The 103,108-nt window shown below is 68.9% G+C and carries 88 protein-coding genes and 11 pseudogenes; 49 read left to right on the top strand and 50 right to left on the bottom strand.

Annotation, left to right across the window (positions count from 1 at the left end; genetic code table 11):
* The coding region (locus ACIBLC_RS34020; RefSeq protein ID WP_399215221.1) for an IS5 family transposase at positions 1–408 on the top strand (408 nt) is incomplete at its 5' end.
* Positions 409–426: 18 nt separating this feature from the next.
* On the opposite strand, the gene ACIBLC_RS34015 is transcribed toward ACIBLC_RS34020, so the two are convergent.
* The 4 genes from ACIBLC_RS34015 to ACIBLC_RS34000 form a co-directional block, all read right to left on the bottom strand.
* Positions 427–780 (bottom strand): cupin domain-containing protein, encoded by a 354-nt coding sequence (locus tag ACIBLC_RS34015; RefSeq protein WP_399215220.1) that lies wholly within the window; start codon positions 778–780, stop codon positions 427–429.
* Between the two features lie 166 nt (positions 781–946).
* Positions 947–1,348: a PPOX class F420-dependent oxidoreductase gene (locus tag ACIBLC_RS34010; protein WP_358633917.1), complete on the bottom strand. Its 402-nt coding sequence runs from the start codon at positions 1,346–1,348 to the stop codon at positions 947–949.
* A 60-nt stretch (positions 1,349–1,408) separates the two neighbouring features.
* A complete protein-coding gene (locus ACIBLC_RS34005) occupies positions 1,409–2,566 on the bottom strand; it encodes an epoxide hydrolase family protein (RefSeq protein WP_399215219.1) in 1,158 nt (385 codons plus the stop codon).
* A 76-nt stretch (positions 2,567–2,642) separates the two neighbouring features.
* A complete protein-coding gene (locus tag ACIBLC_RS34000; protein WP_399215218.1) occupies positions 2,643–3,218 on the bottom strand; it encodes a PadR family transcriptional regulator in 576 nt (191 codons plus the stop codon).
* Between the two features lie 242 nt (positions 3,219–3,460).
* Here ACIBLC_RS34000 and ACIBLC_RS33995 point away from each other — a divergent pair, with 242 nt between their 5' ends.
* Positions 3,461–4,216 carry a transposase family protein gene (locus ACIBLC_RS33995; protein ID WP_399215217.1) on the top strand — a complete coding sequence of 252 codons (756 nt, stop codon included), beginning with the start codon at positions 3,461–3,463 and terminating at the stop codon, positions 4,214–4,216.
* Here ACIBLC_RS33995 and ACIBLC_RS33990 read toward each other — a convergent pair.
* Complete coding sequence (locus tag ACIBLC_RS33990) at positions 4,208–4,456, bottom strand: helix-turn-helix domain-containing protein (protein ID WP_399215228.1); 249 nt, start codon at positions 4,454–4,456, stop codon at positions 4,208–4,210. The two genes, ACIBLC_RS33995 and ACIBLC_RS33990, sit on opposite strands and share 9 nt — an antisense overlap.
* 386 nt (positions 4,457–4,842) lie before the next feature.
* Between ACIBLC_RS33990 and ACIBLC_RS33985 the strand changes: the two genes are divergently transcribed.
* A complete protein-coding gene (locus tag ACIBLC_RS33985; protein ID WP_399215216.1) occupies positions 4,843–6,270 on the top strand; it encodes an RICIN domain-containing protein in 1,428 nt (475 codons plus the stop codon).
* A 62-nt stretch (positions 6,271–6,332) separates the two neighbouring features.
* Here ACIBLC_RS33985 and ACIBLC_RS33980 read toward each other — a convergent pair whose 3' ends face one another.
* A complete protein-coding gene (locus tag ACIBLC_RS33980; protein ID WP_399215227.1) occupies positions 6,333–6,644 on the bottom strand; it encodes a DUF4913 domain-containing protein in 312 nt (103 codons plus the stop codon).
* 632 nt (positions 6,645–7,276) lie between these two features.
* Positions 7,277–8,821, bottom strand: a complete 1,545-nt coding sequence (locus ACIBLC_RS33975; RefSeq protein WP_399215215.1) for a glycosyl hydrolase — start codon at positions 8,819–8,821, stop codon at positions 7,277–7,279.
* A gap of 249 nt (positions 8,822–9,070) precedes the next feature.
* Between ACIBLC_RS33975 and ACIBLC_RS33970 the strand changes: the two are divergent.
* A pseudogene (locus ACIBLC_RS33970) lies at positions 9,071–9,719 on the top strand (transposase).
* Here ACIBLC_RS33970 and ACIBLC_RS33965 read toward each other — a convergent pair.
* Positions 9,691–10,026 carry an ankyrin repeat domain-containing protein gene (locus ACIBLC_RS33965; RefSeq protein ID WP_399215214.1) on the bottom strand — a complete coding sequence of 112 codons (336 nt, stop codon included), beginning with the start codon at positions 10,024–10,026 and terminating at the stop codon, positions 9,691–9,693. The pseudogene ACIBLC_RS33970 and the gene ACIBLC_RS33965 overlap by 29 nt on opposite strands.
* Before the next feature lie 457 nt (positions 10,027–10,483).
* Between ACIBLC_RS33965 and ACIBLC_RS33960 the strand changes: the two genes are divergently transcribed.
* Positions 10,484–11,041, top strand: coding sequence for a dihydrofolate reductase family protein (locus tag ACIBLC_RS33960; protein ID WP_399215213.1), 558 nt, complete (start codon positions 10,484–10,486; stop codon positions 11,039–11,041).
* Positions 11,042–11,186: 145 nt separating this feature from the next.
* Here ACIBLC_RS33960 and ACIBLC_RS33955 read toward each other — a convergent pair whose 3' ends face one another.
* Positions 11,187–12,512, bottom strand: coding sequence for an APC family permease (locus tag ACIBLC_RS33955; RefSeq protein ID WP_399215212.1), 1,326 nt, complete (start codon positions 12,510–12,512; stop codon positions 11,187–11,189).
* A gap of 115 nt (positions 12,513–12,627) precedes the next feature.
* Positions 12,628–13,188, bottom strand: a pseudogene (locus ACIBLC_RS33950) (transposase); the annotation flags it as partial.
* 189 nt (positions 13,189–13,377) lie between these two features.
* Here ACIBLC_RS33950 and ACIBLC_RS33945 point away from each other — a divergent pair.
* A complete protein-coding gene (locus ACIBLC_RS33945; RefSeq protein ID WP_399215211.1) occupies positions 13,378–13,884 on the top strand; it encodes a hypothetical protein in 507 nt (168 codons plus the stop codon).
* Positions 13,881–14,651 (top strand): M48 family metalloprotease, encoded by a 771-nt coding sequence (locus tag ACIBLC_RS33940; RefSeq protein WP_399215210.1) that lies wholly within the window; start codon positions 13,881–13,883, stop codon positions 14,649–14,651. The genes ACIBLC_RS33945 and ACIBLC_RS33940 overlap by 4 nt, the downstream gene beginning before the upstream one ends.
* On the opposite strand, the pseudogene ACIBLC_RS33935 reads toward ACIBLC_RS33940, so the two are convergent.
* The 3 genes and pseudogenes from ACIBLC_RS33935 to ACIBLC_RS33925 form a co-directional block, all read right to left on the bottom strand.
* Positions 14,651–14,881, bottom strand: a pseudogene (locus tag ACIBLC_RS33935) (helix-turn-helix domain-containing protein); the annotation flags it as partial. The gene ACIBLC_RS33940 and the pseudogene ACIBLC_RS33935 sit on opposite strands and share 1 nt — an antisense overlap.
* A 27-nt stretch (positions 14,882–14,908) precedes the next feature.
* The gene (locus ACIBLC_RS33930; RefSeq protein WP_399215209.1) at positions 14,909–15,619 is read right to left on the bottom strand and encodes a hypothetical protein; all 711 of its coding nucleotides are present in this window, start codon (positions 15,617–15,619) and stop codon (positions 14,909–14,911) included.
* A 136-nt stretch (positions 15,620–15,755) separates the two neighbouring features.
* Entirely contained in the window at positions 15,756–15,953 is a 198-nt protein-coding gene (locus ACIBLC_RS33925) for a hypothetical protein (RefSeq protein WP_399215208.1), read from the bottom strand.
* Positions 15,954–16,027: 74 nt separating this feature from the next.
* Between ACIBLC_RS33925 and ACIBLC_RS33920 the strand changes: the two genes are divergently transcribed.
* Positions 16,028–16,903 (top strand): DUF3592 domain-containing protein, encoded by an 876-nt coding sequence (locus tag ACIBLC_RS33920; protein ID WP_399215207.1) that lies wholly within the window; start codon positions 16,028–16,030, stop codon positions 16,901–16,903.
* On the opposite strand, the gene ACIBLC_RS33915 is transcribed toward ACIBLC_RS33920, so the two are convergent.
* The 4 genes from ACIBLC_RS33915 to ACIBLC_RS33900 are packed head-to-tail and all read right to left on the bottom strand — an operon-like array spanning position 16,896 to position 22,362.
* Positions 16,896–18,140, bottom strand: coding sequence for a CHAT domain-containing protein (locus ACIBLC_RS33915; protein WP_399215206.1), 1,245 nt, complete (start codon positions 18,138–18,140; stop codon positions 16,896–16,898). The two genes, ACIBLC_RS33920 and ACIBLC_RS33915, sit on opposite strands and share 8 nt — an antisense overlap.
* Before the next feature lie 17 nt (positions 18,141–18,157).
* Positions 18,158–19,789, bottom strand: coding sequence for a hypothetical protein (locus ACIBLC_RS33910; protein ID WP_399215205.1), 1,632 nt, complete (start codon positions 19,787–19,789; stop codon positions 18,158–18,160).
* Positions 19,790–19,792: 3 nt separating this feature from the next.
* Positions 19,793–21,001: a hypothetical protein gene (locus ACIBLC_RS33905; protein ID WP_399215204.1), complete on the bottom strand. Its 1,209-nt coding sequence runs from the start codon at positions 20,999–21,001 to the stop codon at positions 19,793–19,795.
* Positions 21,001–22,362: a hypothetical protein gene (locus ACIBLC_RS33900; protein WP_399215202.1), complete on the bottom strand. Its 1,362-nt coding sequence runs from the start codon at positions 22,360–22,362 to the stop codon at positions 21,001–21,003. The genes ACIBLC_RS33905 and ACIBLC_RS33900 overlap by 1 nt, the downstream gene beginning before the upstream one ends.
* A gap of 113 nt (positions 22,363–22,475) precedes the next feature.
* Here ACIBLC_RS33900 and ACIBLC_RS33895 point away from each other — a divergent pair, with 113 nt between their 5' ends.
* From ACIBLC_RS33895 to ACIBLC_RS33885, 3 genes are read left to right on the top strand one after another with little or no spacing between them, the layout of a single operon-like run.
* Positions 22,476–22,901, top strand: a complete 426-nt coding sequence (locus ACIBLC_RS33895) for a hypothetical protein (protein WP_399215201.1) — start codon at positions 22,476–22,478, stop codon at positions 22,899–22,901.
* A complete protein-coding gene (locus ACIBLC_RS33890) occupies positions 22,898–23,179 on the top strand; it encodes a hypothetical protein (RefSeq protein ID WP_399215200.1) in 282 nt (93 codons plus the stop codon). The genes ACIBLC_RS33895 and ACIBLC_RS33890 overlap by 4 nt, the downstream gene beginning before the upstream one ends.
* Before the next feature lies 1 nt (position 23,180).
* Positions 23,181–23,642, top strand: coding sequence for a hypothetical protein (locus ACIBLC_RS33885; RefSeq protein ID WP_399215199.1), 462 nt, complete (start codon positions 23,181–23,183; stop codon positions 23,640–23,642).
* 780 nt (positions 23,643–24,422) lie between these two features.
* Here the strand turns inward: ACIBLC_RS33885 and ACIBLC_RS33880 are convergent.
* Complete coding sequence (locus tag ACIBLC_RS33880) at positions 24,423–24,596, bottom strand: hypothetical protein (protein ID WP_399215198.1); 174 nt, start codon at positions 24,594–24,596, stop codon at positions 24,423–24,425.
* 125 nt (positions 24,597–24,721) lie between these two features.
* Here ACIBLC_RS33880 and ACIBLC_RS33875 point away from each other — a divergent pair, with 125 nt between their 5' ends.
* Complete coding sequence (locus ACIBLC_RS33875; RefSeq protein WP_399215197.1) at positions 24,722–24,901, top strand: hypothetical protein; 180 nt, start codon at positions 24,722–24,724, stop codon at positions 24,899–24,901.
* Between the two features lie 210 nt (positions 24,902–25,111).
* Here the strand turns inward: ACIBLC_RS33875 and ACIBLC_RS33870 are convergent, their stop codons facing one another.
* A complete protein-coding gene (locus tag ACIBLC_RS33870; protein WP_399215196.1) occupies positions 25,112–26,083 on the bottom strand; it encodes an aldo/keto reductase in 972 nt (323 codons plus the stop codon).
* Between the two features lie 148 nt (positions 26,084–26,231).
* On the opposite strand from ACIBLC_RS33870, the gene ACIBLC_RS33865 reads away from it, so the two are divergent.
* The 4 genes from ACIBLC_RS33865 to ACIBLC_RS33850 all read left to right on the top strand — a co-directional run bounded on the left by ACIBLC_RS33865 (position 26,232) and on the right by ACIBLC_RS33850 (position 28,996).
* On the top strand, positions 26,232–26,837 hold the full coding sequence (locus ACIBLC_RS33865; RefSeq protein WP_399215195.1) for a TetR/AcrR family transcriptional regulator: 606 nt from the start codon (positions 26,232–26,234) through the stop codon (positions 26,835–26,837).
* A gap of 200 nt (positions 26,838–27,037) precedes the next feature.
* Entirely contained in the window at positions 27,038–27,430 is a 393-nt protein-coding gene (locus tag ACIBLC_RS33860) for an ester cyclase (protein WP_399215194.1), read from the top strand.
* Positions 27,423–28,520 (top strand): Gfo/Idh/MocA family protein, encoded by a 1,098-nt coding sequence (locus tag ACIBLC_RS33855; protein WP_399215193.1) that lies wholly within the window; start codon positions 27,423–27,425, stop codon positions 28,518–28,520. Before ACIBLC_RS33860 ends, ACIBLC_RS33855 begins: the two co-directional genes overlap by 8 nt.
* A gap of 179 nt (positions 28,521–28,699) precedes the next feature.
* Positions 28,700–28,996, top strand: coding sequence for a hypothetical protein (locus tag ACIBLC_RS33850; protein ID WP_399215192.1), 297 nt, complete (start codon positions 28,700–28,702; stop codon positions 28,994–28,996).
* Here ACIBLC_RS33850 and ACIBLC_RS33845 read toward each other — a convergent pair.
* A pseudogene (locus ACIBLC_RS33845) lies at positions 28,993–29,812 on the bottom strand (IS5 family transposase). The gene ACIBLC_RS33850 and the pseudogene ACIBLC_RS33845 overlap by 4 nt on opposite strands.
* 111 nt (positions 29,813–29,923) lie before the next feature.
* A complete protein-coding gene (locus ACIBLC_RS33840) occupies positions 29,924–30,460 on the bottom strand; it encodes a helix-turn-helix domain-containing protein (protein WP_399215226.1) in 537 nt (178 codons plus the stop codon).
* An 84-nt stretch (positions 30,461–30,544) separates the two neighbouring features.
* On the opposite strand from ACIBLC_RS33840, the gene ACIBLC_RS33835 reads away from it, so the two are divergent.
* The 4 genes from ACIBLC_RS33835 (at position 30,545) to ACIBLC_RS33820 (ending at position 34,437) form a co-directional block, all read left to right on the top strand.
* Entirely contained in the window at positions 30,545–31,402 is an 858-nt protein-coding gene (locus ACIBLC_RS33835; protein ID WP_399215191.1) for a class I SAM-dependent methyltransferase, read from the top strand.
* A gap of 633 nt (positions 31,403–32,035) precedes the next feature.
* Positions 32,036–32,239, top strand: a complete 204-nt coding sequence (locus ACIBLC_RS33830; RefSeq protein ID WP_399215190.1) for a DUF6207 family protein — start codon at positions 32,036–32,038, stop codon at positions 32,237–32,239.
* A gap of 57 nt (positions 32,240–32,296) precedes the next feature.
* Positions 32,297–32,824, top strand: a complete 528-nt coding sequence (locus tag ACIBLC_RS33825; protein WP_399215189.1) for a hypothetical protein — start codon at positions 32,297–32,299, stop codon at positions 32,822–32,824.
* Positions 32,825–32,898: 74 nt separating this feature from the next.
* Positions 32,899–34,437: an ISKra4 family transposase gene (locus tag ACIBLC_RS33820; RefSeq protein WP_399215188.1), complete on the top strand. Its 1,539-nt coding sequence runs from the start codon at positions 32,899–32,901 to the stop codon at positions 34,435–34,437.
* Between the two features lie 42 nt (positions 34,438–34,479).
* On the opposite strand, the gene ACIBLC_RS33815 is transcribed toward ACIBLC_RS33820, so the two are convergent.
* The gene (locus tag ACIBLC_RS33815) at positions 34,480–35,130 is read right to left on the bottom strand and encodes a hypothetical protein (protein ID WP_399215187.1); all 651 of its coding nucleotides are present in this window, start codon (positions 35,128–35,130) and stop codon (positions 34,480–34,482) included.
* 934 nt (positions 35,131–36,064) lie between these two features.
* On the opposite strand from ACIBLC_RS33815, the gene fxsT reads away from it, so the two are divergent.
* Entirely contained in the window at positions 36,065–38,122 is a 2,058-nt protein-coding gene (fxsT, locus tag ACIBLC_RS33810) for an FxSxx-COOH system tetratricopeptide repeat protein (protein WP_399215186.1), read from the top strand.
* A gap of 270 nt (positions 38,123–38,392) precedes the next feature.
* On the opposite strand, the gene ACIBLC_RS33805 is transcribed toward fxsT, so the two are convergent.
* From ACIBLC_RS33805 to ACIBLC_RS33765, 9 genes and pseudogenes are all read right to left on the bottom strand, one after another.
* Entirely contained in the window at positions 38,393–40,882 is a 2,490-nt protein-coding gene (locus ACIBLC_RS33805) for an MGH1-like glycoside hydrolase domain-containing protein (protein ID WP_399215185.1), read from the bottom strand.
* Between the two features lie 91 nt (positions 40,883–40,973).
* A pseudogene (locus ACIBLC_RS33800) lies at positions 40,974–41,950 on the bottom strand (transposase); the annotation flags it as partial.
* A 199-nt stretch (positions 41,951–42,149) separates the two neighbouring features.
* Positions 42,150–42,821 carry a response regulator transcription factor gene (locus ACIBLC_RS33795; protein WP_360081002.1) on the bottom strand — a complete coding sequence of 224 codons (672 nt, stop codon included), beginning with the start codon at positions 42,819–42,821 and terminating at the stop codon, positions 42,150–42,152.
* Positions 42,818–44,059 (bottom strand): sensor histidine kinase, encoded by a 1,242-nt coding sequence (locus ACIBLC_RS33790; protein ID WP_399215225.1) that lies wholly within the window; start codon positions 44,057–44,059, stop codon positions 42,818–42,820. Before ACIBLC_RS33790 ends, ACIBLC_RS33795 begins: the two co-directional genes overlap by 4 nt.
* Positions 44,060–44,298: 239 nt before the next feature.
* Positions 44,299–46,419, bottom strand: coding sequence for an MMPL family transporter (locus tag ACIBLC_RS33785; protein ID WP_399215184.1), 2,121 nt, complete (start codon positions 46,417–46,419; stop codon positions 44,299–44,301).
* Positions 46,420–46,678: 259 nt separating this feature from the next.
* Positions 46,679–46,924 (bottom strand): annotated as a pseudogene (locus ACIBLC_RS33780) (TerB family tellurite resistance protein); the annotation flags it as partial.
* Positions 46,925–47,135 (bottom strand): annotated as a pseudogene (locus tag ACIBLC_RS33775) (IS1380 family transposase); the annotation flags it as partial.
* A gap of 74 nt (positions 47,136–47,209) precedes the next feature.
* Positions 47,210–47,677, bottom strand: coding sequence for a hypothetical protein (locus ACIBLC_RS33770; protein ID WP_399215183.1), 468 nt, complete (start codon positions 47,675–47,677; stop codon positions 47,210–47,212).
* 1,002 nt (positions 47,678–48,679) lie between these two features.
* Positions 48,680–48,817 (bottom strand): hypothetical protein, encoded by a 138-nt coding sequence (locus tag ACIBLC_RS33765; protein ID WP_399215181.1) that lies wholly within the window; start codon positions 48,815–48,817, stop codon positions 48,680–48,682.
* An 831-nt stretch (positions 48,818–49,648) separates the two neighbouring features.
* Here ACIBLC_RS33765 and ACIBLC_RS33760 point away from each other — a divergent pair.
* From ACIBLC_RS33760 to ACIBLC_RS33750, 3 genes and pseudogenes are all read left to right on the top strand, one after another.
* Positions 49,649–50,047: a hypothetical protein gene (locus tag ACIBLC_RS33760; RefSeq protein ID WP_399215180.1), complete on the top strand. Its 399-nt coding sequence runs from the start codon at positions 49,649–49,651 to the stop codon at positions 50,045–50,047.
* A gap of 217 nt (positions 50,048–50,264) precedes the next feature.
* A pseudogene (locus ACIBLC_RS33755) lies at positions 50,265–50,375 on the top strand (IS5/IS1182 family transposase); the annotation flags it as partial.
* Positions 50,376–51,822: 1,447 nt separating this feature from the next.
* Positions 51,823–52,365 (top strand): hypothetical protein, encoded by a 543-nt coding sequence (locus tag ACIBLC_RS33750; protein ID WP_399215179.1) that lies wholly within the window; start codon positions 51,823–51,825, stop codon positions 52,363–52,365.
* 131 nt (positions 52,366–52,496) lie between these two features.
* Here ACIBLC_RS33750 and ACIBLC_RS33745 read toward each other — a convergent pair.
* The 3 genes and pseudogenes from ACIBLC_RS33745 to ACIBLC_RS33735 form a co-directional block, all read right to left on the bottom strand.
* Positions 52,497–53,229, bottom strand: a pseudogene (locus ACIBLC_RS33745) (transposase); the annotation flags it as partial.
* 356 nt (positions 53,230–53,585) lie between these two features.
* On the bottom strand, positions 53,586–53,840 hold the full coding sequence (locus tag ACIBLC_RS33740; RefSeq protein ID WP_399215178.1) for a hypothetical protein: 255 nt from the start codon (positions 53,838–53,840) through the stop codon (positions 53,586–53,588).
* Positions 53,841–54,187: 347 nt separating this feature from the next.
* Positions 54,188–54,871: a hemerythrin domain-containing protein gene (locus ACIBLC_RS33735; RefSeq protein ID WP_399215177.1), complete on the bottom strand. Its 684-nt coding sequence runs from the start codon at positions 54,869–54,871 to the stop codon at positions 54,188–54,190.
* Between the two features lie 84 nt (positions 54,872–54,955).
* Between ACIBLC_RS33735 and ACIBLC_RS33730 the strand changes: the two genes are divergently transcribed.
* The 8 genes from ACIBLC_RS33730 to ACIBLC_RS33695 all read left to right on the top strand — a co-directional run bounded on the left by ACIBLC_RS33730 (position 54,956) and on the right by ACIBLC_RS33695 (position 66,744).
* Entirely contained in the window at positions 54,956–57,658 is a 2,703-nt protein-coding gene (locus ACIBLC_RS33730) for a BTAD domain-containing putative transcriptional regulator (RefSeq protein WP_399215176.1), read from the top strand.
* A 101-nt stretch (positions 57,659–57,759) separates the two neighbouring features.
* Positions 57,760–58,611: an LLM class flavin-dependent oxidoreductase gene (locus ACIBLC_RS33725; RefSeq protein ID WP_399215175.1), complete on the top strand. Its 852-nt coding sequence runs from the start codon at positions 57,760–57,762 to the stop codon at positions 58,609–58,611.
* Between the two features lie 276 nt (positions 58,612–58,887).
* A complete protein-coding gene (locus ACIBLC_RS33720) occupies positions 58,888–60,366 on the top strand; it encodes an alpha/beta hydrolase (protein WP_399215174.1) in 1,479 nt (492 codons plus the stop codon).
* 1,838 nt (positions 60,367–62,204) lie between these two features.
* Positions 62,205–62,963 (top strand): response regulator transcription factor, encoded by a 759-nt coding sequence (locus tag ACIBLC_RS33715; protein WP_399215173.1) that lies wholly within the window; start codon positions 62,205–62,207, stop codon positions 62,961–62,963.
* Complete coding sequence (locus ACIBLC_RS33710; protein WP_399215172.1) at positions 62,950–65,025, top strand: sensor histidine kinase; 2,076 nt, start codon at positions 62,950–62,952, stop codon at positions 65,023–65,025. Before ACIBLC_RS33715 ends, ACIBLC_RS33710 begins: the two co-directional genes overlap by 14 nt.
* A gap of 123 nt (positions 65,026–65,148) precedes the next feature.
* Positions 65,149–65,541 carry a hypothetical protein gene (locus ACIBLC_RS33705; RefSeq protein ID WP_398290634.1) on the top strand — a complete coding sequence of 131 codons (393 nt, stop codon included), beginning with the start codon at positions 65,149–65,151 and terminating at the stop codon, positions 65,539–65,541.
* A gap of 101 nt (positions 65,542–65,642) precedes the next feature.
* Positions 65,643–66,266: a class F sortase gene (locus tag ACIBLC_RS33700; protein WP_399215171.1), complete on the top strand. Its 624-nt coding sequence runs from the start codon at positions 65,643–65,645 to the stop codon at positions 66,264–66,266.
* Positions 66,267–66,456: 190 nt separating this feature from the next.
* Positions 66,457–66,744, top strand: a complete 288-nt coding sequence (locus ACIBLC_RS33695; RefSeq protein ID WP_399215170.1) for a hypothetical protein — start codon at positions 66,457–66,459, stop codon at positions 66,742–66,744.
* A 66-nt stretch (positions 66,745–66,810) separates the two neighbouring features.
* Here ACIBLC_RS33695 and ACIBLC_RS33690 read toward each other — a convergent pair whose 3' ends face one another.
* Positions 66,811–67,014 carry a hypothetical protein gene (locus tag ACIBLC_RS33690; RefSeq protein WP_399215168.1) on the bottom strand — a complete coding sequence of 68 codons (204 nt, stop codon included), beginning with the start codon at positions 67,012–67,014 and terminating at the stop codon, positions 66,811–66,813.
* A 424-nt stretch (positions 67,015–67,438) separates the two neighbouring features.
* Positions 67,439–67,993 (bottom strand): heme-binding protein, encoded by a 555-nt coding sequence (locus tag ACIBLC_RS33685; RefSeq protein ID WP_399215167.1) that lies wholly within the window; start codon positions 67,991–67,993, stop codon positions 67,439–67,441.
* A gap of 424 nt (positions 67,994–68,417) precedes the next feature.
* Between ACIBLC_RS33685 and ACIBLC_RS33680 the strand changes: the two genes are divergently transcribed.
* Together ACIBLC_RS33680 and ACIBLC_RS33675 are read left to right on the top strand one after the other, a co-directional pair.
* Complete coding sequence (locus ACIBLC_RS33680) at positions 68,418–69,674, top strand: sensor histidine kinase (RefSeq protein ID WP_399215224.1); 1,257 nt, start codon at positions 68,418–68,420, stop codon at positions 69,672–69,674.
* Positions 69,671–70,321: a response regulator gene (locus tag ACIBLC_RS33675; RefSeq protein ID WP_399215166.1), complete on the top strand. Its 651-nt coding sequence runs from the start codon at positions 69,671–69,673 to the stop codon at positions 70,319–70,321. Before ACIBLC_RS33680 ends, ACIBLC_RS33675 begins: the two co-directional genes overlap by 4 nt.
* A gap of 106 nt (positions 70,322–70,427) precedes the next feature.
* On the opposite strand, the gene ACIBLC_RS33670 is transcribed toward ACIBLC_RS33675, so the two are convergent.
* Positions 70,428–71,009, bottom strand: coding sequence for a hypothetical protein (locus tag ACIBLC_RS33670; RefSeq protein WP_399215165.1), 582 nt, complete (start codon positions 71,007–71,009; stop codon positions 70,428–70,430).
* 374 nt (positions 71,010–71,383) lie between these two features.
* On the opposite strand from ACIBLC_RS33670, the gene ACIBLC_RS33665 reads away from it, so the two are divergent.
* Both ACIBLC_RS33665 and ACIBLC_RS33660 read left to right on the top strand, forming a co-directional pair.
* Positions 71,384–71,746 (top strand): ATP-binding protein, encoded by a 363-nt coding sequence (locus tag ACIBLC_RS33665; RefSeq protein WP_399215164.1) that lies wholly within the window; start codon positions 71,384–71,386, stop codon positions 71,744–71,746.
* A gap of 438 nt (positions 71,747–72,184) precedes the next feature.
* A pseudogene (locus ACIBLC_RS33660) lies at positions 72,185–72,831 on the top strand (IS630 family transposase); the annotation flags it as partial.
* A 145-nt stretch (positions 72,832–72,976) separates the two neighbouring features.
* Here the strand turns inward: ACIBLC_RS33660 and ACIBLC_RS33655 are convergent.
* From ACIBLC_RS33655 to ACIBLC_RS33640, 4 genes are all read right to left on the bottom strand, one after another.
* Positions 72,977–73,771 carry a phosphatase PAP2 family protein gene (locus tag ACIBLC_RS33655; protein WP_399215163.1) on the bottom strand — a complete coding sequence of 265 codons (795 nt, stop codon included), beginning with the start codon at positions 73,769–73,771 and terminating at the stop codon, positions 72,977–72,979.
* The gene (locus ACIBLC_RS33650) at positions 73,772–74,725 is read right to left on the bottom strand and encodes a YihY/virulence factor BrkB family protein (protein ID WP_399215162.1); all 954 of its coding nucleotides are present in this window, start codon (positions 74,723–74,725) and stop codon (positions 73,772–73,774) included. It abuts the gene before it with no gap.
* Positions 74,725–76,476 carry a diacylglycerol kinase family protein gene (locus tag ACIBLC_RS33645; RefSeq protein WP_399215160.1) on the bottom strand — a complete coding sequence of 584 codons (1,752 nt, stop codon included), beginning with the start codon at positions 76,474–76,476 and terminating at the stop codon, positions 74,725–74,727. The genes ACIBLC_RS33650 and ACIBLC_RS33645 overlap by 1 nt, the downstream gene beginning before the upstream one ends.
* Before the next feature lie 562 nt (positions 76,477–77,038).
* Complete coding sequence (locus ACIBLC_RS33640) at positions 77,039–77,605, bottom strand: snapalysin family zinc-dependent metalloprotease (RefSeq protein ID WP_399215159.1); 567 nt, start codon at positions 77,603–77,605, stop codon at positions 77,039–77,041.
* A gap of 538 nt (positions 77,606–78,143) precedes the next feature.
* On the opposite strand from ACIBLC_RS33640, the gene ACIBLC_RS33635 reads away from it, so the two are divergent.
* Together ACIBLC_RS33635 and ACIBLC_RS33630 are read left to right on the top strand one after the other, a co-directional pair.
* Positions 78,144–79,421, top strand: a complete 1,278-nt coding sequence (locus ACIBLC_RS33635; protein WP_399215158.1) for an IS701 family transposase — start codon at positions 78,144–78,146, stop codon at positions 79,419–79,421.
* 96 nt (positions 79,422–79,517) lie between these two features.
* Positions 79,518–79,772 (top strand): annotated as a pseudogene (locus ACIBLC_RS33630) (response regulator); the annotation flags it as partial.
* 33 nt (positions 79,773–79,805) lie between these two features.
* Here ACIBLC_RS33630 and ACIBLC_RS33625 read toward each other — a convergent pair.
* Entirely contained in the window at positions 79,806–80,900 is a 1,095-nt protein-coding gene (locus ACIBLC_RS33625) for an integrase core domain-containing protein (RefSeq protein ID WP_399215157.1), read from the bottom strand.
* A 487-nt stretch (positions 80,901–81,387) separates the two neighbouring features.
* Here ACIBLC_RS33625 and ACIBLC_RS33620 point away from each other — a divergent pair, with 487 nt between their 5' ends.
* The 4 genes from ACIBLC_RS33620 (at position 81,388) to ACIBLC_RS33605 (ending at position 83,014) form a co-directional block, all read left to right on the top strand.
* Positions 81,388–81,939, top strand: coding sequence for a hypothetical protein (locus tag ACIBLC_RS33620; protein ID WP_399215156.1), 552 nt, complete (start codon positions 81,388–81,390; stop codon positions 81,937–81,939).
* Positions 81,940–81,989: 50 nt separating this feature from the next.
* The gene (locus ACIBLC_RS33615; RefSeq protein WP_399215155.1) at positions 81,990–82,496 is read left to right on the top strand and encodes a hypothetical protein; all 507 of its coding nucleotides are present in this window, start codon (positions 81,990–81,992) and stop codon (positions 82,494–82,496) included.
* Between the two features lie 62 nt (positions 82,497–82,558).
* Positions 82,559–82,714 carry a DUF6131 family protein gene (locus ACIBLC_RS33610; protein WP_399215154.1) on the top strand — a complete coding sequence of 52 codons (156 nt, stop codon included), beginning with the start codon at positions 82,559–82,561 and terminating at the stop codon, positions 82,712–82,714.
* Between the two features lie 132 nt (positions 82,715–82,846).
* Entirely contained in the window at positions 82,847–83,014 is a 168-nt protein-coding gene (locus tag ACIBLC_RS33605; RefSeq protein WP_399215152.1) for a hypothetical protein, read from the top strand.
* 277 nt (positions 83,015–83,291) lie between these two features.
* On the opposite strand, the gene ACIBLC_RS33600 is transcribed toward ACIBLC_RS33605, so the two are convergent.
* From ACIBLC_RS33600 to ACIBLC_RS33585, 4 genes are all read right to left on the bottom strand, one after another.
* Complete coding sequence (locus ACIBLC_RS33600) at positions 83,292–84,008, bottom strand: GAF domain-containing protein (RefSeq protein ID WP_399215151.1); 717 nt, start codon at positions 84,006–84,008, stop codon at positions 83,292–83,294.
* A gap of 79 nt (positions 84,009–84,087) precedes the next feature.
* The gene (locus tag ACIBLC_RS33595) at positions 84,088–84,864 is read right to left on the bottom strand and encodes an ANTAR domain-containing protein (protein WP_399215150.1); all 777 of its coding nucleotides are present in this window, start codon (positions 84,862–84,864) and stop codon (positions 84,088–84,090) included.
* The gene (locus ACIBLC_RS33590; RefSeq protein WP_399215148.1) at positions 84,843–85,508 is read right to left on the bottom strand and encodes a hypothetical protein; all 666 of its coding nucleotides are present in this window, start codon (positions 85,506–85,508) and stop codon (positions 84,843–84,845) included. The genes ACIBLC_RS33595 and ACIBLC_RS33590 overlap by 22 nt, the downstream gene beginning before the upstream one ends.
* Positions 85,505–85,930, bottom strand: a complete 426-nt coding sequence (locus tag ACIBLC_RS33585; RefSeq protein ID WP_399215147.1) for an STAS domain-containing protein — start codon at positions 85,928–85,930, stop codon at positions 85,505–85,507. Before ACIBLC_RS33585 ends, ACIBLC_RS33590 begins: the two co-directional genes overlap by 4 nt.
* 306 nt (positions 85,931–86,236) lie before the next feature.
* Between ACIBLC_RS33585 and ACIBLC_RS33580 the strand changes: the two genes are divergently transcribed.
* Positions 86,237–86,803 carry a tyrosine-type recombinase/integrase gene (locus ACIBLC_RS33580; RefSeq protein WP_399215146.1) on the top strand — a complete coding sequence of 189 codons (567 nt, stop codon included), beginning with the start codon at positions 86,237–86,239 and terminating at the stop codon, positions 86,801–86,803.
* A complete protein-coding gene (locus tag ACIBLC_RS33575) occupies positions 86,800–87,135 on the top strand; it encodes a helix-turn-helix domain-containing protein (RefSeq protein WP_399215145.1) in 336 nt (111 codons plus the stop codon). The genes ACIBLC_RS33580 and ACIBLC_RS33575 overlap by 4 nt, the downstream gene beginning before the upstream one ends.
* A 1,588-nt stretch (positions 87,136–88,723) precedes the next feature.
* On the opposite strand, the gene ACIBLC_RS33570 is transcribed toward ACIBLC_RS33575, so the two are convergent.
* The 3 genes from ACIBLC_RS33570 to ACIBLC_RS33560 form a co-directional block, all read right to left on the bottom strand.
* Positions 88,724–89,116, bottom strand: a complete 393-nt coding sequence (locus tag ACIBLC_RS33570; protein ID WP_399215223.1) for a DUF6228 family protein — start codon at positions 89,114–89,116, stop codon at positions 88,724–88,726.
* 1,694 nt (positions 89,117–90,810) lie between these two features.
* Positions 90,811–91,344 carry an ATP-binding protein gene (locus ACIBLC_RS33565; protein ID WP_399215144.1) on the bottom strand — a complete coding sequence of 178 codons (534 nt, stop codon included), beginning with the start codon at positions 91,342–91,344 and terminating at the stop codon, positions 90,811–90,813.
* A gap of 618 nt (positions 91,345–91,962) precedes the next feature.
* Positions 91,963–93,165, bottom strand: coding sequence for an IS110 family transposase (locus ACIBLC_RS33560; protein ID WP_399215143.1), 1,203 nt, complete (start codon positions 93,163–93,165; stop codon positions 91,963–91,965).
* Positions 93,166–93,812: 647 nt separating this feature from the next.
* On the opposite strand from ACIBLC_RS33560, the gene ACIBLC_RS33555 reads away from it, so the two are divergent.
* Positions 93,813–94,229: an STAS domain-containing protein gene (locus tag ACIBLC_RS33555; RefSeq protein ID WP_399215142.1), complete on the top strand. Its 417-nt coding sequence runs from the start codon at positions 93,813–93,815 to the stop codon at positions 94,227–94,229.
* 1,466 nt (positions 94,230–95,695) lie between these two features.
* Positions 95,696–96,250 carry a hypothetical protein gene (locus ACIBLC_RS33550; protein ID WP_399215141.1) on the top strand — a complete coding sequence of 185 codons (555 nt, stop codon included), beginning with the start codon at positions 95,696–95,698 and terminating at the stop codon, positions 96,248–96,250.
* Between the two features lie 115 nt (positions 96,251–96,365).
* On the opposite strand, the gene ACIBLC_RS33545 is transcribed toward ACIBLC_RS33550, so the two are convergent.
* Positions 96,366–97,835 carry an MFS transporter gene (locus ACIBLC_RS33545; protein WP_399215139.1) on the bottom strand — a complete coding sequence of 490 codons (1,470 nt, stop codon included), beginning with the start codon at positions 97,833–97,835 and terminating at the stop codon, positions 96,366–96,368.
* Positions 97,836–98,084: 249 nt separating this feature from the next.
* On the opposite strand from ACIBLC_RS33545, the gene ACIBLC_RS33540 reads away from it, so the two are divergent.
* The 3 genes from ACIBLC_RS33540 (at position 98,085) to ACIBLC_RS33530 (ending at position 102,535) form a co-directional block, all read left to right on the top strand.
* Positions 98,085–98,708 carry a TetR/AcrR family transcriptional regulator gene (locus tag ACIBLC_RS33540; protein ID WP_399215138.1) on the top strand — a complete coding sequence of 208 codons (624 nt, stop codon included), beginning with the start codon at positions 98,085–98,087 and terminating at the stop codon, positions 98,706–98,708.
* Positions 98,709–98,937: 229 nt separating this feature from the next.
* A complete protein-coding gene (locus tag ACIBLC_RS33535) occupies positions 98,938–101,235 on the top strand; it encodes a family 78 glycoside hydrolase catalytic domain (protein WP_399215137.1) in 2,298 nt (765 codons plus the stop codon).
* 61 nt (positions 101,236–101,296) lie between these two features.
* Positions 101,297–102,535, top strand: coding sequence for a family 1 glycosylhydrolase (locus ACIBLC_RS33530; protein ID WP_399215136.1), 1,239 nt, complete (start codon positions 101,297–101,299; stop codon positions 102,533–102,535).
* Positions 102,536–103,108: the final 573 nt, after the last annotated feature.

Below are 103,108 nucleotides of genomic sequence, written 5' to 3'. Positions count from 1 at the left end.
ATCATCACCGACGGCCAGGGGATCCCGCTCGCGGTGTCTTTGACCGGCGGAAACCGCAACGATGTCACCCAACTGCTGCCCCTGTTGGACAAGATCCCGGCAGTGGCCGGAGTCGTCGGCCGGCCGCGCAGACGGCCCGACATGCTCTTCGCCGACCGCGGCTACGACCACGACAAGTACCGACGGCTCTTGCGGCAACGCGGCATCACGCCCGCGATCGCCGAGCGTGGCCAGCCGCACGGAACGGGACTGGGCACCTTCCGCTGGATCGTTGAGCGGACGATCTCCTGGCTGCACGGCTTCCGCCGCTTACGGATCCGCTGGGAACGACGTGACGACATGCACGAGGCCTTCCTCGGACTTGCCGTCTGTCTGATCACCCACCGGCACGTCCAGAGGCTTTGTTAGGGCCACTAAAAGGACGAGTCAGGCGCCCAGGCAGGGGCGTCCCAGGGGGCTGGGGGCCTGGAGGTACGCAATTGCCTCCATAGCGGCACGGCGCTCGTTCCCGGTGGGGGCATCGAGACCTGGGGGGGCGGGCTGGCCCTTGGTGATGATGTTCTGCTCGAATCCGGCCGGGGTGAGCATGTTGTAGACACGGCCGACTTCGGATTCGACGCGGAAGCCGTGGCGGACCTTGGGCGGCAGGTAGATGTAGCTGCCGGGTCCGGCCGGGATCTCCTCGTCTCCGACGGTGAACACGAAATCACCTTCGAGGATGAAGACGCCTCTTCCTCCTTGTCGTGGACGTGCGGTGGGGCGACGAGTCCTTGCGGACACAGTTCCTCGAACGTGCAGGACCGGCCGTCGGTCTGCCTGCCGTCGGCGAGCACTCTCCAGTACGTGCCGACGTTCCAGTAGGCCGGGGACTGGTCCGGCGCCCAGACATAGGGGCGGGCGGTGCCGGCGCTGTGGGGGAAGCTGGTCATGACGGTCCCCTTGGTCTTTAGTGCATGGGGGAATGGATGACGGAGTCGACGGTGATGGTCAGCAGGAGCCGGGTCTGGCCCGGGCCGCCGTACGAGGCGTAGGGGTGGCCTGTGTACTTCTGGGCGAGGTGTTCGATGCTCTCGGCGGCGCCGTCGGTCGTGGCGCTGGTGACGCGTCCCCGTACGGAGAAGTAGCGGGAGGTGTCATCCGGGTCGGCGATGCTGACGGCCACACGGGGGTCGCGTTGAACGTTTTTGGTTTTGCGGTAGCCCTCGACGGTGTTGATGAGGATGTGTTCACCATCGGTGTCGACCCAGGTCTGGGTGAGCTGAGGCGAGCCGTCCGGCATGGTGGTGGCGATGAAGCAGGGGCTGGGCCGGTTCAGCAGTTTGAGGAGTTCGCCGGGCAGGGGTGTCATGAAGTATCGCCCTTCCTGGGGGGAAGCTGTCGGTAGGAGGTGCCGATGCCGGCGGTGCGCTCAGCGCAAGGAACGGAAGGTGGTCCGGACTTCGTCAACGAAGAGTGCCGGTTGTTCCAGGGCCGCGAAGTGCCCGCCCATCTCAAGCTCGTTGAAGTGGACGACGTTGCTGTAGCGGCGTTCCACCCAGCGCTGGGACTTCCGGACGTGCTCCTCCGGGAACATGCTGAATCCGGTAGGCAGTGTGATCGGTGCGGCGGCGTTCGGCGCGGAGGGCCGTGCCGAACGTGCCATTTCCCAGTAGGTCCGCGCAGAGGACGTCCCGGTGTTGGGAAGCCAATAGAGCATGATGTCGTCGAGCAGCTCGTCCAGGGTGAAAGATGCTTCCGCGTCCCCCGGCGTGCCGCAGGTGTCCTGGAACATCGCGTAGATCCAGGCAGCCAGGCCGATGGGGGACTCCGCGAGGGAGTAGCCAATGGTCTGAGGGCGGGTTGCCTGCTCCTTGGCGTAGCCCGAGAGGTTCTCCGAGAAGTAGGCGGCGCTGTCGAGCATTGCCTGTTCGTGCTCGGTGGCGTCCCGGATCTCGTCGGGTGTTGGCGGGAACATGGCGAAGTTGAGGTGCAGCCCGACGCATCTGTCGGGGGCCTTGCGGCCGATCTCGTCGGTGACCGCGCATCCGAGGTCGCCGCCCTGGGCGCCCCATCGCCGGTAGCCGAGCCGGTCCATCAGCGTGATCCAGGCATCGGCGACCCGGGGGAATCCCCAGCCGGGTTCCGTAGGCCGGTCGGAGAACCCGAATCCCGGCAGCGACGGCACCACGAGTTGGAAGGCGTCCCGCGGGTCACCGCCGTGGGCCGCGGGATCGGTCAGTGGGCCGATGACCTTGTGGAAATCGAGGACGGAGCTGGGCCATCCGTGGGTCATGACCAGCGGGAGGGCGTCCGGCTCAGGCGAGCGCACATGGAGGAAGTGAATGCCCAGACCATCGATGATGGTGCGTGACTGGCCGAAGCGGTTGAGGGTCTTCTCGCACCGCCGCCAGTCGTAGGTGTTGAGCCAGTAGTCGTGCAGCGCGCGGAGCTTCGCCAGCTGGGGTCCCTGGCTGGTGTCCAGAACGGTCTCTGGATCGGGCCACCGGGTGTGGGAGAGCCGCTCACGCAGGTCGGTCAGCTGTTCCTCCGGCACGGACAGGGTGAAGGGTTCGATGAGTTCGGACATGGGGCGTGCTCCTTACCGGGCGATACCGTGCCGACTGCGACGCGGGTGGATTCAAGGGGGGGCGGAATCCGGTGATTCAGAGGGTGTCGGGCTGACGGGTCCGTTCATCGGTGACAATCTCGGGCACCGCGTCCAGGACCTCCTGGAGCCAGGCGATCTCGGCACGCAGCCTGTGCGCACTGTGACTGACCGCTAGTGCCTCGCTCACCGTCAGGTAGCCGCCGTCGATGGCGTTGGCGTTCAGCGCCTCGGTGTCCGAGAGCATGGAGGCGAGTTCATCCAGCCGGGATGCGATCACCGTGTGGAGCTCGTCCAGCTTCTCCGGGTCCAGGCGGGTGAGGGCCAGGTCGAACGGGTCCGGCTTCATCCAGATGTGGCGCAGACTCTCGGACTGGAGTTCCTTGAGACGCAGCCGCCCTTCACCGGTGATGCCGTACACCTGACGCTCGGGCAGATTGCCCTCCTTCTCGGTCCTGACCTCTTCGAGCAAGCCCTCAGCCAGCAGGCGCTTGATCGCCTGGTACAGGCTGCCCACGGACACGTCCGTCCACAGGTGCAGATGTTCCCGCTCGGCCTGGAGGCGCACCCTATGCCCGTGCATCTCGCCGTTCCTCGCGAACGTGTCGAGGATGAACAATTTGATCGATGACATACGACTACTCTTGCATGAGTACTCGTTCATAGGCAACCGGCCGATGTGCTGAACATCGGCTCCGGGAGCGACCGCGTCGAGGTCACGAACGGGATTCATCGCCGAGCTCACCGCCGTGACTGAACAGTGAGCGACTTCCAGCATCCCGATGCTGACCACAAGTTGGACGCCCCTGCGCAACGACAAAACTCCTGGTAGACGGGTTCTCGACCAAGATCACCCGTGCCTGCCAGGAGCTTCGCATGCTTGACTACTCATCCTCGATCGATCTGTCCAGCCGAACCCTGCAATTCCTTACCGGTCAACTGGCCGCGCGGCGGGCGAAGATCGGTACACGGTGGCGACGTCTGGCCGTCGGCCGCCAGGCTCTGCTCGCCCTCGCGCACCTGCGGTGCGGTGATACCTACGCCCAGCTCGCTGCCGGATGCGACATCGGGATCGCCACGGTCTACCGCTATATACGCGAAGCTGCCGAGGCCCTGGCCGCCCTCACGCCTTCACTCGCCGAGGCGATGCGGACGATCCGCGAGAAGGCGTTCGTGATCCTGGACGGCACTCTGCTGCCGATCGACCGGATCGCTGCGGACTCCCCGTACCACTCCGGGAAACACAAGCGCCACGGCATGAACATCCAGGTCCTCGCCGATCCGTTCGGACGCCTGCTCTGGGCCTCGCCCGCCCTGCCCGGATCGACCCACGACCTCACTGCTGCCCGACACCACGGAATCATCGACGCGCTCACCGAGGCGGGCCTGAAGTGCTGGGCGGACAAGGCGTATCAAGGCGCCGGTGGGCCTGTTCGAGTCCCATTCCGCGGTCGCCGTCTGAAGGAGTGGAAGCGCCGCCACAACACCAGTCACGCCAAGATCCGATGCGTCGGCGAACGAGCTATGGCCACGCTCAAGGGCTGGCGTCTTCTGCGGAAGCTCCGCTGCAGCACCAACCGGATCACCGACATGGTGAAGGCCGTCCTCGTCCTTCACCACGCGTCAACGTGAGGTTGGAAAACGCTCACTATCTCCCTCAGCGTGGGCTTGCGGGCAAGGGAGGCACTGCTTCGGCCGCCGGGTGCGGTCAAGTGCCCGTTCCTGCGCGGCAATCGCCCGCTGGACATCGCGTCCGTCGTTGCTGCTGACTTCACGACTGATCGTCGACACCGCACGCCCCAAAAGGCCGACGATGGCCCGGTAGTACTCTCCGGCACAAAGACAACGTGAGATCTCCTCCCGCTCACCGATGGTCGAGCTTCCGGCGCGCTTTGCGGAGTCCGGGAGCGAACCCTCCGTGGTGCTTGAGGACGGTGAACACCGACCCGGGCGGCTTACAGATCTGCCTGGATACGAGGCTGATCGGTTCCCCCGCCCTCCATCGCTGCCACAAGTCGGCCTTCATCTCGTCCGGCATCCCCGGCCGACCCGGTCTCGCCACGTAAACCGCCCTCAACCAGCACTGTTGCTCCGACCGGTTGCATCTGAGGTGAACTGTTTCGCTCCGGCGACCGTTGCGGTGTGAGCAGAACTGTTGTGGCCCGTGGTCCGTGAGCGTTGTTCGGCCTCCGAGGACTGGAGAGGACTGGATTGGGCCGCGCGAGGCCACGCGCCGACATCCTAAGGAAGGGATGCACATGAACAGGGGTGACGAAGCCGACGGGCCGCCGATCGCGAAGAGTGACCCTTCCACACCTGCTGTCTCGGCGGATGCCGACCTGGAGGGGGCTGAGGAGGCGCCCGAGCCGTCCGCGCCCTTCGCCGTGGTCATCTTCGGCGACGGTTCCGCCGCCATTGACGGCGAGCCGGTGCCGAGGGTGCCGGGCGAGCCCCTCGATGTCGCGATCCTCGACATGCTGCATGGATACGCACGCAGGCGGAACGCCCCCGTGACGGGAGCCATCACCGACCCATCCGCGTACTACGTGGCGGTCGTCGAGGTCGCTCCGGACGGGGCCAGCAAATTGCTGGAGCAGATTGATGGGGACACGGATTCAGCGGAGCTGGTCGCTGAACCTGTCGAAGTTGTTGAACCTGTTGTACATGTTCAATACTCCGAGTCGGTGGCGGCGTTCGGTGACAGCAGTCCGCTAAACGAGACTGCATTCCCGGATACAGGTCGCGAAGCGGACGCGGAATCACAGGGTGCGGGGCCACGAACCACGCCTTCCGATCTTCGGCCGGCACTTGGCAAGGAATCCGCCAGGAAGAGGACGCAGCCTCAGTCGGACGATGAGTACGAGCGACCTGGGTTGTTGCATCGTCCCTTGGTCGTTGGAGGCGTAGCCGCTGGTGTGGCAGTATTCGTCATCGCTTCGTTGGTGGCGCTGGGCACTGGATCGAGTGGCACCGAAGAGCAGAACCAGGCAGCGGAATCGGGTAATGAGAAGAGCGGGTCTCCGATGATTCTCGAGCTACCGAGCGAGTCGACTTCTGCCATATCGTCGCCCTCTGTCTCGGCGTCGCCTTCTGTCTCCCCGTCGAAGCCGAAGCCGAAGCCGAAGCCGAAAAGGTCGCCATCGGCTTCCGTCACGACAAAGAGTGTGCCTCCGAAGCCGAAAGAGACCAAAAAGACCCCAGGCGACCCTAAAATGCCCACCGGCCCAGTGGTGTTCAAGAACGAGAAGTGGAGCTTCTGCGTCGATCTATTCGGCCAGGGTGGGGGAAAGTCGGGAACCAGGATCTGGGATGACCACAGCTGTACCACGTCCCCCCGTGACAACCAGTTGTGGAAACTGGAACCGGTCAGGGGAAACAGCACCGACGGTTCCAGCCTGTACCTGATCCGCAACGTCAAGGACGGTCTCTGCATGGACCTGCCGGGCGAGGGTGGCGTCGAGGTCTCGACGCAGATAGTCGAGCGCGAATGCAAAGCCACCGAAAGGGACAACCAGCTCTGGTGGCTGGATAAGCGCTCCAACGGCGCGTACTGGATTCGCAACCAAAAGAGTGGTGACATGTGTATGGACGTGTCACGAACGAGCGCGAAGCCCTCCAACGCCAGACTCACCGTCTCCGCGTGCGGTGACAGCGCAGCCGTCCAGTGGCGGATCGTGAAAGGCTGAACCTAGGCGGTCGAGAGTGGATGCGCGGCAGATGCGTATCCACTCTCAGTTTTGCCCTGACGCTACCGTTGGGCGGGCGGGGGAGACGGGCCGAACGGGTCGAGAGCGTCGACCGGTGGCTTCTCCCTCGACCGGTGGCTACCGGGTTTGCAGTCGGCGAAGGGTCCCATCGGATTCCGCAATAACTGCATGACCGGACTCAGATAGTCCCGGTGCCAGTTGGCGGTTCCGTTCATGGGAGAGCCCGGACCGGTCAGGTCCGCCCACGCGAGCCACAAGCCGTGAAGCTGGGCGATCGCTTCCTGGTGTTCCCGCCAACGGGAACACCAAGGGGCAGCAGAGGTGACCTCCCGGCCGGAGACCGGTAGCAACACATGGGTGGGTGGATCCACAGTGTCAACTGGCGCAGATTCCGAGAGTACTCAGGCCCTTCCCTGTAGAGGATGAACTGAGGTCCTGGAGGAGTTGCTTCCTCGGTGAAGGGCGCGGAGGCTTCGGAAGGCGAGGTGCCTCTTGCTCGATTTCCGGGGGTGTCGATCGTCACGGGGTCCTTCCGGCGTGCGGTGTGGACTGAGGAGCGCCGCGATGGGGCATGTTGCCTGTCGCGGCAACGGGACGGTTGAGGTGGTTGGGTTGCGGAGGTGGAGACATGCTCGGCACCACAACCCACAGGAGGCGTACGAGACTCACCGGGTCGCACATAGCCGACGGGCCGAGCCGACGGTCGGACCGGGATGCGGTGCGGGGAAGGCAGACAGCACTGGCGACGGGAGACGGGTGTACCGAACCATCGGTCGCTACCAGTAGATCGGCCTGCGCCACCTCGACGATGACGCGGGATGGGGGCGCTGGTGGGTATGGGCGGGTTACCTGCGTACCCGAGCGACCTGCCGGACGGACTTGGCGTGACCCATGGTGAATCACGGCAAGTCCGTTCCTGGCACAAGCGGCAGTCAGGGGTTGTGAACTCCCGGGCAGCTTGTCTCGTGGGCCAGGAGCTGACGCCTCATCCCGCGCTGCGGTAGGTGTTACCGCTCGCGTTCGGACTGGTGCCGTTGTAGAGACCGGTCGGGCTCGTCTGGGTGGAGAGGGCGAACCACGCGTAGCGGTCCACATAGTCCAACTTGTTCAGTGTCTGCGTCGATGTCTTGATGAAAGTGGCCTGTTCCTGTTCGCTCGGATAGCGAGGAGCGCCCTTGGTGAAGTCGATGAGGGCGTACTCCGTGAGCCAGACCGGCTTCTTGTAGCGCTCATGGATGCGCTCCAGGTAGGCGGCCAGTTGGTAGGTGGCTCTGTAGCTGAAGTCGGATCCGTACCAGTGCACGGGAATGAAGTCGACGCGCAGGCCGCGGGCCGAGGCTCCCTTCATGAAGCGGTCCAGCCAGCCGCCGGCCTTGTCGGCGTCGGTAGCGACTGCCGGGGCTCCCAGGTTCAGGCCGGTCTTCTGCAGCTGGGGCCACAGATCCAGGGCCTGCTCGGGAGTCATGTTGGCCTGGGTGGACGAGTCAGGCTCATTGAAGGCCAGGAGGTTCTTCCCTTCCTTGGCTGCATTGCCCAACTCGGTGCTCGTGACCGAGCCGGGACCCCAGATCGTCGGGACGTACTCGACACCCGCCGGCCTGCGGACCTTGCCGCTGGAGGAGGCCCAGTTGTGGTACCACTTCGCGCCGGAGTTGACCAGCGCCTGGGTGGCGCCGTCGGTGGAGTTGAGTCCTACACCTTTGCCACGTGAACCTGTGGAGACGGGCTTGGACGTGGACTTGGGCTTTTGCCCGGTGGTGGGCTGCAGAGGTGACTTCTTCTTGGGAGCGGCGGACCCGTAGAACGAGACGGTGAACCCAGTGCACTCGCTGCACTGGCGGACGACCTGGTTGCCGGCCTCGGCGTCGTGCTTGGACCACGCGTAGGCAGAGGGACACTTCTTGGTGAGTGCCTCACTGTAGGCGGTTTTAGCGTCCCGGTTCGGGTTGGTGCATACCAGCGGCCTGCCTGTCACCTTACTCATCGTCAAGTTCTCAGGCGGGCAGACGGACAGCAGATCGGTAGGGCAGCCCACCGAGGCGCATTTCCCGCCGTCTTTCGGTGGCGCCACTCCGTTGGGGGTGATGGTGATGGACGTCGTGACGGCGTTCACGTAGCTGACGTTGTACCAGGGAGCCGCCGCGTCGGCCGGGTCGAAGTTGAACTCGGCGAGGCTGGCCGGCTGTTCCCCGGTCGAGCAACGGTCGGCGTACGGTCCGCAGTCAGCCACGGTGCAGTGGAACGTGCTGCCCGACTTTCCGGTGCAGCCCTGGCGGGCGAAGAACTTGCCGCGCCAGTGCCCAGCGCCGGAACGCTCGGGGATGGTGATGGTGGCGGACTTGCCCGGATAGAGCATGGGCAGTCCGGTGAGCGGGGGCGAGCCGTCGGCGTTGACTGCGGCGCCGACCCAGATGCGGTAGGCCGAATTGTTTCGCAGAGTGACGGTATGTTCGGCATCATCGGCTGCTACCGCTCCGGAAACACGGTCTGAGCGCTTGCCGGAGGTGTCCCGGGACGCCACCGAGGTCACCGCTGACACAGCGACGACCAGCAGGAGAGCAAACAGAAATGGTCGAAATGATCGATATGATGCGAGTGATCTCACACGCATAGAACGCGCCTTTCGAGTCGGGCATTCGACTACGCACGCACGACGTAAAGGCACGGCGGACGGTTCACCCTGTGAGCCGTTATTGATCAAAGCTCACCTGGAGCTCGAACCGGTCGCCGCCGGGGCATCGTTCGCGGCGGTCTTCGACCACACCTCCTCGGTGATCAGATTCGGTGGGATCGGTTCCAGCGTGTGGTGCAGGAGGCGTGTCGCGGTCGCAGGGCGGCGGTCGCCGCCGACATGGGGACGAGGCAGTGCTGGCCGCGATCGTGTTCGTGGCCACGTCAGGATGCCGGTGGCAGCAGCTGCCTTGCGCGTCGCTCGGGCCGTCGGGAGCGACGGCCCACCTGTGCATCCACGAGTAGACGAAGGCCAGGGTGTGGGGCAAGCTCTACCGCCTGGTTCTCGATGAGCTCGGTTCGCGCGACGAGCTGGTCTGCCCCTGTCCGTCGGAATCTCGGGGGCGAACCTGCATCACAGCCAGGTTCTGATCCCGCTGGTGAAGGGCATATCACCGATCCGATCTCGCCGGGGATCCCGGCGACGCAGACCGGGCAAGCTCCGCGGCGACAAGGCCTACGACTGCTCCCACCTGCGGTGATGGTTACGCGAGCGCGGCACTACGCAAGGCATCGACCGTAAGGGCGTCGAGTCCTCGCGGCGACTCGGCCGGCACCGCTGGACCATCGAACGCACCAAGTCCTGGCTCGCTGGCTGCCGTCGTCTGCACCGACGCTACGAACGAAAAGCCGAGCACTTTCCGGCATTCACGGCTATCGCCTGCATGCTCATCTGTCAGCGCAGTCGTGCCTGCTGACGTGCTGACGCAGCAACTCTGTCGCCAGGGTGTGGTCGTAATGCTCGGCTATGTGCAAGGGCGTGTGGCCAGCGGGATCCGCGAGCTGCGGGTCGGCGCCGAAGGCCAGCATGATGGCTGTGGTGTGCACGGTCAGCGGGTGCCCGCTCTGCAAGGTGCTGTCTCCCTCGACGTCAATGGCATGCGTCAAGAGCGTTGAGTTGCCCTGTACCTCGTTGGGATCAGTACCGGCGGCCATCAGACGCGCCAATGTCTCGGCGTCCTCGTGCTCCACCGCAAAATGGGCCTGCGTCCAGTAGTCGCTCACAAGGCCATTCAACCCGCCCCACCCATGTCCTCCAACGGGCCTTCTGGGTGCGTTTCATAGCCTGCCGGAGTCGAAGCGGTACGCGGATGACGAGCGCGAGTACGCCGTCGTCGTCCTGGAGCGTGACAACACCGTCCCCGATAAGTTGTTCGCTGGTGCGGAGGTGCACGTGATCACTCCGCTCTGGACGACCGAAGCCGATGTTCCGTCATCGCAACCCGCCACGGGGTGCTGGCAGAGCCTGCTGGTGAAGGACGATGCTGCCCCGGGTTCCGCACCGCCCGGCGACCCTGGCGGCGTGTGCATCTGCGCGGCCAACCCGCCGACCAACTGCGCTGCGTCCTGATCTGACGGTTGACGGAACCGGCCGGCCACCCGATCGATGAGTTCCGGGCCGTGCGGAGGTCACAACCTGCGGGACGCAGACAGGTGGCGCGCTTGTACCCGAAGGAGACGTATGGCAACGCTCATCTACTCGATGATCACCTCGCTCGACGGCTACGCCGAGGCGGCGGAGGGCGGCCTCGGCACCGGGGCCGACGACCAGGAGGTGCATACCTTCGTCAACGACCTTTTCCGGCCCGTCGGAACGTACCTCTACGGTCGGCGTATGTACGAGACGATGGTCTATTGGGAGACCGCGCACACCGAGCCTGATCAGCCGCCGCACATCTTGCAGTACGCCCGCGACTGGCAGGCAGCGGAGAAGGTCGTGTACTCCACGACGCTTGAGTCGGTGTCCAGCGCGAAAACCAGGATCGAGCGGACCTTCGACCCGGACGCAGTGCGCAAACTCAAGACCGAAGCTGATCACGACCTCACCGTCGACGGCCCGAATCTCGCGGCTCAGGCGATTGCGGCCGGCCTGGTTGACGAGTACTGCCTTTTCATCACCACGAGCGTGGTCGGCGGTGGGAAGCGGTTCTTCCCCGACGGCGTGCGCCTCGATCTCGAGCTGGTCGAGGAGCGTGCCTTCGGCAGCGGACTGATCTACGCGCGCTACCGGACCCGCTGAGCCGCATCGGTGTGTCTCACCTGTCGACAGACGAGCGGGGGCAGGTGGGACCGAGTCGCAGGCGCGGATCGGGGCGCCATCGCATTATGCGTGTCCTGTGAGTCGACGCGCCGCCACATCGCGATGGCCGACGGGGAGCCGTGATTCAGCGGTTACGTCGCATTCGTGCTGCGGCGGCCGCGCCCAGTGCAGCGCCGACTGCCAGGACGATGAGCCCTCTGGTCCAGACGTCCTGTTCGATCTGCGTCGCGAGGAGGACGCAGGAGGCGGCGCCAAGGATCGGGACGGCGGTCGGCGCCCGTAAGTGGTCATGCGAGACGGTGTCGCGGCGCAGGACGAGGAGCGAGGTGTTGACGAGGAAGAACACCAAGAGGAGAAGCAGGACCAGGGTGGAGGCGAGGGTGTCCACGTCGCCGGTCATCGCGAGGAGAAGTGAGAGAGCCGTCGTCACGGTGATCGCCGCCCAGGGGGTGCGCCGACCGGGCAGCACCTTGGTCAGAAAGCGGGGCAGAAGACCGTCCTGCGCCATGCCGTAGGCCAGGCGTGAGGACATGATGCCGGTGAGCAGGGCGCCGTTCGCGACGGCCACCAGAGCGATCGCGCTGAATAGTTCTGTGGGGACCCCGCCGGCCGCCCGGACGACTTCGAGCAGCGGTCCGCTCGATTCGGCCAGCTTTCCGGTCGGCACGGTTGCCGCTGCGGCGGCACCGACCAATGCGTACACCGCGCCCGCGGTGATCAGGGCGCCGAAGAGCGCCCTGGGGTATGAACGGCGAGGGTCCTGGGTCTCCTCGGCCACGTTGACGGATGTCTCGAAGCCGACGAAGGAGTAGTAGGCGAGGACCGCGCCGCTGAGCAGAGCTGCCGCGGGGCCCTTGCTCGCTGTGCCCAGGTCTGTCAGCCTTCCCAGGTCTCCGTCCCCGCGCAGTACGATCCAGCCGCCCAGCCCGATCACGAGAAGCAGTCCGCCGACCTCGATGACCGTGGCGACCACGTTGGCCCGCGTCGACTCGCTGATGCCGCGTGCGTTCAGCAGCGCCAGCGCGGCCAGGAACACGATCAGCACGAGCGCGATGGGGAGGGTGACGAACTCGGCCAGGTAGTCACCGCCGAACCCCCGGGCCAGGGCGGCCACCGACACGATGCCCGCGGCCAGCATGCAGAATCCGGTCAGGAACCCGGCGAACGGTCCGAATGCCAATGTCGCGTAGTGGGACGAACCACCCGCGCGCGGATACTTGGTGACCAGCTCGGCGTACGAAGCGGCGGTGAGCAGGGCCAGGCACAGGGCCGCGACCAGCGGGGCCCACACCGCACCGCCGGAGTCGGCCGCGACCTGCCCGACCAGGACGTACACGCCTGCCCCCAGGACGTCTCCGAGGATGAAGAAGTAGAGCAGCGGCGTGGTCAGCGTCTTTTTGAGCGACGTGGAGGGCGGGGACACTTCTGGCTGGTCAGGGGGAGTTTTCATTTGGTCCCGTATACCCGCGCCGGTGTCGGACAAGCTGCGGGTCCCTCGGATGCTCACGACTCTTGCCTGCCCGAGATACGTCGGTTGAGCGACGGGTTCTGTGGTCGCAGGTATGGAGTGGGATCTGACCGGTTGGGGCGAGCATGGGCATCCAGGTGAGGAGGTCGAGTGCGAGGGAGACCATCTCGAGCCAGATCCGGTTCTGGGCAGTGTTGTGCAGGGGCAGGTTGCGCAGACCCGCGTCGCGAGCGTTTCGGATGCGGTCCTGGCAGCGGGCCCGGCGTCGGTGAAGAAGTTCGAGGTCTGCGAACTGGCCGCTTTTGGTGTGGGTCGCGAAGCAGGTGAGCCTCAGTCCGCCGAGGTCGGTGAAGCGCAACTGGGCGCCGGGGTGCGGCCGTTCCGTGCGGACGATCAGCCGCATGCCCTTCGGCCACGTGCTCGGATCGGGCATGTCGGTGATCTCCGCGACCCAGGCGCCGGGCCGCTCGGTGCCGCTGGCGTCGTAAGCGGGCGTCCACGCCTCCTTCCGTGTCTTCAGGACGGCCTGGTGGATGGCGTCGGTGATGGTCATTCCGACGGCATACGACAGCCACCGGCCGGACATGGAGAGCCAGTCCAGGAAAGTATGGGTGCCGTCGGCGGAGTCGGTGCGGATCAGCGTCTGCCGTCCCCGCCTCAGGGTTGTGGAGGGTGAGCGCGCTCCCGTGCTTCATGTCCGATGCGCTTCTCTGCGCTTTCCTCGCACGGATGATGGTCGCAAGGTGCCTGATGATGCGCGCCTTCACTGCGGCCCCGCCGTGTGATCAGAGCGGCCGTATCGTCACGCTGCGGCTCGGGGAGGGCTCGCGGAGGAGGGGAAATCGTGATGCCCGATATCGCCCGGGAGACGACACAGCCGTGCCCGGGATGCGACACGGAGATCCGTGGTGACAGCCGGTTCGCCCTCTGGTGCGCCGCCTGCGACTGGAACGTGGACCCCCAGGAGCCGCGGCCGGTTACGGGGCGGCTGGATCGCGTTGAGCGTGCCCTGGCCCGAAGGCATGGCGAGCAGTTGCTCGCCGAAATGCTGAGTGGGCGGGAACTGCGCCCGCGGCGTGACGCCTCGGCGATGGCGGCCACCGCGTTTGCGCTGACCGTGCACGGTGTCACCCTCGCTCTTGCCGTCGGCGGTAACTGGTGCACGGTGGCGGGCTGGGGTGGCGTCGGCATGCTGGCGGGTTCGGTGCTTCTGGTGGTGGCCTGGGCGCTCGCCCCGAGGGTTCGCCGTCTGCCCGACGATCGGGCCGGTGCTGTTCCGGGCCGACGTGCCCGAACTCTTCGCCCTGGTGGACTAGGTGGCGCGGGCGGTCGGCACCCGGAGCGTGCCACGTGATCGCCGTGAACGGGAGCATCAACGCCGGCGTCACGACGTACGGTGTGCGCGGCCGGCGGCTGCCGGTGCTGGGCATGTCGCTGTGGGAGGTCCTCACGCCCGGGGAGCGGATCGCGCTGCTCGGCCACGAACTGGCCCACTACGCCGACGGCGACACGCGCAACGGCGTGGTGGTGGGCACGGCGGTACGGACACTGTCCTGCTGGCACCACACCCTCCAGCCGCTTCCGCATCCCTCCGCGATGGAGATGGCCGTCAATGTCCTCTACGTTGTGCCACGCCTGCTGGTCCGGGGCATGCTGGTGACGCTGGTCCGGTTAACGTCGCGGGCCGGGATGCTGGCCGAGTACCTCGCCGCCCGCACCGCTTCCACAGAAGCCGCGGTGGGCCTCATGGACCGGCTGGTCATCACCGGGTCGCTCGGCGTCCTGCAGCGCAGCGAGGCCAACCGTGCGGCCCTCGCCGGGGCGGGGTCCGTCCGGGAGGCCACGGCCCGGGCCGACGAGTTGTGGGGGTTGCGCACCGCGTTCGCGGCATTCGTCCCGCAGCACGAGTACGAACGGCAGCGGCTCGCCAGAACCCGCAACGGGCACCAGGTCGACGGCACCCACCCGCCGACCCACCTGCGGCGCGCTTGCCCCCTCGCGGGGGAGCCCGCGGCAGCAGCGGTCGTGCCTGCCGCAGGACCGAGCGGATCGACACAGAACTCGCCGCGGCCTGCACCGAGGTGGCCGGGCGCCTGCTGCGCCACGGCCTCGGGGACTTGATACAGCGAACCGAAGCCGTCGGCGTAGCAGTTGTGGATCACGTCTCGGACCCGGTCTGCGCTGGTGAAGGTGACCTCGGCAATCTCTGTCACGCCCATGCCCTGTGCGGACAGCAGCACCATCTGGGCCCGCCGCCAGGTCACTACTGAGCCGGTGCCACGGCGGACGGTTCGCAGCAGCCGCATGCCCTCGTCGTCATCGATTTCGCGAACCCTTGCACGCTCTGGCATCCGCATAGGATCTCGCTCAATGCGCGGTCACATCGGAGCCCCAGGCGGCGCGTAGTGATTCAGGTAATCCTGCAGCCGCGGCTCGAGCAGTGGCAGTTCACCGTCGTTGACCGCATGCCATAGACGGTTCTCGATCCAGAACCGATGGGCAAACTCCTCGAACGACGGAGCACACCACAGGATCGCGGCCTTCTGCTCCTCCGCATCCTCGCGATCGGTCTGTGTCTCTTCCCCGTCGCGCCGCGCCTCGTACTCAAACTCGTAGTCGAGGTCGGAGTACACCACGAACGCATCACTCATCGGGCGGAGGTAGAGGTACCAGATGACGCAGTCCTGCTGATCCCGGAAGAACCGAACCAGGAAGGCACCGGGCTCGACCGGACTGGGCAGCGGGTCCGAAAGATTCGTCCAGCACCCAGTTACCGAGACCTCGTCCAGCGAGCCGTACAGATTCTCGGTGGTCTGGAACGTGACGAAATCCCGCGGCAATGTGAGGCCCCTGGCGGCCAGGCCCCTTGCCAGGCCGCTGAGCTTCATGACCTGCCGCGGGATGGGCTCGCCGGCGTCCCCGAGCCACCGAAAGGAACCCGTGAACTGGCTGGAGTCCAGCGGCGGCAAGCTCTCGAGGGAGTAGTGCTCGTAGGTGTATCGGCAGGCACGGTACTCGCCGAGGTCGGTGGCGCACCACGCGACGTCGAAGTCGCCCGAAGACAGGTCGGATCCTGACTGTTCACTCATCGGAACCCTTGAATGATCACTGCGAGCGGAGTTGTCGGCGCCAGCATCGCATTGGCCACCGACAATTCCTGCCGAGGAGCGGGCGTGGACAGGTCCTCAGCCTCGGTCGAGAGGGCAAACGGTGCCTGATACGGCACTAGCACGTCGACCCGACGTTCCACTGCATTGCGACGCCTTCCAGCGTTTGGTCGATCGGGACCGGCACGATCGCGATCTGCTGGTGGAACTCCGTGAAGTTCGGCCCGGGCGCGCCCTTGTTCGGGTACGCCTTGATCCGCTGCCGGAAGTCGAACTCGGCGAGGCGGACCTGCGCATCGTTCGCATCGACGAACACCAGCGTCCCCGACCCGACCCGACCCGAACCGAACCTGGGATCGGTAGGAGCCCCGGTAGCGAGAGGCTCGCCGCATGGACCTGCAGAAGATGCTCGGGCTGTGGTGGACGGTGCCCGCGGGGCTGGCGTTGGTGGGTTATGCGTGTTCGCTGGCCGGGCTGACCCGGCCGCAGCGGGCGGTGTGGGTGACGGCTCGGGTCGTGGAGGTGGATCCGCCGGGACACGGTGAGCCAGGGGAGGACGGGATACCGGTGACGATCGTGTACCAGGACCCCGGCACCGGGCGGGAGTTCAGGCTGCGGCACGAGAACAAGCGTGGCGACCGGGTGCAAGTGGCCTGGGTGGGGCAGGAGTTTCCGGTCCGGTTTCCGCGGCGGCGGCCGGAGCGGTTCTCTCTCATGCTGGACAGCGAGGGGCGGACCTCCGGGGTCGGCGGGCCGAACTGCATGGTGATCCTGCTGGTGTTGGGACTGGTCGTCCAGTCGTTCTTCGCGTGGGGCTGGCAGTGGGGGCTGATCTGCGTCGGCGGCCTGCTGCTCCTCGTCGTCGCGCTGAGCCGGGACGGCCAGTACGCCCGCGCCCGCGCCGCTCAACTGGCCGAGGGCGTCACCGTCCAAGGGCGCGTGGTCGCCGTCACCAGGGACGTCTACTCCGACGCCGAAGGCGGCGAGAGCGTCAGCCACGCTTCGGTCGTCACCTTCACCACCCACGAGGGCGTCGAGGTCACCGCGCTGTGCGCGCAGGGCATCCGGAACATCGCCAAGTCCCTCGGCCGTGACATCCCCCTCCGATACGCGCCCGCCGACCCGTCCCTCCTGACCGCCGACCCCGACCACGAACGCCGTGAGCGCACGTCCAACATCAGGTTCATCGCCACCCTGCTGGTCACCGGGGTCGCCGCGATCGGGATGGGCGGTTACTGCCTCCACCACCCCTGGCCCTTCACCTGACGATGCAGGTCAGGGCCGCCCAGAGGAGGGGCGAGTGCTCGATCCGGCCGTCGGCGCGCCACTGGTCGAGCTGCTGTAGCTGCCAGGCACCGAGATGCCGGACCGGGTCGTGGTCCTCGTGGGCCGCGTCCACGGCGACAACGGCCTCTGTGAGTGGCCGTACGGACTGCGGCAGACCGGCCAGGCGGTGGAAGGCGAAGCTGGTGGGGAGTACCCAGCGGGTGGCGGTGACCAGTTGGGCGCCGTTGTGGATCATCGCCGTCGCCAGGCCGAAGGACTCGGCGAAGCGGAGATCGCCGCCGCTCTCGCAGGCGATCAGCGCGACGCGGGGCGGTGCGGGCCAGAGTTGAGCGCCCGGCACGCCGTCCGCGCGCAGCGAAAGCGTGCCCAGGAGAAGGTCCTTGGCGGACAACGGGCGGTGGGTGCGCACCGGTTCGGTCATCCCCGTGGTCTCCGGGCCGCAGCACAGGTGGAGGGTGACGTCCTCGCTCTGCCCGCCCTCGACGGGGGCGCCGCTGACGTGACCGACGTACAACAGGCGTCTGGCACCCTTGCGCAACATCTCGCCCAGCCAGTCGCGGTCGAGGTCGGTGCGGCGGAAGGCCTCGGAGGGGGTGGCTACGGACGGTACGACGTTGCCCGCGTCGAGCCTCCGCTGTACGAGGGAGCGCAGCGCCGGGTCCGAGCCAGGCTGCCCCAGGACCGAGCCGAGCGGGGAGTCGGCGCGGAAGCCGGGGACGCGGGGGTCCAGGACGAGAACCACGGCGTCCGAGTCCCGGGTTCGATCGGTCGGGGTGGTGTGTTCCCGTCGTAGTGATGCCGGTGCCGTGGTGGCGATGTCCACGAGGTCGATCAGCCGTACGTCGCTGTCGTCACCGTCCACGGCGAGCAGCTCCCACGGGACCTGGGCGACCCGGGGCGACGGCTGGAGCCGCATCAGCGGACGGCCCAGGTGGGCAGACACCTGGCGGATCTGGTCGGTCAGGCCCGGCGGCCACAGCACCTCGGCCAGCATGCGGGAGAGGCGGCGCTCTTCCTCGTACGTGGCCAGCGCGCCGGACTCGAACGTGCGCCGCATGCCTTCCGTGCCGCCGCCCGGCAGTTCGGCGGCCAGCGCGCGGACGGCCGCGTCCACGTCCGGCCCCGGGGTGTACCCGGTACCGAAGCCCTGGGCCCCACGGGCCCACGTCCAGGTCATGTGCAGGTCGCCGGCGTCGGCGAGGCGGACCTGGACCACCGGACGGTTCGGGTCGGTCAGATGGTCGGCGGACAGAACGGCACCTCTTCCTCGCTCACGATCCGCCGGTGATAGCGGAACTCGGCTGCCTGGACGTACTCCTGGAGCGCGGTACGTCCGCCCGTCTCCGCCGACATCACGATTTTCGGTGGCGGTGCGACCCGCAGGCCGACGGAGGCGGCGGTCTCGGCCGCGATGCCGCCCAGCGTCAGGGGAGCGCCGTCATCGGGGGCGTACGACTTCATGGCGGCGTCCGGGAAGACCGCCGCCTTGTCAGCGGTGGACGTACGGCTCAGCGCCAGGGAGGCGCCCGCGCACCGGTGTTCCACCAGCTCGAAGATCAGCCCTTGGTCGTTGCTGCGGAGGGCCAGGCGGAAGACCAACTGCATCGCTTCGTCGGCCAGTTGGAGCCACTGACTACGGGCGTGGGCGGTGGCGAAGTCGTAGCGGGCCGCTTCCAGCGTCAGGGCGGCGGGCAGGGCGAGGGAGAGCGCGTCGGCGAGCGAGGTGCGTTCGTGGACGCCGTGGTCGGTCTGGTTCAGGTTGTCCTCAAGGGTTCGCGCGAGCATCAGGTCCACCTGGGCGCACCGCTCGTACACCCCGCGCTCCTGGTACACGTCCCGCGCGCCCTGGGCGAGCCGCTTCATCTCGTCGATGTCGCCCCGCTCGTACGCGTGCCGGGCGCCCATCAGCATGGTGTCGGCGGCGGCGATCGCGGCACCGACCTGCTGGAAGCGGGCCAGGCTGGACGCCGTCAGAGCGGCAGCGCCGGCCGCGTCCCCGCGGTGTGCGGCGATGGCGGCGCGGGCTTGTTCGCAGACCGCCAAGTCCTCGGCCTGGCCCTGCCGTTCGAAGATCTCGGCGGCCGTGGCGTACAACTCCTCCGCGCGGTCGAGGTTACCGGCCCGCAGCGCGGCGTACGCCCGGTGGGAGAGCACCTGTTGACGCCCCGCGTGGTGGCCCAGTGTCAGGTAGGCCTCCTCCGCGCGGGCGAAGTAGTCCTCCGCCTGCTCGAAGCGGACTGTCGAGGCGCAGACGACCCCCAGACAGTCCAGCAGATACGGCTCGGCCAATGGCGCGTCGGTCAGCAGTGCGGAGGCCAGTTCCTCGGCCGCGCCCCACGCGCTGCGGTCCATCAGCAGATGCACCCGGCTCAGGCCGATCTCGGCGGTGCGCAGCCCTGCGGGGTCGTCGAACTCCGGCATCAGGGCCGTCGCCTCGTCCATCGCCTCCTGCGCCTCGTCGAACCGCCCGGTCCTGCGCAGCAGTTCGACCCTGGCCAGCAGTGTCTTCAACAGGATCTCCAGCCACAGCCGGCGGCCGCCCGGCCCCATCGGCACGGATGCGATGCCTCGCACCAGGTCGAGGGACCGCCCGATGGACAGAGCCGCCCCGGGCAGATCCGTGGCCGCAAGCTGAACCGTCCCGATGTCGGACAACAGGTGCCCGCGCAGGAGTTGTACGTCGGGGGAATCCTCGAACGACGCGGCTACGGCGAGGAGGTCGCCGTAGACGGCCAGTGCTGCCGGGAGATCCGGCGCGAGTTGGTGGCGTTCGGCGAGCGCGAAGCCGCTGTCGAAGGGCTCGCCGTAGCTGAGCCCCGCCACCGGCTCTTCCTGTTCCGCTGCGTCTTCCGAGTCTTCCGGCATGGGCTAGAAGTCCTCCTCCATGGCAGCGGCAGCCGCGATCTCGGCGAGGAACGGGTCCGGGTGTGCGGCCACGCTGTTGTGCGGTGCCGCCGCGACGCTGAGCCGGTGCCGGGCCAGGGCTCGTACTGCCTCACGTGCCGCACGGTCATCGGAACCCGGTCCCGGGTCGAACCCCGGCAGCAGGATGCCGACTTCGACGCTCGGTGTCGTCGAGGCCGGGATGTCCAGGTCCGCCCGGCCGGTCCACACGTCGTCCCGCCTGGCCAGCGGAACGCGGCTCGGCGGGCTGCCGTCCACGTGGACCTCCGCCGCGAGGTGCACCCCGCCCACGGGGGCCGCGATGTCGGCGACGACCTCGACCTCGATCCGCCGCCCGGCGCCGAGCGCGTACGCCGTCCAGGACACGGCCTCCTCGGCCGCGTCGACGAAGCCGGGAGGATAGCGGCACCAGTCGTTGGTCCCCGAGCCTCGGGCGATCACGCGGCCGTTCGCGGTGCGGAGATCACCTGCCGCGAGGGCGAACTCCTGCTGCCGTACACGGAGTTCGGCGAGATCGAACGGCATGGCGGTCGGCCTGTGGTCCCGTTCCAGGGCTGACCGGAGGCGCCGTAGCGCCTCCCCGTCCAGCCCGGCCTTGTCGGCCGCGTCATCGATGAGCCGTAGGGCACGGTCCAGTTGGCGCGGCGGGGTCGCCGACTGCCGCCAACGGATCAGTGGGTCGAGCGCGGCCAGGTGCTCCTCCAGCAGTTCGAGTCCCTCCAACTCCCCTGATGCGTCGAGGAGTTGTTGGCATTCGTGGCTCAGTGCGGCCATCTCCAGCCCCAGCAGGTTCGGTTCGAGCGCGGGAATCCCATCCAGGTGCGACGTCGGCCACCAGCGGGCCGCCCAGTGCCCGAGGGCGAGGCGGGCGGCAGCCTCGGCGAGGGGGGTCGGCTGCTCGGGCAGCGTCAGCCCGGCGGCCGGCGCTCCCGACGCGACGGTGTCGACCGCGGCGGCCGTACGCTCGCCGTAGACCGCCCACAGCCACTGCTGGGCCTGCCCCACGTCGTGGATCTCCGCTGCCGGCAGACCTGTTGGGTCGGGGGCGGGCCAGGCCAGGACGGCGCCCGCGACTTCGAGAACGGCCCGGGTGAAGGTGGGACCGGCGGAGGGTCCCGCGATGCGTACGGTGCAGTCCTCGGTTCGCGTGATGGCACAGTGCCGTTCAGGCATCACGCGCTCCTCGGCTCGGCGGCGGGCTCGGCGGCCACCGACAGGGTGCGCAGTGCCGTACGGACGCGTGCGCGGTGGTCCATCATCACCGAGCGGGCGACCCCGTCGAGCACGCCCCAGGCCGATACCGCGTCGGGCAGTGCCGCGTCGCGGACGTCGCGCCCGTACAGCCGCACCCAAAGGCGCCGCATGTAAGCGGCCCATGGGGTGCGCAGGTCCTGGGCGAGGGCGTTCAGGACACCGCCGTCCGGGTCGGGGCTGGGGGAGACGGTCATCCTGCGGGCTCGGAGGACCGAAGCCTCCCGCTGCCAGCGGCTGTTGACGATGCGGTGCGCCGCCGTCGACCCCGCCACGGAGGTCCCGGCGCCCAGCGGATCGAGGCCCACCGCGAGTCGGCCGCCGAGCACGACGGTCACGCGGAGACTCTCGTCGTTGAGGCCGAGCGGGGCGCAGCTGCGGTCGACCTCCCGCCGGACGAGCTCCGGCACGGTCGGCAGTTGCTCGCGGTGGGCCGACGCCTGGAGCACGGTGAAGAGCCGCTCGAAGAGCGTGCGGTCGAACGGCGCGGGGAGTGTGGCGGTCGAGGCGCTCCGGCCGACCTCGGGGCGCGGGGGCACGCGGTGCGCGGTCAGTCCGAGGTGCGGGGGTACGTCGGCGCGGTCCCAGACGTTGGCCGGGTGCGCCGCCCACAGGGCTCGCCCGAGCAGGCTGCCGTGCCTGGCCCGGACCATGGCGGCGAAGGCTGGCGAATCAGCCCCCGCCGCACCGCAAGCCTCGAGAACCTCGGCCGCCAGGCCCGTGTCGGCGGCGCCCGGTACCGCTTCGTGTCCGTCCCACGCCGCTGTCAGTTCGGCGTCGAGCCGGGCACGCCGGGCGGCGTTCGCCAGATACTCCTTCAGCGCCTCCACGGTCCGTCCACCAAAAGCATCGACGACGTCTTCGAGTACCACCCTCGCCACCGCGTCCGCGCCGGGCCCCGGCGCCCCGCGCTCGGTCGCCAGCTCGAAACACCGTTGGAAATACAGGTCCTGGGGGTTGCCCGCCACGATCCCCAGCGACCGACGGGTCTTCTTCAGCAGCGTGAACCACCGTGCCGTCGCGTCCAGAACCGCACCGGACTCCTGTATCAGCGCCTCGAGTTGCTCCGCCTCCCGCGCGTCGAGGAAGTCGGCGGCGAGCTCCGGACGCAACGCGGGCCGGACGATCAGCGGCAGCACGATCAGCTTGACCGTCCGGGTCAGCGGCGCGCCACCGGGCCCGCTCAGCGCCTGCGGACCCGGCCCGAGGCCTCGCCAAGCCTTGTCGATGACCATGGCACGCGGACAGCGCTCGCCGGTCGACGGCTGGCTCGGGGACGGCATGGGCAGAGCGTACGTCCTGGGGGAACTGGCGGTCGAACCTGGGATCGGTAGGCGCTGCCCGCCTCCTAACGTCCACACCACCAGGCAGAACGGACCGGAAGGGCAGGCACAGCATGGGAATCTTCGGCAAGGGCAAGAGCCGCGAGGAGAAGGCCGCCAAGATCGCAGAGCAAGTGGCCGACGGCAAGGGTTTCTACGGCCGTATGACGCGCGCGACGCTCGGCCGCGAGGACTACGCCAAGCTCCAGCAGTCGATCGGCGCCTACAACTCCGGTGCCACCGTGCAGCAGTTGCTCGCCACGGGCGTACCGACCATCCCCGCCGTCGTCGTGACGATCAGCGACACCGGCAAACTGGTCAACTACGACCCCGTTGTCGACCTGGTCCTCCAGCTGACCGAAGTCACCGCCGACCCGATCACGCTCCAGACCCTCGTTTCGAAACTGCGCATCCCTCGCGCCGGTGATCAGGTACTACTGATCGCGGACCCCGCCAACCCCGGCGGCTACCTCTACGCGGGAGACGGAGTGACGCCGTGACGACACCGCCGTACGAAGTTCTGGCGAACGACACCACCCTGCTCACCTTCGACGGCTGGGTACTGGAGTTGTTCGGTTTCGTCGACGCCCACCGCCTGCACATCTGGCAGGAACCCCGGCTGGAGTTCGGCACCGGCCGCAAGCCCAGGATCGAGATCATCATCGGGCAGCCGGGAGTGCCCCGCCACTCCTTGCCCTACGACCCGGAGCGTCTCGACGCCCTGCGCGCCTTCGCGGCGCAGCTGGCGCGGGGCGTGGCCGAGAGACGGCGACTCTGACGTGACCGACGGGGAGAACGGTCCCACGCCGACACAGGTGTCGAAGGTCGGTTCCTGGGCGGCCGCCTGGACGTACCTCTTTCTCGTGGCGCTCGGGCTGTTGGGACCGTTCCTGATGGTCCTGGGCGTCTTCACCGGTCGGGGCCTGATGATCACCGGCATGGTGTGCACGGTGGTCGTCGTTCCTCTGGGCTTCGCGGTGGGGCTCACCGTCGCCGCCGAACGGAGGCACAACCGGCGGCTCGACGCCTTCGGGGTTCCGGCGACCGCGGAGATCACCGAGCTGACCGAATGGGACACCGGGGACGACGGCGGTGCCGTGGTCGTCCTACGGGTCAGCGGGCTGGGCTTCCGGACGTTCGAGGCCACCTGGAAGCGCTCGCAGCATCCCGCCCTGCGTGTGGGGCTCCGCCTCGACGCCGTGGTCGACCCGTCCGGGAACCTGTTCCGTGTCGTGCTGTGACCAAGCCGACGAAGACCACAAGGTGTCCCAACTCCTGCGGGAGGCGGCCTACTCGGATCTGCCACGTGTGGACCGCTCCCTCTCACACCCGACCCATTCCCCGAGTCAGGCGGGAGCGGCAGCTGCTCGCCCCCTGGGTGAATCTCGGCACGAGGGCGGCCCTTCCGGATGGAAGGCCGACACCGAGTGTCTTCCATTGACGTTGCTGTGGCCTCGGATCGCAAGGAAGACCGGGACTTCTCACCACACCGTGTACAGGGCGCGCGTCTTCGGGCCGCTGGCTGCTTGCTCGCCCGGCACACCAGGGCAGGACCCCGGCTGGCCGTGCGCGGAAGGGTGGGGACTGATCTCCGATTCGATCAGGTCCTGCATGATTCGCTCGGCGAAGCTGCGGACGCGTTCGGATCCCTCGGCCGAACGCGGTGGCCGCGCTCTGCCTGATCGCCAGCACTACTGCCGGCACAGCGTCGGCAGCCCCTCAAGCCGACCCTATCCAGACCTTCCGCAACCGGGCCAATGACGGGTGTCTCGACTACAACAGAGCGGACGGAGTACGGAGTTACCGATCCGTCACGGAGGCAGGGCCCGCCACCGTGACCTGATCTTCTTCAGGGGGCCGCGGATCAGGCCGGCGAGCCAGTTCAGGGTGGCACTCGACAGCGGTAGGCGGGCAGTGCAGACAAGGCCGTCAGGGCCCTCGACGGGATGGTTGTTTTTCTTCACACCAAAGTCAACTGCCGCCGGGGGCCCGCCAGTTACGCCCCGTCGGCACTCGCCTCCCTACGCCTGGGAGCGAGCGGCGAACCTGCCGTCAGGACGCTTGTGCAGCCAGCCGCGGTCGGCGAGCTTGGTCATCTTCGCCCGCAACGGTTCCAGCTTCCCGCGCACCGTCACCTCAAGGCCCAGCTCCTCGCCGACGGCCCTGACCTGCGCCGGGCCGTCGGCAGCCCGCACGATCGCCAGGATCTTGCGGTAGTCAGCGGGCAGCGCGGCCTCCTCGCCCGTCCCGCCACCCGGGTCGCTGTCGGGGCGACGGCTGCGGCGGCCTCCGTCACAGCCTGGTCCTGTTCGGCCAGCCGGTGCAGGACCCGCTCGGCGATCACCAACTCCTCCCGCTCGGCCTGGACCTCCGCCAGCTGCTTGGCCAACTCCTCGGCGAGCGTGTCCAGTTCATTCCGGCGAGCCGTGATCCGCTCCAGCTTCAGCATCCCCACGCCCTCCCCGCGCTCTCCCGGCACCGGCCCGGTCAGGGATCGTAGGAGGAGCACGGCGGTCGGCGCAGCAGAACCCGACAACGGCCCTGGCGACAGGTCAGACGATATTCACCATGGACACCCGCCGACGACCAGCGCGAGTACCCCGCACACCAGATCCGTGACCTGCGTACTTCATGTTGCACAGTCTCATTGGGAATGCGGCACACTTCGCTCGGATGCCGACCCGCGGCGTGCGTGGTGGTACGTCTTCGATCAGCGGTCGATGGCGGCCATGTTGTCCGCGTCGTAGCGCTCGCCGGAGGCCGGGGGCAGGTCGTTCAGGCGGGTGACGTGGCTGGCGGTGAGCTCGATGTGGTCGGCGGCGGCGTTCTCCTCCAGCCGGGCGACTCGCTTGGTGCCGGGGATGGGCGCGATGTCGTCACCCTGGGCGAGCAGCCAGGCCAAGGCGACCTGCGCGGGCGTGGTGTCGATCTCGGCGGCTACGGCCCGGACCTCGTCGACGATTCGCAGGTTGCGTTCCAGGTTGCCGTCGGCGAAGCGGTGGTTGGTACGGCGCCAGTCGTCGGCGTCAAGATCGTTCAGGGAGCGGATGTTGCCGGTCAGGAAGCCGCGGCCAAGCGGGGAGTACGGCACGAAGCCGATACCCAGTTCGCGCAGGACGGGCAGGATCTCGGCCTCCGGGTCGCGGGTCCACAGCGAGTATTCGGACTGGACCGCGGTGACCGGATGCACGGCGTGAGCGCGGCGGATCGTGCCGGGGCCGGCCTCCGACAGGCCGATGTGGCGGATCTTGCCTTCGGTCACCAGTTCGGCCAGCGCGCCAACGGTCTCTTCGATGGGCGTGCCGGGGTCCACCCGGTGCTGGTAGTAGAGGTCGATGTAGTCGGTACCCAGGCGCTCCAGTGATCCCTCCACGGCCAGGCGGATGTTGGTCGGGGTGCTGTCCGGAGCCGAGCCATCGGTGTGGGAGATCAGTCCGAACTTGGTCGCCAGCACGACCTCGTCCCGGTGCCCCTGCACGGCCCGGCCGACCAGCTCCTCGTTGATGAAGGGGCCGTACCCCTCAGCGGTGTCGATATGAGTGACCCCGAGGTCCAGAGCGCGGTGGATCGTGCGGATCGACTCGTCGTCGAACTGGCCGGCGCCGGTGTAGAACGCCGACATTCCCATGGCTCCGAGACCGATGCGCGAGACCTTGAGGCTGCCGAGCGAAATGGTTTTCATGGCGCGGACTTCCCTTCCCATTAGTTCAGTACCGATCGGTGCAGAACAGTAGCACATCAAGACTGACCGGTACTGAACTGCGTTCGCCACCTTTTGGGGATAAAACTGCTGGCCAGCGGGGATCTGTACCGAGAGGTACGCTTGTGGCATGAGTAACTCCCGTAGGGCCGTCATGGGTCGGCCTCGAGGGTTCGACATCGACCAGGCGCTGGAACGGGCGATGCGGGTGTTCTGGGCGCGAGGTTACGAAGGTGCAAGCCTCGCTGAACTGACCGGCGCCATGGGGATCACCAAGACGAGCATGTATGCGGCCTTCGGCAACAAGGAGCAGTTGTTCCGCAAGGCCCTCCAGCGCTACGGCGCGGGGCCGGCCGCCTACGCCACGCGCGCCCTGGAGGAGCCCACCGCACGGGCTGTGGCCTTGGCGTTCCTCCGCGGAGCGGTCTGCACCACGACCCCTCCCGGCGGCCCATCCGGGTGCCTGACCGTGCAGGGTGCGCTGGCGTCGAGCGACGAGAGCCGAGCCGTCCACGACCTGCTTGTCGACTGGCGCAACGACGCGGGGGTCCGCCTTGAGGAGCGCTTCCGGCGCGCCGTCAACGAGGGTGATCTTCCGCGTAACGCCGACCCTCGGCGTCTTGCCCGGTTCATCATGACGATGGGTTTCGGCATCGCGGTGCAGGCCGCCAACGGCCTCGGTCCTGCCGAGCTCGATGGAGTCGTCGACACGGCGCTGCTCGGCTGGCCCGCCTAGCGGCTGCGCCCCTTCTCTCGCCCCGGTGAGACATCTCCTCACATGAGGGCCGTGACAGTGCGGGAAAACTTCGGTACCGTCCGGTACGGAAGTGTCGGGCAGTGGTCCTCCCCCTGCCGACGATCACCGCGACGAAACCGTCAAGGGCCGTCGCGAAACACCGAGCATGACCTCCGCTCCGGGGGCCGAAGAAGGGGATCATGTCCGACACCGACCTGCGCGAGTTCTACCTGCGCTACATCGGGGCGCTCAACGCACACGAGATCTCCCGCATGGACGAGTTCATCAACGACGAGACCACCCTGAACGGCGAGCCGGGCACTCGGGACCAGGTCATCGCTGTGCTGAACGGCGACATCGACGCGGTCCCGGACTTCCACTGGGAGCCCCGGGAGACCGCGGTCGATGGTGATCGCCTGGCCGCCCGTCTGACCAACACGGGCACGCCCGCCAAGGAGTGGCTCGGCGTGGCTCCCACCGGCGCCCCGTTCGAGATCGTCGAGTACGCCATCTATCAGGTTCGGGACGGGCGGTTCGTGCACATGACGGCCCTGCACGACGCCGAGACCCTGAGGCGGCAGCTCGGTGCCTGACCCCCGTAAGTCGATCGGCGTCGGCATCGTCGGCCTGAGCGCCACGGGAGGCTGGGCGGCCGGGGCTCACCTGCCCGCGCTGAGAGCCGTCGACGGGATCGAGCTTCGCGCGCTGGCGGCGAGCTCCGAAGCCTCGGCCCAGGCCGCGGGAGCGGCGTATGGCGTACCCGCGTACACGTCGGTCGAGCAGCTCGCCGGCGACGAGAACGTCGACCTCGTGGTTGTCGCCGTCAAAGTGCCCCAGCATCGCGAACTCGTGTTGCCCGTGCTGAAGGCGGGAGTGCCGGTGCTCTCCGAGTGGCCGCTCGCCGTCGACCTGCGCGAGGCCGAGGAGATGGAGCGTGCCGCCGGGACCACGCGCACCTTCGTCGGTCTTCAGGGACGCTCCTCGCCTACCTTCCGCTGGCTGGCCGACCTCGTGTCCGAAGGATTCGTGGGGGAAGTGCTCTCCGCCACCGTCGTGGCGTCTTCGACCGAATGGGGCACTCCAGTGTCTCCGAACATGGTCTACACGCTCGACCGCAAGCTCGGCGCCACGATGCTGACCATCGCGTTCGGACACGCGATCGACCTGGTGTCGATGGTCGTCGGCGAGCTTCAGGAAGTGGTCGCTACGACCGCGACCCGGCGCCGCCACGTTCCCCTCGGGCGCACCGGGCAGGTCGTTCCGATGACCGCCGAGGACCAGATCGCGATCTCGGGCACCGTGGCGGGCGGGGCGATCCTGTCCGTCCACCACCGTGGAGGCGCGGCATCGGGTGCAGGGTTCTCTCTGATCATCGACGGCACGGAGGGGAGGCTCGAGATTACCGCCGCCGAGTTCCCGCACATCGGTCCGGTCACGGTGTGTGGCACACGCAGCGGCGGTCGGCCTACGAAGGTCACGCTGCCCAGCGGCTACGACGACTATCCCGGTCTGGCCGGAACAGTGATCCACACGCTGGTGCACGCCTACGCCGCGATTCGGGACGACCTCATCCACGGAACGGCTGTCGCCCCGGACTTCACCCACGCCGTCAAGCGCCACCGACTCCTTGACGCGATCGTACGTTCCGCCGCCACAGGCCAGCGAAAAGCCCTCCATCCTTAGACACCGTTTCTGTTGATGGTCCTCCTGGCTGCGGTCGCGCTCGGGGCCCCTGCTAGAACCCAGGCATGGCTTACAGATTCACAGCCCGTGCGGTAGCTGCAGGAGTCGACCGCACCAGCGACGTCATGTAGGCGGGTGTCGCGGAGGACGACGGCGGCGAGGGCTTCTTTCTCCTGTTCATGAGCAACATCGGCGAACCGTCTCGTCAGAACGTGTCGCTCGGCCTCGACACGTACTGCCTGGTGACTCAAGGCCAGGGCACGGCCTATGGATGTGTCCACGAGGTGGTCCTGTCGGACAACCTGCTCACTGTGTCGCTGGCCCCTGCTTCGTTGGATGACTTGGAGTTGGAGAACGCGGAGATCGAGGCACTGCTCGATGCTCCTGAAGAGGACATCGAGCGACTGCGGGAGGTGCTTGTGCAGGTGCTGGCGTTCGGGCGCGAGGACGCCCGTCCCCGACGTGTCGATCTCTAGGCCCGCTCCTGCGTCGTCAGCCGGCGGTGGCAGATGAGGGCTGCGGCGATGCCGACGAAGGCCAGAAAGTGCTCGGGCCTGCGTTCGTAGCGGCGGTGCAGGCGCCGACAGCCTGCCAGCCACGACACTGTTCGCTCTACGACCCAGCGGTGGCGGCCCAGCCGCTGCGAGGACTCGATGCCCTTGCGGGCGATGCGGTGGGCGATCCCGCGCTTGCGGAGCCATCGGCGCAGGTGGTCTGAGTCGTAGCCCTTGTCGGCGTGCAGATTCGCCGGCCGTCGGCGACGGGGACCGCGGCGGGAACGGATGGGAGGAATGCCGCGCACGAGCGGTTCAAGGCCCTGGCTGTCGTGCAGGTTGGTGCCGGAGACGCCCAGCGACAGGGGCAGTCCGTTGCGGTCCGTGATCAGGTGGATTTTCGATCCCGGTTTGCCGCGGTCGGTCGGATTCGGTCCGGTCAGCGGCCCCCTTTTGCCGCCCGGACGCTGACGGAGTCGATCGCGCACCGCGACCAGTCCAGCTCGCCTCTGGCGCCGAGTTCATCCAGGACGACGCGATGGAGCTTCGCCCACACCCGGGCCCGGCTCCACTGGGCGAAGCGCCGGTAGACCGTGGGCCAGGCCGGTCCGAACACCGGCGGGAGCTGCCGCCACGTGCACCCGAGGTAGCCACGAAAATGATCGCCGCCAGGGCCGCGCGGTCACCCGACCGCCGCTTACCCCCGCCCTGCGGGCGCTTCACCTCCGTCGGCGGCACCACCCGCCGGAACAACACCCACAACTCGTCCGGCACCAGCCGCTCAACCAGATCCCTCATGCACGGCCCAACGCACCACTACACCATCAGAAACGGTGTCTAATGCACGGACCACGGCTGCCTCCGTCCCCGGACAACGAGCTGGAGGCGGCCGTCGCTGCTGAGGTCAGCTCAGGTGTGGAGATGGTTGCGTTCGCCGTTGTGGTCGAGGATCACCAGGATCTCGGCGGGCCCGCGGTCGCTGCGGATGGCGTGCGGGGTCATGGTGGAGAACGAGGCAGCCTGACCGGTCTCGACGCGAATGACGCGTTCGCCTAGGTACAGGACGATGGTGCCGGACAGCACGGTGAACCAGTCCCTGCCAGGATGGACGCCCAAGTCGTCGGGGATGACGCTGCCCGCCTGGTCGGTGATGCGCATCTTGGCGACAGTCAGCCCCTGGGCACCGTCGTCCTTGGTGAGGAGCCAGGTGGTCAGTCCGCGGGTCTCGTCGCGGTCAGGCCGGATGACGACGTCGGAGTCATCCGGGGACTCGACGAGCTCGTCGAGCGACTTGCCCATCGCTCCGGAGATGGCAGTGAGCTGATCGAGACTGATGCGGCGATGTCCGGTCTCAATGCGGCTCAGCTGCGACGGACTGATGCCCGCACGCTCAGCGAGGTTGTCCAGCGACCAGCCGCGCGCCTTGCGCAAGGACCTGATCCGCATCCTGACGGTGGCGTCCAATGTCGTTTCTTGCTCCACCGGCAAGAGCCTATGACATCGAGGCAATGATCGCCTTACCGTCGCAGCATGAACACACACCCCGATGCCCACGGCCATACAGGACACGAGAGGGCGACTGGCTCCGACATGGCGATGGCGCACCTGCTGGAACTGGACGCCGAAGTCCTCGCTTCCTACATCGCGGAGTTGACCGGCCGGCTCGCGGAACTCACACCCTCCCCACCGGCCCGGATCCTGGACCTGGGCAGCGGTCCCGGCACCGGCAGCCTCGCCCTCACCCGCCAGTTTCCATCGGCGCATGTGACGGCAGCGGATATCTCCCCCCAGATGCTGCACCGCCTGCACAAGCAGGCCGCCGCACATGGCGTCGCTGAGCGAATCAACACCCTGGAAACGAACCTCGACAAGCCCTGGACCGAGATAAGTGAGCGCGGGCCGTACGACCTGATCTGGGCCGCCGCGTTCCTCCACCACGTGGCTGACCCAGCCCGCACCTTCACCCAGGCTTTCGAGCAGCTGCGCCCGCGCGGGCTCATCGCCGTCACCGAGATGGACTTCTTCCCCCTGTTCCTGCCCGAGGACACCGGCATCGGCAGGCCCGGCCTTGAGGCCCGCCTGCACGCCGCCACGAATGCTCAGCCGCCCCACGAGTGGGCCGGCTTCCTGACGGACGCCGGATTCACCGTTGAGGAGCGGCGCCCCTTCGAGATCCGTCTCGACTACGCCCAGATAGGGCCGTCCCTGAACGCCTACGCACAGATCTGCCTGGCCAAGCTGCGCTCCCACGCCACTGACGTCTTGGAGGCGGACGACCTGGCCGCCTTGGACGCCCTGCTGGACGAAACCCAGCCGCACAGCATCGCGCGCCGCGACGACCTGAGCGTCCACACCACCCGAACCACCTGGATCGCCCGCCGCCCCTGACGGTCCGTTCGTGAAGGACGCCACCACCGCGCAGTTCTCGACGACGCGACCGACGGCACTCGCCGCGCGCCCAAGGCCGCAACATCGCCCCTAAAGTGTGAGGTGCACGCGACCTGCCCCGCACGCTCCGGCAAAGAAGGCGCCGGCGTGGACTGCCGATGGTGGCCCTTCATGCTGCCTGTGTTCGTCCAGGTCAGGGCCTTCTTCCTCGTCCCGTTCACCCGCAATATCCGCTTCGCCTTCACCGACTGGAGCGGCTACGCCGTCGAGGACGACATTGCGGCCATGAAGCGCGAGCGGGAGGCGGAACGTCAAGACGCGCGCAACGTGCGCCGGTTGGCACTCACGGCTCTTGTCGCCCCAGTGGTGGTTGGGGTCAACGTGGCCGTTGCCGTCGGGAAAGTCGGAGTCCAGAGATCGATTGCCAGGCTTCTGGGGTGTGACGGCTTTGTCGCACCAGGAGGCGCCAGCCGGGCCGATCGCGCCAGTCAAGCACCTCACCCAGGAGGCGAGACCGCGCCTGGCCGACCACGGCGAGCGCCGCCGACGTCCTCCGCGGGCGACGGGCCCCGGGGACTTACCCGGCCGAGGTAAGTCGATTCCCTGGAAGGACCTTGGGAGCACCTGCACTGCATGCCGGACATGAGACAGTTCAAGGAAGTGCGTGTGGCACTGCCTGTAGTGGCTGTAGTGGCCGTCGTAGCCGCGGACGACGCTACGGCATTCGCCCTCTCAGGCCAGGGAGTACGTCCAGTGCAGGACTGTGCCGACCGTACGAACTGGATCCTAGACGGGTGCGGATCCTTTCGAGGGATAGCTGAGCTGGGAAGATGCTGATTGACGTGTGGGCGGTGTCGTCGTACTTCTACCGTGGCGAGGTGGAGGTGGGGCGCGATGGTGTCGTTGCCGGAAGAACTTCAGGCGCGGGAGGCCGCGGCTCGACAGCGGGTGGAAGAACTCCAGGCCGAGGCTGCGGAGTTGGCTATCCGGCTGGAGAGGGCCCGGGCTGATCTGTCGCGGTTGGAGATCACGCGGGAGACCGTGATGGAGGTGCTGGCGGACTTGTCGGCTGCGGACGTGGCGCCGGAGGTGGAGGCGCACGATGCGCCGGAACCCAGGGAAACGCCGGCTCCTCACGGTATCGGGGTGATGGCGGTGCCGCCGTGGCGGGAGGGCCTGGTCGCTGGGGTGCTGCCGGACGTGTACCGGGACATCGTGGAGATCGTCGCTGATGCTCCGGGTCCATTGCAGGCCAAGCAGATCGTGCCGCGGATCGGACTGGAGGCCACCACGGCGAAGATCGAGGGGACGCGGGGGAAGCTGAAGCGTTTGGTGGAGCGGGGGTGGCTGGACGAGGACACGCCGGGACGGTTCACCCTCGCCCGCCATGACGGGGACGCCGGTCACGTCAACTCCCGGTGACCAAGGGGCTCTTCTCCGTAGATTCGAAGGTGCCAACCGAACGAACCGCAAGAAGAGCCGAAGAAGAGCCCCAGATGGAACCCTATGACGCCTTACTCGAGCCTGAAGGGTATGCCGCCTCCCGTGATGCCTTCGAACGCCTCGGCTCGACGCTGGCCGACGCCCCGGCGCGGAATATGGCCCATGACGAGCTGGAGGGCCTGCTCGAACAGCAAGGACGCGAACTGCTGCGGCAGTTGATGCAGGATCACCTCGATCTGCGTGCGAGGACGGAAGAAACGGCGAGTCGCATCAGCGTGGAACGGCCGGTGGTGCGCGGGCCGGAAGGACGGCCTCGGACCTGGCGGGAGAGCAACCATCCCCGCTGGCTGACCTGCGTGTTCGGGCCGGTACGGGTGAACAGGATCGCCTACCGCGGCCGGGGCGTGTCCAACGTGCACCCGGCCGACGAAGCGTTGTCGCTGCCCGCCGGCCGGCACTCCCGCGGCCTGGCCCGGCTCGCGGTCCTGGAAGCCGTGAGAGGCTCCTTCGACCAGGCCCAGGCCGCGATCGAGCGACGATGCGGAAGAGTGCTGGGCAAGCGCCGCCTCGAAGAGCTGGTGATCGCCGCGGCCGTCGACATCGCCGCCTACTACGCGATGAAGATCCCCACCCCGTGCACCCGTGAGATGCCGCTGGTCCTCCAGGTCGACGGCAAAGGCGTGGTGATGCGCCCCGAAGCCCTGCGCGAGGCCACCCGTCGGGCCGCAGCCAAGACCGCGGCGGCCGGACGGCGCGGACGCCTGGCTCCCGGGGAGAAACCCAACCGCAAGCGCATGGCAACGGTGGCCTGCGTCTTCGACACCGCACCTGCCCCGCGCCGGCCGCACGACATCGTGCATCCGCCCGGCGGCCGCAGCGAGAGCCGGACGCCGAGGCCGGGTCCGAAAGCGGAGCGCAAATGGTGCACCGCCTCGGTGATCCGTCCTCCGGAGCAGGTCATCACCGACGCCTTCGACCAGGCCCAGGCCCGCGACCCGCAGCATCTGCGGGACTGGATCGTGCTCGTCGACGGCGCCCGCCACCAACTCGACCTGATCCAGGACGAAGCCTCCCGCCGCGGCATCCGCCTGCACGTCCTGCTCGACTTCGTCCACGTCGCCGAGTACTGCTGGACGGCCGCGCACGCCTTCCATCCTCCCGGCAGCCGGGAGGCCGAGACCTGGGCCGCGGACAAACTCACCGCGATCCTCGCCGGACACGCCGACCGCGCCGCCACCGAGATGACCGCCCAGGCCGCAGCCGAACAGCTTCCCGCCACCCGCCGCGAGGCCGTCACCACCTGCCACCGCTACCTCACCGGCCACCTGGACCAACTCCACTACGACACCGTCCTCGCAGCCGGCTGGCCCATCGCCACCGGCGCCGTCGAAGGCGCCTGCCGCCACCTGATCGCCGACCGCCTCGACATCACCGGCGCCCGCTGGGGACTCGACGGCGCCGAAGCCGTCCTCCGACTCCGCGCACTGATAACGAACGGCGACTTCGAGGACTACTGGATCTTCCACACGGCCCGCGAACATCAACGCCTCTACCCCAGCCCCGACCAGCAGAACTACAGCCTCACCGCCTGATCACGGCGGTCGTTCGAAACGAACTGCACTCCGCCGCCGACCTTACTTGGGGCGACGGCCGCCGAGAGCGCGCGCGAGTTCGCCGACCGGCGCCAGCATGTGTCCGCCATCGCCCGCGCACCACCACACAACCTCGCGATCGCGCTCCGAGGCGTGGACGCCGAGGTCATGCCCGGGGCACACCGGCCATACCTGCCAGGTCCATTCGAGCAGGCTCTCCTGGATCAGGATCGCCAGGCCGGTCAATGCCATGGCTGGGTCGTCGCACATGTTCGGCAGGATGGGGCCGTCCCAGTTGAGCCGTTCGCCGTCGGCAAGACGGACACCGGCTCCCACCGGGAACCAGTCCTCCAGGATCTCGATCTCCGGTTCGCCTTCGATCCCACGCGTGGGCAGGTCGCGGGCTACGACTCGCAGTGCGGCGCGCAACGTCTCCAAACGTTCGGGGGCGAGGTCGAAGCCGGGGTCGAAGCCCACGTCGTCCAGGATGCGCCGGGCCAGGACGGTCATCTCCGCCTGCGGCACCTCGGCCGGGTTCCGCTCGACGACCTCCAGGACGGCGTCGGTGTGATGGAACCAGTCGAGCAGTTCGCAGGCGAGAGCGACGGCGTCCTGTGGGTCAAGGCTGTCCTCGCGCACGCCGAGGTAGACCCTTCGCATCAACTGTTCGGTATCCGCTTCGTACTCAGCCATGGTGTCTCTCACCGGCCCAGTATCCCGACGAAGCACGGTTCCCCGCCGCATGGTTTTCCAGCATGACGTCTGACCCACTCACCAGCGGAACCATGACCCCACAACTTGATCGCGGCCGTCACTAGAAAGGAACCGCACCCATCAGGGATCGGGACGGGAAGTTCCTACGGCCGTTCGATGAGGTGCTCTGGAGGCGTTTGCGTGTGCGGGCAGGTGGCAAACAGGGCCCGGCGCATGATGCCCGGTCGTCCTGCGGATAGGCAGACTTGACCATGTCTTCGGGGCCACCATGGGGCATGACGGGTTGGCGGCGGGTGTGTTGGTGGGGGCTTGCTCTGCTGGGAGTGGGTGCGGCTGTGTGGCTGTTGGTCTGGGTGACGGCCGCGCACCCGGAAGGATCCGGTCAGGCCTGGGGCGTCGCCGGGTCGGTGGCCGGGGTGGCCGCGGTGGGAGTTTCGCTGTGGCAACTGCACGTGCCGGCCTCCGGCCCCGCCCCGGTGGGCGGTCCCCCTGCGACAGCACCCGGCCCCGTACCGCCGCCCGCGCCTGCGGAGCCGGTGACCGGTGCGCGGGGAGCGATCGTGGCACGGGGGAATGTGAAAGGAGCCTCGACCCGAACCACCGGGCCGACACCGCCCGCCTCCGCGGCGGCTCCGCCCGGTGGTTCGCCGGGGTTGACCGGCAGCGACGGTGCGATCGTCGCGGGCGGGGACGTCGACGACTCGCATACGGAGTACCACCCGTGAGGATCAGGAAGCCCAGGAAGGCATCGGGTCAGCCGGTGGAGCCCGCTAGGTTCCGAGGGACCGATGGCGCGATCGTCGCAGGCGGCGACGTGACCGGCTCGTCGACACTGTCCATCAAGGTAGAGCAGGCGCTCGTACTCCCTCCAGAGGCGTATGCGCCGATCCCGGACGATGCTGCGGACTGCGGAGTGTCGAACATCGGGACCAGGCTGTTCGTCGGCCGCACCGATGAACTCGCAGAGCTGGAGGAGGCGTTCACCCGCCCCGGTGAGGTCGTCGTGCACGCGGTACACGGGCTGGGCGGAGTCGGCAAGTCGGCGCTCGCCGCGCGCTGGGCGGCCCGACGGCACGAGAAGGTGCGGTGGTGGATCACCGTCGACGACGCGGGCGTGGACGCGGTCGATGCGGGGATGGGCTCCCTCGCGCGGGCCCTGCAGCCCGGGCTGGCCGGGATGCCCGCCGAGTTGCAGACCGAACGAGCGGTGGCCTGGCTCGCCACCCATGACGGTTGGCTGCTCGTGCTGGACAACGTCAAGGAACCCGGACATATCCACCCCCTCCTGGATCGCATGCCTGTCGGCCGCGGCCGGTTCCTAGTCACCACTCGCCGTGCGACCGGCTGGCACGACGACGCGACCACCATTCGCCTCGGTGTGTTCAACCCGGCCGACGCAGTCGACCTTTTTACCCGCATCCTCACCCACCAAGGCCTCCGTGATGCCGATGGCGCCGACACCCTGTGCGAAGAACTCGGCTACCTGGCCCTGGCGGTGAGACAGGCCGCTGCGTTCTGCGCCGAGACCGGGATCAACCCTCGCGCCTACCTGGACATGCTGGCGCGGTGGCCCGCCACGATGTTCGCCGCCGAGGGCGGCGGCTCCGAACGGACCATTGCCCGGATCTGGCGCCTCACCCTGGGCCACTTGGAAGGCACCCCCCTCGCCGGCGACATCCTGCGGATCCTGGCCTGGTACGCCCCCGACAACATCCCCCGTGACCTACTCCACGGCCTCGCCGAACGGCCCCAACTCGCCGCCGCGGTAGGCCGACTCGTCGCATACAGCATGATCACCGACAACCACGACGGCAGCCTGAGCGTCCACCGCCTCGTCCAGGCCCTCGCCCGCACCCCCGACCCCCACGACCCCCATCGCCTTCCCAAAGCCATCGATCACGCCCGAGGCCAAGCCACCGCCTGCCTCGCGGACACCTTCCCCGCCGACGTCGACCGGCCCGAGACCTGGCCTCGGTGCAGGGCCCTCCTCCCGCACATCGACTCTCTTACCCGCCACCACACCGCCGGCCACGACACCGCCCACACCGCCTACGCCCTCGACCGAGCCGCCACATACCGAATCGGACAGGGCGCACTCGCCCCCACCATCCCCGCTCTTCGACGTGCCCTCGCCGCCCAGGAGCGGGTGTCGGGCGTAGATCACCCCGACACGTTGCACTCGCGCAATAACCTCGCATACGCGTACCGGCAGGCGGGGGACCTGGACCGGGCCATCGCCCTACACGAACGCACCCTCGCAGAGCGGGAGCGAGTACTGGGTGAAGACCACCCCGACACTCTGCACACGCGCAACCTCCTCGCGGGCGCGTACCGGATGGCGGGGAACCTGGACCGGGCCATCCCCTTGTACAAGCGCACCCTCGCAGAGCGGGAGCGAGTATTGGGCGTAGATCACCCCGATACTCTGCATACGCGCAATAACCTCGCATCCGCGTACCGGCAGGCGGGGGACCTGGACCGGGCCATCGCCCTACACGAACGCACCCTCGCGGACAGCGAACGAGTACTGGGCGAAGACCACCCCGACACCCTCCACTCGCGCAATCTCCTCGCGTATGCGTACCGGGAGGCGGGGGACCTGGACCGGGCTATCCCCCTGCACGAACGCACCCTCGCAGAGCGGGAGCGAGTACTGGGTGAAAACCACCCCGACACCCTGCACACGCGCAACAACCTCGCGTATGCGTACCGGATGGCGGGGGACCTGGACCGGGCCGTCGCCCTGCACGAACGTACCCTCGCAGAGCGGGAGCGAATACTGGGCGAAGACCACCCCGACCTCCTGCATACGCGCAACAACCTCGCATCCGCGTACCGGGAGGCGGGGGACCTGGACCGGGCCATCACCCTGTACGAACGCACCCTCGCGGACAGTAAACGGGCGTTGAGCCCAGGCCATCCGATGATCGCGAAAGTGCGGGCGAACCTGGAACGGGCGCGGTCCACGTAGCGGTTCCGGAGGCGGCCGTTGGGCGGATGTAGTCATCTGGAGGGCATCGCCGCGATCCGTGACTTCCAGGCAGTCGATCTTGATCCGGCCCCGAGCGTGACCTTGCGGTTTCGAAACGATCTATGCGGTGCTCAGCTCGGCCGGTCAGGCAAATGCCCAGCTCGGCCTGTCCCTTGAAAGGAGCCACACCCATCCTAGACCTGCGCCGCAATGGCCATCGGTCCGTTGGCGCTGTCGATCAGCCAGGCGTCCACAGCCTTTGCCCGTACGTCAGCCGGCCTGGGCTTGGACGACGCTGCTGCTGGTGAACTGCTGCTTCCTGCCGCCTAGTGAGTGGACGAGCAGGCGCAGGGGCCGCGGCAGATCCCGGGGGAGGTCGGCGGGTGCGGTGACCAGCCAGTGTGTGCGCATTGTCCTGCCTGCCGCGAGGGCAGTGGGCCGGGTTTTCCGCGTGGGGACGGCTTTCCAGCCGTCGGGGACGAGTAGTTCCGGAGTGACGACCGCGGTGGCCCGCGCTGTAACAGTGGTGGTGATAAGTGCCGGTGTGCCCGGTTCTATGAGGACGGGACCATCCGATGGTGTCCCGATGGAGAGGGTGAGCCGGGGGTCCTGCATCCGCCATGACTGCCAAGCGGTAACTCCCACGGCACTGCCCGAGGTGCGTGTGGCGGTCAGCCTGAGCGCACTGGTCGTGACGGCCGACCGCAGCAGAATCCGGTTGAGGGTTCCCTTGCCCGGAGTCTGTGGGGTGCGTTCCTGACCGGGTAGGAGGTGCCATCCACCGAGCTCATCGAGGTACTCGAGTTCGAAGGTGTCAGGCGTGCGGACACCGCCGCCGTCGTCGTAGAAGGCGATCCGCAGGTCGGACACAGGTGTGGGGACACCGAAGTCCACAGTCAGCCAGTCACCGGCGTTGGGACTGCCGTAGTTGGTCCACCGCGAAGACGGAGTGTCGATGTGGAGGTCTTGTCCGTCGGTGGCCTTGGCTGGGCTGTCGAGGGGGAAGGTGTAGGAGGCGCGTGCGAGGGGGTAGCCCTTCTGCTCGACGTTCGCCAGGTCGTCGACCTCATGGGCAAGGGTGTGCAGCACGGTCTCGCCGATGCTGAGCGTCACCGGCTCCAGTCCGGTCTGACGGTGTATCTGCCGGCCGTCGAGCCATACGGTCAGACCGGCCCCGTGTCCGTAGTAGCGGCCGCTGCTGTCGAAGAGCACGCTGAGGTTGTGCCCGTGGTAGGGGAGGTTCTCCACGGCGAAGTGGTCCCAGTCCCGCGGTACCAGCGGGGCGATGGTGACGGTGGCGTCGGGCTGGGAACGGACGCCGAGGAGCCCGGAGAGCACCAGATCGTTGAAGGTGGAGTGGTTGTAGTCCTCACTGTGCCCACGGCTGTCGTAGATCCAGCGGTCCTCGTCAGGGTGGTGTGCCTCGGCGACGTACGGTTTGCCGTCTTTACGGTGGGACAGGGCATAGGCGCGGAGCACGGCGTAGTAACCGGCGCGGTCGACGTGGGACTGAACCGGATAGTCGATGAGAAGGTTGGCCAGGGCGGTGAGGGTCTGGCTGGTGGCGTACGGCCAGCTCGGGCCGTTCCAGCGGCAGCAGCCTTCCAGGGCCTGGTACATGAACCACTTGCTGCGCCGTTCGACGGTGGTAGGGCCGAAAGGCGCCATAAATCCGTCAGGATGAAGGAGTTGCGCCCATGCTGCCGAGTTTTCCGCCGGCGCCATGTGGAAGTACCAGGGCAGGAAGCCGATTTGCTCACGGTCGGCGATTCTGTGCCGTTGGGGATTGTTGTCCCGCATGACGTGCTTGTAGAACTGGTCCTCCGCGTCCCACAACCACCGCTCCTGATTCGTTTGGAGGGCACGGGCGCGGTCGTCGTAGCGGTCTGCCTTCACGGCATCACCTCTCTGGCCGCGACGCCGCAGGAGTGCGGCAATCGCCCTGGCATCGCCGTACTGGTAGGCATTGAGAGTGGGTCGAAACCCGTCCCCGCCGTGGTAAGGGTCGTCACTCTGGTGAGAGCTTGCGGTGTACTCCATCGCGTCCCACACCGGTGTCTGCCAATAGAGACCGACGGCGTCGTCGAACTGCGGGGCCCATCTCTCCCATTGACGTTCCAGTACGTCCAGCAGGCCCAAGGCGTGGTCCCATCGACCGTCCGTCGACGCCCGGGCCACGACGGCGTCCGCGATCCAGAAGGAGTACTGGTGCGCCCAGTCGGTGGTGTTCTTGTTGAGGAAGTCCACAGCCGGTTTGGGTCCTGAGCCACTGCCACGCAGCCAGTAGCCGATGTAGTCGTCGAGGTAGCGATAGTCGCGCAGCCAGCGGGCCTCGCGGATGTGATGGGCGGCAGCGGCGACGATCCCCCCGTGCGGCGCGGAGTAGCCGACCGGACCCAGGAACTCCGAGAGGATCCACCCCTCCTGAGGTCCGGTGTACTTCAGCGCGTGCTTGGTCACGCGCCAGCGGTAGTAGTAGGTGTCCCGTATAGCGGCGTCAGGCAGGTCGACGAAGGGGATATTCGCCTCGTACCACTCTGCCTCCGGCAGGTCCCCGAGCAGCGCCTTGTGGTCGAGGAAAGCCGTTCCCGGACCCACCTCCGGATATACCGCAGGAGTGAACGACCGCTCGCCGACCGCGTGCGCCGTTCCCGAACGGCTGCTCGCCGCCTCCGCTCGGGGCGGTACCGCCCCGCTCAGGGCCACCGCGCCGAGGGCCGCAGCGCCGCTGTAGAGAAGTCGCCGACGATCGAGATCCATGCGCGTACTCCTTCTGCGAGAACGAGTGGACAGAGCTGTCCGGGCGCCTGACGGACCGTGCCGGACAGCTCTGCCTGCCGGAGGTTCGTGCTCAGACTGCCATGGGTCGATCCGCAGTTGAAGGGTCTGTGCAACGTTGGAAAGAGGGCCCTGAATCCGGTTGTCGGTGGCGGTCCCCTCCGTTTCGCCAGGGCCAGGTGTCGGAGATCCGTAGGCGGAGGCGGCGGCCTCCGCGGGTGATGCGGGCGGCGGTGTGAAGGAGCCGGTAGCGGAGCTTCTTCGGCTCGGCGGTGGCCGACTCGCCTTCCAGGAGCAGGGTTTGGGGCCAGGCCGGCAGGTCAGCGCCGGTCAGTGCCAGTTCGAGCAGGCGGCGTTGATCTGGAAGTGGCGGGAGGGGAAGCGGCCGATGCCGGTGGTCTTGCCGCTGCGGATGCGGTCTTCAACGCGGGCGTGCGCGCGGTGGCGGACCTCCAGATGCTGCAAGGAGCCCTCGCCGTAGGGAGTGTCGGTGAGAAAGACCTGGTGGCGCATGCCTTCTTCCATGTCGAACGGTGATAGCTAAGCGCCCGGGTGCGGACGCTCTCGCCGCACGATGACCCGCGTGCCGTCCGGGTAGTCGGCCAGGTCGATCATGCCGGTCAGCTCGGCGACTTCCGCGCCCTCGCGCAAGGTGCCGTCCTGTTCGAGTTCGGGATGCCAGACATGCTCGGGCAGGGCTCGGATCGTGCGGCGGACCAGCTCGGTGACGGGGTATCCGACGGAGAGGCAGGTGAGGATCCCGCGCGAGTGGAGGGTGCGTATGTGGCGCACGAAAACTTGCGCTCCTCCGGCGCTGTCCGCGCGGATGAGGATGCGTGTGCCGTGGCGGTGGGCGTCGGGGATCTGGGCGAGCGCCTGGTCAAGAACGGTGATGTGGTCGGCGGCGGTGTTGGCACCGGCGTTGCCGGGCCTGAGAACTCCGGCCAAGGCTTCGCCGGTGTTGTCCAGGAAGCACAGCAGCGGGTGATAGCCGAAGCCGCGCTTGTAGGTCGCCGCTCCCAGAAAGTGCCTCCTGCTGTGATGACAGAGACCTTCGGCAAGCCTCATCTTCCCAGCTCGGAAGGCACTTTCGCTTTCCGCTCAAGACTTCGGACACTGCCGTAAGCGAAACGCGCAGACTAGTGCGCACCGAGGGACAGAGCAATGCCTGTGCAACCACAGGGAGTTGAGGGACCGTACAACCGACCCCCGGAACGCAACCTGAACCCGACCCGAAGTCGGCCCGGACTCAGACAGTCCCAGGTATAACAAGCCCCGACTCGTACGCCACGATCACCAGCTGTGCCCGGTCCCGCGCCCCCAACTTGCCCATGATCCGGCTGACATGGGTCTTCGCGGTCAGCGGGCTGAGCCCCAACGCGTCGGCGATCTCGGAGTTGTTGAGTCCCCGCGCGACCAGCGCGAGCACCTGCCGTTCCCGTTCGGACAGCCCGCTCGGCCCGCCCACCGCGGATGTCGTCCCGGTGTTCGGCGCGCGCAGAAAACGGGCGATCAGCCGCGAGGTGGGACCGGGCGAGAGGAGGGATTCCCCCGCGGCCACCGTCCGGATGGCGTCGAGGAGTTCGGCCGGCCTGATGTCCTTCACGAGGAAGCCGGACGCCCCGGCCCGCAGTGCCTCGACGATGTGCTCGTCGGTCTCGTACGTCGTCAGGACGAGCACCTTCACCCCCGCGAGATCCTCGTCGGCGGCGATGAGCCGGGTCGCCTCGATTCCGTCGAGGTCGGGCATGCGGATGTCCATCACGATGAGATCGGCCCGCGCCGACCGGGCCAGCGACACGGCCTCCCGCCCGGTGCCCGCCTCGGCGACGACCTCCATGTCCCCGGCCGACGAAACGAGCATCGCGAAGGAGGCCCGTACGAGGTTCTGGTCGTCGGCCAGCAGTACGCGGATGGTCATCGAACCTCGTCCTCCCGGGACAGCGGCAGTGTGGCGGTCACCTCGAAGCCCTCGGCGGGCCCCGGACCGGCGTTCAGTGTGCCGCCCACGCTACGGGCCCGCTCCCGCATTCCGACAAGCCCGAACCCCCGCGTGCCGTCGGACGGGCCCACCCCGCCGCCCGAGCCGTCGTTCCCGCCCGTCCCGTCGTCCCTGACACTCACCCGCAGTGCGCCGTCCGCGGTCCACAGCCCCACCCGCACGGTGAGGTCCTCGCGGCCACCGTGACGTACGGCGTTGGTGAGCGCCTCCTGCACGATCCGGTACGCGGCGGCGCCCACGGAGGGCGGGATGCCGTCCGCGCGGACGGACAGTTCGACCTTGGCCCCGGCCACCCGGCCGGTCTCCGCGAGCCCGGCCAGTCCGTCGATCCCGGGCAGCGGCCCCCGCATGTCGCCGGCCCCGGAGACGGAACCGGCCCCCGCTCCCACGACCGTGTCATGCGCCCGCAGCACCTCCAGCGTCGTACGCAGTTCCCCCCGGGCGGTACGGCAGGTCCCCGCGATGTCGTCCAGTGCCTGGGCGACGGCTTTGCGGTCGAGGCGCTCGGGGTCGGCGGTGAGGACGTGGGCCGCCACGGACGTCTGCACGCCGATGAGCGTGATGCTGTGGGCGAGCAGGTCGTGCAGGTCACGGGCGATCCGCAGCCGTTCCTCGGCGACGCGGCGCCTGGCCTCCTCCTCCCGGGTGCGTTCGGCCCGTTCGGCTCGTTCGACGACGGAGGCGACGTACCGGCGGTAGTAGCGGACGTCGATACCGATGAACAGGACCGCGATGATCCAGCCGGAGATCTCCAGGGACTCCAGCGCCCCCTTCGGGTTGGTGAGGCCGTTGCTGATCACTGTCGGGCCGAGGACGGCGACACCGGTGAGCAGCGTGCGGCGCACAGTGCCGGTCGCCGCGACGGTGTAGAGCGCCAGGATGGTCGCGGGGATGGGCAGGGCGGGGTTGTAGTCGAGGGCGTAGTACGGAGCCACGCAGGCCACCACCCCGAGCAGGGCCACCACCGGATGGCGGCGCCGCCATACGAGGGGCACGTGCCCGGCGAGCAGCAGCGTCCAGCCGAGCGGGTCGGGCCGGATCCCTTCGCCGCCCATCAGGGAGATGGCTACGGCCAGCACGGCGACGCCCAGCGCGAGGACCGCGTCGTTGCGGGTGCGGTGCGGTGCGGTCAGCGGTTCGCGGTTGACGGCGGACATGATGCGCTCGACGCGACGGGACCGCCCGCCGCCACCGGCCGCCGTCTCCGACGCCGACCGGTCGCGTACCCCTGCTGTGGTCGTTCCCCGTTCTTCCACGGCTCCATCTTCCGGTACTCGTGCGGGAACCTGGGCGCCCCTCCGAAAGGAGGGGCGCCCAGGCGGGTCCGCCGGATCAAGGTGCACGATCAGCGTGCTCGACCAGAGCGTTCGATCGAGGCGGCCTTCGGTAAGCGTGCTCAGGGTGCGCTGACGCTTTCCGGCTGCCGGGGCGGCTCGGTCGGTCCGCTCGACCCGGCCGGTTCGGCCGGCCCGGGCTCCCGTGAGAGCACGCCCGGCCACCACACCTTCCGGCCCAGAGCGACGCTGGCGCTGGTCACCAGGTACGTCCGTACGAGGAAGGTGTCGAGCAGGACGCCGACGGCGATCACGAAGCCGAGCTGGACCAGCTGCACCAGGCCCATGTTCGTCAGCACGGCGAAGGTCGCGGCGAGGACGAGTCCGGCGGAGGCGATGACGCCGCCGGTGGTGCGCAGTGCGGTGAGTGCCGCCGTGGCCGGTTCCGCTCCCGCCAGGGACTCCTCCCTCATCCGGTGCATGAGGAAGATGCCGTAGTCGACGCCGAGGGCGACCAGGAACACGAAGGACAGCAGTCCGAGCCCCGGGTCGGTGCCCTTGAGGCCGATGAGCGGTTCGAAGACCAGTCCGCCGATCCCGAGGGAGGCGCCCCACACCGCGACAACCGCGACCACCAGGAGCAGCGGGGCGACCAGACTCCGCAGCAGCCCGATCAGGATGAGCATCACGGAGACGAGGACGAGCGGTACGACGATCTTCGTGTCCCGGGCGTTGGTGACCTCCAGGTCAATCTGCTGGGCGCTGTCCCCGCCCACGTAGGAGCCCTTCAGTTCGTCCCGCAGGGACTTGATGGTGGCGGTCTCTCCCGCCGACTGGGGTGCGCTCTTGGCGAAGACGGAGATCTCGGTCCAGCCGTCTCCCGTACGCCCCTTCTCCGCGCTGTCGACTCCCGGGGTGCCGAGGACGGCCTCGAGGGTCTCGTCGGCGCGGCCCTGGGGGGTTATCACGTCGATGGGCTGGCTGCCGCGCCCGGGATAGGCCTTGGCAAGGGTCTCCATCGCGACGACGGCTTCCGGCTTGTTGACGAAGGAGTCCTCCTGCTTGAGCGGTCCCGGCAGGTTGAGCGAGCCCAGGGCCAGGGCGCCGAGCAGTACGGCACCGCTCGCGAGTACGGTCAGCGGTCTGCGTCCGGCAGAGCTGCCCATCGCCGAGAACAGGCTCCGCCGCTGCTTGGGCGTGCTCCCGAAGGCGGGCACGAGCGGCCAGAACACCCGCCGTCCGACCAGTACGAGGATGGCGGGGAGCAGGGTCAGCATCGCGATCAGCGCGCACAGCACACCGATGGTGCCCAGCGGGCCCATGCCCCGGCTGCTGTTGAGGTCGGCGGCGAGCAGGCACAGCAGTCCGGCGGCGACGGTGCCGGAGGAGGCGAGCACGGCGGGCCCGCAGCCGCGCAGGGCGGCGACCATGGCCTCGTACGGTCGCTCGATGCGCCGCAGCTCCTCCCGGTAGCGCGAGACGAGCAGCAGCGCGTAGTCCGTGCCCGCCCCGAACACGAGGATCGTCATCACACCCGAACTCTGCCCCGAGACGGTCGTGCCGAAGGCCTGGTTGAGGCCGTAGGCGACACCCATCGACATGTAGTCGGCGATCCCAGCAACGACGAGGGGCACGAGCCACAGCACGGGGCTGCGGTAGATCAGAATCAGCAGTACGGCGACGACGGCGACGGTGCTGAAGAGCAGCGGTCCGCCGAGCGAGTCGTAGACCGCGCCGGAGTCGGTGGACAGCGCGCCGGTGCCGCCCACATCGACGCTCAACCCGCCTTCGCCTTGGGCGACTTCGCGGACGTCGTTGACGAGCTTGTCCTGCTGCTCCTCGTTCGCCCCGGGCTCGTTGCTGGCGACCGGGTACATCAGGGTCGTGCCGTCCTTGGACGGAATCCCCTTGGGAGCACCGCCGATCAGCTCGTGCTGCCGGGTGATCTCCGCGACCTGCCCGGCCGCGGTCTCCCGGTCGGCGGCGCTGAGCCCGCCGTCCCGGTGGTAGACGAGCACCATCTCGGTGGTCTCGCCACCGGGCAACTTCTCCTCGATCTTCGCCACTTGCGTCGAGTCCGCGCTCGCCGGCAGGTAGTCGGTGACCTTGTCGTGCTGCACGTCGGCGAGCTTCGCCGCGAACGGCCCGACGAGCGCGATCACCGCAATCCACAGCCCGAGCACCGCCCATGGAACGGCTCGCCCGCGCCCCGTCCTCGTCGTGGTTGTCTCTCCGGCCCTCATTAACCGATCTCCCTCCGGGTGACGTCTGCTTCGGTCCCCAGACTTCCGGTGAGAATCACGGCTTTCGTCGGGCGGGAGGGCGAGGTGACGCGTACTGCCGGGGGCGACGGCGGGTGCGGATTACTCCCTGGGGAGTAGTCGGCGGACGGCGCGCCGCCCCGGAAGGGGCGCGGGGAACCGCGCGACCAGCCCTCACCGACCCGCTGCAGAAATGAATCCCCCGCCGGGAGGGCGCGAGGGGCCCGGGCCCACCCGGGGCTCACGACGCCGTCCGCATCACCGTGAGCAATCGCGTCACATCATCCGCACAGATCGTCAGCGCAGCGCCCACCGTAGCGAGGGTCTCCCGTTCGGCAGGCGTGTACGGCCCGTCGGCGAGAGCGATATGGGCGCCCTGGAGGAGGATGGCCTCCCGGTCGGCGGGGGCCAGGTGGGGCGCCAGCGGGTCCAGGGTCTCGTGGAGCTCCATCGCCAGCCCGGGCCCGCAGGGTTCGCCGAAGATCCGGCGCCATGCGGTGAGGGTGGAGGCGACCGGACTGTATACCTCGCGCTGGTCGCGCAGGAGGGCCAGGTCGGCCGGCAATTGCCTCGCCGCCGTCGGCGAGCATCACCGCCAGGTCGACCGTTACCCGGCCGGGATCGTGGCCGGTGCCGCGCGGCCGCAACCGGTGCAGCGCATTGGCGAAGGAGCCGGTCAGACCGGTGGCGTCGGCGAGAATCGTCCCAGCTCAGAAGGCACTTTCGTGTCTCCGCTCAAGATCCGGACACGGCATCAAGTGAAACGCGCAGGCTAGTGGTGGCTCCAGTGGCGATGGACCTGTTGCACGTCGGCTTCAAGGACATCGCGCAGGTCGTCGTTGCTCGAGGGCATGTCCAGGCCCAGGGCACTGGCGATCTTGCGGTAGGACGTGGTCATGTCCGGGTCTCCCGCGGCGACGAGAGAGGACAGGAGTGCCTGGTCGGCCGGAGTGCTCTGGTCGACGAGCGTCAGGACCTGCATCCGGTCCGCGAGGGTCGTGCGGGGGAGTGCGGTTCCGAGTTGCTGTTCCAGCCCGGCCCAGGTGGTGGTGCGCTGTTCGCGCGCCGACTTCTTCAGGGCCTCGCGCACGGCGGCGGCCGCGGCCTGAAGCACGTCCGGTGCCAGTTCCCGGCGTGCCGGGTTCGGCCGGTCCTTCCTCGATGGCTCCGACGTCCTTCTGATCCAGAACCGGGCATCGCGCCGCTCGTCGGCGGACAGCCAGTCGCCGGCGACGTCCACGACGGTTTCCAGCTCTCGCGCGAGCTCGCGCTGTTGGTCGGCGAAGAGGTGGAAGCGCTGTTTGTCGAGGTGGTCAAGGATGAACCGGGCTCGCCGCAGGGCCGCCCGACGGTCCCGCCGTTCCCGGTGCGAGGCCTTCGGTGCTGCCGTCTGCTGCGGCCGCTTCCTCTCCCTCTTCGCTGGTGTCGACCGCGGCGTGGACGCGTCTTTGCCTGCGGGCTGATGCCGGGGAATTGCCTTCGTCCTGGCGGGTGGGCGTTTGGGGCGAGGCGCCAGCAGGGGGTGAAGTAGGGGCCGTGCCGAGGTGCGGGGAGGTGGTCCTGCCGGCGGACGAAGGCGCAGGCCGCGGCCAGGACGCGCTGCTCGTCGGCGCCGGCTCCGCGCCGGGTGAGGGCGGTGGCCCTCTGCAACTGGGAGCGCACGTCCCAGGCCCGGCGCTCGCCTACAGCCGCTTCGAGATCGGCGAAGACCCGCTGCTGGTAGTCCTCATAGCCAGCCAGCCAGCCAGCCAGCCAGCCAGCCAGCCAGCCAGCCAGCCAGCCAGCCAGCCAGGACCGGGCTTCGGCCAGCGCCTCCTCTGCCTCCGCTCGAACCGCGGGGTCGAGCCGGTCGAGGAACTCGACACTGCCGTCACACAGCCGTCGGACATGCTCAACCGTTCCGGCGCGCTGGGCGGCCTCGATACCGCGGATGAAGCGGATGACGTTCTCCGGCAAGACTCCCGGCCGATACGCCTGATCGGCCCGGGCGGGCGCGGGGCTGGTGAGTGTGGACTGGCGCCGCAGGATGTCCGTGGCGGCCGGGGTGATCAGGCCGTCCTCACTCCAGGAACAGTCGGCCAGCGGCACCCACTCGGTGGGCCGGGCCAGGCTCTGCGTACCGATCCACACCCTGCGGCCGGCGACGACTCTCGCATCGGACCCGGTACACGTACGGGCAGCGGGAGAGCACCCCCGGCTCCGGCATCACGCCCGGGCCCAGGACAGGGGTGTTGCCGCCCGCTCAGTCCCGCGCCACGGAGCCGTCCATGTGGACCCGCAGCGCCAGGCCGTCGTCGAGGTCGACGTCCAGCAGCGAGCCGATCGGCGGCGGGAAGGCGAAGTGACCGGTGAGGCCGTAGTCCAGGAGCGAGTGGGACATCGCCGACTTCACATACAGGTGATCGGCGCTGGACTGTCCGAACCTTCGGCCGGCGGCAGTCGTGCGGGGCGCCGTTGGGCTGCGGGTGATGCTGGAAGTGGCACTGGCGGTCGACGTACAGCTTGTGCGCGAGCTGGGCGCCGCAGCCGCCGAGCAGGAGCCCGCACCAGAAGGTGTCGTGGCCGTGCACGCGACGGAAGGCGTCCAGTTGGACGGCCTCGGTCGGCAGGATGACGGGCACGTCCGAGCGCTCGTCACCGATCACCGCCGTCTGCACCAACCGTGTGTCCCGCACGTCGACGCCCCCCAACCACCCGCATCCACGATAGATCCGCAGGCGGAACGGCCGACAGGGCGCGAACCGTGCTGGGTCGTCGGGTCAACTCCGGGGTGTGGCACCTCACCCAGCGCGCGCCCTCATCTGAGCCTCGTCCCGCCCGGATCCGGCAGGCGCGCAGACGGCGAAGCCCGCGGGACCGTCACCGGCGGCCGGCGCACCTCTGTTGCGGCGAGTGCTCGGCAGAGGGACTGAGTTGGTGACGAGGCCAGCCTTCAGGTGCCCGGACGGTACGCCGACACCTCCATGGCAACCGGTAGTTCGAGTTCGGTCGCAGGACCAGCACCGGATGTGAGAGGAATCGTGTCGGAGAGCTGACGGTACCTCTCCGATGGGTGACCACGCACGGAACGAGGGGGCCCCTCATGGAGCCGGACACCGGGCCTGAAGCCATCAAGCCGCGCCCCGACTACCCGCCGAAGACGTCTCCGCCTCCGAAAAGGCCACCGTCGCCGCCACCGCCGCAGACGCTGCTGGAAGCGTCTGCTCTTCCCATGCCTCAGCGTGGCGGCCGTGCGGGCCGGCCGGTGATGAAGAACCGTCAGGGCGCCTCCTGGTCGCTGGAGGCGCAGCCCTGGGCGCCGGGCAATGCCTTCGCCGAAGTGACGGGACGGCTGGACAAGTGGGGTCTGCGGACACCGGACGCCCTGGAGGCCCTCGTGCGCCAGTTGGTGACCACGGTCGTGGCGGACGGTGGCCGGCACATCAGCCTCCACCTCGCCGAGCAGAACGATCAGGCTCTCCTCCTGGCCTTCAGCCACCATCCCCATCCAACGCAGGCGCAGGACGACGACGTACTGACCCGCCTACGCGAACTCGGCGCCGTCAGCTGCGGGACAGAGATGACCGGCGAAGGCCGCCAGGTCTGGGCAGTGCTCGACCTGGTCACCTGACGACATCCTCCGCAAGGGCGGCCGCCGCCACCGGATTGGCGCCCTCAGGGCTCGCGCAGCGCCGGGAAGACTGCCGCGCCCTGTGTGGCGCATGGCGCGAACACCACCAGCACTGAACGCTCCGCTCCGCACCCACCCATCGGACACTTCCGCCCCGCCCCCACAGAGGACCCATGCCTGCGTATCCAACTGCCCGCACGCACCGACCGGTCGCGGACTGTCCGGCTGCCGACGCCTTCACCGCCGCTACGAGCGCAAGCCGGAACACTTCCTTGCCTTCACCGCCATCGCCGCAACCCTCATATGCCACCGCAGACTCACCAACTGAAATGACTTCTAAACCGCTCGCAGCCTGGCAGGACGGGTGGGCGCCCAGCACTCATCCGCGCGGGGCCGCCATCGTCGCCGCGGCTCCCCGGACACCGGGATCGATCCGATACAGCAGCAATGGCACATCGGCCGAGAAGTCACCCTGGCACAACCCCGCCGAGGAGGTGTCTCCCGCGGCCCCGCAGCTGTGATGGCGGCCGGCTCTGGCGGCGCCGGCGGCGAATTCACCAGATTCGACCTCCCCCTCCCGGCCGACGGAGCAGGCTCGTCCGCCACCCCGCTGGGCTACGAGGTGAACCCGGGCGGATGGATCAGGCTGCCCGACGGCACCGAGCTCCCACCACTGAGCTGGACCAGCTTCGGCGACGACTTCTCCACGTACCCACAGGCACACTCCTGCGTGGCGACAACGGCTGGATCGGCCACGTCGGAAACATCGACCAGATCACCGCAGCATGGATGCACCTCGACCCACGGGCAGCTCCCCACACACCGGTACCAACCGACACCGGCCTCCACATGGTGCCCGCCCTGACAGCCCCGCGATCCACATCCCCATCACACCCCGCACCACCCACGACGCACCACGCCCGCCCACGACCACAGAACCGCACCCGGCACAGCGAACAGAAGCAACGGAACGGACGGAAACGCTCTCCCCCGCCGAACAGCCTCCCCCTCCCAGGCGACGCAACTGGCCGAGCGCGAACTGACGCCGCTGTACGTCCTGCCCGAAGGGGACGCGCTGGCGCACGCGCTGACCGCCGTTGCCCCAGGTGAGAGCGGCCGACTGGCAGGGCACAGCTGGCCCTCAAGTCCGGAAGAGCTGCGGGCCGCGCTCGGCGACGCACTCGCCGCCGATCTGCGCCTGCCGCCGTCTCCGGCAACCCGGCGCCCGCGGTGTTCTTCGGCCTCGAACCCCGGCCGACAGCCCCGGCTCCCCGGACGGCCAGCGCCTCCTCCGGCACATCGGCCGCGGAGCCACCTGCCGCCCCGGCCGTGGAGACGGGTTCCGTCCCTGTGCCCGTCGCGCAAACCGTCCTGACGCCTCCTCTCGCGGAGGAGACCACCGCACCCCCGCGAACGGCCTCGGCCCCACGGGCAGAGCAGGGCACGGACACGGCCACGGGCGAGGCGACAACCGTCATCGTGCTTGCCGACGACAGAGCCGAAGCGGCCCCCGCCGTTCCACCGGAGGACGACTAGGGCCATTTCCGGAACCTGTTGGTGATGTTCATCCGTCCCTGTGATGAACATGCACAGAGCCAATCTGTCCGACCGCGACAGCCGCGCCACTGCGGCGGTCAATTCGGTTTCTGCGGTGCACGCGAGGCGGGAAACCTGTCGGCTTTCCCGAGAAAAACATCGAACTGGCCTGTCCGTTCGGTTCAGTCCGCGATAGTAGTCCCCGAATATCGTTGTCAGATAGATGGAGCAAACTGGCCGTGACACGAATAAACAGTGGGATCGGACGCATTCTGACAGTCGCTGTGGCGGCTGTGGCATTGGCGTTGTCCATGAGTTCCCCGGCTTCGGCCGGTGCCCAGGCAGCGAACAGGGTCTGCGCCAAGGTGTACGTGCAGGGCTCCGGCTGGACGGCCGAACAATGTGCCAACGCCGGACAGTCGGTGTCGGTCGGCGCGGCCGGAGGCGGGCGCGCGATCGAGGCCGTTGAGATGGCGGTCGCCGGGAGCAGTCTCTGTGCCAGGGGCTATCGGCAGGGCTCCGGGTGGGGGGCTGAGAAGTGCGCCGCGTCCGGCACCCGCATCACACTTGGCTCCGCAGGTACGGGGCTGCGCCTGGAAGCGGTGACCTTCGGTGTGCAGACAGGGACGATTTGCGGCAACTCCTATGTGCAGAGCGTGGGCTGGAACCCGGTCTGGTACTGCGGGGTTAACGGCGAGACCAACGCGATCGGCACCACCGGGCAGAACAAGCGCATGGAGGCCGTGTCCTTCATGATCTGTCGGTCGGTCGAAAACTGCTGACCAGCTTTCCTTCGCGGCCCGATTGAAGAAAGCCCCGCGGAAAATGTCTGGCCCGCATGAACGGCCGTAACAGTTTCGTCCCGCTCAGGGGCGGAGCAGGGCCATGGCGTGTGCCTCGGATGTCTGGTTGGTCACGTGCTGCCGTAGAGGGCGAGGACGCGGTGGCGTTCGGTGTGGGCTCGGCGTCCGGCGGCGGTGTTGACGTACCCGGCGAGCTTGAGCGCACCGCGGATCAGGTCGCGGACGGCAGCGAGCACGACAGGCGCGTTGCGGGTTCTGACCTGGGATTTATCTTCTCCGAAGGCGACATCGCGCGCCCAGTGACGGTGTTCTCCACGGTCCAATGAGCGCGGGCCCAGGCGACGATCCCGGCCGCGTCGTCCTGCAAGGCGGGCAGCCGGTGGAGTTGGCGGGCCTGACCGCGCTGGTTGTTTCTGATCGCGAGGAGGTAGTGGGCGCCGCGTTCGCGCAGTTAGACGGCGTGAGAGTACTGGGCGTGGAGAGCATCGGCGGTGATGTCCACCCCGACGAGGTCGGCATCGTCGAGTAGGGGTGCGAATTCGGCGATTTCGTTTGTCTTCGCGCCGATCTCACGCGAAGCCAAGGTGAGGCCGTCGCCGTGGCGGACCGCGGAGAGCACGAAGACCTGGCTGCCGTTCGGGCGTCTTGCCCCGCGCAGGCACTTGCCGCTCACCGCGATGGCCCGGCGCCTGCGGCGCACCGGATCGGCCTGGACGGCGGCCCGGTATGCCCGGCGCGCTGCTCGCGCTCCGGGCCGCCGTCGGGCATCAGCGGCGCCGGAATCGTGTGCTCGTCGGGGAGTAGGGGCGTCAAGCAGGCGAATCCGGTGACTGCGCGCGGATCGGTGAGCGACTCGACCCCGGCGACTAGGCTGCGGACTGATTCCGCTCGGCACCCCCACGTAGGGCTTGCAGACGGAGTACGGGGCAAACGGGAGCAGCAAGTCCACGATCCACAGGGGGCGTGTTCGTCTGCTCTGAGGCTCGCCGCCAACATCAACCGCGCCAGTTCAGGACAAGCCGGGCAATCGCCGGGGCCGCCCTGGTTGAGTAGGTGGCTGCAAACGCTCGATTCCGAGAGACTGGGCGCACTGCGTAAGAGCTCGTAACACGATCATGATCGGGCCTTCTTGAGTCGCCTCCAGCAGATCAAGTCGCAGGCGAGGGAGAGAAGGCGTCGTGGAGTTCGGTGCGGCGTTCTCATCGGACGGCGAGGCGCTTGAAGTGGTGGTGCAGGGCGAAGGTCTGCTCGACGACGTAGCGGAGCTTGCCCAGGCCCTTGATGTTCGGTGATCCCTTGCGGGAGATGACGGGCAGGATTCGCTGGTGACGCAACTCGTCGCGGTTGGGGTTGGAGTCGTAGCCCTTGTCACCGAGCAGGGCCTTGGGCCGTCTGCGGGGCCGGCCGGGGCGGCCCACGACGGGTGGGATGCCGTCAGGGGAACCGTCTGCCATGAGTACAGGTGTTCCAGCACGAAAACTATGCTTCGGGTTGTCGGCCGATCAGCGTTCCCATCGGCGACCAGAAGGGGTGGATGAACCGCCGGCCCCGATGAAAGCCCGCAGACCACGAACGGCCACGCCGTTCAGGTGGCGGTGTCCGTCTCGCTGAGTGCCTACTTCTGAACCTCGTAGCAGCAGGTCAGGGGCCATCAGTCCGGCGGCCTGGGGAGCGTCCTCCGCAGCCGCGTCGATCTTTCCCCCTGCGATGACGATCCGCCCGGCGGCGATGGCCAGGCACAGGAACGTGATCAGGATCGGCGATCACAGCCGCAGCTCGCGGGTGATCCAGTGGTCGAGGATCAGAGATCTGAATCCCGGCTCGCGGAGGCCAGGCGCTCACGGTGGGTGCGATAGAGACGAGTCCCGAGCGGGCGGCCGGCGTGCCAGACGACGGCGGGGACGGCTGCGCGCAGGAGCTGGGCCTGCTCCTGGCTCGCCCCGCGCAGGGCCATGCCCAACATCAGCAGACGCTGTACGAAAGGCACCTTGCCCAGAGACGCCTCGACGGTCGTCTTCCACTCGCGTTCGGTCAGGTGGCGATCGATGAGCGGCAGGATCCGCTCCTCCTCCAGCGCCAGATGCTCGTACAGCGCTGGCAACAGACGTTCGGCAACGGCGGCGACGGCGTCCCGGTCGGTGGCGTCGGCCGAGGCCTGCCAACGCCGACCGCCCGCAGCGAGCTCCTTCAACTCGCTGTCGATGAAGGCGTGCTGCCGGTCCATCGTCTCGATGAGGGGCCCAGCGTCATCGGGGCAACGCTCCCGCAGTCGGGGCCACACATGGTCGTCCTCGCTGGTGTGATGGGCGTGCAGGAAGTCGACCATCATCAGTACGTGGTCGGCGACGACGGAGGTGCTCTGCGCGTCACCGGCCGGCACACCGGCGATCAGCGCGGGCAGAGCGCCGAACTCCCTCCGCATGGCGTCGTGTGCGCCGATCATGTCGCGGCTGTCGGCCATCTTCTCGCTCTTCTTGGTGTGCATGGAAGCAGCTTCGAGGCCGTACCTTTCAATCCGCCTACAGCACGGATACGGCGCGGCCGCCGCGCCGTTGCCACTATCGGTGACATGGGCTTACATGGTGCGGTGTTGACGTTCGCGGTGCTGGGTCCGTTCGAGGTCCGAGCGGGTGATCAGCCGGTCCACGTCGGAGGCCGGCTGCCCCGCAGGCTGCTGGCGATCCTCGTCGCCGGGGAAGGGCGGCCGGTCTCGGAGGACAGCCTGGCCGAAGGACTGTGGGATGACCGTCGGCCACGCAACCCCGCGGGCGCCCTGCAGGTGTACGTCTCCCGGCTCCGCCGGGTGCTGCCGGGCACGGCGTTGCAGCGCTCCGCCAGCGGCTATCGGCTCCTGGCCGCCGACACCGACGTCGAACGGTTCCGCGGCCACCTCGTCCGGGCCCGTGCGCTAGTGGCCTGCGGCCGCCACGCCGATGCGCACGAGGCTTTCGAGACGGCGCTGCGGTTGTGGCGCGGGACACCGTACGAGGATCTGGCCGACCACGAGTCGACGACCGCGATCCGTGTCGCCTTGGTGGAACAGCGTGACAGCGCCCAGGAGGAAGGCGTCGCAGCACTGCTGGCCACCGGCGACCACGCCGGTGCGGTGGCCATGCTCGAGCCGCTGGTGCACGCCGCGCCGTACCGCGAACGCCGTTGGCAGTTGCTGGCGCTGGCGCTCTACCGTTCGGGACGTCAAGCCGACGCTCTGAACGCGGTCCGCCGGGTCCGGACCCTGCTGGCCGAGGAACTGGGTGTCGACCCCGGACCGGAACTGCGGCAGCTCGAAGGCCGCATCCTGTCACAGGACCCGGCCCTGGCGGCCACCGGCGTCCGGACCGCGACGCCCGGCGATCGACCGCTGTCGTCGTTCATCGGCCGCGACGCCGATCTGGCCCTGCTGAGCCGTCTCGTCGACACGCATCGGCTCGTCACCATTGTCGGGCCCGCCGGTTCGGGCAAAACCCGCCTGGCCGTGGAATGGGGCGGACGGGACGCCGTCGTCCGGCTCGCTGATGTGGCCGACCCCGCCCACCTGGTCTCAGCGGTCGCCGCGGCGTTAGGAGTCACCGGGTTCACCGGGGACCCGTACGAGGCGCTCATCAAGCGGCTACGCCTACACAGGAAGTATTTGGTACTCGACAACTGCGAGCACCTCGTCGGCGAGGCGGCCCGGCTCGTCGTCGACCTGCTCGACCGGATTCCCGCGTTGCGGGTGGTGGCCACCAGCCGCAGCCCGCTCGGCATCGACGGCGAGCACAATCTGCCGCTCGGTCCGCTGGCAGGCGACGACGCCGTGACGCTACTGACCGATCGCATCCGCGCAAGCCGGCCCGGCTGGATCGCGCAGGACACCGACCGCCGGGATCTGCGCCGCCTCGCCGACGCGCTGGACCGTCTGCCGCTGGCCCTGGAACTGGCGGCGGCGCGCGTGCGGACCTTCGGCGTACGGGGGCTGATCGAGAATCTGGACGACCGGTTCACCGTGCTGGGCAAGATCCCGCACAACAAGATGACCCCGCACGCGACGTTGCAGGAGGCCGTCGCCTGGAGCTTCGACCTTCTCTCCGAGGAAGAGCATGACCTCGCGGTGCGGCTCTGGCCGTACGAGGGCGGCTTTCCCTTGCAGGCCGCAGGCCCCGCCGCCGGGCTCGGCGTGCTCGTCACGCTGGTCGACCAGTCCGTGGTCACCGCCGAGACCGGCGGCAGCACCGCACGCTACTGGATGCTCGAGACGATCCGAGCGTACAGCCGGTCCGTGGACAAAGATCCGGCGGCGACCCGGGCCGCCCATGCCCTCTGGGTCCGCGAGCTGGTCGCCCGGGCCGAGGCCGATCTACAGGGCGTACGGTCCGCGACCACGATGGCGGCGCTGCGTCTGGAGTTGCCGAACCTGCGCGCGGGACTCGCACACGACCTGACGCATGCCCCGGTCGAGGCATTGCGTACGGCCGCGCGGCTCATGTGGTTCTGGATCCGCAGCGGCCTGCTCGCCGAGGGCAACCGGATGCTGACCGCGGCCCTGGCCGCCGCGCCGGACGCCCCGCTCGGCGACAGCGTGCGGGCCAGGACCTCGTCGGCCGCCCTGCTCTACTTCACCGGCGATGTCACCACGGCACGGCGCATGCTGTCCGAGGCGAACCTGGCGGTGGCCTCGGAACCGAGGTATCGCAGCTTGCTCGCCGAGGTCCGCTACTACCAGGCTCTGGTCCAGCTGCCGGGAGGCGACCCGGCGATCGCGCTGGCCGCGTCGGCCGAGGCACACGCCATCGCCACCGAGACGCAGACCACCTGGCTGATCGCGGCCACCGCGATGGCATGGGGCGCCGCTCTCGTCATGGCCGGCCGGATCGCCGAAGGCCGAAACCGGTTGCGGGCCGCAGTGCGCCTCGCCGACGCCTCCGGGCTCGTCTGGACAGCCGCGCTCAGCGAGCTGATGCTGGCCCAGACCCTGGTCGACGCGAAGGGTGGCGAAGCCCTTCCGCTGCTGCGGTCCTCGCTGCGGCGCTTCCTCACCGAAGGCGACCTGAGCAACCAGCTGGCCGTGCTGCACAACGGGGCCCTGGCGCTGGACGCGGCCGACGACGCGGCCGGCGCCGCGCTGCTCCGCAACGTCGTCCATTTTCACCAGGCGCGCAGCGACATCCGGCCGGCCGGCACCTTTCTCCAGTCGACCGTGCCGCACGGCTGGTACGAGGGCGCCCCTCCCTCCCAGCCGCCGACGCTCAACGACGCCGTCGCCGTCCTGAGCGCCTCGGCGCGCGCTGTCTGACCGTTGCAACCCGGGTGTATGGGCGCCTGGGCAGGATCACGGGTGGGTCCGGTCCACGGCCCGTACAACATCGACACCCGTACCAGCTGAGGAGCCTCTCGATGCGCATCGGCATCGGAATACCCAACCAGGTCCGCGACGTCCACGCCCCGGTGATTCCCGCCTGGGCCCGCCGAGCGGAGGAAGCGGGCTTCTCCACCCTGGGCACCACCGGCCGGGTCGCCTATCCGGGCGTGATGGACACCGTCGCCCTGGCCGCAGCCGCCGGGGCCACCACCACGATCGGGCTGCTCAGCCAGGTGCTGCTGGCGACCACCTGGCCGGGCGCGCTGCTGGCCAAGGAGGCAGCGTCGATCGACGGAGTCTCCGGCGGTCGACTCACCCTCGGCATCGGGGTGGGCATCCGCGAGGACGACTTCGTCGTTCCCGGGCACGGCCCCCGGGACCGGGGCGCCCGGATGGACCGCGACCTGGCAACCTACCGGTCGATGTGGGCCGGCGAACCCGTTCCGGGAAGCCCGAACCCGGCGGTTCCGGCCGGAGGACGGCAGGTGCCGCTGCTGTTCGGCGCCACCACCCCGGCCGCCTACCGCCGGATGGCCCAGTCGTCGGACGGTTTCATTGCCGGATCGGTGCCCGCGGCCCTGGCGTCCGGCGCTTTCGACGCCGCCCGTGCCGCGTGGGAGGCGGCCGGGCGGCCGGGACAGCCCCGGCTGGTCGCCCTCAACTACTTCGCGCTAGGCGATCCCGGCCGCGGTCGGGCCAACATTGCCGATTACTACGCCGCTACCGGCGAATACCAGAAAATCGTCGTTGACAACGTGCACACCGATGCGGAATCACTGCGCGACGCCGTCAAGCAATTCGAGGCCCTGGGCGTCGACGAACTGATCCTGGGCCCCGGAACCGACGACATCGACGAGGTCGCCCGCCTGGCCGAAATAGTCCTCTGACGCGAAGCTCACGCCTCTACTTTAAGTGCCCGTCGCCACTGTGGGGGCTGTTTATAAGGGCTACACCGTCCACCGGCCCGGCCCTTGCCGCTGAAGTCACATTCCCATTCGCTTACATGAGGCGCCGGCCGGAGGGTAGTTGGGGGTCACCCGACGCTTCGGTCGGTGTGCGAAATGACCGTGTGCATTCCGGTGACCCGTCAACGGCCGGGACCTCGTCTGGTCCGGCCTTCGTCGCACCATCCCGATCCGCAGGTTTCTCAGAAAGGCTCACTCGTGAGGAAGTCCGCAGCAGCAGCACTCGCTATCGGTCTGCTGACAACGCTGTCAACGGCGTGTTTATCGGCCGAGACCGATGTGGAGAAGCTCTCCTGGAAGAAGTGCCCCGAAGGTGTGGCTGCGGCGGGAGTCGAATGCACCACGCTCGACGTCCCGCTCGACTACGAGAAGCCGGACGGGAAGACCATCGGGATCGCCGTCTCCCGGCTGGCGAGCAAGAATCCCGACAAGCGCCGCGGCGTCCTCCTCACCAATAGCGGGGGCCCCGGCGGGGAGACCCTCACCATGCCGGCCGCTCTGCGCAAGCTCGGTCTCCCCAAGAGCATCCTGGACAGCTACGACATCATCGGGATGGACCCCCGGGGCGTCGGGCGCAGCACGCCGGTGACCTGTGGGCTGAAGCTGACGGATCATCCGAGCAACATCCCCACCTACGCACGGAACGCGGCGGACGTGGCGGCCGAGGCCAAGCGTGTCGAGGCTGTCGCGAAGAAGTGCGCGGCTTCCCGGACGGCGGCCCTCCTCCCGCATATCACCACGGCGAACACTGCCCGCGACCTGGATCGGGTCCGCGAAGCCCTCGGCGAGTCCAAGGTCTCTTATTTCGGTATCTCCTACGGCACCTACCTCGGTTCCGTCTACGCCACTATGTTCCCCAAGAGCACCGACCGGGTCTTCCTGGACAGCGTGACCGGCCCCGGTGGCTGGAACGCATCGTTCGCCCGCGACTTCGGCCAGGGCTTCGAGGACCGCTTCCCCGACTTCGCCAAGTTCGCAGCCGCCCAGAACGAGAAGTACGGCCTGGGCCGGACGCCCGAAGAGGTCGAAGAGACCTTTTCCGACATCGCCGCGAAGCTCGACAGGAAGCCGAGCGTCGACGGATTCACGGGCGCGGCGTTCCGGCAGGCGACCTTCGACCGCTTCTACTACGACAGCAAGCTGCCGGAACTGGCCGGCATATGGAAGGCGCTCAACACCGGCAAGCCGATCCCCAAGCTGAAGCCGGCCGAAGGCGATAGCCCGGCGGGCGGTTCGTCCGGCGTGCCCTCGGACAACTATCTGGCGAGTCAGATGCACGTCATCTGCAACGATTCAGACTGGCCCGCGGACGTCTCGGTCTACGCCCGAAACGTCGAGCAGGACCGCAAGGCGTACCCCAAGTTCGGAGCCGCCGGCGCGGACATCACACCCTGCGCGTTCTGGCCGTCGCAGCCCAACGAGAAGCCGGTGAAGCTCACCGACCGCGGCCCGTCCAACATCCTGCTGCTCCAGAACCGCCGTGACCCAGCAACGCCACTGCACAGCGCCCTCAAGACGCGCGCGGCGCTCGGGGACCGGGCGCGACTGGTGACGGCCGACCAAGGCGGGCACCTGGCGTACCTGTTCCTGGACAACAAGTGCGCCAACGACATCGTCACCACCTTCCTCACCACCGGCGAACGCCCCGACGAAGACACCGCCTGCCCCTCGAACTGAGCCTGTGGGCCCTTGGCCTGTTCGTACGGCACACCCGCGTACGAAGTCGGTGGGGGGCGGGGTTCAATTCCCGCCCCCCGCAAAGGGAGAGTTATATGCGTCAGGCAGTAAAAGTAGGGGCGGCACTCCTGGATCACGACCGCGGCCAACGTCAACGACGTCACCCAGCCCCTCGCCCTGGTCGACGGCATCCCACCCGTCGTGGGCCGCCCCGGTCGGCCCCGCAGACGGCCCAAGGGCCCGCCAGTTGTTGCTTGGTCGGTCCATCCAGTCCGAAGTCCCATGTCGAGGATTTGGACACGGTCGTGAGACTGAACGGCTGGACATGAGCATGAGACTCCACAAAAGCCGCAGTTCGGAGTCCCTTCGTAGGACGTGAGCCGCGACACCCTACGTCAGCCTATGGGCGAGTGCCGGGTGCGGCACGCGGAGAGTGAGCCGCAGGCAGCCCCGATTCGAGGCAAGGGCGAGTCGCGCCTGGATAGGCGTGAGAACCCGTCTTTGAACCTGCCGGTTTTTCCCAGCGGGAGGTTAAGCTCCGCTGGTGTCGAGTACGCAGGACGAGTAGGTCTCTCCCTATGCGCCCGCCGCTGACCAGGTCGCGGCTGTCCAGCGCCATGTACCGATCTCTGGCGACCAGAGGGTGGCTGTTACCGCTCTGCTGGAGGAGTTCGTGGCTGTGGCAGCACGACACGGCATCACGGCGAATGAACTTGGCCGTGTTGACCAGCCTGCCGGACGTCTGTGTTGACGCTGTTCTCGCGGCCAATTTGAGGACGAAGCAGGCCTGAGCGGAGAACAGCAGGTCGTCGTCAGGCCACTTGCAGCGCAGACTGCGGGCGCGGCTTGGCGGCGTTCGGCTGGGCCGTAAGCCGGGAGATCTGAAGTCTGTTGCCGAGCCGACTCTGCCGATTCAGCTGTCTGGCCCGTGAACGCAGTCCAGCACTCGACGCGCGGCATCGCTCCACGGCAGCCGGGACGCCATCTGATTCTGCAACTTCTTGGCGCGCGCGAACGCCCCGCGCAAGTCGCGACGCTGCTCCGGTAACTCGGCCACTTTGGGCCCACCCCTGGTTTGTCCTGGAACAACCCGGTGTTGTCCGCGCGACAACATCCAACCCGTCCCGGATGCGCAGGCGCAGCGAGATGGTCGAACTGCGCTCCAGTCCTGGGGCGGTTCCTGCACCTCCCGGAGGTTCTTCATGTCCGATCACGAGACGCCCCGACTCACGGTGATCCGTGCCGCCGTTGCCGGGTTCTTCTCCGGTATCACCCGTGCGGTCACCGCCTGGGTGATCGCCCACGTGTGGACCGCTGAGGCTGGCGGTCGGGGTCAGCATGGGAGAGGACGCCGGTGACGTGCGCCGGGCCGGAGGGTCAGGCGCCGAACAGGGGCAACTGGTCGGGCGTGAGGTCCTCGCGGACTGCTGGTACCTGGTACGTATTCCTCCCTTGCGGTATTCCCCTGGGCGGGTGGTGTCGGATCGCAGGATTCGTCAGTGCGAAGGGTGGCCCTGGCAGTAGCCTCCTGTGGCGCTGTGTGAGGCATGGGGGGCTCGTGGCCGGGAGTCGGTGGCCGGGACTAGCTGCGTCTGCTGTGATCACGGCGCTGGTTAGTGCGGTGACGTCGTTGGCGGAGAACGCGCCACCAGTCAGGACCGGTGGCCGGGTCCGCTCGACCAGGTTCGGGTGGGGCGACGCCCTCTTCGCCGAGCTGCTCCTCGACCTCACGGGACGCTCGACGGCAGCCCTGCACCCTAGCCTGTCCACCACCGAACCGCCGTCACGGTAAGGACACTTCCGACCTCCCGGCGCCGGCGGTCGCTACGATCTGCGGCGTGTGCGCAAATATTGTGGTCGCCGAAGACGACGCGAAGCAGGCCGAACTGGTGCGCCGCTACCTGGAGCACGAGGGTCACGCCGTCACGGTCGTCGAGGACGGCCGGACGGCTCTCGAGACGGTCCGGCACCAGGAACCCGACCTGGTCGTCCTCGACGTGATGATGCCCGGGGCCGACGGTCTCGACGTCGTACGGATCCTGCGCGCCGAACGCCGGGAGGTGCCGGTGCTGATGCTGACGGCCCGCAGCACCGAGGACGATCTGCTGCTCGGCCTCGACCTCGGCGCCGACGACTACATGACCAAGCCGTTCAGTCCGCGTGAACTCACCGCCCGGGTAAGGACTTTGCTTCGCCGCAACCGGCGCGGCCCCGACCCGGCTCCGGCGACCGTACCCGCCTCGGAGCCCGAAGCGGCCCCGGACGACGAGGTGTTGACGGTCGGCGTGCTCAGGGTCGATCCCTCGCGGCACGAGGTGTCGGTCGCCGGGACGCCCGTCGAGTGCACGCCCGGTGAGTTCCGTCTCCTCGCGGCGATGGCGGCCGAGCCCGGCCGGGTCTTCACCAGGGCACGGCTCCTGGACGAGCTGCACGGCTTCGACAAGTACATCAGCGGCCGGACCGTCGACGTGCACGTCATGAACCTGCGCAAGAAGATCGAGCGCGCCCCACGACGGCCGGCCCGCCTCATCACCGTCTTCGGCGTCGGCTACAAACTCACGGACCCCGCGAAGAACGTGCGCCATGCGTCGTCCTGACAGGGGAGGTGCGGCGGGGGCCGCCCGGCTGCCGCTGCGCAAGAGCCTGGCGGGGCGGCTGTTGACCGTGACGGCGCTGGTGGCCTCGTGCTCGGTCGCCGCGACCGCCTGGCTGGCCGTGCAGACGACCTCCGTCGCGATCCGCCAGGAGCAGGGGCAGAACCTCAAGTCCGACGCGAAGATCTACAACACCCTCCTCGGCTACGCGGCCACCCACCCCGACTGGGACGGCGTCGACACCACCGTGCGAGATCTGGCCCTGGAGTCCGGGCGCCGGATCGTGCTCACCACGCCGGGCCGACGCCCGTTCGTGGACTCGGCCGACTCGCGCTCAGCGGGCGGCGGTTCGTCCGACGATCTGCTCGCTCAGCAGGCTTCGGCGGTCGTGGATCCACGCTCCGTCGACACCGTGCTGGTGCCCGACGCGGCCAAGGCCGGCGCCGACCGCGTCGATCCACGGGCCGTGGGGCCCTTCCGGCTGCCCGCGAAGGAACACGACGCACTGCGGAAGGCCGCCGCCGGGAGGGTGGAGTGCCTCAGCCAGATAGGTATCGCCGCCGACGTCGTCGAGAGCCCGGGCGGACGGCCCCGCGTCCAGTTCGTGAGCGACGAGACCGAGGGGGGGACCGGCAGCGTCACCGACCGTGACATGGAGGCCAAGTGCTTTGCGCCCTACCCGGTCGGTCCCACCGCGACCGAGCGGAAGGCCCTGAGCGCCCTCAACCAACTGGCTGACGCCTGTCTGAAACGACAGGGTCGCACCGCCGTGAAACTGAACCTGGACCTGTCCTGGGACCGGAGTTACGCATACGGGCGGGACGACGCGGTCTCCGGCGCCGAGGACGGCCTCAGCGATCGGGAGGCGAAGGCCATGGCCGCCAAGAAGGCGGAGGACGCCGCGACGGCCGAACGCAAAGCGGCTTCCGGCGGCGCACTCGACTACGCCCCCGCCGAGATCCGCGACAGCGCGTACGACCGGGCCGTGGCCAACTGTGTCGAAAGCGCCCGCCGGGAACAGCTCACGGGCTATGTCGCCGAGCCCGCACTCCTGTTCATCGACGGCCCCGGTGCCGCCGGCGTGCCTGGCTTCGACCTCTCCCGCGCCAACACCGCACGCATCGCCGGTGTCACCGCTCTGGTCCTCGCCCTCACCGTCGGCGCCTCGGTGCTCGCCGGAGCCAGGCTCGTACGCCCGTTGCACGCGCTCACCGGCGCCGCCCAGCGCATGCGGGAGGGCCTGGACGCGACGCCGGTGCCCGTGCCCGTCGTCTCCGACAATGAGATCGGACGGCTGACGGCGGCCTTCAACGACATGGCCGCGCACCGGGCCCGCCTGGAGGAGCAGCGCAAGGTGATGGTCAGCGATGTCGCCCATGAGCTGCGAACGCCGCTGAGCAACATCCGGGGCTGGCTGGAGGCGGCCCACGACGGACTGGCCGTGCCGGACCCCGCGTTCGTCTCCTCGCTCCTGGAGGAGGCGGTGCAGCTCCAGCACCTCATCAACGACCTCCAGGACCTGGGCGCGGCCGACGCGGGCGCCCTGCGGCTGCACCGGAAGCCGGTACGGATCGACGAGCTGCTCGGCCAGGTCGCCGCCGCGCACCAGGGGTTGGCCGAGACGGCGGGCGTCACCCTTACGGTCCTGACACCGCCGCCGGGCACCCCTCACCCACCGCTCCTCGACGCCGACCCCGTACGGCTGCGGCAGACCGTCAGCAACCTGCTCTCCAACGCGGTGCGCCACACCCCGGCCGGCGGCATGGTGACCCTGCGCCGGTACGTCACCGACCCGGGGGACGAGCTCGCCGTGGAGGTGTCCGACACCGGCAGTGGCATTCCGGCGGGCGACCTTCCGTACGTGTTCGACCGTTTCTGGCGGGCGGAGAAGTCCCGCAATCGCAGCACCGGCGGCAGCGGCCTCGGCCTGGCGATCGTCCTCAAGCTCGCCGAGGCCCACGGCGGCACGGTGGACGTGGCGAGCACGGAGGGGGAGGGGGCCACCTTCACCCTGCGGCTGCCGACAGCCGAGTCACGGAAGCCGGAGGGCCCCGGTCGACCCTGATGGGATGACGACAGCGCTCTGACAGTTTCCTCACAAGTGGCCGTCAGGGTGAAGCCATGCCCGGAACCTGGTGCGGATCGCCAACCAGGAACGACCAAGCCGGGCTGGAACTGGAGCCCTCACATGTCCCGCCGTCTCACCCTGCGCCCGCTGCGTATCGCTGTCCTGACCGGCGTCGCGGCCGGCGCGCTGCTCGTCCCGGCCACCGCGGCCTTCGCCACCGATCCGACTCCGACGCCGGGCGCGACCGACTCGACCTCGGCCGACAAGGAGGCCCTGGCGAAGAAGAAGGCCGAGGATGCCAGGACGCTCAAGGAGGCCGAGGCCCGGAAGGCCGCCGAAGCCCAGAAGGCCGGAGGCAAGGACTACCCGCGTGGCGGTGTCGCCGCGGGCGAGGCCCCCGCCCAGGACGACAACACCGGCACGCTCATCGGTTCGGCCACCGGCGCGCTGCTGCTCGCGGGCGCCGGCACCTACGTACTGCGCCGCCGCACCACCGCCCGCCGCGAAGGCTGACCCGGCAGCACGACCTCTCGTACGAAACGGTGGCGCCGCCCTTCACCAGGCGGCGCCCTGTGCGTTCCGGCGAACCCTCGCACCCTGCTCTGGAGCCCGAGTTGCCCCCTGCACACCGTCCGGCCCTGTCCCGGGCCCGCCTCGCGACCCTCACCCTGTTGACCCTCGTCACCCTGCTCACAGGCTGTTCGTCCGGCCCCGACCCGACGGTCCGGGTCGCCCCAACCGCCTCCGCCGCCGCGTCGGGCGCTCCGAAGTCCGAGCGGCCTGCGGCCGACGCTCCGGCGGCACCTGCCGAGGTGGCCGTTCCCTCCGTGGGGATCACCAGTTCGCTGATGGAGTTGGGCCTCAACACGGACCGGACGGTCCAGGTCCCGCCGGCCGAGGAGGGGATGACCGCGGGCTGGTACACGGGCGGTGCGGTGCCCGGTGAGACCGGCGCGGCCGTCATCATCGGCCACAACGACACCCGCTTCGGCGAGGCCGTCTTCCACGACCTGAAGAAGATCAAGGAGGGTGCGGACATCACCGTCACCGACAAGACGGGAAAAGCCCTCCACTTCACCGTCACGGCCACGGAGAGCGTCGCCAAGAACGCCTTCCCGACGGAGAAGGTCTACGGGCCGACCCAGGAACGTGCTCTACGGCTCATCACGTGCGACGGCGACTTCGACGCGCAGGGGCACCCTGTCGACAACCTCATCGTGTACGCGACAGCGAGCTGAGGGCCGTAGGCGGGTCCGTTTCGCCCTGTCGTCACGAGTAACGTCCGCGGCTCGATCGTCAGCGGCCGGTTCCAGGAGCGCGCCGCCGAACGGTCGGTACGCGTCAGCCACGGCGAGGCGATCCGCCGCGACTGCCTGGAGGCCGTCACCGCTCTCGCCTGCGCCGCCAGCGACCACGCCGGGCGATGTGATGCGTGGCGACGCCGTCCTTAAGGAGGCCGGCACCGAGCGGATCGAGGCCCTGCGCGGTGAGAGCCACATGACCCGGTCTGCCGCCGCCCGCCCGATGGTGGCGCTGCGGGTGCTCATCAAGGATCAGGCGGTGCGCGCCGCGGCTGAGGAGATGATCACGCTGACGTACGCGATGCGCGATGCGTACGCCACCACCGAGGCGCTGACCTCCGCCCGCGAGGCCGCGAAGGTCGCCCACGACCAGTTCGTCGACACCGCCGCCGGCTACCTCGCCCGGACCGCCTGACCCCGCCACATCCGTGTGCCGCCAGGACGACCGCCTCGGAATGTCATCGCTCTCCGGAAGCCGCGGTCACCACAGCCATCCCCTCACACCCACGCCCCAGATCGGAGCCTCGATGGAGCAGCAGTCGAAGGCTCTCGCCCGGATCAGCAGTGTCGAGACGTCGGCCGAACGGACCACCGGCACCACCGGCGGCGAGGACCTGGCCGTGCTCGCCCCGACCACGACGACATCGTCCAGGCCCTCACGCACCCAAGAGGCCGTTCTGCTCATTCAAGATCGAAGTATCCGTCCTCGACGGCTCCGAGCGCAGCACGCTCACCGTTGACGACCACGGCCGCCCCTTCACCGTGACACCCATGCTTCCGGTCGAGAGATACGAGTCCCTGTACATCGGCGGTGTCGCCACCGGCGGCAAATACTGCCCTTCATCCGGCTGGTACCGCGCAGATCCCGAGCGATACCGCACGGAGGGCGATCGGAAAGGGAACTGCGCCGAGCCGCCGCCCTCGGGTGAGGGACCGCTCGCGGGTGCAGATCCCTCAGGTGCTCGCCCCTGACCGGCCGGCACCGCGACGGGGGAAGCCCGTACCCGCGGCCCCCGTCCGGTTCGGTGTCCGAGCAAGGGCGCACCGAACCGTCACGAGGGCCGCGGGACAGCATCGTCGTGACCGGGGGCCGTAGGACCGGGGTCGAATCAGCGGCTGAGCACCGCGACGCCCGCGCCGGCGAACTTCTCGTCCAGGTCCCCTGAAGGCGCACCGGCAACCCCGACTCCGGCGACCGGCGCGCCGTTCACGGCAACGGGGGCGCCGCCCGCGAGGAACAGGGTGCCGGGGATGTCCTTCAGATTCGGCGTCTGCGCGAGGCGCTTGGAGAGCTCGGAGGTGGGCGCGTTCCAGGAGACGGCCGTGTACGCCTTGCGTTCGGCGGACTCGTACGACTGCGGGCCCGCGCCGTCGCCGCGGAGGATGACGATGGCGTTGCCGTTGCGGTCGACGACCGCGACGGTTACCTTCTGCCCCTCCTTCTCGGCGGCGTCCAGCGCGGCCTGGGCGGCCTTGGTGGCGGCGTCGATCGTGAGGTGGGACGACGAGGTGACGCCGCCGCTCTTCACGCTCGCCACGGGGGTGGCCGCGGCGGAGGCGGGCGACGAGGCGTTCGCGGACACGGTTCCGAAGGTACCGGCGGCGACGGCGCCGATCACGGCACCGCCGGTGGCGATGCGGGCGCGGCGGGACAGCTTCTTCATGGTCGACTCCGTGGTGTGGTGGGGCGGCCTCTTCTTCCGCTCTCCAGCCTGGGTCCGCACGCGGTCCGGTCCCGTCGACGTTCCGGCTCGCGCCGGCTCGCCGATCGGATGCCGGTCGGGTCATCCGATCGGTTGACCCTGAGGGGCGCTGCGACTGCCGACAATAGAAGTATTTGGCCAGGCAGGAGCCCTGGAGCCTGGAGCCCTGAGGCCCTGAGGTCCTGGAGCGCCGGAGGAGGTGGAGGAAGTGGAGAGGATGGACGACGCGGACGCCGGTACGGACCGCCCGTACTACACGGGTACGGGTCAGGGCCCGTCAGCAGACCCGGTGTGCGGCATCAGGGCCGGGACCACCGCCCCGGTCCGCGGCATCGAGGCCGGGATCACCGCCCCGGTGTGCGGTGGCGCGGAGATCACCGACCCGATGTACGGCGGCGGCGCCGAGACCGATCCCGCGTACGGCGCGGACAACCGATGGCTCGGCGCCGTGATGCACGTGGCGTTCTTCCTCCTGCTCGGCGGCGCGCTCGCCCGCTTCCTGCTGCGGCACCCCGGGGAGGCCCGCACTCCGTGGATCATCGCCCTCTCCGTCGTACTGGCTCTGCTGTACGCGATTCCGTGCCCGCCCGCCGACACAAGGACGCGCTGGGTGCCGTTCCTGCGGGATGCCGGCCCTGCCGGTGCGGGCCGGCCGGCCGTGCTGGGTCTTGGCCGGCTGGCCGCGGTCGTCGCGGTCTGGATGGTTCTCGTCATGCTCGCGCCCAGCTTCTCCTGGTGCGCGGTGCCCCTCTTCTACACCGGGCTGCGCCTGCTCCCGGCCCGCGCCGCACTGGTGCTGGTCTCGGTGCTGACCCTGTTCGTCGTGGCGGCGCAGCTCCGTCTCGCGGGCGGCTTCGACCCGAATTTTCTGCTGGCCCCGCCGGCCGTCGCCGCGATCGCCACCGCCGTGTTCCTCCAGATGGAACGGCAGACCGCACGCCAACGGACCCTCATCGGCGATCTCGTCCGCGCCCGCCGCGACCTGGCCGCTTCCGAGCGCCGCGCGGGGACGCTCGCCGAGCGGCAGCGCCTGTCGATGGAGATCCACGACACGCTCGCGCAAGGTCTGTCGAGTCAGCAGATGCTGCTCCAGGCCGCCGACCTGGTCTGGGACTCGGACCCGGCGAAGGCGCGCACGCATGTGCGGGCGGCGCGGTCCGTCACCGAGCACAACCTCACTGAGGCACGCCGTTTCGTCCACGACCTGGCCCCGGCGGACCTCGCCCGAGGAGACGGGCTCGACGAGGCGCTGCGCGCCCTGGCCGCCCGTGAGTCCGGCGACCGGCTCGCTGTCCGCGTCCACGTGGACGACGACGGGGGCCGGGTGCCCCGGTTGCCGGAGAGGGTCCGCTCGGCGCTGCTGCGCATCGCCCAGGGCGCCCTGGCCAACGTACGGGAGCATTCCGGGGCGCGTACGGCCACGGTCACCCTCACGGTCCTGGAGGACCAGGTCGTCCTCGATGTCGCCGACGACGGCCGGGGTTTCGTCCCCACCGAGCCGGCCGCGTCCGGTGTCCGCGGCCACGGGATGCCCGCGATGCGGGTCCGGGCCGGTCAGCTCGGTGGAACCCTGACCATTGAATCCGCGCCCGGTGAGGGCGCCGTCCTGTCTGTCGCGATCCCCTTGGAGCCGCTCCGATGACCGACACGCGCGACGTGTCCCGTCCCGTTCGCATCCTGCTGTGCGACGACCATGCCGTCGTACGGGCCGGGCTGCTAGCCCTCCTCGACAGTTCCCCGGACATCGAGGTCGTGGGCGAGGCGGGCACGGGGGAGGAGGCGCTCGCCCTCGTCGCGAAGGCCGCGCCGGACGTGGTGCTGATGGACCTCCAGCTCGGCGACGGTATCGACGGTGTGGAGACCACCCGTCGCCTCACCTCCGCCGCCGGGGACGGCCCGCATGTCCTCGTCCTCACCACGTACGACACCGACGCCGACATCACGCGCGCCATCGAGGCGGGCGCGACGGGCTATCTCCTGAAGGCCGAGCGGCCGGAGGAACTGTTCGCCGCGATCCACGCCGCCGCCCGGGGCCGTACGACGCTCTCGGCGCCGGTCGCCAGCCGGGTGATGGCCAACCTGCGCAGCCCACGCCGCACGCTGACCGACCGCGAGCGCGACATCCTCACCCAGCTCGCACAGGGCCTCGGCAACCGGGAGATCGCGAAGGCCCTGTTCATCAGCGAGGCGACGGTGAAGACCCACCTCGGCCGCATCTACGACAAGCTCGGCGTCGACACGCGGGCAGGTGCCGTGGCTGTGGCGAAGGAACAGCGTCTGCTGACGTGACGCTCCTCTCCACCTCGGCCGCCCTGGCGAGCACTGCATCGACGGCGCCTCCACCGCCGGGGTGGGGGGCACGATGCGGACCGTGGCTGCCCGTCGGGCTAAGTTCTTAGCGGGCGGTTTCGGTCGTGCTGGGGACGATGGCCCGGTGTGTGAGGTGGGAGAGGTCGGTGACGCGGGGGTCGCGGCGCCAGGGCGCCATGGCGCGTACGACGCCGACGAGGTAGTCGGTGGAGCGTACGTGGCTGAGGATGGTGACGGCGCGCTGGCCGTGGGCGAGGGCCTGGTCGAGGTCGCGGTTTTGGAGGTGCGAGGTGGCCAGTACGGTCATGTGCAGGCCGACGGAGCGGGTGTAGGCGCTTTGGACCATGGGTGCGGCCCTGTTGTTCCAGCGCAGGGCGGCGGCGGGCAGGCCCAGGTCCCGGTGGATCTCCACGGCGTCGGCTGCCATCCGTGCGGGCGTGTAGTAGCTGATCCATGCGGGTTCGTCGCCGGGTTCGGCGTCGGCCTGTTCCAGGAGCCGCTCGGAGGAGACGAGCGCGGCGGCGGCGCATCGGGCGTCGCCGAGACGGGCGTGCGCGCGGGCCTCGACGAGCTTGGCGAAGGCCAGGACGCGGGGGGCTGCCCGGCGGTGGGTGCGGTCGTAGGCACCCTGCGCCATGTCCACCGCCTCGTCGGGATAGCCGCGCAAGGTGGCTTGGGAGGGCCATGTTGGTGAGGACGTGACAGCCCACGGTGAGGCTGCCGCCGGCGCGGGCCATCCGCAGGGCCTGAATGAAATGCCGCTGTGCGAGAGCGTGATGGCCCTTGTCCAGGGCGCTCCAGCCTGCGACGCGCGCCAGTTCGGCGGTGTCCGCGCTGGCTGGCGCGTTGACGCTGTCGGGACCGGACCTGCTGCTGTCGCGGGGGACCGCGGCCGAGGCGGCGTAGGGACTGGGCGCCGCAGTCGGGCCGGGGCGTCCGGTCGGTGAGTGGGAGCCGCACGATCTGGAGGTTCATCCCGCTGGCCCCGGTGGGGCCGCTTCGGGATCGGGCACCCCGACGGCGCGGGCGCTGCCCGGGTATGTGCGCCGCGAGCATGACCGGTTGTTGGCTGATGCGGTCGGGGAAGCGAAGGCCGGCCGCAGCCGGATCGTGGTCCTGGTGGGCACCTCGTCGACGGGCAAGACGCGGGCCTGCTGGGAGGCCGTGCAGCCTCTCGCCGAGCAGGGGTGGCTGCTGTGGCATCCCTTCGACCTGGCCCGACCCGGCCTGGCCTGGCCCGGCCTGGCCTGGCCTGGCCTGGCCTGGCCTGGCCTGGCCTGGCCTGGCCTGGCCTGGCCTGGCCTGGCCTGGCCCGGCCCGGCCCGGCCCGGCCCGGCCCGGGCCAGGCCGAAGCCGCGCTGGAGGATCTGCACCGCGTCGGGCCGCGAACCGTGGTGTGGTTGAACGAGGCCCAGTGCTACCTCGGCGACAGCCAGCTGGGTGAGCGGATCGCGGCGGCCGTCCACCACCTGCTGGTCAGCCCGGAACGCGGCCTGTTCTGGTGCTGGGCACACTCTGGCCCGAGTACGCCCACCAGTTCACGGCCCTGCCCACACCGTACGGAGCGGATCCCCACAGCCGGGTGCGGGAGCTGCTCGCCGACCGCACCCTGACCGTTCCCGAAGCCTTCGACGCCGCTGCCCTGGCCGCGGCCACTGCCCTGGCCGAGAACGGTGACAGGCTGCTGGCCGACGCCCTCACGCGTGCCCGTTCGGACGGACGCGTGGCCAAGGACCTGGCCGGCGCCCCCCGCTCCTCAGCCGATACCGGCACGCCAGCCCAGCGGCCAGGGCACTGCTGGAAGCGGCGATGGACGCGCGTCGCCTCGGTGCAAGCCTCCACCTGTCGACGGACCCGCTGTTCGTGGAGAAGATCTACGACGTCGTCGGTCTGTACTTCAACCCGCCCGAGGGCGCGGTGGTGCTCTCGGTGGACGAGAAGTCGCAGCTTCAGGCCCTGGACCGGTCCCAGCCGGTGCTGCCGATAATGCCGGGCATGCCCGAGCGGCGCACCCACGACTACGTCCGCAACGGCCTGACCATGCTGTTTGCCGCGTTCGATGTCGCGACCGGGGAGGTCATCACGGCCCTGCACCGCCGGCACCGGGCCGTGGAATTCAAGAAGTTCCTGATCCGGTCGAGAAGGAGGTGCCGGCGCACCTGCAGATCCACCTGATCGTGGACAACTACGGCACCCACAAGACCCCTGCGGTCAGGGCCTGGCTGGCCAAACGCCCGCGCTTTGAGCTGCACTTCACCCCGACCGGTTCTTCCTGGATCGACCAGGCCGAGCGGCGGTTCGGCTACCTCGCCCACCAGATGATCCGCCGCGGAGCACACAAGAACATCCAAGCCCTTGAAGCCGACATCCGGGCATGGGCCAAAGACTGGAACGAACACCCCAAGCCGTTCAACTGGACCAAGACAGCCGAAGAGATCCTCGACTCCCTCACCCGCCTCTGCCGACGGATCTCTGGCGCAGGACACTAGCGGCGGCCACTGACAATCACTCCAGCGCCCTCCCGACAGTCCCTGCCCACTCCCGGGCGGGGCCCGCGAGCAGCGGGAACGGCGGCACCGGCCCGAATCGGACAGAGTCCTGCGGACCTCGACAGGGGTTCCCGCCGGGCTCTGTTCAGTGCTTCTTGTGCAGTACGGGGTCGGGTTCGGGGTGAGCGCCGGTGAGTTCGGGCTCCAGGCCGTCCGTGAGCTCGGTGGTGCGGCGGCCGATGTCGGTGCGCCACGCCTTGAAGGCCCAGGCGGTGAGGGAGACGACGGTGAGACCGAGGAGCCAGCCGCCCACCACGTCGCTGAACCAGTGCACACCCAGCGCGACACGGGTGAAGCCGACCCCGAGTACCGACAGCACCGCGACGCACCAGCAGGCCACTCGCCAGGCGCGCGGCACCATGGGCAGCAGGACCAGCAGCAGGATCGCGAACGACGTCGTGGCGGTCATGGCGTGGCCGGAGGGGAACGAGAAGCCCGGGGCATGCGCGACCGGGTCCTCCAGGGAAGGCCTGGCCCGCTCGACGACGACCTTGACGAGCAGCCCGATCAGTCCGCCGGCCACCGCCGTCACGGCGGACCAGGCGGCGAGCCGCCACGCCCTGCGGTGAAGCAGCCACAGGGTGAGAAGCGCGACCACGACGCGCAGCGTCAGTGGATCCCACACCCAGTCCGACAGGAGACGCAGGGTGTCGGTCCAGGCGGGGTGGTCCAACGCGGTCTCGTTGAGGCGCCGCGCCGCGCCCGCGTCGAGTCGGCGCAGCGGCTGCCAATGCCCTTCGACGAGAACCAGCACCAGGCCGAAGAACACCGCGGGGATCGCGGCCAGGACAGCCGCGCCGAGCAGCCGGGCACCGAACCGGCGGTCGGCCTCCCGGCGGCGACGCTCGCGGAAACGGCGCATGGTGAACCGCAGAACCATTCAGACTCCCGGGTCGGCGTGGATCGGACCGGGGCGCATGGCGCGCGCGGCTTCCAACTGCGCGGAGAAGGACAGTCCGAGGAACAGGGCGATGGAGGTCAGGTAGGCCCACAGCAGCAGCGACATGAAGGCGCTGAGGGGACCGTAGACGGTGTCGAAGGAGCCGCTGATGCCCAGGTAGAGGCTCAGCAGCCAGGTCAGGGTCGTCCACAGCACCAGGTACACCATGGCGCCGAAGAGCAGCCAGGTGTAGCCGGGCTGCTTCCGGCGCGGCGAGCGGCGGAAGATGGCACTGGCCGAGATGAGCACGAGGATCAGGCCGAGCGGCCAGCGAAGAATGTTCCACACGGTGAGCGTGCTGTCCTCCAGGTGGTACACCGTCACCGCCGCGGAGGCCAGGTCCGCGCCGGCCACCACCACGATGAACCCCACGCCGAGCGGCAGGCCGGCGCTGAGGGACATCACCAGGCCACGCAGGTACTTGAGGTGGAAGGGGCGGTCGCGTTCGTTGCCGTAGATACGGTTGGCGCCACGCTCGACCTGGCACATCGCCGTCGTGGTGTTGACCAGCGAGAAGAGCAGACCGAACCAGAGAGCTATCTGGTCCCCGTCACCCACCGTCCGCTTGCTCCGGTCCAGCGCGTCGTCGACCACCTCGACGCTTGGGCCCTGGGCGATCCGGTGGATGGTCAGCTCGGCGAGTCTCCCGATGTTCTCGGTGTGCAGGGCGGTGGAGAGTCCGACAAAGGCGATCACCAGCGGGATCACCGAGAGCACCGTCTGCAGGGCCAGCGCTCGGGAGTGCGTGAACCCGTCGGCGTAGCGGAAACGGATGAAGGCGTCGCGCAGCAGCGGCCAGCGGCCGTAGCGGCGCAGCGACGTGAGGGCCTCGTCGGCGGAGAGTTCCTCGCCGGTCATGTCCCTGGTCTCGGGGACCTTGGTTGCGGTACCCATCACTTCTGCCGGGGCGGCAGCAGCATCGTCAGCGCGCCCGGACGGACCTCGGCGGTCAGGCGTCGGCCGGGAGCCACCGGGTCCCCGTCGAGTTCGCGTGACTGCTCGGACTCGAAGGTGAGTTCGGCGTGTCGGAAGGTGAAGTACTCCACCGGTACGCCGGAGTCGGCGTCGTGGATGGTGAGGGTCTCCACAGATGTGGGCCGGGTCGTCCTCGCGCCGCCGCGCAGCAGGGTTCCGAGGGCACGGATCCAGCCGCCGGGTCCGTGCGGGTCGAGGACCAGCAGGTCGAGCTGTCCGTCGTCGCACCGGGCGGCGGGCACGAGGGTGAGACCGCCCTGTACGGTCCCGACGTTGGCGAGGAGGACCATGCGGGCGGTACGGCGCAGGGCGGGGGCGCCGTCGAGCTGGATCGTCAGACGCATCCGGGGTGAGCGCAGGGTGGTGATGCCGGCCAGTATGTAGGCGGGCCAGCCCAGGAAGGACTTGGTCCGGTCGTCGGTGTTCTCCATGATCGCGGCGTCGAGTCCCGCCCCGGACATGGCGGCGAAGTGGGTTGCCTCCACGCCGTCGCCCTCGATGCGGCCCAGGTCGATGTGGTGCACCGACCCGCCCAGCGCGGCGTCGAGCGCGGCGGTGGGTGAGAGCGGCAGGTGGAGGTTGCGGGCGAGCAGATTGCCGGTGCCGCTGGGCACCAGCGCGAGCGGTACGTCACTGGCGGCCATGGCGTCGGCCGCCGCGCGCAGGGTGCCGTCCCCACCACAGACCACCACCAGGCTCGCGCCGTCGCGGACCGCGCGGGCGGCCTGGCCGCCTCCGGGGTCTCCGGCCGTGGTCTCCACGAACTCCACCGCGCTGTGGCCGTGTTGCCGCAGTACGTCCCGCAGCTCGGCGCAGGTGTTCTCGTCGGTCACGGTGGGGTTGACGACCACGACGGTGCGGCCCGGCGCCAGCACGCGTGGTGCACTGGCGCCGGGGCCGGCGGCCGGCGCGGGGCGCGCCGACGGGGCGGCGGCCACCGTCCCTTCCGTGAAGAGGGCACGGCCGACGATCAGCAGCGACAGGCTTCCGTTGACAAGGCCGCCCACGAGATCGGTGGGGTGGTGCATACCCCGGTAGAGGCGGGCGATGGCCACCATCAGCGGTAGGAGCAGCAGGAGTGCGCACACGAGTTTGCGCAGGCGACCACGGACGTGGGACAGGGCGAGCGCGGCGAGTCCCGCATACAGCGCGGTGGCCGCCCCGGTGTGCCCCGAGGTGTAGCTGGAGGTGGGCGGGGACGCGTCGAGGCGGTCCACCTCAGGCCGTTGACGGTCCACCGACTCGGTGATGACGAGGAAGACCAGCGCCTGGAGCGATACGGCGACAGCCAGGAAAGCGGCCTGGCGCCACATCGGCAGACGGGGTATCAGCACCAGTCCCAGACACGCCGCGAGCGTGACGACGATCACTGTGAGGGTGTTGCCGGCCTCCGACGCGAACCACGAGAGGCTGGTGAGGGCGCCAGTGCGGTGCCGCTCCATGGCCTCGTTGAGGTCGTCCTCGACGGTCATCGGCCATACGTCGCGGGCGGGACCTGTGATCAGCAGGCCGATGCCCACCATGAACGCGGCCTGGCAGAGCGTCAGAGCGCCGATGCGCGCGGCGGTCCGGCCGGTGCCACGAGGCAGGGTGAAGGCGCGAGCCGGCTTGACGGCCCCAGGTGATTCACCAGACAGGACGCTGGGTTCCTCTGGCACGGCGGTCGGCATCAGGACTCCCATATGTCAGTGCCTCGCGGCGTTCTTCTCCGCCGGGGGTGTGTCCTCCGGACCAACGCCGTATGCCCTGGAAACGGCACCGCAGACCTGCGATTCCGTCGCAGGCCCTCCACACCACCGCGCAAACTTGCCCATGCGCCGCACGCCCTCCACGCGGCACGGACCCGTGTCCGCGCGGGGCTCAAGGGGGATGTGGCTGCCACCTGTTGAACGCGCAGGAGGGTGTTCTGGTGTGGGTGAGTGGGTGTCGCGGTCGTGGTGTGTGAGAGGCGGAAGCGGTACTCAGGCGCCAGGTGACCGGCCTCCAGTAGCAGCTGGAGGCGTCGGCAGCGGTTGCCTACGGTCTTCGCAGCCGCGCCGCCTAGGAACGGGTCCGCTGGGCTGTGTGGGCCTAGGCACGTTCGAGCGCGGGCCACCGGCGCCCGGGCGGTGCGATCCAAGGCCGGTGACGCGACCGTCCCAACGAGATCGAGGTTCGGTCGGAGGCCAGATGTCCGGCGGCTCGAAGGCGGACGCGCTGCCTCGAACCGCCATCGGGCGTCCGCGGCGCGTGTCAGTCCACGATCACCCCGGTGAGTACCGCCGGGGCCTGACCTACGAGGGCTGCGCCGAAGTTCCTCTCGACCTCTGCCTTCTCCGCCGAGTTTGGGTACGGGTTGGTGCACGCGGTGCCCGCGCTGGAACCGGACATCAGACTTGAGCACGGACCTGGCTTACGATCCGGCAGTCCGAGGATGTGCCCGAGTTCGTGTGCGGAGATGCGGACCGTGTTGTAGCCCTGGTCGACGGCTTGGCGCCCGATGTAGACGGTGCCGCTGCCCAGAGTGGTGGGCAGAGCCCGTGGCCAGCCGTTGTCCGCGAGGACCCGTATGGTCGCTCGTTGCCCGGAGGCGACGGGGCGCAGCTCGACGGCGTCGACGCTCTCGTTCCAGACCGCGGCGCCCCGGTCGACGGCACTCCGGAACTCCGCGGATCCGCTGGCGTCGTAGATCAGAACACGGGCGGCTGCGGCTGCGGGGGCGCTTGTCGCGTGGGATGCCGCCGCGGCCTGTCCGCCGGACATGGCCAACGACATCAGGCAGGCAGCGGCCAGGCCGCCGGACAGCTTACGGACGTACATGATCGACCTCCTTGTGGGGGAAGGGAGTTCGTACTCATGACAGTCGTGCTCATGACATTCAGGGAATCCACTTCCCAGTTGAGGCGCGGACGAATCCGTTAATGCGCGGCACCCCGGGCCCGCTGTCCGGGAAATTGGCTTGTCGGCACCTTTGTGCCCGTGCAGGCGGGCCCACCGCCCTTCGGTGCACAGCGTCGGATCACCGAACGCCGGGAGGCCCTGGTATCGCAGCCCTGCGTGCCGATGTCCGCTCTTCAGGCGCGAATCACGCCTACCTGCGCAGGCGTGGCATCAGCGGCATCAGGTGTTCGATTCCTGAGCCGGTCGATCAGGTCCGCAAACCGCAAACCGCAAACCGCAAACCGCAAACCGCAAACCGCAAACCGCAACCGCTGGCGCCGTGGACGTCCGATGCCGAATTACATCAGCTGAAACAGGCGCGGTCCCACCCTCGTCCTTGAATCTCACATTGATGTCAAGAGCTAGTAGGACTCCGTTACATCTTCCTCGCGGTCCTGTTTGAGGGCATGTTGGGGGTATGGACGCACATGAAGTGAACCGTGCCCGGGCGAAGTTGGCGTTGTTCGTGGCTGATGTGTTCGCGTCGGTGCCACGCAAGGACCAGCGGGCGAAGAGCGACTGCTATTTGCGGGGACTGATGCTCGAGGGTCGGCGCAAGTCCATCCAGGCCATGGCGGAGCGGCTGCCGGACGGCAATGAGCAGAACCTGCAGCAGTTCGTGAACCAGTCGACGTGGGATCCGGTGTTGGTGCGGCGGCGAATCGCGGAGCGGATGGTGCCGCAGATCGGCCCGGACGCCTGGGCGGTCGATGACGTGTCGTTTCCCAAGGACGGGAAGATGTCGGTGGCGGTCGCCCCGCAGTACTGCGGGGCGCTGGGCAAGCAGGCCAACTGCCAGGTCGCGGTGAGTGTGCACGCGGTCTCCGACACCGCGTCCTGCCCGCTGCAGTGGCGGTTGTTCGTGCCCCAGGAGTGGGCGCGCGATCCCGAACGCCGGGAGAAGACCGGGATTCCGGAAGAGGTCGGGCACCGGGAGAAGTGGCGTCTGGCTCTGGACCGCATCGACGAGTTGGCCGGGTGGGGACTGGTGCCGCCTGTGGTGGTGGCCGACGCCGGCTACGGGCAGAACGCCGACTTCCGGGACGGCCTGAGTGAGCGGGGCATCGGATATGTCGTGGCGGTCCGCTCCGACGTGACCGTCCACCCGCACGACGCGCAGCCCACCGCCCCGGTATGGTCTGGAACCGGCCGCAGGCCACAGCCCCGCTACCGCGACAAGCCGTCCTCGGTGGCCGCACTGGCGGCCGGCCACGGACGACAGGCGTTCGCCGAGGTCACCTGGCGTGAAGGCTCCCGCGGGCCGATGCGCTCGCACTTTCTGGCACTGCGGGTGCGGCCAGCCGGCGTCAGGGCCCGCCGTCTGGCCCAGGCCGCCGCCATCGCCGAACAGGGCCACTGGGACGGCGTCCTGCCCGAGGTGACGCTGCTGGTCGAGTGGCCCAAGGACGCCCAACAACCCACCGACTACTGGCTGTCCAGCCTGCCCGCCGACACCTCGCCGCCCGAGCTGGTCCGCCTGGCGAAGATTCGCTGGCGCATCGAGCACGACTACCGGGAACTCAAGCACGGCCTCGGCCTGGACCACTTCGAGGGCCGTTCCTGGGCGGGGTGGCATCACCACGTCACCCTGGTCACCGCCGCCCACGCCTTCCTCACCGAACAGCGCCTGGCCCCAAAAGCCGACACACCGGCCTCACCCTCTACCAGATCCTCGACGCCATCCAGGACCTGCTGAACTGCTGGACCGGCACCTGCACCACCTGCCACCGTCCTCTGCCCAGAACAGCCATCACCAGCCCAAACCCAAGAGCCAGAGCAACCTAACGGAGTCCTACTAGAGAACCACGACGGCACGATGGCTGTCTTGCTCGACATCATGATGCCCGACATGGACGGGTACGCGACCACGACGGCGATCCGCAACATGCCCCAGTTCACCGGGCTGCCGATCATCGCGCTCACCGCGAAGGCAATGCCGGGCGACCGGGAGAAGGCCATCGAGTTGGGCTTTTCCAACTATTTGACAAAGCCGGTCAACCCCGACGACTTGATGTCCGCGTTGCACGCGTGCATGACCGCGTCATAGCAGTGTCCCTGCCGAGAATCTCGTCCGTGCAGGTCAGGCCGCATGCTGATACTCGTGGAGGGTGCCGCCGAGGCGGTCGCGTCGTCGTATGTCGAGGTGGGCGATAGCGTCCGGGTCGGTGATCGGCGGAGGCAGGGGGTGCAGCGGGCGGGCGTCTGCGATGCCTTGGTGGGGCCGGTGGGAGTTGTAGTGCTGTTCGAACTCGCGCAGGGCGTGGAGCAGGTGTCGCTGGTTCCAGACCAGGGTGCGGTCCAGCAGTTCGCGTCGGCAGGTCTGCACCCACCGTTCCATGAGCGCGTTCATCCGCGGCATCCGGATCCCGCTGAGTACGACCTCGATCCCCGCATCCTCAAGGACGGTGTCGAACAGGGAGGGATACTTCCCGTCGCGGTCGCGGATCATGAACCGGGCCCGGCAGCCGGCATCCTCGAGATCCATGACGAGGTTCCTGGCGGCCTGCGCCACCCAGGAGGCGGTCGGGTGCCCCGTCGCGCCCAGGACGCGGATGCGCCGGCCGGCATGCCCGATCACCGCGAACACGTACAGCCGTACCCCGGACAGGGTGACCGCTTCGAAGAAGTCACACGCCAGCAGGGCATCAGCCTGGGAGCGCAGAAAGTCCGTCCAGGTGCTGGAACCCCGCTCGGGTACCGGGTCGATCCCCGCCTCCTTCAGGATCTCCCACACCGTGGAGGCGGCCACCTGCACGCCCAGAACCAGCAGCTCGCCGTGGATGCGCCGGTAGCCCCAGCCGGGATTCTCCCGCGCCAGACGCAGCACGAGAACGCGGATCGAGCGCACCGTACGCGGCCGACCCGCACGCTTGGGCCGGGAACGGGCCTGGCGGCGCGCGACCAGGTCACGGTGCCAGCGCAGCACAGTGTCCGGGCGCACCAGCAGCCGTGCCCGGCGCAGCGCGCCGCGCGGGAGCCGGTGCAGCAGCGCGGCAAGGAACACTCGGTCACTCGGGGCGAACCGCACCCGATCCCGGCCGAGTTGGCGTTCCAGCACCGTGATCTGATGACGCAGCGCGAGGATCTCCGCGTCCTTGTCCTTGTTGCTCACCGGCAGCAGCCGCAGCAGGGCGAACACGTTCGCCACACCCAGATAGGCAAGTCGAAGCAGCACGACAGATCATCCTGCCGGGGCACTCACCAGGTGCCCAGAGCACCCGCCCAAGCGCCCGCGCTCGACACCACCCATACACCAGCCCCCACCAGGACGGATGAGTTTTTCGGCAGGCGCAAGCCCCCGCCCGAGTCCACGCAGTAGGCTGCGCCAGACGCTGCCCGCCGCGGCCCGCCAGCGCCTCGGGCTGGTGACCACGGAGGTGGACCTGCGGTGGCGGAGCCTCGCCGACGTCTGGGGCGAGGCGCATGTCCTGTGCATGCGGCCGGAGAGCCGGCTCGTTGGTCGGGGCCGTGAGCGGTGAGCCCCCGACGTGTTGCGAGAGGCGGCCTTCAATCCATCACTCGCCTCGTAGCACATTTTGGGGCAATGTGTGAAATCCTGGAATGTAGCACGCCATGGGACGGCATCTGTGGATGGTTGTCCTCGTTCCTCCCCGATGCGACTGTTGGCTGTCGGCGTGCGCTGTCGATGAGTGGAGGATGCGATGTCGACAATCGTCATCATCGTGGCTGCCGTGGTCGTCCTGGCCGTGGTCGCGCTGCTCCTGCGGACCATGATCCGACGTCGGCACCTGCGGGACCGTTTCGGGCCCGAATACGAGCGCACGGTAGAGGCGAAGCGCAGCCGTGGAGCGGCTGATCGCGACCTGAGCGCGAGGGAGGAGCGGCATGAGGAGCTGGAGATCAGGCCACTGCCCTCAACGGTCCGGGACCGGTACGCCCGGGACTGGACCAGCGTGCAGGAGCACTTCGTCGACAGTCCCGACCAGGCTGTGGGCGAGGCGGACCGGCTCGTGACGACGCTCATGAGCGAGCGCGGCTACCCGACCGAGAGTTACGAGCAGCAGAAGCGGGACCTCTCGGTCGAACACTCCCGGACGCTGGAGCACTACCGCGTCGCCCATGAGATCAACGGGCGCGCTGACGGCAGGGACACCTCGACGGAAGAACTGCGGAGCGCGATGGTCCACTACCGGGCTCTGTTCGAGGAACTGCTGCACGACGGCACCCCTTCCTCGGGTACCGGACGCCGATGAGCGCACGGCAGCCGGGAGCTGGCTGCCACCACCCATGGAGGTGAAGGGACATGCAGCGAGAAGGACCATTCGGGAACGACGAGCATGCCGATCCGGTCGCAGAGAGTCTGTCCACCGAGGACATCGCCCACCCCCCGCCCGATGCGCCACAGCGATCCCCGGACGATGACCTGACGGCAGCCCCCCATGCCGGCCGGGCAGCACCCAGGAGCAGAATCACGGACGAGGGCGGAGGTGAGCCGGACGCCGTAGTCGGCGAACGCGACACGTCCACGGTGGAGCCCGAGGCTGCCCCGCTTCTCGGTCCCCGGGAGAGTGAGGGTCTCCGTGCCAGGTGGCAGGAGATTCAGCAGGGATTCGTCGATGACCCACGCAAGTCGGTCCTTGCCGCAGACGGTCTCGTCGCCGAGGTCATGCAACTGCTCGCCACGACATTCGCCGACCACAAACAGGGACTCGAAGGCCAGTGGCACCGCGGCGAGGAGGTCGCCACCGAGGACCTGCGCCTGGCGCTGCGCCAGTACCGGTCCTTCTTCGACCGCCTGCTCAGTGCCTGACCACCGTGCCCCACCCTGGGATCAGGGGGGCCTTGCATCACTCCGCAAGATCGGAGGACAGCATGATCGTCCTCGGAGTCATCCTGCTGGTCATCGGCTACGTGGCCGGCTTCGCCATCCTGTGGACCATCGGGATCATCCTGGTCGCCATCGGCATCATCCTGTGGATCCTGGGATCCGTCGGACACAAAGTCGGCGGACGGCGGCACTACTGGTAGCCGACCCTGCCCAGCTGGGAACCAACCCGTTCTCGCACGGCCCCGACACCGAAGACCCTTACAGCACGCGGCCGTCACATCCCATCCCGCCGCGCCTCCAGCACGCGCACCCGCGAACCGAGGCATCACGCCATGACCCTCTTCTACCTCCTGCTGATCGCCGCGATCGTGCTGGCCATCGTCGGCGCGACCGCCGAAAGCATGCTGTACCTGCTCTCCGCCGGCGTACTGCTCCTCATCGCCGACGTGCTCTACCTCGCCGTGAGATCGGCACTGCACCTCCAGCGTCCGGCCCACTGACCCCACCGGGGCCGCCCGGCCTGCATCCGCCGCCGCTGTCTTGCGGGTGATCTCGCCGATGAGGCGCTGGCCGTCGGTATCGGCCACCAGGACCAGCACGACGGCTTCCGGCCTGGCTGTGTCACCTACTTCGGCCCCGTCCCAAAGCCGATGAGTGCCTTCCCTGCTCCCTGTCCTCAAGTCCGCCGGAGGGCGGTGCTCGTGTGCTCACGGCAACGGAGTCAGTGGGTTCTCCCTGCTGGGGCGTCCGCGTCCGGTCGCCGCTCCGCCGACAGCGTCAGGCCACCAGTCCGGGGAGCGACTCGGAGTCGTCGATGAAGGCGCGGGCCACGTCGGACAGCCGGCGGCTGTGGGCGCGGGCGTAGCCGCGCAGAGCGGTGAACGCCTGTTCCATGTCGATGCCCTGGCGCTCGGCGAGTTTCCCCTTGGCCTGCTCGATCAGTACCCGGCTGTTCAGCGCGGTCTGCAGCTGTTCGTTGAGGACGGTGCTGCGGGCGCTGGAGCGTTGTTGGAGCAGGCTGATGGTGGCGACGTCGGCGAGAGCTTGGGCGATGGGTGCGTCGACCGGGTCGAAGGGGCCGGGTTCGGTGTGGAAGAGGTTGAGGGCGCCGACGGTCTCCTCCCGCAGGCGCATCGGCAGGGCTTGGACCGCTCCGAATCCGCTGCGGTGGGCGGCGTTGGCGAAGCGCGGCCAGCGGTCGATCTCCTGGGTCAGGTCGGGGACGATCACCTGTGCGCCGGTGCGGAAGGCTTCCAGGCAGGGTCCTTCGTCGCTCTGGAGCTGGAAGAGTTCGAGCAGGCGTACCTGCTCGTCGGAGGCGGCCATGACCCGGAGTTCGCCGTCGCGGTCGGCGAGCAGTACCCCGGCGGCGCTCGCGCCGAGCATGCTTACGCAGCGGTCGGTGAGCAGGCGCAGGAAATCAATGAGGTCGAAGTCGGCGACCAGGTTGTCGGCCAGCTCGACGAAGGTCTTGGCCAGAAGCTGCTGATTCATCGCGGGCACCCTCGATTGAGACTAGTCCCGCCGGCAGGGCGCGGGAAGTACAGCACGGTTGTCGGATGACACCGGTGCATCAGGTTTCCTCGTCGGTCCGTGTGGGCTCCGCGTCCGGGGAGAAGCGGAGCCGGTGGGCGACCACGTCGGCGGCCACGTCGGCGAGCCGGCGCCCCTGCGCGTAGGAGTAGGCACGGAGCCGGACGAAGGCTTCGTCGATGCCGACACCGAGCTGGACGGTGAGGATGCCGGTGGCCTGGTCGATCTCCGCCCGGTAGCCGCCCAGGTCCTCGAAGCCCCGCTCCATCAGCACGCCGTCGGGCGCGCCTGTCTCCTCGATACGGGCGTCGAGCAGGAGCAGTGTCGCGAGATCGGCGAACGCCATCGCGTCGGCCAGTTCTTCAGTGCCCAGCACGGTGGGGACGTCGGCGTACAGGTCGAGGACGCCCGGGCTGATCGCCCCCATCTGCAGAGGGAGTGCGAAGACCGCGCGTGCTCCGGTTTCAAGGGCCGCGTCGGCGAACACGGCCCAGTGGTCCTGGAGTTGACCGGTGCGCAGGTCGGGTGTGAGGACGGCGGAGCCGTGGGTGAAGGCGTCCACGCAGGGTCCCTCGCCGAGGGTGAGCTGGAGTTCTTCGAGTTGTTCGCTGATGGTGTCGGTGCTGCACAGCGGGTGGCTTGCGGCGGTCTTGGACATCGCTGATATGCCGGCTCCGCCGACCGGCAGTGCGGCCACGGCCGCGGTGCACACGTCCATCACGTCGACCCGGCCGCCGCGCCGGGCGGCCTGCTGGGCGACCAGCACCTGGATGCGGGCCGAACGGCTGTCGGACCTCACCCGGGCCACCGGGTCCATGCCTCGTGCGCAAGGCCCTTCAGCCGCGCCGTGGTTCGTTCCCCAACGGGAAGGACCAGCACTCGGAGCAGCGTGGCGCTCGTGGGCCGCCAGATCTCTCCTATGTCCAGCCATCCCCAGGAGCGGAGCGAGGCGAGAGCCGGGTGATCGACCTGCTCCACGAGGGTGGCGCCGAGTGTCGCCTGGTGGTCGCTCAGCAGCCGCTCCTGCAACCGGCGGCCCACACCTTGGTCCTGCGGGTGCGGGCGGATCAGGGTGTCGGTGACGGCGAAGACGCCGCCGGACGCGGTGAGTTGCTCAATGCTGTGCGGCAGTGCTCCGTCGAACCCGAGCCACCAGAAGCCGTCACTGCGCACCGGGAACCCGAAGGCGCATCCGACCAGGCGGTCCGTCTCCGCGATCGCCATGGCGAACCCCGGCCTGCGGATGTCGCCGGTGAGACGGTTCAGGAAGTCCAGGCGGCTGCGGCTGCGGTGCGCCGCAGCGGCGGACCTCTCGCGGGAGTCGACGTACAGGTCCGCCAGCTCCCCGCTCAGGTCCTGCGCCAGCCAGCGGTTCACTCGGCGCAGCCGGACCGCCTCCATCGTGGTCAACTCGCCTGCGCGGGGCTTGCGTTGCTGCTTCTGCTCCGGCTGGGCCGTCATCGCGCATCGCCCGAGCCGGCAGCCACCAGCGGAGTACTCCAGGGCGGCGGGGGTCGGACGGCCGGGGCCGGGACATCCCCGGGGAGAGGTGACAGCTGCCCGAGCGGGGGCCCGAGGAGCAGGGACCCGGAGCCGGTGACGTCGAGGATCCGCCCCAGTGTCGGTGGCGGGTGGTGCAGATGCAGGATGCCGCCGGCCTCGGTGGTCTTCTGGGTGGCGTAGAGGAAGGCGTTGAGGCCGCTGCAGTCGCAGAAGGTCACGGGGGTGAGGTCGACATCGACGATGCGGATGCCGTCGCTCAGGCAGCGCGCCAGTGCCGCGCGTAGCAGAGGCGCCGTTTCGAGGTCGATCTCACCGGCCAGGGTGATCAGTGCCCGGTTGCGTCGGTCGTGACGGTAGATGGTGAGCCGTGGGAAGGGCATGACGCCTCGGATCAAAAGACCGTCCGGCGGCGGACGCGGGGGTGCCGGGGTTCCCGGTCCCTTGGCGCGCTGCCGGCAGGGGCGTACGTTCGGCGGAGGCGGAGCAGCGGCCGGCCGGCAGCCTGTGCGACAGGACAGTGGACGCACCCAGTTCCCTCCAGGGATGCGCCGGGTGACGGACCAAGAGTCCGCTCCCGGCAGCTATCTGTGTCATGAAACGACAAGTCGCCGGGGTCTGGGACGTCCGTACAGCAGCATAGTCCTCAACCCGGCGCGGCAGACGGCCACAAGCCGCCCGGACTCAGGATGTGGACGGCGTTCAAGACCGCCTACGCCTACGGAACCCGCCGCAACGAGACCCGGATGCTCGACACCGCCGACTTCGGCCGGAACCCGCACGGGGTCGAGTTCGGCGAGTACGGCCGGTGCCAGGTGCGGTTCGGCAAGGCCAAGAAGGGCTCGCCGCCCAAGCGCCGCGGAGTACTGACCGTGTTCGACTGGACCCCTGACGTCCTGGACGAGTGGTTCACCGAGGTCCGGCCCCAGTTCGGGACCGACGGCAATCCGGCTGCCTGGCCGTCCGAACGGGACCTGCGGATCGGCTGCCAGCGGATCAACTCCCGCTTCAAGGCATACCGCGAGGCCCTCGGCCTGGACGACGGACTGGACTTCCACTCGCTGCGAAGGTCCTACGTCACCCACCTGATCGAAGACGGCTGGGACCCCCGCTTCGTCCAGGAACAGGTCGGTCACGAGCACGCCAGCACCACCTCCATCTACACCTGCGTGTCCTCGGACTTCCGCACCCTGCGCCGGCACCTGGACGACACCATCGCCGCCGCCCTTCAGGCCCGGAGTGGGAGGAACGCATGAAGCGCAAAGTCGGCTACACCTGGCGGCTGCGCGAGCTGATGGCCAAGCACCAGATCTTCACCGCCACCGAACTCGTTCCGCTGCTTCGCGAGCGCGGGATCGACCTGTCCGCCTCCGAGGTTCACCGTCTGGTCTCCGGCATCCCGGAACGGCTGTCGTTGCAGGTCATGGCCGCGCTCTGCGACATCCTCTCCTGCACCCCGGCCGACTTGGTGGCCACCACCGCCGAGAACGCAGGGGTCCGCAAGACCGCCACCGGCGACCTCCCGGCTCTGTCCTCGAACGTCGCGAAGCTACGGCCTCGCGCGGCCCGCATCCTGCCCGACTCATGAGCCGGACCTACGCCACCGACGAGCAGTACGAACGCTGGTACATGGCCGAGTGCTGCCGCTGCGGTCGGCGCAAGCACAAGGCAGGCACCTGGCCCGACGGATACGTCTGCCGGAACTGCTCGGACCGCGCGGCCCGCATACGGGGCACCTGCCCAGAATGCGACGAGGACCGTGCCCTTCCCGGCCTCCGCCCCGTCGACGGCGCCCCGATCTGCACGACCTGCGCCGGCTTCTCCCAGACCTTCGACTGCTCACGCTGCGGCTTCGAGGGGAAACTCCTGGGCGGGCGGCTCTGCGAACGCTGCACGCTCTCGGACCGGCTCACCGCTCTCCTTGACGATGGCACCAGCCGGGTCCGTCCCGAGTTGACGCCCCTGTTCGATCTACTGGTGGCGATGGACAAGCCCAGCAGCGGAGTGGCCTGGCTGGCCCTGCGCCACGATCAGCCGGGGAACCCCTCGCAGAGGCTGCGGCAACTCGGCCTCGGCCAGATCCCGCTGACCCACGACGCCTTCCACGAACTCCAACCCTGGCGGTCAGCGGCCCACCTGGAAGAACTCCTCATGGCCAGCGGAGTCCTGCCCCCGGTCGACAAGTACATCTGCTCCTTCCAGCGCTGGCTCCTTGGCCATCTGACCGACATCGAGGACCCCGAGCACGTCAAAACGATCCGACTCTTCGCAACCTGGCGCGTCCTGCCCCGGCTGCTGGCACGAGCCGAACAGAGCCACATCACACCGAGCATCCGCCGCTTCGCCGCCGACCAGGTCAAACACGCGACCGCCTTCCTCCAGTGGCTCGGCGAGCGCAACACCACCCTCGCCTCCTGCTCCCAGATCGACATCGACGCCTGGTGGGCCGAGAACAGTGAGTACGGCCGCACCTGTTTGAGGGCCTTCCTCAACTGGGCCATGCAGAGCCGCCATTGCCGACGCTCCCTCTCTATCCCCGCGATGAAGGCCACCCGACGAGCCGCGCTGAGCGAGGACGAGCGCCTGGACGCCCTCGGCCGGCTGCTGGCAGATTCCGAGATACCGACGCACCTTCGTGTCGCCGGGATCATCGTGCTTCTCTACGCGCAGCCCTTGACTCGGATCGTCCGGCTCACCGTCGACGACGTGATCCGCGACGGCGACGCCGTAGTTCTGCGGCTCGGGGAACCGGCCTCGCCCGTCCCCGCACCGGTGGCTTCGCTGCTGCTGGAGCACATCGCGAACCGCGACAACGTGGGCACCGCCACCAACCCGGCATCTCAATGGCTCTTCCCCGGCCGCCGCGCAGGCCAGCCGTCCCGCCCCGACCACCTGTCCGCACTCCTCAACAAAGTCGGCGTCCCGGCCGCAGCCGCCCGCGGCGCCGCCATCCGACAACAACTCCTTGAGATGCCCGCCCCCGTCGTCGCGGACGCTCTCGGCTACCACCACCCGCCTGCTCAACGAGATCGGCGGAACGTGGAGCCGATACGCCGCTGGAGACCACACACGGTCACCGGCAGGCTGGGTTCCTCGCGGAGCCAGCTAAGTTGTGGGCCCTCCAGTTCCGAGAGCCTGAGCGCGCATGAGTGCTTGCTTCGAGGCCACTGGGACGGCTATCCCTGGCGGAAGAATTCCTGCACGTCAGCAGCGACAGTCGTCAACTCTTCGCCAGCGCCAATCACCGTCGTCACAGTGCACTCCCAGCCGCTGGAGAAGACGTCAGCTCGCAGGGTCCAGCTCAGATACACGTGACCGCCCGAACCGAACGTTGCTGCCACGACCAGCTCGTTGTTGACCCAGGACCGCTCGCCCTCCCAACCACGGAAGTCGCGCGCAAGACCGTCGAGAAACTCGGTCAGGTATCCCGCACCGTCCCAGGCAGACACGGTCACGGCCCCGATCCGTGCGCGCAGGCCGTCATCGACAGCCTCCACGGCGAATACGACCTCGAACTCATCTGTCCGCGACCAGTCGAACAACCGGATAGAGGGCGCTTGCGACCCCACCCCCCGAACGACGAGCTCGACCTTCCCAGGGACCACCTCGATCAGACTCACCCACTGAGGATACGGACGCCAACACGCCCGGTCATCGCCATTACAAAGCGGGACTACGTCCCGTCGATGTTTGGAGGCTCACACCCAGATCCCCGCCAGGAGCGTCACGGGCAGTAGTAATTCCGGAGCCAGATTGATCAACTGGCGACAGTTGAACACGCGACCCCACCAGTACCAAGGCCGTTGTCCGCTGAAGCGTCCCGGGCAACGTCGTCTCCCTCCGGGGCGGCCTGGAGTGTCCCATCGCAGTCAGTCCGACGGGCGCACAGTCATCAGCCGAAAACACAAAATTACGCGCTCAACTGGCCGCAAAAAGAGTCAGGTTGACGTTGCAGCGTCGTAGTCTGCGATGCAGGTACGTCATTGCGTTCTGAGGGTTCACCCGCGAGAGGGGCCGCCCGCTGGCGGCCGACACCGACTGAACTGAATGATGTGCTGCCGCTCTTGCACGGCCCGGTCTATGCTTTTACGCAGGGTCCTCCCGCGTCGCCCGGCTCCAGTCGGACACCGGTTACCGGCCCCAACTTTTGGCCCCCAGCCCCCGGGCCGCACTGCCCATTCGACCGCTGTGAGCGGCTGGAGCCGCATCGCCGACTACGCGGCTCCAGCCCTTCGTCCTCGCCAGACCCTGTTCGAGCCCGGGATGAACTCCCGCTCACCCCGGGACGGGTGGTGAGGACGTTCGAGGCGAGGCGGCGGCACCGGATCCATCGCCGTCCTCGCAGCCGCGGCCGCCGCTGGTGCTCGCCCGCACCCGGCGGCGGCCGCCGGTCATCTCATTAGCTCGGTCCCCCGGAACACCGACACCAACCACCCGTCGGCTCACCGGTGCCTGCCCTGCTGCGGATCGCTTCCGCAATCTCCCCGGCGGCACCCGGCATTGCACCTTGTCAGGCGTCGTGTCGTCCACGGCATGGCCCTCTTCGGACAGCCTGACTCACTGCCAGTCTCCTCCTGTTCCGCCCGGCGGAGCACGCTTTGACGACTCCTGGCGAAAACGCGCTGCGGGACGGCTCCATGAAACACAACCAACGGCCCGGGTCAGTCACTCCGGCCCGGTCGAAAGCCGCAGCCGGGCAGCCTTCAGGCGCTCGACCGTCCGGGAACGCGACAGCCTGAGCTGACGGTTCTCCTCCGTGAGCCGATGGTTCTCCTCCGTGAGTTGACGGCTCTCCTCAGCCAGCCACCGAGCGCAGTCCTGAGCAGCCTCAACCGTTCCGCCATACCGAGCCGCCATCGCAACATCTCCTCGCGCTGCCTCACAAACAGAACTCTCCCGCCGGCGCACCAACAGGGCAAGCTGTCATGGCGGCACCAGACACAAGCATTAACGGGAGAACCGATCATTTGGCTGCGGCCAACCAGCCGGTCGACGGCCTGCTCAGCGGCGATGACCAACGAGCCTGGCCGCTGACGGCCCGGCTCCCACCGCGGCCGTCGGCCGCGCGCGCGGAGAGTGCCCGGCCATCCGCCTCTGCCCGAGTCTTGCGGGAGCGGCTGGAGGCGGCTCACGAGTGTGCCCGGCATCTGGTCGAGGCGATTCACCTGTGACGCACGAGAATCAGCAGCTCAGGGACAGTTCGGGCGTGCTCTGGGTGAATCCCGTGTGGAGCGGACGTAGTTCGCCGGCCGCATCGCCATGGTCAGGCTGCTTTGTCTTCCAGGTAGTACGCCGTGGGGTCGCGCCGGGTCGCTGGGCGGAACTTGTGGCGGGCGTGATGAGAGGCGGGATCTTCCCGGGGTGCCTCCCCTGGCCGGCGTCGGGGAGGGGGATCCTGCCGGAGGTTCTCCGGCAGGGGCAGGGTCGCCCAGACGCTCTTGCCGTTGAAGGTGGGGCGGGTTCCCCAGTCGGAGGCCAGGGCGGTGACCAGGTCCAGTCCGAGGCCTCGGTCTTGTGCGTCGGTGGCGGTGCGGGCGCGGGTGGTGGCGTCGTCGTCCCAGACCTCGACGGTCATCTGGTGGCGATGGACGCCCAGGCCAACGGTGATGGTGAGGCCGCCGCCGTGCTGGACCGCATTGGTGACCAGTTCGCTGATCACCAGCGCCAGGACCTGGTGGGCCCAGGGCTCGATGGCCAGGCCCCAGGCGGTGAGCTGGGCCGCCGCCCGACGCCGGACGCAGCCCACCGTGGCGGGCTTGGCGGGCAGGAGCCAGCGGATCTGCCACGTCCCGGCCATCAGGCGCCGGTGGTGGCCTCGCAGCCACCGCCGAGCCGGAACACGCGCGCCGGTCCGTCGCCGGCTGACGGGGGACACGGCGGGCCGCACGACGGCGGTAGGAACCGCCGGGTTCCGGCGGCCGGGGAGGACGGCCGGTCGAAGTACGCGAGGGGCCGAGGTGGGCCGGTCAGGACGTTGAGGGTGCGCAGAAGGGGTGGCGTACGACGGCGGGGCAGGGACACGGTGGCGCTCCTGGGTGAACGGAGGTGGGAAGCGGCCGTTGCGCTGGCCCAAGTGAGGGGCCGGGAAGGAACAGGCCCAGCGGCCGACTGTCTGTTCAATTACCGTCACACCGGGCCGCTCCGGCGGGGGTGGCATCGGGTGAAACCGGTGCCTGGGCCGGTGATATGCGCGATACTGGCCCTGCGACCCACGCCGTGTGGTCTTCCGCCGCAATCGCGCTGGGACCGTTGCCCCCGCAGACGCGAGCGCGCGCGGGGCCCGCGAACAGTGTGCAGATCGATCCATGAAGCGCTATTGCCCGGGGCGCGGCCCGGCGCCGAGACCCGAGCCCTGCCCGGGTGGCGTCGCATGGTGGTGTGTGGTGGTGTGGGGGGGGTGCCCCTATGACTTTGGTCAAGGGGTTGTCGGGGTTGGTGGTTGGTAGAAGGTGCCGTCGCGGAGCATCGCGAAGAGCACGTCGGCTCGGCGTCGGGCGAGGCAGAGGATGGCCTGGGTGTGGTGCTTTCCCTGGGCGATCTTCTTGTCGTAGTAGGTGCGGGAGGCGGGGTCGGCCAGCGCGGCGAACGCCGAGAGGAAGAAGGCCCGTTTGAGCTGCTTGTTTCCTCTCCGCGAAGGCTGTTCGCCGCGGATGGACGACCCGGAACTTCGGGTCGCCGGGGCGAGGCCGGCATAGGCGGCGAGGTGGGCGGCGGACGGAAACGAGGTGCCGTCGCCGACGTCGATGAGGATGCGGGCGCCAGTCCTGATGCCGATGCCGGGCATGGACATCAGGACCTTGGAAAGAGGGTGGGCCTCCAGCAGTTCCTCGATCCGGTGAGCCAGCAGTTTGCGCTGGTCGAGCACTGCCTGGAGCGAGGAGGCGAGGCTGGGGACGATCAGTGCGGCCGCGTCTGTGCCCGGAACGACGACGGTCTGTTCGTCGAGCGCGGTGAAGACGTCGTTGATCAGACGTTCGGCCATGCGGGGTGCTTTGGGGCGGATCAGAGTGACTAGTCGTCGGCGTCCGGCCTTGCGGATCTGTGCCGGCGAGCCGAACTGGTCCAGCATTCTGAGGACGGCCGGGTGCTGCATGCGTGGGCCCAGGACCCGTTCCAGGTGCGGGTGGATCTGGGTGAACAGGCCCCGCAGCCGGTTCGACAGACGGGTCGCTTCCGCGGCGAGGTCGTCGTCGAAGCCGACGATCATCTGGAGCTCGGCGATCGTCTCGTCGTCGAGGTCGACCGAGCGAAGCGTGTGCGGCATCGCCCGGGCCGCGTCGGCGATGATGAACGCGTCTTTCGCGTCGGTCTTGGCCTCGCCGGGGTAGAGGTCGGCGATCCGCCGCATGGTCAGGCCGGGCAGGTAGGCGACGTGGCAGCCCAGGTCCCGGGCGACTGCCAGCGGCAGGGCCCCGATCGAGGCCACCTGGTCGACGATGACGAGGACGGTGCCGTGTTTGGCCTGCAGCCTGGCGAAGACCTCGCGGAGTTTGGGTTCGCTGTTGGGCAGCCGCTTGTCGAAGGTCTTCTTCCCGGCCGGGGTGAGTGCGGTGGCGTGGTGTTCGCCCTTGCCGACGTCCAGTCCGAGGTAGACGTCGATGTCGCTGGTATCGATCACGTCGTGGTTCCTTCGGTGCTGTTCACCCGGCCTGCCACGGCACTGATCGCCACATCCACATTACGAAGAGCCTCCCGACCTGCGGAAAGGCCGGTGGTCATGCCCCTAATCAGCGGTCTGTCAGTGCCTTCGGAGCTGGTGACACCACCCCCCGGGCCATGCACTCGACAAGGGGAGGTAGTCATGCCAACTCCGAAGGCCGGTAACCCCGTTGCGGGGCTACGAAGACGGTAATGGGGGGGGGAGAGAGAGCGGCCGCTGTGTGCTCCCGCCCACCAACGGACGCCCGCCCTCTAGCCGCGACAGCGGCGCGGGGGCGTCTCCCGTGCGGGGCTGAGCCAACATCACCGGGGAGCCATGTCGGTCACTGCCCGCCCGCAGGGGAAACTTCCTCCCCCACCCTCACCCGCCACCGGCACCGCACCCCAGGGGCCGAACGGCCCCCGTACGGGCCAACAGGCCCCGCACGAACCCGTCTCCGGGGCGCTATCCGCTCGGTGTTCACCCCTGCGGGTGAACACCGAGCGAAGTGACGATTCCTTGCCCGGTGTGCTACCTACGGTGTGAGGCGTCTCCCTAGACCCCGGTGACTGTCCGATCATTATCCGCCCCTGCCGCCGGCAGGGTCCTGTCGCACCGGGGCCGTCATGCTTGAAGACCTGCTACCCGCGCCCTCCCGGGTTCCACCGCTTCGTGGGACGCAGGCCCCCTACGGGGCCGCGCGCACCCGGTTGGTCCACGGATTCACCGTGGTGGAGTTCTGCGGCGACATCGACATCGCCGCGATCCCCGGGATGCGGGCACGGGTGGACGCCGTGACACAGCCGGCCGGCGCCCGGGTGATCGTGGACCTGCGGCCCGCCACCTTCCTCGACGCCTCCGCCCTGGCCCCCATCTGCCGCGCCCACCGCCAAACCCTCGGGCAAGGCGGACACATGGGCGTGATTTGCACCTGCCCCTGGCAACGCCGCATCCTTCAGGCCACAGACCTCCACACACTCCTGCAGCCCGCCACGACCCTCGAAGGCGCCCTGGCCACCGCGCTACGGGGCCCGCACCGGTGAACGCGGGCCCCCCTCCCGCGCGACCCGTCCACGGTCAAGAACTACTTCAAGGCGCACCGCGGGATGTCGCACAACCCAGGCCCACCACCGGCCGGGGCGTCATTCCGCCGGCCCCACCGAACCGACCCCGCTAGGGCCGCCCAACCACCGTGACGAACGATTCCCCTCCGGCCCGGATCCACCCGCTCGCCGGCACGGTGATGAGCATCGGCTGCCCGCATCTGAGCACACCACGTGCAGTCATCCGCCTCAAGCACCGGCGAGTCCATCCGGTACGCACCCGTCAGAGCGGCACTGGGGACAGGCGCCGGGACAGGTCCACGTCCATCAGGAAAGTCCATACCGGGACCAACGACAGCACGCCGGCATCGGTACTGTTTCACCCACGACCCATACCCCCATCCAGGGGACGAAAAGTCATACCGGACAGGGAGATCAACTGTCCGCCCGCAGGGACCTGAAATGACCGCTTACCCGGAACGGCCCGCTGTCCGTGGACAGTAAGGACGCTGGTCGATCTCGCCCTCGCACCCGAACACCGCCGTGGTCACGCCCCGCGTCACGCGCCCACATGTGCCTAACTTGCCTTACTCCTCTTCAACGCGTTTACCTGTAGAGACAGTTGACAGCACTAGATAATCATCGCCGCTTCACACCCCAGCAACTCACCCTCGCCCACCAAACCGCGGTCGAAGCCGTCCCGCCCTGGCCGGCCTCCCCGTCTGCCGTCCCGCACCACTGGAGATACCGGCTTCTCGCGCTGCAGGCCCACAATCACCACCGCGACATCCCGACCGAACTCGACACCTACACACACGCCGCGATCTACCCCGACGCCATCGAACTCGCCGCAGCAGTACTCCCCAAGCATCCTCACGACCCAGCAAGATCCACTGGCGAGAACTCTCCGGATCTCCGAACGGCGGCACCCGCAGTTCACGGCCACTTCGCCACTCAAGATTCCTCGCCGCAGGTCAGAGCGACCGCGTCAGGGACGACTCGGTGACAGAGGACAGCGGGCCGATCAACGCCGGCGGCCTCCTCGACCACGAACGGCATCCTTCAACAGGGTGACCGCCTGGGTGCCAGGGCATCGCCCGAGTGGGTGTCGTCTTCCTGCTTCTGCCCGCCCCGAAACACGTCCGGCTTCTGCAAGTCCGGAGTCCAGTGTTCGAGGAAGGACCGGTACCTCCTTCATCAGCACCTGGATCGGACGACGCTGAGCAGCTGGGCGAGCCCGTTCCCATGGCGGGAGGTGAACTCCGCGTCGGCCGCGCGAACCGGTTCTCCGAATCGCATGCGGTTCTCCTCTCGTGAATGTGTGTCACCGCTGCGCGGCTTCGAATCCCGCTGCCGGGCGGCGGCTCACGCGTTGGCGGGACCGGCGGACCACGGGCCCGGGCCTGGGCCGGCCTGCGTATGCTCGCCTCGATTCCTGACTCCGGGAGAGGCTGAGGGGGGTGTGCGTGCTGAGACTGCTCGGCTTCTTCGATGACTTCGGATATTCGAGCGAGTTGGCTGCGGGTCCGTTGAGGGCCCAGGTGCAAGTGTCCGGCGACCCGGACGAAGCGGAAATTGTGGAGTACTTGGACGTCGGACATCACCTGACGTACTTCATGGAGGCAGGCATGGATGTCCTCACGGGTGAGGTTCATCGCCATACATCCGGTTGCTCGTCGCTTGTTACCGATGGCGTATGGGTATGGCGCGCGGACTTTGCGCACTATCTGGAGGCGTACCACGTGCCGTTGCCCGCAGCCTTCGTCGGCCGTGTTCGAAGGCTGCGCCACCAGATGCCGGACCTGGTCGGTGCAGACTTCGCTCCGGTCTTCGACGAGATCGTCCTGGGGTTCGGATGGACGGAGGTGGACCCGTGGGACGCAGAGTCGGTCCTGCGCCCACAGCCACGATCTGTTCCCACTCGTGCGGAATTCGTAGCAAGGGTCCGGAAAGAGCGGCCTGCCGGCCCTTGGGGGAAGGCGCCACGCAAGCCTCGTAGGGGCGAGGCATGCGGTTTTTAGCTGTCGTCGCCGATACGCGATTGGTCTGATCAAGCGGTGAGTAGTTCGCGCAGACGCTCGGCTGAGTTTCCCAGCCGAGCGTTTTGCGTGGGCGACTCGAGCCGGAGGGCGGGACTCAGGCGGGCAGCGTGTCCTCGTCGGCCGGGTCGCGCAGGGGCGGGATGAAGAGGGAGAGCAGCAGGGAGACCAGGGTCACCAGGGCTCCGAGCCAGAACACCCAGGAGTAGCCGGTGTCGTGGTAGAAGGCAGTGCCCTGGGTGATGGTGCTGTCCGAGGCGAGGACAGCGTAGGCGCCGGCGGTGATGATGGCGCCGAACAGGTTGATGAGCATGTTGAGCATGCCGCTGCCCAGGCCCTGCTCATCGCGTGAGACCGCGCCGACTACGAGGGCGGGCGCTCCGGCGACGACGATGCCCGCGCCGATGTTGGCTATGCAGGAAGTCAGGGCGAGTTCGAGTTCGTTGCTGTGGTAGAAGCCGACGAGGGTATAGCCGGCGGCCATCACGACCAGTCCGGCGCACCACACCCTGCGGGCGTCGAGGTGGCGCAGGTAGCGGCTGACGAGCAGACCGGTGCCGAACATCACGAGGTTCCAGCTGACGCTGACGACGGCGTTGTGGTGGGCCGTCCAGCCCAGGCCCGCGGAGACCCCGGGGATGTGGGGGTAGAGGGCGAGCAGGATGGCGAGGGCCGGCATCGTGAAGGCGACCGTCTGGGCGAGGCCACCCGCGGTGAGTGCCAGGGCCACCGGGCGGCGGCGCAGGACTCGCAGGTCGAGGATGGGGTGGGGGCTGGAGCGCTCCACGAACAGGAAGGCCGTGAGGGACACCGCTCCTGCGCTGAGCCACCCCAGGGTCCGCAGGTCCGACCAGCCCCAGCTCTGTCCCTGACCCACGGCGTAGACCACGGCGGTCAGGCCGCCGCCGAGGACCAGGCCGCCCAGCCAGTCGAAGCCGGAGTCGAACGCGTGCCGCGGCGTCTCCGGGATCAGCAGTGCGACGAGCGCGAAGGCGACCGCGGTGGCGGCGGAGAGGAACCACAGAGCGCCGCGGTAGCCCCAGCCGTCGACCAGCCAGCCTGCCAGGAACGGGGAGACGAGGGCCACCAGGCCGACGCTGCTGCCCATGATGCCGCTGGCCTGCTTGACCAGTCGGCCCGGGAAGATGTCCCGCACCGCGGCGAAGGACAGGGCGCCGAACGGCCCGTAGAACCCGGCGATCGCCCGGCCCACCAGCACCAGCCAGAAACTCCCGGCCAGGGCTGCCAGGGCCTCGCCGAGAGCGCCCAGGGCCATCATGGCGAGCATGACGCGCCTCTTGCCGTACAGGTCGCCCAGCTTGATCACGAAGGGTGTGAGCAGGGTGGACACCAGAGTCAGCGTGAGCCCGAACCACACCACCTGGGTGGTGTGGAAGGCCTGCGCGACGCCCGCCGTGGCATTGGCGCCGAGGATGCCACCCGCGGCCAGCAACTGGGTCGGCCAGGCGAGCGCGATCAGCAGCAGGACAAGGCGGGGAGTCCACCGTCCGTCCACGTCGGCGCGGGGTGCGAGTTCGGCTGAGGGGCTTGATGACAACGGCGTCATGCCAGCCCTCCTTTCACGGAGGTGCCAGGGGAACGGGGAGTCGCGGTGGGGGGCACGGAGGAAGAGGCCGGGCGTAACACGTGGCTCACAGGGACGTGACAGCGCGGCAATCCGTCGGCGCATGACGTCGATGATGACCCGAACACCTAGTGCTCGCTAGGTATCCAACTTGTGACCCATGCCACACCGTGTCGCTGTGCCCGGTCGGCGGCCCGGCCTCGCCCGGTGACTCGCCGGTACGGTTCTCCCATGGCGACATCCAGGGGGCCGCGCGGCGGCTACACGACAGGACGGGCGCGGCGCACGCAGATCCTGGAGGCGGCGCTGCTGCGTTTCGGCCAGGACGGCTACCGCAAGACCTCCCTCGCCCGTATCGCCCGGGACGCCGAGATCACCGACGCCGGGTTGCTGCACCACTTCCGCGACAAGCAGCAGTTGCTGCTGGCGGTCGTCGAGTACTGGCACGAGCGCATGGACGTGCGGTGGGAGCGGGTTTCGGACTCGGTGCGGGATGCCTTCCGGTGTCATCTGGAGGACGCGACCGAGACGGTCGCCATGCCCGGCATGGTGGAGCTGGCCGTCGTCATGACCGCCGAGGCCACCGCGCCCGACCATCCGGCCCATGACCACTTCACCGCCTGGCAGGAGAAGGGTGTGCGGGAACTCGCCGACCGGCTGCGCGCCGGCGCTCTCAACGGCGAACTGCGGACCGACCTGGACCATGAGGCCATCGCCCGCGAGTGCGTGGCCATGGACGCGGGGCTGCGGCAGCAGTGGCTGGCCGGGGGGCGCTCGTTCGACCTGATCGCTGTCATGCGCGCCCACCTGGACCGCCTCATGCGGGCCATCTCCGCCGACGGGCAGGGGTTGTAGGGCGCCGGGCGTCTCGTCGCCGGCAAGTGTGGGCGGAGCGGCGTGACCTCGGCCGCACGATTGTCATGGGCATGACTGCACGAGAATGCGAGCAGTGCACCCCTCGGGATTCCCGCGCCGGAGCGGTTGACCGAGCCGTGACGCACGTCACGCACTCCAACACCTAGTTTTCACTAGGTATTAGCCGCATGATCGAGCCTGCTCATCTCCGGCGCTGAGAAAGGCCGCCATGCACCACCACTGGACAGCTCGTGTCGTCAGTCCCCGTCCACCCGTCCCCGCTCCCGCCGAGGCGGCCCGCCCGGCCGCACTGTTGCGGGGGGAGTTCTCCGTACGGTCCGCCGTGCGGTCGGCCCGTCTCCTCGTCACGGCCCTCGGCGTCTACGAGCTTGAGGTCAACGGCACCGTGGTGGGCGACCACGTCCTCGCCCCCGGCTGGACGAGCTACCGTCACCGCCACCGCTACCAGACCTTCGACGTCACCAGCCTGATCCGTGAGGGCCGCAACGCCTGGGGCGCCCAGCTGGCAGACGGCTGGTACCGGGGTCTGCTCGGCTTCAACGGCGGTACTCGCGACATCTATGGCGAGCACACCGGGCTCCTCGCCGAACTGCACGTCGACTACGCCGACGGATCCGTCGACACCATCGCCACCGGGAACGACTGGCGCTGGAGCCCGGGGCCCGTGACGGCCGCCGGCCTGTACGAGGGCGAGGAGTACGACGCCCGCCGCGAGCAGTCCGGATTCAGCGAACCCGGCTTCGACGACACGGCGTGGCGGCCGGTCGAGACCCCGGACTTCGACACCGCCGTGCTCTTCCCGGCGGACAGCCCGCCGGTACGCCGTACCGAACACCTCGCGCCGGTCGCCGTGACCGTCTCACCCACCGGCCGTACGATCCTCGACTTCGGTCAGAACCTCGTCGGACGGCTCCGCGTCCGCGTCCGTGGCGAGGCCGGTCGCACGATCACCCTCCGCCACGCCGAGGTCCTGGAGGACGGTGAGTTGAGCACGCGTCCGCTGCGGCACGCGTCCGCCACCGACCGCTACATCCTGCGCGGCGACCCGGCGGGGGAGGAATGGGAACCGCGCTTCACCTTCCACGGCTTCCGTTACGCCGACGTGGAGGGCTGGCCCGGCGACCTCGACCCCGCCGACGTCACCGCCGTGGTCCTGCACAGCGACCTGAGCCGCACGGGCTGGTTCAGTTGCTCGGACACCGCTCTGAACCGCCTGCACCGGAACGTGGTGTGGGGGATGCGCGGCAACTTCGTCGACGTCCCCACCGACTGCCCGCAGCGTGACGAGCGGCTCGGCTGGACCGGCGACATCCAGGTCTTCGCCCCCACCGCGGCCTTCCTCTATGACGTCCGCGATTTCCTGCGCTCCTGGCTGCGCGACCTGGCCGCGGACCAGGGCGACGACGAACGGCACGTCCCGCCGGTGTTCAGCCCCGACATCCCCGTGATCACCCCGGTACCGATCCCGCCCGGCAACCCTCCGATGACCGGCTGGTGCGACGCGGCCGTCATCGTCCCCTGGGTGCTGTACGAGCGCTACGGCGACACCGAGGTGCTGCGCGCCCAGTACCCCTCGATGCGCGCCTGGATCGACGCCGTCGACCGTATCGCCGGGCCCGGACGGATCTGGGGCGAGGGCTTCCAGTTCGGCGACTGGCTGGACCCGACGGCTCCGGCGGACGATCCCGGCCGGGCGATGACGTCGTCCGCCCTGGTCGCCACGGCGTACTTCGCGCACTCGACGCGGCTGCTGGCCCGGACCGCCGAGGTACTGGACGCCAAGGGCGACGCCACGCGCTACCGCGCACTGGCCGACTCAATCCGGGACGCCTTCCTCGCCCGCTTCCACACCGGAGGCGGGCGCTTGGCGGAAGAGACGCAGACCGCCTACGCCCTCGCCCTGTGCTTCCGGCTGCTGGAGGACGACGCCGAGCGCGCCGGGGCCGGACGCCGGCTGGCCGGGCTGGTGGCCGAGCGCGGACACCGCATCGGCACCGGGTTCCTCGGCACCCCCCTGGTGTGCGACGCGCTGACCGACACCGGTCACACAGACACCGCCTACCGCCTGCTGACACAGCGGTCGTGCCCGTCCTGGCTGTACCAGGTCGACATGGGCGCCACCACCGTGTGGGAACGCTGGGACAGCATGCTGCCCGACGGCAGCGTCAATCCGGGCGAGATGACCTCCTTCAACCACTACGCGCTCGGAGCGGTCGCCGACTGGCTCCACCGCACCGTCGCCGGCCTGGCACCCGCGGAGCCGGGCTATCGCCGGCTGCTGGTCCGGCCCCGCCCCGGCGGCGGCCTCACCTGGGCCGGGGCGGAGCACGACACGCCATACGGCCGGGCCGAGACGGGCTGGCACCTCACGGGAGGCACGCTGCTCGTCGACCTCCTCGTGCCGCCCCAGGTCACCGCACTGGTCGATCTGCCCGGCATGGAGCCCGTGGAGGTCGGCCACGGCCGGCACTCCTTCCACACCCCGTTCCCCGCGGCCACACGGTGACGTCCGGGAGTCCGGCCACTCGCATCGACCCGCTCACCCCATCAAGACAAGGAACTTCCCCATGACACACACCAGGCTGCCCGACGACTTCCTGTGGGGTGTCGCCACCGCGGGGCACCAGAACGAGGGCGACAACGTCGCCAGCGACACGTGGTTCCTCGAGCACACGACGCCCTCCCTCTTCCGCGAGCCGAGCGGCTCGGCATGCCAGGGCTACCAGCAGTGGAAGTCGGACCTGGATCTCGTCGCGGGACTCGGGCTCAACGCCTACCGGTTCTCCGTGGAGTGGGCACGTGTCGAACCCGAGCGGGGCGTGGTCTCCTCCGAGGCCCTCGACCACTACGAGCACATGATCGACGGTTGCCTCGAGCGAGGCCTCGCGCCCCTCGTGACGTTCAACCACTTCACCGCACCGCACTGGTTCGCGGCAGCCGGTTCGTGGACCGCCGCCGACGCCCCGGCACGGTTCGCCGAGCAGTGCGACCGCGTCATGGCACGCTTCGGCGACCGGATCGCGTACGGCATCACCCTCAACGAACCCAACCTGGAGCAGCTGTTGCAGGCAGGCGCGAAACTTCCGGCCGAGGCGGAGGCGCTCAAGAAGCAGATGCTCGCCGCCGCGGCGCGCGCCGCCAGGAGCGACACCTATGGCAGTGCGAACGTCATCCCCGCCGCGCGGCAGGACGAGTTCCAGGAGGCGTTCACCCTCGTGCACCGCGCCGCCCGCGAAGCGATCAAGGCCCGCCGAAGCGACCTGCCCGTCGGCGTCTCCATCGCCATCGCCGACGAGGTCGCGGTTCCCGGTGGTGAAGAACGCCGGGACGCCAAGCGCGCCGCCGTCTACGACCACTGGCTGCGCGAGGCCCGTCACGACGACTTCGTCGGCGTGCAGAACTACGAGCGCGTCGTGCACGGCCCCGATGGCGAAGTGGCGGTCGAAGGCGAGCTCAACGGAATGGGCACCGTCATCGCGCCCGGCTCCCTCGCCGGCGCCGCTCGCTACGCACACGAGGTGTCGGGAGTCCCGGTACTTGTGACCGAGCACGGCATCCAGACGGCGGACGACGCGCAACGCGCCGCTCTCATTCCCGCGGCGGTCGAGGACCTCGTGGCCGAGGCCGGCGCAGGCACCCCCGTCCTCGGCTACTGCCACTGGACGCTCATGGACAACTTCGAGTGGATCTTCGGCTACGGCGCTCAGCTCGGGCTCCACGAGGTCGACCGGGACACCTTTCGTCGCCATCCGAAGCCGAGCGCGAGGGCTTTCGCGGACGTGGTACGGAGGCACCGCGGAGCGTAGAAGGCGTGGGCGGCGGGGCGGTCAGCGTCAGCGGTCCATTCCGGGCCGGAGCAACCCGCCGCCGCGGCGGCAGCCTGGGCCGCGTCCAACACGGATGCGCCGACTCCGCGTCGGCAATACGGCTCGTAACCTCTTCGGGCTCGCGCAGGACCGGCCGGTAGGTCCACGCGACAGCCGTGTTGCGGTGGTGTAGTTGGCGCCGGAGCTGGGCCAGTTCGTCCCGGAGAGCCGGTCGCAGTTGTGGGGAGTAGCGCTGCCAAAGGGCTTGGTACTGAGCACGCTCGCGGAGCATGGCCTCGTAGCGGGTGCCGTTGTCGGCGAGGTGGTCGCCGGCGGATGGTTCGGCGGGGGAAGGGCACCGATCCGCTGGCGGCGGTTGAGCTCGTGGTGCATGTAGGCGGCGGGGTCGTGGAGGTGTGGGGGGTACGTCCCAGGTGGACAGTTCGGCGGCGAGCTGCTGCACGGTCCATCCGGTGCGGATGAGGGGGCGGAACGCGTAAGCGATCCTTCGGAAGTAGGAGTTGTGGAGCCACCACACCTCGAGCTGGAGCCGCTTGCGTCGCGTACGGAGAA

The organism is Streptomyces sp. NPDC050535, assembly GCF_044457665.1.
Lineage (GTDB): Bacteria > Actinomycetota > Actinomycetes > Streptomycetales > Streptomycetaceae > Streptomyces.
The sequence above is the reverse complement of the archived record's forward strand: the minus strand, read 5'-3'. Positions and strand labels throughout refer to the sequence as shown.

Bases quoted from the DNA above. Each gene is read 5' to 3' on its own strand.
- ACIBLC_RS34010 (WP_358633917.1), bottom strand. From the start codon at position 1,348: ATGACACCCCTGCCCGGCGAACTCCTCAAACTGCTGAACCGGCCCAGC.
- ACIBLC_RS34005 (WP_399215219.1), bottom strand. From the start codon at position 2,566: ATGTCCGAACTCATCGAACCCTTCACCCTGTCCGTGCCGGAGGAACAG.
- ACIBLC_RS34000 (WP_399215218.1), bottom strand. From the start codon at position 3,218: ATGTCATCGATCAAATTGTTCATCCTCGACACGTTCGCGAGGAACGGC.
- ACIBLC_RS33995 (WP_399215217.1), top strand. From the start codon at position 3,461: ATGCTTGACTACTCATCCTCGATCGATCTGTCCAGCCGAACCCTGCAA.
- ACIBLC_RS33985 (WP_399215216.1), top strand. From the start codon at position 4,843: ATGAACAGGGGTGACGAAGCCGACGGGCCGCCGATCGCGAAGAGTGAC.
- ACIBLC_RS33960 (WP_399215213.1), top strand. From the start codon at position 10,484: ATGGCAACGCTCATCTACTCGATGATCACCTCGCTCGACGGCTACGCC.
- ACIBLC_RS33955 (WP_399215212.1), bottom strand. From the start codon at position 12,512: ATGAAAACTCCCCCTGACCAGCCAGAAGTGTCCCCGCCCTCCACGTCG.
- ACIBLC_RS33945 (WP_399215211.1), top strand. From the start codon at position 13,378: ATGCCCGATATCGCCCGGGAGACGACACAGCCGTGCCCGGGATGCGAC.
- ACIBLC_RS33930 (WP_399215209.1), bottom strand. From the start codon at position 15,619: ATGAGTGAACAGTCAGGATCCGACCTGTCTTCGGGCGACTTCGACGTC.
- ACIBLC_RS33920 (WP_399215207.1), top strand. From the start codon at position 16,028: ATGGACCTGCAGAAGATGCTCGGGCTGTGGTGGACGGTGCCCGCGGGG.
- ACIBLC_RS33910 (WP_399215205.1), bottom strand. From the start codon at position 19,789: ATGCCGGAAGACTCGGAAGACGCAGCGGAACAGGAAGAGCCGGTGGCG.
- ACIBLC_RS33905 (WP_399215204.1), bottom strand. From the start codon at position 21,001: ATGCCTGAACGGCACTGTGCCATCACGCGAACCGAGGACTGCACCGTA.
- ACIBLC_RS33900 (WP_399215202.1), bottom strand. From the start codon at position 22,362: ATGCCGTCCCCGAGCCAGCCGTCGACCGGCGAGCGCTGTCCGCGTGCC.
- ACIBLC_RS33895 (WP_399215201.1), top strand. From the start codon at position 22,476: ATGGGAATCTTCGGCAAGGGCAAGAGCCGCGAGGAGAAGGCCGCCAAG.
- ACIBLC_RS33870 (WP_399215196.1), bottom strand. From the start codon at position 26,083: ATGAAAACCATTTCGCTCGGCAGCCTCAAGGTCTCGCGCATCGGTCTC.
- ACIBLC_RS33865 (WP_399215195.1), top strand. From the start codon at position 26,232: ATGAGTAACTCCCGTAGGGCCGTCATGGGTCGGCCTCGAGGGTTCGAC.
- ACIBLC_RS33860 (WP_399215194.1), top strand. From the start codon at position 27,038: ATGTCCGACACCGACCTGCGCGAGTTCTACCTGCGCTACATCGGGGCG.
- ACIBLC_RS33850 (WP_399215192.1), top strand. From the start codon at position 28,700: ATGAGCAACATCGGCGAACCGTCTCGTCAGAACGTGTCGCTCGGCCTC.
- ACIBLC_RS33840 (WP_399215226.1), bottom strand. From the start codon at position 30,460: ATGCGGATCAGGTCCTTGCGCAAGGCGCGCGGCTGGTCGCTGGACAAC.
- ACIBLC_RS33835 (WP_399215191.1), top strand. From the start codon at position 30,545: ATGAACACACACCCCGATGCCCACGGCCATACAGGACACGAGAGGGCG.
- ACIBLC_RS33830 (WP_399215190.1), top strand. From the start codon at position 32,036: ATGCCGGACATGAGACAGTTCAAGGAAGTGCGTGTGGCACTGCCTGTA.
- ACIBLC_RS33825 (WP_399215189.1), top strand. From the start codon at position 32,297: ATGGTGTCGTTGCCGGAAGAACTTCAGGCGCGGGAGGCCGCGGCTCGA.
- ACIBLC_RS33820 (WP_399215188.1), top strand. From the start codon at position 32,899: ATGGAACCCTATGACGCCTTACTCGAGCCTGAAGGGTATGCCGCCTCC.
- ACIBLC_RS33815 (WP_399215187.1), bottom strand. From the start codon at position 35,130: ATGGCTGAGTACGAAGCGGATACCGAACAGTTGATGCGAAGGGTCTAC.
- ACIBLC_RS33805 (WP_399215185.1), bottom strand. From the start codon at position 40,882: ATGGATCTCGATCGTCGGCGACTTCTCTACAGCGGCGCTGCGGCCCTC.
- ACIBLC_RS33795 (WP_360081002.1), bottom strand. From the start codon at position 42,821: ATGACCATCCGCGTACTGCTGGCCGACGACCAGAACCTCGTACGGGCC.
- ACIBLC_RS33790 (WP_399215225.1), bottom strand. From the start codon at position 44,059: ATGTCCGCCGTCAACCGCGAACCGCTGACCGCACCGCACCGCACCCGC.
- ACIBLC_RS33785 (WP_399215184.1), bottom strand. From the start codon at position 46,419: ATGAGGGCCGGAGAGACAACCACGACGAGGACGGGGCGCGGGCGAGCC.
- ACIBLC_RS33765 (WP_399215181.1), bottom strand. From the start codon at position 48,817: ATGTCCCACTCGCTCCTGGACTACGGCCTCACCGGTCACTTCGCCTTC.
- ACIBLC_RS33760 (WP_399215180.1), top strand. From the start codon at position 49,649: ATGCCTCAGCGTGGCGGCCGTGCGGGCCGGCCGGTGATGAAGAACCGT.
- ACIBLC_RS33740 (WP_399215178.1), bottom strand. From the start codon at position 53,840: ATGGCAGACGGTTCCCCTGACGGCATCCCACCCGTCGTGGGCCGCCCC.
- ACIBLC_RS33735 (WP_399215177.1), bottom strand. From the start codon at position 54,871: ATGCACACCAAGAAGAGCGAGAAGATGGCCGACAGCCGCGACATGATC.
- ACIBLC_RS33730 (WP_399215176.1), top strand. From the start codon at position 54,956: ATGGGCTTACATGGTGCGGTGTTGACGTTCGCGGTGCTGGGTCCGTTC.
- ACIBLC_RS33725 (WP_399215175.1), top strand. From the start codon at position 57,760: ATGCGCATCGGCATCGGAATACCCAACCAGGTCCGCGACGTCCACGCC.
- ACIBLC_RS33710 (WP_399215172.1), top strand. From the start codon at position 62,950: ATGCGTCGTCCTGACAGGGGAGGTGCGGCGGGGGCCGCCCGGCTGCCG.
- ACIBLC_RS33705 (WP_398290634.1), top strand. From the start codon at position 65,149: ATGTCCCGCCGTCTCACCCTGCGCCCGCTGCGTATCGCTGTCCTGACC.
- ACIBLC_RS33695 (WP_399215170.1), top strand. From the start codon at position 66,457: ATGCGTGGCGACGCCGTCCTTAAGGAGGCCGGCACCGAGCGGATCGAG.
- ACIBLC_RS33690 (WP_399215168.1), bottom strand. From the start codon at position 67,014: ATGAGCAGAACGGCCTCTTGGGTGCGTGAGGGCCTGGACGATGTCGTC.
- ACIBLC_RS33685 (WP_399215167.1), bottom strand. From the start codon at position 67,993: ATGAAGAAGCTGTCCCGCCGCGCCCGCATCGCCACCGGCGGTGCCGTG.
- ACIBLC_RS33680 (WP_399215224.1), top strand. From the start codon at position 68,418: ATGTACGGCGGCGGCGCCGAGACCGATCCCGCGTACGGCGCGGACAAC.
- ACIBLC_RS33675 (WP_399215166.1), top strand. From the start codon at position 69,671: ATGACCGACACGCGCGACGTGTCCCGTCCCGTTCGCATCCTGCTGTGC.
- ACIBLC_RS33655 (WP_399215163.1), bottom strand. From the start codon at position 73,771: ATGGTTCTGCGGTTCACCATGCGCCGTTTCCGCGAGCGTCGCCGCCGG.
- ACIBLC_RS33650 (WP_399215162.1), bottom strand. From the start codon at position 74,725: ATGGGTACCGCAACCAAGGTCCCCGAGACCAGGGACATGACCGGCGAG.
- ACIBLC_RS33645 (WP_399215160.1), bottom strand. From the start codon at position 76,476: ATGCCGACCGCCGTGCCAGAGGAACCCAGCGTCCTGTCTGGTGAATCA.
- ACIBLC_RS33640 (WP_399215159.1), bottom strand. From the start codon at position 77,605: ATGTACGTCCGTAAGCTGTCCGGCGGCCTGGCCGCTGCCTGCCTGATG.
- ACIBLC_RS33635 (WP_399215158.1), top strand. From the start codon at position 78,144: ATGGACGCACATGAAGTGAACCGTGCCCGGGCGAAGTTGGCGTTGTTC.
- ACIBLC_RS33620 (WP_399215156.1), top strand. From the start codon at position 81,388: ATGTCGACAATCGTCATCATCGTGGCTGCCGTGGTCGTCCTGGCCGTG.
- ACIBLC_RS33615 (WP_399215155.1), top strand. From the start codon at position 81,990: ATGCAGCGAGAAGGACCATTCGGGAACGACGAGCATGCCGATCCGGTC.
- ACIBLC_RS33610 (WP_399215154.1), top strand. From the start codon at position 82,559: ATGATCGTCCTCGGAGTCATCCTGCTGGTCATCGGCTACGTGGCCGGC.
- ACIBLC_RS33605 (WP_399215152.1), top strand. From the start codon at position 82,847: ATGACCCTCTTCTACCTCCTGCTGATCGCCGCGATCGTGCTGGCCATC.
- ACIBLC_RS33600 (WP_399215151.1), bottom strand. From the start codon at position 84,008: ATGAATCAGCAGCTTCTGGCCAAGACCTTCGTCGAGCTGGCCGACAAC.
- ACIBLC_RS33595 (WP_399215150.1), bottom strand. From the start codon at position 84,864: ATGGACCCGGTGGCCCGGGTGAGGTCCGACAGCCGTTCGGCCCGCATC.
- ACIBLC_RS33590 (WP_399215148.1), bottom strand. From the start codon at position 85,508: ATGACGGCCCAGCCGGAGCAGAAGCAGCAACGCAAGCCCCGCGCAGGC.
- ACIBLC_RS33585 (WP_399215147.1), bottom strand. From the start codon at position 85,930: ATGCCCTTCCCACGGCTCACCATCTACCGTCACGACCGACGCAACCGG.
- ACIBLC_RS33580 (WP_399215146.1), top strand. From the start codon at position 86,237: ATGTGGACGGCGTTCAAGACCGCCTACGCCTACGGAACCCGCCGCAAC.
- ACIBLC_RS33575 (WP_399215145.1), top strand. From the start codon at position 86,800: ATGAAGCGCAAAGTCGGCTACACCTGGCGGCTGCGCGAGCTGATGGCC.
- ACIBLC_RS33565 (WP_399215144.1), bottom strand. From the start codon at position 91,344: ATGGCCGGGACGTGGCAGATCCGCTGGCTCCTGCCCGCCAAGCCCGCC.
- ACIBLC_RS33555 (WP_399215142.1), top strand. From the start codon at position 93,813: ATGCTTGAAGACCTGCTACCCGCGCCCTCCCGGGTTCCACCGCTTCGT.
- ACIBLC_RS33545 (WP_399215139.1), bottom strand. From the start codon at position 97,835: ATGACGCCGTTGTCATCAAGCCCCTCAGCCGAACTCGCACCCCGCGCC.
- ACIBLC_RS33540 (WP_399215138.1), top strand. From the start codon at position 98,085: ATGGCGACATCCAGGGGGCCGCGCGGCGGCTACACGACAGGACGGGCG.
- ACIBLC_RS33535 (WP_399215137.1), top strand. From the start codon at position 98,938: ATGCACCACCACTGGACAGCTCGTGTCGTCAGTCCCCGTCCACCCGTC.
- ACIBLC_RS33530 (WP_399215136.1), top strand. From the start codon at position 101,297: ATGACACACACCAGGCTGCCCGACGACTTCCTGTGGGGTGTCGCCACC.